Origin of the sequence: Hyphomicrobium sp. (genome assembly GCF_009026145.1) — a bacterium.
In the GTDB taxonomy this organism is placed as follows: Bacteria; Pseudomonadota; Alphaproteobacteria; order Rhizobiales; family Hyphomicrobiaceae; genus Hyphomicrobium_A.
Window position 1 is genome coordinate 112,183 of the sequence record NZ_WBUE01000001.1, and the last position, 109,406, is coordinate 221,588.

122 protein-coding genes and 2 pseudogenes (2 of these 124 only partly in view) are annotated in these 109,406 nt (G+C 65.1%); 39 read left to right on the forward strand and 85 right to left on the reverse strand.

The window, feature by feature from the left end; translation table 11 throughout:
- A protein-coding gene (gene secA, locus F9K20_RS00555; protein ID WP_290996862.1) for a preprotein translocase subunit SecA crosses the window boundary here: on the reverse strand, positions 1-2,567 show its 5' portion. It extends 442 nt beyond the left edge of the window; 2,567 of the gene's 3,009 nt are visible here — the first part of the coding sequence; it begins with the start codon at positions 2,565-2,567; its stop codon lies off the left edge, out of view.
- Between the two features lie 431 nt (positions 2,568-2,998).
- Here secA and F9K20_RS00560 point away from each other — a divergent pair, with 431 nt between their 5' ends.
- From F9K20_RS00560 to F9K20_RS00570, 3 genes are all read left to right on the forward strand, one after another.
- Complete coding sequence (locus F9K20_RS00560) at positions 2,999-3,949, forward strand: peptidylprolyl isomerase (RefSeq protein ID WP_290996864.1); 951 nt, start codon at positions 2,999-3,001, stop codon at positions 3,947-3,949.
- Between the two features lie 99 nt (positions 3,950-4,048).
- Entirely contained in the window at positions 4,049-5,296 is a 1,248-nt protein-coding gene (argJ, locus tag F9K20_RS00565) for a bifunctional glutamate N-acetyltransferase/amino-acid acetyltransferase ArgJ (protein ID WP_290996866.1), read from the forward strand.
- A 13-nt stretch (positions 5,297-5,309) separates the two neighbouring features.
- Complete coding sequence (locus tag F9K20_RS00570; protein ID WP_290996867.1) at positions 5,310-5,966, forward strand: thiopurine S-methyltransferase; 657 nt, start codon at positions 5,310-5,312, stop codon at positions 5,964-5,966.
- Positions 5,967-6,038: 72 nt separating this feature from the next.
- On the opposite strand, the gene F9K20_RS00575 is transcribed toward F9K20_RS00570, so the two are convergent.
- Complete coding sequence (locus F9K20_RS00575; protein ID WP_290996868.1) at positions 6,039-6,230, reverse strand: hypothetical protein; 192 nt, start codon at positions 6,228-6,230, stop codon at positions 6,039-6,041.
- A gap of 142 nt (positions 6,231-6,372) precedes the next feature.
- On the reverse strand, positions 6,373-7,179 hold the full coding sequence (locus F9K20_RS00580) for a cyclase family protein (RefSeq protein WP_290996869.1): 807 nt from the start codon (positions 7,177-7,179) through the stop codon (positions 6,373-6,375).
- 219 nt (positions 7,180-7,398) lie between these two features.
- Here F9K20_RS00580 and F9K20_RS00585 point away from each other — a divergent pair, with 219 nt between their 5' ends.
- Positions 7,399-8,448: a D-alanyl-D-alanine carboxypeptidase family protein gene (locus F9K20_RS00585; protein ID WP_290996871.1), complete on the forward strand. Its 1,050-nt coding sequence runs from the start codon at positions 7,399-7,401 to the stop codon at positions 8,446-8,448.
- A gap of 22 nt (positions 8,449-8,470) precedes the next feature.
- Here F9K20_RS00585 and gshB read toward each other — a convergent pair whose 3' ends face one another.
- Positions 8,471-9,409: a glutathione synthase gene (gene gshB, locus F9K20_RS00590; protein ID WP_290996872.1), complete on the reverse strand. Its 939-nt coding sequence runs from the start codon at positions 9,407-9,409 to the stop codon at positions 8,471-8,473.
- Positions 9,410-9,550: 141 nt separating this feature from the next.
- Between gshB and F9K20_RS00595 the strand changes: the two genes are divergently transcribed.
- On the forward strand, positions 9,551-9,913 hold the full coding sequence (locus tag F9K20_RS00595) for a GIY-YIG nuclease family protein (RefSeq protein ID WP_290996874.1): 363 nt from the start codon (positions 9,551-9,553) through the stop codon (positions 9,911-9,913).
- Between the two features lie 227 nt (positions 9,914-10,140).
- On the opposite strand, the gene F9K20_RS00600 is transcribed toward F9K20_RS00595, so the two are convergent.
- A complete protein-coding gene (locus F9K20_RS00600; protein ID WP_290996875.1) occupies positions 10,141-10,524 on the reverse strand; it encodes a YraN family protein in 384 nt (127 codons plus the stop codon).
- A complete protein-coding gene (rsmI, locus tag F9K20_RS00605) occupies positions 10,521-11,375 on the reverse strand; it encodes a 16S rRNA (cytidine(1402)-2'-O)-methyltransferase (RefSeq protein ID WP_290997121.1) in 855 nt (284 codons plus the stop codon). The genes F9K20_RS00600 and rsmI overlap by 4 nt, the downstream gene beginning before the upstream one ends.
- 230 nt (positions 11,376-11,605) lie before the next feature.
- On the opposite strand from rsmI, the gene F9K20_RS00610 reads away from it, so the two are divergent.
- Positions 11,606-12,853, forward strand: coding sequence for a penicillin-binding protein activator (locus tag F9K20_RS00610; RefSeq protein ID WP_290996876.1), 1,248 nt, complete (start codon positions 11,606-11,608; stop codon positions 12,851-12,853).
- A 60-nt stretch (positions 12,854-12,913) separates the two neighbouring features.
- Here the strand turns inward: F9K20_RS00610 and F9K20_RS00615 are convergent, their stop codons facing one another.
- From F9K20_RS00615 to F9K20_RS00625, 3 genes are all read right to left on the reverse strand, one after another.
- Entirely contained in the window at positions 12,914-13,339 is a 426-nt protein-coding gene (locus F9K20_RS00615; RefSeq protein WP_290996877.1) for a hypothetical protein, read from the reverse strand.
- A 294-nt stretch (positions 13,340-13,633) separates the two neighbouring features.
- Positions 13,634-14,503: a tRNA glutamyl-Q(34) synthetase GluQRS gene (gluQRS, locus tag F9K20_RS00620; protein ID WP_290996879.1), complete on the reverse strand. Its 870-nt coding sequence runs from the start codon at positions 14,501-14,503 to the stop codon at positions 13,634-13,636.
- A gap of 18 nt (positions 14,504-14,521) precedes the next feature.
- Positions 14,522-15,010, reverse strand: coding sequence for a hypothetical protein (locus F9K20_RS00625; RefSeq protein ID WP_290996880.1), 489 nt, complete (start codon positions 15,008-15,010; stop codon positions 14,522-14,524).
- Positions 15,011-15,162: 152 nt separating this feature from the next.
- Between F9K20_RS00625 and F9K20_RS00630 the strand changes: the two genes are divergently transcribed.
- The 4 genes from F9K20_RS00630 to F9K20_RS00645 all read left to right on the forward strand — a co-directional run bounded on the left by F9K20_RS00630 (position 15,163) and on the right by F9K20_RS00645 (position 17,505).
- Entirely contained in the window at positions 15,163-15,825 is a 663-nt protein-coding gene (locus F9K20_RS00630) for a DNA-3-methyladenine glycosylase 2 family protein (RefSeq protein ID WP_290996881.1), read from the forward strand.
- A gap of 145 nt (positions 15,826-15,970) precedes the next feature.
- Positions 15,971-16,531, forward strand: coding sequence for an HNH endonuclease (locus F9K20_RS00635; protein ID WP_290996882.1), 561 nt, complete (start codon positions 15,971-15,973; stop codon positions 16,529-16,531).
- A gap of 365 nt (positions 16,532-16,896) precedes the next feature.
- On the forward strand, positions 16,897-17,175 hold the full coding sequence (locus F9K20_RS00640; protein ID WP_290996884.1) for a hypothetical protein: 279 nt from the start codon (positions 16,897-16,899) through the stop codon (positions 17,173-17,175).
- Between the two features lie 78 nt (positions 17,176-17,253).
- On the forward strand, positions 17,254-17,505 hold the full coding sequence (locus F9K20_RS00645; RefSeq protein ID WP_290996885.1) for a hypothetical protein: 252 nt from the start codon (positions 17,254-17,256) through the stop codon (positions 17,503-17,505).
- A gap of 480 nt (positions 17,506-17,985) precedes the next feature.
- On the opposite strand, the gene F9K20_RS00650 is transcribed toward F9K20_RS00645, so the two are convergent.
- From F9K20_RS00650 to rph, 7 genes are all read right to left on the reverse strand, one after another.
- Positions 17,986-18,201, reverse strand: coding sequence for a hypothetical protein (locus F9K20_RS00650; RefSeq protein WP_290996886.1), 216 nt, complete (start codon positions 18,199-18,201; stop codon positions 17,986-17,988).
- Positions 18,202-19,084: 883 nt separating this feature from the next.
- Positions 19,085-19,606, reverse strand: coding sequence for a disulfide bond formation protein B (locus tag F9K20_RS00655; protein WP_290996888.1), 522 nt, complete (start codon positions 19,604-19,606; stop codon positions 19,085-19,087).
- Positions 19,607-19,621: 15 nt separating this feature from the next.
- Positions 19,622-20,200 (reverse strand): YqaA family protein, encoded by a 579-nt coding sequence (locus F9K20_RS00660; protein WP_290996889.1) that lies wholly within the window; start codon positions 20,198-20,200, stop codon positions 19,622-19,624.
- Between the two features lie 9 nt (positions 20,201-20,209).
- Complete coding sequence (gene hemW, locus F9K20_RS00665) at positions 20,210-21,439, reverse strand: radical SAM family heme chaperone HemW (RefSeq protein ID WP_290996890.1); 1,230 nt, start codon at positions 21,437-21,439, stop codon at positions 20,210-20,212.
- Positions 21,423-22,049: an RdgB/HAM1 family non-canonical purine NTP pyrophosphatase gene (gene rdgB / locus F9K20_RS00670; RefSeq protein WP_290996891.1), complete on the reverse strand. Its 627-nt coding sequence runs from the start codon at positions 22,047-22,049 to the stop codon at positions 21,423-21,425. The genes hemW and rdgB overlap by 17 nt, the downstream gene beginning before the upstream one ends.
- Complete coding sequence (locus F9K20_RS00675) at positions 22,046-22,459, reverse strand: VOC family protein (protein WP_290996892.1); 414 nt, start codon at positions 22,457-22,459, stop codon at positions 22,046-22,048. The genes rdgB and F9K20_RS00675 overlap by 4 nt, the downstream gene beginning before the upstream one ends.
- An 86-nt stretch (positions 22,460-22,545) precedes the next feature.
- Positions 22,546-23,259 (reverse strand): ribonuclease PH, encoded by a 714-nt coding sequence (gene rph, locus F9K20_RS00680; RefSeq protein WP_290996893.1) that lies wholly within the window; start codon positions 23,257-23,259, stop codon positions 22,546-22,548.
- A gap of 157 nt (positions 23,260-23,416) precedes the next feature.
- Here rph and hrcA point away from each other — a divergent pair, with 157 nt between their 5' ends.
- From hrcA to rplS, 9 genes are all read left to right on the forward strand, one after another.
- Entirely contained in the window at positions 23,417-24,475 is a 1,059-nt protein-coding gene (gene hrcA, locus F9K20_RS00685; protein WP_290996894.1) for a heat-inducible transcriptional repressor HrcA, read from the forward strand.
- A 65-nt stretch (positions 24,476-24,540) separates the two neighbouring features.
- Positions 24,541-25,152: a nucleotide exchange factor GrpE gene (gene grpE / locus F9K20_RS00690; RefSeq protein WP_290996895.1), complete on the forward strand. Its 612-nt coding sequence runs from the start codon at positions 24,541-24,543 to the stop codon at positions 25,150-25,152.
- Positions 25,153-25,387: 235 nt separating this feature from the next.
- Positions 25,388-27,316: a molecular chaperone DnaK gene (dnaK, locus tag F9K20_RS00695; protein WP_290996896.1), complete on the forward strand. Its 1,929-nt coding sequence runs from the start codon at positions 25,388-25,390 to the stop codon at positions 27,314-27,316.
- Between the two features lie 222 nt (positions 27,317-27,538).
- Positions 27,539-28,675, forward strand: a complete 1,137-nt coding sequence (dnaJ, locus tag F9K20_RS00700) for a molecular chaperone DnaJ (protein WP_290996897.1) — start codon at positions 27,539-27,541, stop codon at positions 28,673-28,675.
- A gap of 175 nt (positions 28,676-28,850) precedes the next feature.
- Complete coding sequence (locus F9K20_RS00705; protein WP_290996898.1) at positions 28,851-29,438, forward strand: NADPH-dependent FMN reductase; 588 nt, start codon at positions 28,851-28,853, stop codon at positions 29,436-29,438.
- Between the two features lie 30 nt (positions 29,439-29,468).
- Positions 29,469-30,182, forward strand: a complete 714-nt coding sequence (pyrF, locus tag F9K20_RS00710) for an orotidine-5'-phosphate decarboxylase (protein ID WP_290996899.1) — start codon at positions 29,469-29,471, stop codon at positions 30,180-30,182.
- Between the two features lie 33 nt (positions 30,183-30,215).
- Positions 30,216-30,503 carry a DUF1330 domain-containing protein gene (locus F9K20_RS00715; protein WP_290996900.1) on the forward strand — a complete coding sequence of 96 codons (288 nt, stop codon included), beginning with the start codon at positions 30,216-30,218 and terminating at the stop codon, positions 30,501-30,503.
- Positions 30,504-30,635: 132 nt separating this feature from the next.
- Positions 30,636-31,367, forward strand: coding sequence for a tRNA (guanosine(37)-N1)-methyltransferase TrmD (trmD, locus tag F9K20_RS00720; RefSeq protein ID WP_290996901.1), 732 nt, complete (start codon positions 30,636-30,638; stop codon positions 31,365-31,367).
- A gap of 180 nt (positions 31,368-31,547) precedes the next feature.
- Complete coding sequence (rplS, locus tag F9K20_RS00725; RefSeq protein ID WP_290996902.1) at positions 31,548-32,201, forward strand: 50S ribosomal protein L19; 654 nt, start codon at positions 31,548-31,550, stop codon at positions 32,199-32,201.
- A 103-nt stretch (positions 32,202-32,304) separates the two neighbouring features.
- Here rplS and F9K20_RS00730 read toward each other — a convergent pair whose 3' ends face one another.
- The 23 genes from F9K20_RS00730 to nifH form a co-directional block, all read right to left on the reverse strand.
- On the reverse strand, positions 32,305-32,601 hold the full coding sequence (locus tag F9K20_RS00730; protein WP_290996903.1) for a ferredoxin family protein: 297 nt from the start codon (positions 32,599-32,601) through the stop codon (positions 32,305-32,307).
- 58 nt (positions 32,602-32,659) lie between these two features.
- On the reverse strand, positions 32,660-33,967 hold the full coding sequence (locus F9K20_RS00735; protein ID WP_290996904.1) for an FAD-dependent oxidoreductase: 1,308 nt from the start codon (positions 33,965-33,967) through the stop codon (positions 32,660-32,662).
- Between the two features lie 10 nt (positions 33,968-33,977).
- Positions 33,978-35,084, reverse strand: coding sequence for an electron transfer flavoprotein subunit alpha/FixB family protein (locus F9K20_RS00740; RefSeq protein WP_290996905.1), 1,107 nt, complete (start codon positions 35,082-35,084; stop codon positions 33,978-33,980).
- A 19-nt stretch (positions 35,085-35,103) separates the two neighbouring features.
- Entirely contained in the window at positions 35,104-35,949 is an 846-nt protein-coding gene (locus F9K20_RS00745; protein ID WP_290996906.1) for an electron transfer flavoprotein subunit beta/FixA family protein, read from the reverse strand.
- A 168-nt stretch (positions 35,950-36,117) separates the two neighbouring features.
- On the reverse strand, positions 36,118-36,462 hold the full coding sequence (gene nifW / locus F9K20_RS00750) for a nitrogenase stabilizing/protective protein NifW (protein ID WP_290996907.1): 345 nt from the start codon (positions 36,460-36,462) through the stop codon (positions 36,118-36,120).
- 12 nt (positions 36,463-36,474) lie between these two features.
- Complete coding sequence (gene cysE, locus F9K20_RS00755; protein WP_290996908.1) at positions 36,475-37,257, reverse strand: serine O-acetyltransferase; 783 nt, start codon at positions 37,255-37,257, stop codon at positions 36,475-36,477.
- Positions 37,242-38,426: a homocitrate synthase gene (gene nifV, locus F9K20_RS00760; protein WP_290996909.1), complete on the reverse strand. Its 1,185-nt coding sequence runs from the start codon at positions 38,424-38,426 to the stop codon at positions 37,242-37,244. Before nifV ends, cysE begins: the two co-directional genes overlap by 16 nt.
- Complete coding sequence (gene nifS / locus F9K20_RS00765) at positions 38,419-39,615, reverse strand: cysteine desulfurase NifS (RefSeq protein ID WP_290996910.1); 1,197 nt, start codon at positions 39,613-39,615, stop codon at positions 38,419-38,421. Before nifS ends, nifV begins: the two co-directional genes overlap by 8 nt.
- Positions 39,616-39,645: 30 nt before the next feature.
- A complete protein-coding gene (locus F9K20_RS21195; protein ID WP_367115792.1) occupies positions 39,646-40,029 on the reverse strand; it encodes a NifU family protein in 384 nt (127 codons plus the stop codon).
- A gap of 28 nt (positions 40,030-40,057) precedes the next feature.
- A complete protein-coding gene (locus F9K20_RS00775) occupies positions 40,058-40,378 on the reverse strand; it encodes an iron-sulfur cluster assembly accessory protein (protein ID WP_290996911.1) in 321 nt (106 codons plus the stop codon).
- A gap of 193 nt (positions 40,379-40,571) precedes the next feature.
- Positions 40,572-41,066: a bacterioferritin gene (gene bfr, locus F9K20_RS00780; RefSeq protein WP_290996912.1), complete on the reverse strand. Its 495-nt coding sequence runs from the start codon at positions 41,064-41,066 to the stop codon at positions 40,572-40,574.
- Between the two features lie 103 nt (positions 41,067-41,169).
- Positions 41,170-41,508 (reverse strand): hypothetical protein, encoded by a 339-nt coding sequence (locus F9K20_RS00785; protein ID WP_290996913.1) that lies wholly within the window; start codon positions 41,506-41,508, stop codon positions 41,170-41,172.
- A gap of 194 nt (positions 41,509-41,702) precedes the next feature.
- Positions 41,703-42,212, reverse strand: coding sequence for a Fur family transcriptional regulator Irr (gene irr / locus F9K20_RS00790; protein ID WP_290996914.1), 510 nt, complete (start codon positions 42,210-42,212; stop codon positions 41,703-41,705).
- Between the two features lie 47 nt (positions 42,213-42,259).
- Complete coding sequence (locus F9K20_RS00795) at positions 42,260-42,958, reverse strand: nitrogen fixation protein NifQ (RefSeq protein ID WP_290996915.1); 699 nt, start codon at positions 42,956-42,958, stop codon at positions 42,260-42,262.
- Positions 42,955-43,272, reverse strand: a complete 318-nt coding sequence (gene fdxB / locus F9K20_RS00800) for a ferredoxin III, nif-specific (RefSeq protein ID WP_290996916.1) — start codon at positions 43,270-43,272, stop codon at positions 42,955-42,957. Before fdxB ends, F9K20_RS00795 begins: the two co-directional genes overlap by 4 nt.
- A gap of 36 nt (positions 43,273-43,308) precedes the next feature.
- Positions 43,309-43,515: a CCE_0567 family metalloprotein gene (locus F9K20_RS00805; protein ID WP_290996917.1), complete on the reverse strand. Its 207-nt coding sequence runs from the start codon at positions 43,513-43,515 to the stop codon at positions 43,309-43,311.
- A gap of 35 nt (positions 43,516-43,550) precedes the next feature.
- Entirely contained in the window at positions 43,551-44,018 is a 468-nt protein-coding gene (locus tag F9K20_RS00810) for a NifX-associated nitrogen fixation protein (protein WP_290996918.1), read from the reverse strand.
- A complete protein-coding gene (gene nifX / locus F9K20_RS00815; RefSeq protein ID WP_290996919.1) occupies positions 44,011-44,421 on the reverse strand; it encodes a nitrogen fixation protein NifX in 411 nt (136 codons plus the stop codon). The genes F9K20_RS00810 and nifX overlap by 8 nt, the downstream gene beginning before the upstream one ends.
- A gap of 43 nt (positions 44,422-44,464) precedes the next feature.
- Complete coding sequence (nifN, locus tag F9K20_RS00820; RefSeq protein WP_290996920.1) at positions 44,465-45,838, reverse strand: nitrogenase iron-molybdenum cofactor biosynthesis protein NifN; 1,374 nt, start codon at positions 45,836-45,838, stop codon at positions 44,465-44,467.
- A gap of 8 nt (positions 45,839-45,846) precedes the next feature.
- On the reverse strand, positions 45,847-47,523 hold the full coding sequence (nifE, locus tag F9K20_RS00825) for a nitrogenase iron-molybdenum cofactor biosynthesis protein NifE (RefSeq protein ID WP_290996921.1): 1,677 nt from the start codon (positions 47,521-47,523) through the stop codon (positions 45,847-45,849).
- Between the two features lie 56 nt (positions 47,524-47,579).
- Positions 47,580-49,139 (reverse strand): nitrogenase molybdenum-iron protein subunit beta, encoded by a 1,560-nt coding sequence (nifK, locus tag F9K20_RS00830; RefSeq protein WP_290996922.1) that lies wholly within the window; start codon positions 49,137-49,139, stop codon positions 47,580-47,582.
- A 67-nt stretch (positions 49,140-49,206) separates the two neighbouring features.
- Positions 49,207-50,670, reverse strand: a complete 1,464-nt coding sequence (nifD, locus tag F9K20_RS00835) for a nitrogenase molybdenum-iron protein alpha chain (RefSeq protein ID WP_290996923.1) — start codon at positions 50,668-50,670, stop codon at positions 49,207-49,209.
- A gap of 73 nt (positions 50,671-50,743) precedes the next feature.
- Complete coding sequence (gene nifH / locus F9K20_RS00840; RefSeq protein WP_290996924.1) at positions 50,744-51,634, reverse strand: nitrogenase iron protein; 891 nt, start codon at positions 51,632-51,634, stop codon at positions 50,744-50,746.
- Positions 51,635-52,054: 420 nt separating this feature from the next.
- Here nifH and F9K20_RS00845 point away from each other — a divergent pair, with 420 nt between their 5' ends.
- Entirely contained in the window at positions 52,055-52,489 is a 435-nt protein-coding gene (locus tag F9K20_RS00845) for a response regulator (RefSeq protein ID WP_290996925.1), read from the forward strand.
- Positions 52,490-52,554: 65 nt separating this feature from the next.
- A complete protein-coding gene (locus tag F9K20_RS00850; RefSeq protein ID WP_290996926.1) occupies positions 52,555-52,728 on the forward strand; it encodes a hypothetical protein in 174 nt (57 codons plus the stop codon).
- 177 nt (positions 52,729-52,905) lie between these two features.
- Here the strand turns inward: F9K20_RS00850 and F9K20_RS00855 are convergent, their stop codons facing one another.
- From F9K20_RS00855 to F9K20_RS00945, 19 genes are all read right to left on the reverse strand, one after another.
- Positions 52,906-53,070 carry a hypothetical protein gene (locus tag F9K20_RS00855; RefSeq protein WP_290996927.1) on the reverse strand — a complete coding sequence of 55 codons (165 nt, stop codon included), beginning with the start codon at positions 53,068-53,070 and terminating at the stop codon, positions 52,906-52,908.
- A gap of 5 nt (positions 53,071-53,075) precedes the next feature.
- Positions 53,076-53,282 (reverse strand): hypothetical protein, encoded by a 207-nt coding sequence (locus tag F9K20_RS00860; RefSeq protein ID WP_290996928.1) that lies wholly within the window; start codon positions 53,280-53,282, stop codon positions 53,076-53,078.
- A 44-nt stretch (positions 53,283-53,326) separates the two neighbouring features.
- The gene (locus F9K20_RS00865; RefSeq protein WP_290996929.1) at positions 53,327-54,244 is read right to left on the reverse strand and encodes an SIR2 family protein; all 918 of its coding nucleotides are present in this window, start codon (positions 54,242-54,244) and stop codon (positions 53,327-53,329) included.
- Positions 54,241-54,471: a hypothetical protein gene (locus tag F9K20_RS00870; protein ID WP_290996930.1), complete on the reverse strand. Its 231-nt coding sequence runs from the start codon at positions 54,469-54,471 to the stop codon at positions 54,241-54,243. The genes F9K20_RS00865 and F9K20_RS00870 overlap by 4 nt, the downstream gene beginning before the upstream one ends.
- Before the next feature lie 14 nt (positions 54,472-54,485).
- Positions 54,486-54,791 carry a 2Fe-2S iron-sulfur cluster-binding protein gene (locus F9K20_RS00875; protein ID WP_290996931.1) on the reverse strand — a complete coding sequence of 102 codons (306 nt, stop codon included), beginning with the start codon at positions 54,789-54,791 and terminating at the stop codon, positions 54,486-54,488.
- Between the two features lie 51 nt (positions 54,792-54,842).
- Positions 54,843-55,994 (reverse strand): DegT/DnrJ/EryC1/StrS aminotransferase family protein, encoded by a 1,152-nt coding sequence (locus F9K20_RS00880; protein WP_290996932.1) that lies wholly within the window; start codon positions 55,992-55,994, stop codon positions 54,843-54,845.
- Positions 55,991-56,260, reverse strand: a complete 270-nt coding sequence (locus F9K20_RS00885) for a DUF6129 family protein (protein ID WP_290996933.1) — start codon at positions 56,258-56,260, stop codon at positions 55,991-55,993. Before F9K20_RS00885 ends, F9K20_RS00880 begins: the two co-directional genes overlap by 4 nt.
- Before the next feature lie 2 nt (positions 56,261-56,262).
- On the reverse strand, positions 56,263-56,472 hold the full coding sequence (nifT, locus tag F9K20_RS00890) for a putative nitrogen fixation protein NifT (protein ID WP_290996934.1): 210 nt from the start codon (positions 56,470-56,472) through the stop codon (positions 56,263-56,265).
- Positions 56,469-56,753, reverse strand: coding sequence for a nitrogen fixation protein NifZ (locus F9K20_RS00895; protein WP_290996935.1), 285 nt, complete (start codon positions 56,751-56,753; stop codon positions 56,469-56,471). The genes nifT and F9K20_RS00895 overlap by 4 nt, the downstream gene beginning before the upstream one ends.
- Entirely contained in the window at positions 56,750-57,052 is a 303-nt protein-coding gene (locus tag F9K20_RS00900; RefSeq protein WP_290996936.1) for a nitrogen fixation protein NifZ, read from the reverse strand. The genes F9K20_RS00895 and F9K20_RS00900 overlap by 4 nt, the downstream gene beginning before the upstream one ends.
- Positions 57,053-57,082: 30 nt before the next feature.
- Positions 57,083-57,619, reverse strand: a complete 537-nt coding sequence (locus F9K20_RS00905) for a hypothetical protein (protein ID WP_290996937.1) — start codon at positions 57,617-57,619, stop codon at positions 57,083-57,085.
- Between the two features lie 10 nt (positions 57,620-57,629).
- Positions 57,630-57,983 carry an iron-sulfur cluster assembly accessory protein gene (locus F9K20_RS00910; protein WP_290996938.1) on the reverse strand — a complete coding sequence of 118 codons (354 nt, stop codon included), beginning with the start codon at positions 57,981-57,983 and terminating at the stop codon, positions 57,630-57,632.
- Positions 57,984-57,994: 11 nt separating this feature from the next.
- Positions 57,995-58,219, reverse strand: a complete 225-nt coding sequence (locus tag F9K20_RS00915) for a 4Fe-4S binding protein (RefSeq protein WP_290996939.1) — start codon at positions 58,217-58,219, stop codon at positions 57,995-57,997.
- Positions 58,220-58,240: 21 nt separating this feature from the next.
- Positions 58,241-59,809: a nitrogenase cofactor biosynthesis protein NifB gene (nifB, locus tag F9K20_RS00920; RefSeq protein ID WP_290996940.1), complete on the reverse strand. Its 1,569-nt coding sequence runs from the start codon at positions 59,807-59,809 to the stop codon at positions 58,241-58,243.
- 296 nt (positions 59,810-60,105) lie between these two features.
- Positions 60,106-61,347 (reverse strand): cysteine desulfurase, encoded by a 1,242-nt coding sequence (locus F9K20_RS00925; RefSeq protein ID WP_290996941.1) that lies wholly within the window; start codon positions 61,345-61,347, stop codon positions 60,106-60,108.
- A 3-nt stretch (positions 61,348-61,350) separates the two neighbouring features.
- Positions 61,351-62,685, reverse strand: a complete 1,335-nt coding sequence (sufD, locus tag F9K20_RS00930; protein WP_290996942.1) for a Fe-S cluster assembly protein SufD — start codon at positions 62,683-62,685, stop codon at positions 61,351-61,353.
- 4 nt (positions 62,686-62,689) lie between these two features.
- The gene (sufC, locus tag F9K20_RS00935) at positions 62,690-63,448 is read right to left on the reverse strand and encodes a Fe-S cluster assembly ATPase SufC (protein WP_290996943.1); all 759 of its coding nucleotides are present in this window, start codon (positions 63,446-63,448) and stop codon (positions 62,690-62,692) included.
- A 38-nt stretch (positions 63,449-63,486) separates the two neighbouring features.
- A complete protein-coding gene (gene sufB, locus F9K20_RS00940) occupies positions 63,487-64,968 on the reverse strand; it encodes a Fe-S cluster assembly protein SufB (protein WP_290996944.1) in 1,482 nt (493 codons plus the stop codon).
- 27 nt (positions 64,969-64,995) lie between these two features.
- Positions 64,996-65,778, reverse strand: coding sequence for a 4Fe4S-binding leucine-rich repeat protein (locus tag F9K20_RS00945; protein WP_290996945.1), 783 nt, complete (start codon positions 65,776-65,778; stop codon positions 64,996-64,998).
- A gap of 250 nt (positions 65,779-66,028) precedes the next feature.
- On the opposite strand from F9K20_RS00945, the pseudogene F9K20_RS00950 reads away from it, so the two are divergent.
- A pseudogene (locus F9K20_RS00950) lies at positions 66,029-66,229 on the forward strand (molybdopterin-binding protein); the annotation flags it as partial.
- A gap of 58 nt (positions 66,230-66,287) precedes the next feature.
- Here the strand turns inward: F9K20_RS00950 and F9K20_RS00955 are convergent.
- On the reverse strand, positions 66,288-66,554 hold the full coding sequence (locus F9K20_RS00955) for a DUF2478 domain-containing protein (RefSeq protein ID WP_290996946.1): 267 nt from the start codon (positions 66,552-66,554) through the stop codon (positions 66,288-66,290).
- A gap of 171 nt (positions 66,555-66,725) precedes the next feature.
- Here F9K20_RS00955 and F9K20_RS00960 point away from each other — a divergent pair.
- Positions 66,726-67,181 (forward strand): annotated as a pseudogene (locus F9K20_RS00960) (ModD protein); the annotation flags it as partial.
- Positions 67,182-67,185: 4 nt separating this feature from the next.
- On the opposite strand, the gene nifA reads toward F9K20_RS00960, so the two are convergent.
- Positions 67,186-68,919, reverse strand: coding sequence for a nif-specific transcriptional activator NifA (gene nifA, locus F9K20_RS00965; RefSeq protein ID WP_290996947.1), 1,734 nt, complete (start codon positions 68,917-68,919; stop codon positions 67,186-67,188).
- Positions 68,920-69,314: 395 nt separating this feature from the next.
- On the opposite strand from nifA, the gene map reads away from it, so the two are divergent.
- The 3 genes from map to asnB all read left to right on the forward strand — a co-directional run bounded on the left by map (position 69,315) and on the right by asnB (position 73,050).
- Positions 69,315-70,139, forward strand: coding sequence for a type I methionyl aminopeptidase (gene map, locus F9K20_RS00970; protein ID WP_290996948.1), 825 nt, complete (start codon positions 69,315-69,317; stop codon positions 70,137-70,139).
- A gap of 18 nt (positions 70,140-70,157) precedes the next feature.
- Positions 70,158-70,898: a DNA repair protein RadC gene (radC, locus tag F9K20_RS00975; RefSeq protein ID WP_290996949.1), complete on the forward strand. Its 741-nt coding sequence runs from the start codon at positions 70,158-70,160 to the stop codon at positions 70,896-70,898.
- A 157-nt stretch (positions 70,899-71,055) separates the two neighbouring features.
- On the forward strand, positions 71,056-73,050 hold the full coding sequence (gene asnB, locus F9K20_RS00980) for an asparagine synthase (glutamine-hydrolyzing) (protein WP_290996950.1): 1,995 nt from the start codon (positions 71,056-71,058) through the stop codon (positions 73,048-73,050).
- A gap of 60 nt (positions 73,051-73,110) precedes the next feature.
- Here the strand turns inward: asnB and F9K20_RS00985 are convergent, their stop codons facing one another.
- Complete coding sequence (locus tag F9K20_RS00985; RefSeq protein WP_290996951.1) at positions 73,111-74,364, reverse strand: OmpP1/FadL family transporter; 1,254 nt, start codon at positions 74,362-74,364, stop codon at positions 73,111-73,113.
- A gap of 724 nt (positions 74,365-75,088) precedes the next feature.
- Entirely contained in the window at positions 75,089-76,321 is a 1,233-nt protein-coding gene (locus F9K20_RS00990) for an argininosuccinate synthase (protein WP_290996952.1), read from the reverse strand.
- Positions 76,322-76,512: 191 nt separating this feature from the next.
- Here F9K20_RS00990 and F9K20_RS00995 point away from each other — a divergent pair, with 191 nt between their 5' ends.
- Positions 76,513-76,770: a hypothetical protein gene (locus F9K20_RS00995; protein ID WP_290996953.1), complete on the forward strand. Its 258-nt coding sequence runs from the start codon at positions 76,513-76,515 to the stop codon at positions 76,768-76,770.
- 30 nt (positions 76,771-76,800) lie between these two features.
- On the opposite strand, the gene F9K20_RS01000 is transcribed toward F9K20_RS00995, so the two are convergent.
- The 11 genes from F9K20_RS01000 to F9K20_RS01050 all read right to left on the reverse strand — a co-directional run bounded on the left by F9K20_RS01000 (position 76,801) and on the right by F9K20_RS01050 (position 90,046).
- Entirely contained in the window at positions 76,801-77,490 is a 690-nt protein-coding gene (locus F9K20_RS01000) for a hypothetical protein (RefSeq protein WP_290996954.1), read from the reverse strand.
- 105 nt (positions 77,491-77,595) lie between these two features.
- Positions 77,596-78,087, reverse strand: a complete 492-nt coding sequence (locus tag F9K20_RS01005) for a hypothetical protein (protein WP_290996955.1) — start codon at positions 78,085-78,087, stop codon at positions 77,596-77,598.
- Between the two features lie 141 nt (positions 78,088-78,228).
- Positions 78,229-78,660 (reverse strand): hypothetical protein, encoded by a 432-nt coding sequence (locus F9K20_RS01010; RefSeq protein ID WP_290996956.1) that lies wholly within the window; start codon positions 78,658-78,660, stop codon positions 78,229-78,231.
- A gap of 167 nt (positions 78,661-78,827) precedes the next feature.
- On the reverse strand, positions 78,828-80,033 hold the full coding sequence (rlmN, locus tag F9K20_RS01015; protein WP_290996957.1) for a 23S rRNA (adenine(2503)-C(2))-methyltransferase RlmN: 1,206 nt from the start codon (positions 80,031-80,033) through the stop codon (positions 78,828-78,830).
- A 140-nt stretch (positions 80,034-80,173) separates the two neighbouring features.
- Positions 80,174-80,377 carry a hypothetical protein gene (locus F9K20_RS01020; protein ID WP_290996958.1) on the reverse strand — a complete coding sequence of 68 codons (204 nt, stop codon included), beginning with the start codon at positions 80,375-80,377 and terminating at the stop codon, positions 80,174-80,176.
- Between the two features lie 208 nt (positions 80,378-80,585).
- On the reverse strand, positions 80,586-81,968 hold the full coding sequence (locus tag F9K20_RS01025) for a hypothetical protein (protein WP_290996959.1): 1,383 nt from the start codon (positions 81,966-81,968) through the stop codon (positions 80,586-80,588).
- A gap of 92 nt (positions 81,969-82,060) precedes the next feature.
- Positions 82,061-83,767, reverse strand: a complete 1,707-nt coding sequence (gene ybaL / locus F9K20_RS01030; protein WP_290996960.1) for a YbaL family putative K(+) efflux transporter — start codon at positions 83,765-83,767, stop codon at positions 82,061-82,063.
- Positions 83,768-83,867: 100 nt separating this feature from the next.
- Positions 83,868-84,917 carry a formylglycine-generating enzyme family protein gene (locus tag F9K20_RS01035; protein WP_367115810.1) on the reverse strand — a complete coding sequence of 350 codons (1,050 nt, stop codon included), beginning with the start codon at positions 84,915-84,917 and terminating at the stop codon, positions 83,868-83,870.
- Between the two features lie 40 nt (positions 84,918-84,957).
- The gene (locus tag F9K20_RS01040) at positions 84,958-85,236 is read right to left on the reverse strand and encodes a hypothetical protein (RefSeq protein WP_290996961.1); all 279 of its coding nucleotides are present in this window, start codon (positions 85,234-85,236) and stop codon (positions 84,958-84,960) included.
- A 30-nt stretch (positions 85,237-85,266) separates the two neighbouring features.
- A complete protein-coding gene (locus F9K20_RS01045; RefSeq protein WP_290996962.1) occupies positions 85,267-87,909 on the reverse strand; it encodes an arylsulfatase in 2,643 nt (880 codons plus the stop codon).
- Between the two features lie 370 nt (positions 87,910-88,279).
- On the reverse strand, positions 88,280-90,046 hold the full coding sequence (locus tag F9K20_RS01050; protein WP_290996963.1) for a sulfatase-like hydrolase/transferase: 1,767 nt from the start codon (positions 90,044-90,046) through the stop codon (positions 88,280-88,282).
- A gap of 209 nt (positions 90,047-90,255) precedes the next feature.
- Here F9K20_RS01050 and F9K20_RS01055 point away from each other — a divergent pair, with 209 nt between their 5' ends.
- Positions 90,256-91,521: a hypothetical protein gene (locus tag F9K20_RS01055; RefSeq protein WP_290996964.1), complete on the forward strand. Its 1,266-nt coding sequence runs from the start codon at positions 90,256-90,258 to the stop codon at positions 91,519-91,521.
- A 33-nt stretch (positions 91,522-91,554) separates the two neighbouring features.
- Positions 91,555-92,616 (forward strand): membrane dipeptidase, encoded by a 1,062-nt coding sequence (locus tag F9K20_RS01060; protein ID WP_290996965.1) that lies wholly within the window; start codon positions 91,555-91,557, stop codon positions 92,614-92,616.
- A 37-nt stretch (positions 92,617-92,653) separates the two neighbouring features.
- Here F9K20_RS01060 and F9K20_RS01065 read toward each other — a convergent pair whose 3' ends face one another.
- The 5 genes from F9K20_RS01065 to hslV all read right to left on the reverse strand — a co-directional run bounded on the left by F9K20_RS01065 (position 92,654) and on the right by hslV (position 97,818).
- On the reverse strand, positions 92,654-94,813 hold the full coding sequence (locus tag F9K20_RS01065) for a TonB-dependent receptor (protein WP_290997123.1): 2,160 nt from the start codon (positions 94,811-94,813) through the stop codon (positions 92,654-92,656).
- A 241-nt stretch (positions 94,814-95,054) separates the two neighbouring features.
- Entirely contained in the window at positions 95,055-95,408 is a 354-nt protein-coding gene (locus F9K20_RS01070) for a DUF2946 domain-containing protein (RefSeq protein ID WP_290996966.1), read from the reverse strand.
- A gap of 151 nt (positions 95,409-95,559) precedes the next feature.
- Positions 95,560-96,876 (reverse strand): ATP-dependent protease ATPase subunit HslU, encoded by a 1,317-nt coding sequence (gene hslU / locus F9K20_RS01075; protein WP_290996967.1) that lies wholly within the window; start codon positions 96,874-96,876, stop codon positions 95,560-95,562.
- Between the two features lie 8 nt (positions 96,877-96,884).
- Entirely contained in the window at positions 96,885-97,208 is a 324-nt protein-coding gene (locus F9K20_RS01080; RefSeq protein ID WP_290996968.1) for a multidrug efflux SMR transporter, read from the reverse strand.
- Positions 97,209-97,245: 37 nt separating this feature from the next.
- Positions 97,246-97,818, reverse strand: a complete 573-nt coding sequence (hslV, locus tag F9K20_RS01085) for an ATP-dependent protease subunit HslV (protein ID WP_290996969.1) — start codon at positions 97,816-97,818, stop codon at positions 97,246-97,248.
- A gap of 123 nt (positions 97,819-97,941) precedes the next feature.
- On the opposite strand from hslV, the gene hisB reads away from it, so the two are divergent.
- Genes hisB through hisH form a run of 3 tightly spaced genes read left to right on the forward strand, consistent with a single transcriptional unit; the run spans position 97,942 to position 99,733 of the window.
- Positions 97,942-98,538 (forward strand): imidazoleglycerol-phosphate dehydratase HisB, encoded by a 597-nt coding sequence (gene hisB / locus F9K20_RS01090; RefSeq protein WP_290996970.1) that lies wholly within the window; start codon positions 97,942-97,944, stop codon positions 98,536-98,538.
- Positions 98,539-98,563: 25 nt separating this feature from the next.
- Positions 98,564-99,073: a DUF2628 domain-containing protein gene (locus F9K20_RS01095; protein WP_290996971.1), complete on the forward strand. Its 510-nt coding sequence runs from the start codon at positions 98,564-98,566 to the stop codon at positions 99,071-99,073.
- A 6-nt stretch (positions 99,074-99,079) separates the two neighbouring features.
- Positions 99,080-99,733, forward strand: a complete 654-nt coding sequence (hisH, locus tag F9K20_RS01100; protein WP_290996972.1) for an imidazole glycerol phosphate synthase subunit HisH — start codon at positions 99,080-99,082, stop codon at positions 99,731-99,733.
- 152 nt (positions 99,734-99,885) lie between these two features.
- On the opposite strand, the gene F9K20_RS01105 is transcribed toward hisH, so the two are convergent.
- Together F9K20_RS01105 and F9K20_RS01110 are read right to left on the reverse strand one after the other, a co-directional pair.
- On the reverse strand, positions 99,886-100,248 hold the full coding sequence (locus F9K20_RS01105) for a hypothetical protein (RefSeq protein WP_290996973.1): 363 nt from the start codon (positions 100,246-100,248) through the stop codon (positions 99,886-99,888).
- A gap of 144 nt (positions 100,249-100,392) precedes the next feature.
- On the reverse strand, positions 100,393-100,719 hold the full coding sequence (locus tag F9K20_RS01110; protein WP_290996974.1) for a hypothetical protein: 327 nt from the start codon (positions 100,717-100,719) through the stop codon (positions 100,393-100,395).
- A gap of 184 nt (positions 100,720-100,903) precedes the next feature.
- Between F9K20_RS01110 and hisA the strand changes: the two genes are divergently transcribed.
- Genes hisA through hisF form a run of 3 tightly spaced genes read left to right on the forward strand, consistent with a single transcriptional unit; the run spans position 100,904 to position 103,028 of the window.
- Complete coding sequence (hisA, locus tag F9K20_RS01115) at positions 100,904-101,635, forward strand: 1-(5-phosphoribosyl)-5-[(5-phosphoribosylamino)methylideneamino]imidazole-4-carboxamide isomerase (protein WP_290996975.1); 732 nt, start codon at positions 100,904-100,906, stop codon at positions 101,633-101,635.
- Positions 101,632-102,258, forward strand: a complete 627-nt coding sequence (locus F9K20_RS01120) for a Uma2 family endonuclease (protein ID WP_290996976.1) — start codon at positions 101,632-101,634, stop codon at positions 102,256-102,258. Before hisA ends, F9K20_RS01120 begins: the two co-directional genes overlap by 4 nt.
- Complete coding sequence (hisF, locus tag F9K20_RS01125) at positions 102,252-103,028, forward strand: imidazole glycerol phosphate synthase subunit HisF (RefSeq protein WP_290996977.1); 777 nt, start codon at positions 102,252-102,254, stop codon at positions 103,026-103,028. Before F9K20_RS01120 ends, hisF begins: the two co-directional genes overlap by 7 nt.
- 359 nt (positions 103,029-103,387) lie before the next feature.
- On the opposite strand, the gene F9K20_RS01130 is transcribed toward hisF, so the two are convergent.
- Both F9K20_RS01130 and nth read right to left on the reverse strand, forming a co-directional pair.
- Complete coding sequence (locus F9K20_RS01130) at positions 103,388-105,193, reverse strand: EAL domain-containing protein (RefSeq protein ID WP_290996978.1); 1,806 nt, start codon at positions 105,191-105,193, stop codon at positions 103,388-103,390.
- Between the two features lie 258 nt (positions 105,194-105,451).
- A complete protein-coding gene (nth, locus tag F9K20_RS01135) occupies positions 105,452-106,195 on the reverse strand; it encodes an endonuclease III (RefSeq protein WP_290996979.1) in 744 nt (247 codons plus the stop codon).
- A gap of 126 nt (positions 106,196-106,321) precedes the next feature.
- Here nth and F9K20_RS01140 point away from each other — a divergent pair, with 126 nt between their 5' ends.
- Both F9K20_RS01140 and F9K20_RS01145 read left to right on the forward strand, forming a co-directional pair.
- Entirely contained in the window at positions 106,322-106,762 is a 441-nt protein-coding gene (locus F9K20_RS01140) for a DUF2244 domain-containing protein (RefSeq protein WP_290996980.1), read from the forward strand.
- Between the two features lie 179 nt (positions 106,763-106,941).
- Positions 106,942-107,199 (forward strand): hypothetical protein, encoded by a 258-nt coding sequence (locus F9K20_RS01145; RefSeq protein WP_290996981.1) that lies wholly within the window; start codon positions 106,942-106,944, stop codon positions 107,197-107,199.
- A 25-nt stretch (positions 107,200-107,224) separates the two neighbouring features.
- Here the strand turns inward: F9K20_RS01145 and F9K20_RS01150 are convergent, their stop codons facing one another.
- Genes F9K20_RS01150 through F9K20_RS01160 form a run of 3 tightly spaced genes read right to left on the reverse strand, consistent with a single transcriptional unit; the run spans position 107,225 to position 108,730 of the window.
- Entirely contained in the window at positions 107,225-107,620 is a 396-nt protein-coding gene (locus F9K20_RS01150; protein ID WP_290996982.1) for a VOC family protein, read from the reverse strand.
- 52 nt (positions 107,621-107,672) lie between these two features.
- A complete protein-coding gene (leuD, locus tag F9K20_RS01155) occupies positions 107,673-108,278 on the reverse strand; it encodes a 3-isopropylmalate dehydratase small subunit (RefSeq protein WP_290996983.1) in 606 nt (201 codons plus the stop codon).
- A 20-nt stretch (positions 108,279-108,298) separates the two neighbouring features.
- Positions 108,299-108,730: a hypothetical protein gene (locus tag F9K20_RS01160; RefSeq protein WP_290996984.1), complete on the reverse strand. Its 432-nt coding sequence runs from the start codon at positions 108,728-108,730 to the stop codon at positions 108,299-108,301.
- Between the two features lie 177 nt (positions 108,731-108,907).
- Here F9K20_RS01160 and F9K20_RS01165 point away from each other — a divergent pair, with 177 nt between their 5' ends.
- Positions 108,908-109,036, forward strand: a complete 129-nt coding sequence (locus tag F9K20_RS01165; RefSeq protein ID WP_290996985.1) for a hypothetical protein — start codon at positions 108,908-108,910, stop codon at positions 109,034-109,036.
- A 167-nt stretch (positions 109,037-109,203) separates the two neighbouring features.
- On the forward strand, positions 109,204-109,406 hold the start of the coding sequence (locus F9K20_RS01170; RefSeq protein WP_290996986.1) for an aminotransferase class I/II-fold pyridoxal phosphate-dependent enzyme. Its footprint extends 1,030 nt past the window's final position; 203 of the gene's 1,233 nt are visible here — the first part of the coding sequence; its start codon is at positions 109,204-109,206; its stop codon lies beyond the right edge, outside the window.

Sequence of the window (109,406 nt, forward strand, 5' to 3'; positions counted from 1 at the left end):
TCCAGCGTGACGAGATGCTCGCGCCACAGGTGGTCGAGCGTCTGCAACAGCACCATCTTCTCGATCTGGCGGAAATTGCCGTCGCCCAGCTCCTTCGCCTTGCGCTCGGCCTTGTCGTCGACCTCCTTGAGGATACGCTCGGTGATCTCCTGGTCGGCAATGCCTTCCTCGGCCGCCCACTCCTCGATCGGCAGGTCGATGCCGAACACGCCGTTGATCGCCTCACGCAACGCCGGCGTGTTCCATTGCTCGGCATAGGCAGTCTCAGGGATGTTCTGGCGCACCAGCTCCTGCACGAGCTGGTGGCGCAGATCCTTCACCGTCTCGGAGACGTCCTCCTCACCCATGATGTCGAGCCGCTGCTCGAAGATGACCTTGCGCTGGTCGTTCATCACGTCGTCGTATTTGAGGATCTGCTTGCGGATGTCGAAGTTGCGCGCCTCGACCTTCTTCTGCGCCATCTCCAGCGACTTGTTCATCCACGGATGGGTGATCGCCTCGCCTTCCTGCAGGCCGAGCGTCTTCAACACGCTGTCCATGCGGTTGGAGCCGAAGATGCGCATCAAATCGTCTTCGAGCGACAGGTAGAACTTGGAGCGGCCGGGATCGCCCTGACGGCCGGAGCGGCCGCGCAGCTGGTTGTCGATGCGGCGGCTCTCATGGCGCTCGGTGGCCAGCACGTAGAGACCGCCGGCCTCCAGCGCCTGCTGCTTCTTCTCGGCCACGTCTGCCCACAGCCGCTCCTTGGTCTTGGCGATCTCCCGCTCGTCGGGCTCGCGGCCCGCGTCGCGCTCGGCGGCGATCCACTCCTTGAGGCGGGCTTCGGCGTTGCCGCCGAGCTGAATGTCGGTGCCGCGGCCGGCCATGTTGGTGGCAATGGTCACCGCGCCCGGAACACCCGCCTGGGCGACGATGCCGGCTTCCTGCTCGTGGTAGCGGGCATTGAGGACCTGATGCGGGATGGGATCTGTATTGGCCTTGGTGCGCGAGCCGATCTCGACCAGATACGAGCCCATGTCGGCGAGGTAGTCCTTGAGCTCCTGCTCCTTGCCGGCCTTGAGCTTGTCGGAGAGGGCAAGCGCACTGCGCCCGAGCTCCTGGATGTACTTCTTGTCTTTGAGCAGCGCCGACAGCTGCTCGGACTTCTCGATCGACACGGTGCCGACGAGAATTGGCTGCCCGCGCCGGCGGCAGTCGGCGATCGTCTGCACGATGGCTGCGTATTTCTCCTTCGCCGTGCGGTAGATCTCGTCGTCCTCGTCGGCGCGGGCGACGGCGACGTTGGTCGGAATCTCGACCACGTCGAGGCCGTAGATGTCGAGGAACTCGCTCGCCTCGGTGGAGGCGGTACCGGTCATGCCGGCCAGCTTCTTGTAGAGGCGGAAGTAGTTCTGGAAGGTGATCGAGGCCAGCGTCTGGTTCTCGGGCTGGATCTCGACATGCTCCTTGGCCTCGAGCGCCTGGTGCAGGCCTTCGGAATAGCGCCGGCCCGGCATCATGCGGCCGGTGAACTCGTCGATGATGACGACTTGGCCCCCTTTGACGATGTAGTCGCGGTCGCGCTGGAACAGCTTGTGCGCCTTGAGGGCCGAGTTGACGTGGTGGACGAGCGAGACGTTCTCGATGTCGTAGAGCGAGCCCTTGAGGACACCTTGGCTTTCGAGCAGTTGCTCCATGCGCTCGTTGCCGAATTCCGTGAGCGACACTTGGCGCTGCTTCTCGTCGAGCTCAAGCAGACCCTCGGTCTTCAGCAGCTCCTTGGCCTTGTCCGGGCCGTTGTCCGCCTCGATCTCCCTCTCGATCTTGGCGTGCTCCGCTACGAGGCCCTTCATCAGTTCATCGACGGCCTGATAAAGATCGGCGCGATCCTCGAGCGGACCGGAGATGATGAGCGGCGTGCGCGCCTCGTCGATGAGGATCGAGTCCACCTCGTCGACGATGGCGTACGAGTGGCCGCGCTGGACCATCTCGTCCTTGTCCATCTTCATGTTGTCGCGCAGGTAGTCGAATCCCAACTCGTTGTTGGTGCCGTAGGTGACGTCGCAGGCGTACGCCGCCTTGCGCTGTTCATCGTCGAGACCGTGCACGATGGTGCCCACGGTAAGGCCGAGGAACTTGTAGATGGCACCCATCCACTCGGCATCGCGCGTAGCCAGATAGTCGTTGACGGTGACGACATGCACGCCCTTGCCGGCGAGCGCGTTGAGGTAAACGGGAAGCGTGGCGACCAGCGTCTTGCCTTCGCCGGTCTTCATCTCGGCGATCTTGCCCTCGTGCAGCACCATGCCGCCAATGAGCTGCACGTCGAAATGGCGCTGCCCGAGCGTGCGCTTGGCGGCCTCGCGCACCGTCGCGAAGGCAGGGACGAGAAGGTCGTCGAGGGTCGCGCCTTCGCGCAGCTGACGCCGGAAATTCTCCGTGCGCATCTTCAGCTCGCCATCGGTGAGCCGCGCAACATCCTCCTCGAGGGCGTTGATCGCCTCGACGCGCGGCTGATAGCCCCTGACGCGGCGCTCGTTGGATGAGCCGAAAATCTTCGCCGCGAATCCGCCGATCGTCGAAAGCATTCGAAGTGTTCCCTAAAATCCGGGCTGGTGCCGGGAGGTAGTGGCATGGCGTTGCGGATAGATCTGCCCGCGCCGGGAAGCCGTCATGATCGCCGAGATTGACAGGACCCCGCATGCAGCAGACGGCCGTGATGTGCGCTACAAGCGCCTAAGGTGCAAGAAGTTCGGCCGCGGGGGAGAGATAAGGACCGCACCATAGGCTTGTCAACGCATTGGAAACCCTTCCACGGCCCGCTGAAACGGCGAAGAAACGGCCCCCAACTCTCCAATTCTTAACTTGGCAGCCACTGGCGGCCCCACTATCCATGGGCCCGCAGCCGGCCGGCTGCGCCGTTTCCAGTTGCGCCAGCGCGCAAACCCGCGGGTGTCCGTCACCTCTCTTCCGCCCGCCAAACAATCAGAGATCGAGCATGCATCGAGTTGTTCCGAAAATGCGCGCCCTTGCGGGCTTCGCCCTCCTCGCCGCTATCGCCTTTGCGGTGGACGGCACCTTCGCCGTCGCGCAGGACGCCGCCGGCGACAAGGTCGTCGCTACGGTGGATGGGAAAGCCATCACCGAAGGCGACATGAAGCTCGCCGAAGGCGAGATCGGCTCCGAACTCGGCCAGCTACCGGCGGACGTAAGGCGCCGTGCGCTCGCCGAGTACCTCATCGACAACCAGCTGTTCGCCAACGCCGCCGAGGCCGCCAAGCTCGGCGATACGCCGGAATTCCAAAAGTACATGGCCTACCTGCGCCAGCGCGCGCTGCGTGAGCAGTTCTTCGAGAAGACGTTGAAGGGCAGCGTCAGCGAGGACGAAGCAAAGAAAATCTACAACGAGCGCGTCGCACAGATGAAGCCGGAGACGGAATTCGCCGCCCGCCACATCCTCGTCGCCGACGAGGCGAAGGCCAAGGAGCTGCGCGCCAAGATCGCCGCCGGCGAAGATTTTGCGAAGCTGGCCGGCGAGAACTCGACCGATCCCGTCTCCAAAAAGGACGGCGGCTTCCTAGGCTATTTCGGCATGGGGCAGATGGTACCGGAGTTCGAGGCCCAGGTCGCCAAAATGCAGAAGGGCGAGCTGTCGGAGCCGGTGAAGACCGCGTACGGCTGGCACATCATCAAGCTCGAGGATCGGCGCCAGAAGCAACCGCCGACGTTCGAGCAGGTGAAGGACACGATCATGAACTCCCTCGCCGTGCGCAAGGCGCAGGAGAAATCCGCCGAGCTGCGCGGCAAGGCCAAGGTCGACTATGTCGACGCCGACATCAAGAAGATGGTCGAGGAGCAGCAGAAGAAGCAGGCGGAAGCCATGGAGGCAGCCAAGAAGGCGGCCGAGCAGGGCGCCCAGCCAGCCCCGGGTGCAGCGGCGCCGGCAACGCCGCCCGCCGCCAAGCCCTAACGGCGAACAATCTGCAACGCATCTCCATCGGGCCGCTTGCTCCAGGCGGCCCGATCTGTTTCCTCATGGCGGAATTTGCCACCGCGCCGGAGCCGACCCATGGGCAAATCCGCCCCCGCCTCGCCTTTCGCCCCCGCCTCGCTGCCTGACGTGCCGCAGGTGCCGGGTGTGCGCTTTGCCACCGCCGAGGCCGGCATCCGCTATAAGGGCCGCACCGACCTCTTGCTCGCGGCTTTCACACCCGGCACCGAGGTCGCCGGCGTGCTGACGCGCTCGAAGACACGCTCGGCACCGGTCGATTGGTGCGCCATCGGGCTGCGCGAAGGCAAGGCGCGGGCGCTCGTCGTCAACTCCGGCAATGCCAATGCCTTCACCGGCAAGAAGGGCCTCGAGGCCGTGGTCATCACCGCCGATGCCGCGGCCGCCGCGGTCGGCTGCGCCCCGGGCGAGGTGTTCATCGCCTCCACCGGCGTCATCGGCGAACCGCTCGAAGCCGGCAAGTTCGCGCACCTGCTCGGAAGGCTCGCCGGCGAGGCGAAACCCGACGCCTGGCATGCCGCGGCGCGCGCCGTGATGACCACCGACACCTTCCCGAAGCTCGCCACCCGCACCGCCACGATCGACGGCTGCGAGGTAGTGATCAACGGCTTCTGCAAGGGCGCAGGCATGATCCAGCCGGACATGGCGACGATGCTGTGCTTCGTCTTCACCGATGCTCCCATCGCCGCCGTGGCGCTGCAGCCCTTAGTCGCCGACAGTGCCGACCGCACCTTCAACTGCGTGACCATCGACGGCGATACATCGACCAGCGACACGCTGCTCGTGTTCGCGACCGGCGTAGCGGAAGAGCGTGGCTGCCCGCGCATCACCGATCCTACCGACCCGCGGCTTGCCGACTTCGCGGCCGCGCTGCACAGCCTCTTGCGTGAGCTGGCAATCCTCGTCGCCAAGGACGGCGAGGGCATCACCAAATTCGTCACCGTCGAGGTGGAAGGCGCCGAGGACGACCGCGCGGCGCGCCGCATCGGCTTGTCGATCGGCAACTCGCCGCTCGTCAAGACGGCAATCGCCGGTGGCGACGCCAACTGGGGGCGCGTGGTGATGGCGGTGGGCAAGTCCGGCGAAGCCGCCGACCGCGACAAGCTGTCGATCCGCTTCGGCGACATTCTCGTCGCGCAGGAAGGGGAGCGGGCGCCGAGCTACAAAGAGGAAGAGGTCGCGCGCTATATGCAGCGATCCGAAATTACCGTGCGCGTCGACCTCGGCATCGGCGATGGACGGGCGACGATCTGGACCTGCGATCTGACGCACGGCTATATCGACATCAACGCCGACTATCGAAGCTGAGCGAGTGAGACCTATGGACCCCACATTCTGGCGCGAGCGCTGGCGGAACCAGGAAATCGGATTCCATCAGCCGGACTTTCACGCGCTTCTGCAGGAGCATTGGCCGCGGCTGGCGCTCCCCCAAGGCTCGCCGGTATTCGTGCCACTGTGCGGCAAGAGCCTCGACATGGTGTGGCTGGCGCAGCAAGGCCACCGGGTCATCGGCGCGGAGCTGAGCGAGCTGGCCGTCGACAGCTTCTTTTCCGAGCGCGGCCTCGCGCCCGCGATGCGGCAGGCGGGTGGCTTCACCATCAAGTCGGCGGGACCGTACGAGCTTTGGTGCGGCGACGTGTTCGAGATGCCGCGCGAGGCTGCCGGCGACGTTGCCGGCGTTTACGACCGCGCCGCACTCATCGCCTTGCCTCCCCCGCTGCAGGGGCGCTATGCGACGAAGCTCAAAGAGATCGTACCGGCAGCTGCGCCCATCCTGCTCGTCACGCTCGACTATGACCAATCGCAAATGTCTGGACCGCCCTTCGCCACCCCGCGCCGGCAGGTGCACGATCTGTTTGCCGACGATTATGCGTGCACCGAGCTCGCATCCCGCCAGGTGCTCGAGGGCCATCCGCACTTCAAGCAGCGCGGGCTGACCGCGCTCGAAGAATGCGCCTTCCTGTTGCGCCGGAAATAGAAGCAAGCGCTCACCCGCCCGCGCTGAGGTGCAAGTGCAGCGCGGTCGGGTGAGGCGCCAAGAAAAAGCGGCTTAGTGGTGATGGTGGCGGTGGCGGGGGCGGCAAACCTGGACCCACTTCGTCCGGCGCTTGCCCCACTTCCACACGGTCTTCTTGACCATGTGGCAACGGTAGCCGTCACGCGGACCGGCTTCCGCCGGGGTTGGGGCCGCAGCCATGGCGAGGGGAGCCGCCAGCAATGCCATTGCAACAAAATACTTCATCATCATCTCCTCAATCTCACTCTTCGCTGCGTCAGGTTCCGTTGCGTTCGGCACTCTGCGCCAGCAAAGAGTGGAACGGCGACGCCGCGCGCGCTCCGTCGGCCGCCACGCAATTTCCATAATTTCGCAGCCCCGAGGCTCCTCACCGCGGCACGAGTGCGATGACGCGGGCGGGCGCGCCGGTGCCGCGCGCGATCTTCATCGGCAGCGCGACGACCCACGCGCCCGTGGCCGGAAGTTGCTCGAGGTTGGTGAGATTCTCGATGCCGACAACATTGGCGGCGCCGGCAAGCCGGTGCACGAGGAAGTCCTTGGAGGGGCCATTGTCGATGCTTGCCGTATCGACGCCAATCACCATCACGCCGCGCTCGATGAGCAGGCGAACGGCCTCAACGCCAAAGGAGGGAAAATGCAGGTGGCTCGCATCTCCCGGCGTATCATCGCCGAGGTAAGCGCGCTTGTCGGGCCAGCGACTGCTCCACCCCGTGCGCAGCAGCACGATCGTGCCGGGCGAGAGTCTGCCGTGGCGCCCCTCCCATGTCGTGACATCCTCGACGCTCAACGTGTAGTCGGCGTCAGCCGCTGCCTTGGCCGCCACGTCGATGACCGCGACCGGCCCCACCATGCGTTCGATCGGCAACGCACCGACCATCGTCCCCTGCTTGGCGAAATGGAACGGCGCATCGATGTGTGTGCCACCGTGCTCGGGCAGGCAGAACCTGTTCGCGGCATAGAAGAAACCCCGTTTGGTGAGGCCGCGGTGCTCCTCGATCAGCTCGAACGTCTTCGTCTCCGTCGGCCAGAAGATCGTATCCCGATCGATGGCATGAGTGAGATCGACAATTCGAGCCCTAGCGAGGTCGAGGCCCTGGGCGCGCAGGGGCTCGGTGACCATAAGGAGAACGGCGGCTAAGCCGAGCAGCGCCGTAATTCGGCGGATGGCGAGCATGGAGCACTCCCGTGAGGGTGAGCAGGTAACCTGGGTCGAGAATGATTACCGTCGGGAAATGGAGAGTTTAAGCATTGCTGCTTGCGTGAAATTAGTCAGCCCAAAGCTGTAATTTTGTTCCCGGCCGGTTAGCGGGCTGACATTTGCCGCCAAGGTGCGCATACTCGCGCAATTGGGGAATCAACGGCTTGGCGGAGAACCGGCGTCTTGGCGAGGGACGTGAGCATCGCATTGACGGCAGCATTGACGGCCTGGGCGTATTGTGTCCAGCCCGCGGCCGCCGGCTCGGCAGTGGTGTTCGACCTCGAGGACGGCCACGTGCTTTACGCCGAAGACATCGATGCGCCGTGGTACCCCGCATCGCTCACCAAGATGATGACGGCCTACCTCGCCTTCACCGCCATACGCGACAAGCGGGCGACGAAGGAGACCAAGATATTCATGTCGCCGGCCGCCAATAGGCAACCGCCGACCCGCCTCGGCCTCAAGGTCGGCAAGGAGATCACGCTCGATGACGCGTTACGCGCGCTGATCATGCGCTCGGCCAACGACGTCGCGGTGGCCATCGCCGAGGCGCTGGGTGGGGACGAAGCATCATTCATCAAGGAGATGAACCAGACGGCAGCCCGCCTCGGCATGGCGCACACGCACTTCATCAATCCGCACGGGTTGCCGGCCGAGCAGCAGGTCACCACGGCGCGCGACATGGGGCTCTTAGCGCAGGCGTTGTTGCGCGACTTCCCCGAGGAGGCGCCGCTCTACGCGCTCACCCAGGCGACCATCGGCAAAATCACCATCGGCACGCACAACGCGCTGCTCACCTCGTTCCCCGGCGGCGATGGCATCAAGACCGGCTATACCTGCGCCTCCGGCTACAATCTCGCCGCCAGCGCCACGCGCAACGGGCGCCGCATGATCGCGGTTATCCTGGGAGAATCCACCAGCGGCGCGCGCACGGCGCGCGCTGCAGCGCTGCTGGAAAATGGCTTCCGCACAAGGGAATGGAAGACAGCCTTCCCCATCGCCCGCATCCAGAATTACCCGAGCGAGGTGGTCGGCGCCGGCTTCGAGCCGGATGCGATGATGCTCGAGCGCTTCCGGGCCTGCAAAGCGCCGCCGCCTCCGCCGCCGCAGGAGACGGCCAGCGCCGCGACGGCCGCCGGCAACGGCAACGGCAAGCCTAACGCCAAGTCGGACGTGAAGAAGGTTTCGGCCAAGCCGACGGTGAAGAAGACCGTCAAGAAGAGGAAGCGCCGCGTACAGCAGTGACCAACGCGAGGACCACGCTCGCTTAGAGCTTCTCCTCGATGGCGTCCCAGATCAGCGCAGCGATATCGGCGCCGCCGAACTGCTTCACCTGCCGGATGCCGGTCGGCGAGGTGACGTTGATCTCGGTGAGATAGGGTCCGATCACGTCGATGCCGGCGAACAGGAGCCCGCGCTTTTTCAACTCGGGGCCGAGGCGCGCGCAGATCTCCTCGTCGCGCTTGGTCAATTTCGTCGGGCGCGCCGTGCCGCCGACGTGCAGGTTGGAGCGCGTCTCGCCGGCTGGCGGCACGCGGTTGATGGCGCCGGCGAATTCGCCGTCGACGAGGATGATGCGCTTGTCGCCGTCCTTCACCTCGGGCCGGTACTGCTGCACCATGAACGGCTCGCGGAACACGGTCTGGAACAGCTCGACGAGGGAGCCGGTGTTGGTGTCGTCCTTGGCGATGCGGAAGATGGCGGCGCCGCCGTTGCCGTAGAGCGGCTTCAGGATCACGTCGCCCATCTCGGCCCGGAACGCCTGCACGTCAGCTAGCGAGCGCGTGACGATGGTTGGCGGCATCAGGTCGAGGAAGTCGAGGACGAAAATCTTCTCCGGCGCGTTGCGCACTTGCGCGGGATCGTTGACCACCAGCGTCTTCGGATGGATGCGCTCCAGAAGGTGCGTCGTCGTGATGTAGGCCATGTCGAACGGCGGATCCTGGCGCAACAGCACCACGTTGCGCTTCGACAGGTCCTCGACGCGCGGACGCGTCAGCTTGTAGTGGCTCCCCTGCTTGTCCTGCACCTTGAGCGTATGACCGCGCGCCAACAGCTTGTCGCCGTGCAGGGCGAGGTCGGGCGGCGTGTAGTAGAAGAGGTCGTGCCCGCGCTTTTGCGCCTCGAGCAGGATGGCGAAGGTGGAATCGCCGCGGATGTCGATCCGCTCGATCGGGTCCATCTGGCAGGCGACGCGTAGGGGCATAGGTCAGGCTCGGCTGTGGGAAGCCGACCGTAGACTGTTTCATAGCCAGACTGTCAATGCGTATCGCGTCTGCCCGTCTACCCCGTCATTCCCGCGCAGGCGGGAACCCAGTCACACTCCACCAGGCTCCTTGATTGCAGTATGCTTCCCGACTTGGAGGCTGCGGCCGTGTCGAAGTGCCCGTGCGTCTACATCCTCGCGAGCGACCGCAACGGCACGCTCTACATCGGTGTCACAAGCGATCTTCCCGGGCGCGTAAGCGTGCACATTCAGGATCTCGTTTCCGGGTTCACCGCAAAGTACCACGTGCACCGCCTAGTCTACTACGAGATGCACGAGACCATGGCCGCGGCCATCGCCCGCGAGAAGCGGCTCAAGAAGTGGAACCGGCTGTGGAAGCTTCGCTTGATCGAAAGTGCCAACCCGGAGTGGCTGGACCTCTTTGACCGCACCAGCGGCGCTATTCTCGACTTACCGGCGGATGCCGAGCGCAATCGATCATAACTTCACCGCCGGGGCACGGTGTTCTGGGTTCCCGCCTGCGCGGGAATGACGTTGTGTGGAGGCGAGCATGTGCCACTCCAGTAGAGAGCTTCGCGCCGAGCGCCGGCACACCTTCCGATCGATGAATGCATTTGGCCCTCTTGTCCCCCTCTTCGTCATTCCCGCGCAGGCGGGAACCCAGGCACGCATCACCCCCCCGCACTACGACCGCGTGGCGCGTCCCGGTGCTAAAGCCCGTTGGGGATGTGGCGGGGCCAGCGGCGCGGCACCAGCAGGACGAGGTCGAAGCCCTGCTCGTGCGCCTGATAGCGCGGCCGGTACGCCAGCCAGTAGTCTGCGGCGGTGCGGATGCGCCCGGCCTGACGGCCGCCCACCGCCGCTTCAGCGTCCTCGTCGGTCAGCCGCCGCTTTACCTCGACAAAGGCGATACGGTTGCCGCGCACGGCGATGATGTCGATCTCGCCAGCCCGCGTCTTCACGTTGCGGCCGACGATGCGGTAGCCCTTGGCCATGAGCACGGCTGCCGCCAGCAACTCGGCCAGGCGCCCGCGGCGCAGGCGAGCGCGCCGCTCGTCGGCACCGAAAGGCCGGCGGGGGGATGCCGCCGTCATAGCGTCTCCTTGCGCAGCTTAATGCCGAGATCGTAGACCCGGCTCTTCGGGACCCCGAGCGCTTCGGCGACGGACTTGGCGGCGTCGCGCAGGCTCATGTCGCCAAGCGCCGCGGCAAGGCGCGTGGCAATATCGGCGTCGCTAACGTCGGCTTGCAGCGGGGGCCCAACGAGGATCACGGCTTCACCCTTCACGGCTTGCCCCTCGAGTTCGGCGGCAAGCTGGTCGAGCGGCGCCCGCCGCACCTCCTCGTGCAGCTTGGTCAGCTCGCGCGCGAGCGCCGCCGGGCGCGCGCCCAGCATCGCAGCTAGATCGCCGAGCGTCTCCGCCACCCGCGAGGGCGCCTCGAACAGCACCAGCGTTGCCGGCACCTGCGCCAGCTCGGCGATACGCGCCCGCCGACCGGCCGATTTGGCGGGCAGGAAACCGGCGAACAGGAACGTATCGGTCGGCAGGCCGCCGAGGGTCAGCGCGGTCAGCGCCGCCGATGCACCGGGCAGCGCCTCGACGCGGTGTCCGGAATCGAGCGCCTCCCGCACCAGCTTCCAGCCGGGATCGGAGACGAGCGGCGTGCCGGCGTCGGAGATGAGGGCGACGCGCTTGCCCGCCGCCAGCTCCGCCAGCACCCGCGGGCGCTCCTTGGCGGCGTTGTGCTCGTGGTAGGGCCGCGCCGGCGCGCCAATGGCAAAATGCGACAGCAGCGTGCGGCTGTGACGCGTGTCCTCGCACAGGACCACGTCGGCGCGCGCCAGCACCGTGAGGGCGCGCAGCGTGATGTCGCCGAGATTGCCGATCGGGGTCGACACGACATAGAGGCCGGGCCCCAGCTCGGCCCTGAGATGCCGCTGCATCTCCTCGCCGGCGCAGGCGATGATGCGGCTCGAATCGGCGTCGGCTCCGCGCATGGCGGCCATCTCTTTCGCAGCTGCGACGTCGATTGTTCACGATAGTGGCAGAGCGGCACTTTTCGACGGCGAATCGAGCGTCTAACCAGTAACTGGAGTGTCGTTACACCGTTCCTGCAGCCCGCACCATCTTGCCGGGCGCGGGCCGGCGGGGCAACGCGGGGGACCCCGGATCGATGCGGACACGCTGGGAGCAGGCCGAGGGTAGCGGGCGCAGACGCGCCGGCGCGCTGGCTGTGTTCGGCCTTCTGCTCGCCGGCTGCTCGACAGGGGGCATGGGCACCGCCGAGCCGCCGATGGCGGCGCTGGCCCCCGCACCCGGGCAGAGCCAGGGTCAGATCCGCGCCCCGGTGAAGATCGCGTTGCTGCTGCCGCTGGGCGGCATGGGCGAGACGGCGGCCATTGCCAAGGGCATGAAGCAGGGCGCCGAGATGGCGCTGTTCGAGCTCAACGATCCCAACGTCGAGCTGATCACCAAGGATGACGGCGGCACGGCGGCCGGCGCCCGCGCCGCGGCGGACGCCGCCATCAAGGAAGGTGCCGAGATCATCGTCGGCCCGCTGCTGTCGCAGTCGGTCACCGGCGTCGCCCCCGTGGCGCGCCAAGCCAATGTGCCGGTGCTCGCCTTTTCCAACAACAGCCAGGTGGCCGGCCAGGGAATCTATCTCTTGAGCTTCCTCGCCGAGCAGGAGGCGGAGCGAATCGTCTCGTTTGCCGCCGCGCAAGGTAAGCGCCGCTTTGCCGCGCTGATCCCAGATGACGCCTACGGCGCCGTCGTCGAAGCGGCGTTCCGGCAGGCGGTGCAGCGCAATGGTGGCTCGGTCGCCGTCGTCGAGCGGTACCCCCTCGCCGCTAACGGCATGCTCGCCCCGGCCAAGCGCGTCGTCGAGGCGATCAAGACCGCCGAGGAGCAGATGGTTCCGATCGACGCGCTATTCCTGCCGGGTGGGCCGGAGGCCCTGCCGCAAATCGGCCCGGTCATCGCCTATTCCGGCCTCGACACGACGAAGGTGAAGCTGCTCGGCACCAGCGCTTGGGACTTCCCAGCCATCGCGCGTGACGCGGCCTTCGTCGGTGGCTGGTATCCGAGCCCCGACCCGATTGCCTGGCGGTCGTTCGCCGAGCGTTTCGCCAAGACGTTCGGCACCGCGCCACCGCGCATCGCCTCCGTCGCCTACGACGCGGTGGGCTTCGCCATCGGTCTGTCGAGCAATCCGCCCGGCGCTCGCTTCACCCTGGCCAACCTGACGCGCGCCAACGGGTTCTCCGGCGTCGATGGCATCGTGCGCTTCGGCGCCAATGGTCTGAGCGAGCGCGGCCTCGGGGTGCTCGAGGTGCAGAAGTTCGGTTCGGCTGTTATCGACGGCGCACCGACGAGCTTCGAGGCGACGAAAGTCTCCGCCGCGCAGCAGACAGTGCGCTAGACGAGAGCTTCGCTCCGGGCCGGGACGCGAATCGGTCACATCAAAAAGCTGGCAGTCGAATCAGGCCGCGAGCGCCTTGCGGTAACGCTCCGGTGCGGTGCGCTCAGCCTCGGCCAGGATCGCGCGCAGGCCGGACACGTCGGCTGGCAGCGCCATGGCCGGGCGCAGATCGTGCAGAAGTTGGGTCAGCGCGTAGTCGGCAGAATCGAGCTGCCGCGCGGCGGCCGCCTGCAAGCTCAGGACGCGCTGGAAGCTCGTCAGGGCCGCGGAGAGGATGCCCGTCGCCCGGCGCCAGTGGTCTTCAATGGTCGTGTGCGCCGGCTCGATCACCTGCGCGGTATCGAGGGGCGCGCGCGCCGGGACAGCGTGCGGCGCCAGCGAGGCCCACAGGCCGGCCAGCGCGAAATTGCCGTATGCGAAATAGGTTCGGAGCATATCGAGGCGCAGCGTTATCCGCTTCTTGACCGAGGTTGCATGAGCGCCCATGGCCAGGGCGCGCTCACGGGCTGCACGCACAACGGACGCGAGTACTGGGGGAAGCTCGAAGCTGACCCTATTCGCCTGAAAAGACAATATGTTCTGCCAATATGCTGTCATGGCGTGGCACTTGCGCTACGGATGCCGCCGCATCACAAGCGTTATCTTTTCAGACAATGCTTAAGGAAGCGCTCACCATGAAAAAATCTACGGTCCAAACCGAACCTTAGAGACGATCCATGCCTTTTTGTATGCGGCCGCCGTGCGAATGCACCGATATAGCGACGTCTTTTATGCATCGGTCTAGCTGCCGAGACCCAGCGTGCGGCGCACGTCCGCCGCTGATGCCCCAGCGGCGCGCAACTCGGCGAGCCCCGTGTCGCCGGCGCTCTTGGCCAGCTTGCGCCCTTCCGCATCGGCGAGCAGCCGGTGATGGTGGTAGAGCGGCTCCGGCAGCCCCAGTACGACCTGCAGCAGGCGGTGCAGCCCCGTCGCCTGATAGAGGTCGCGGCCGCGGGCGACGTGGGTAACGCCCTGACCCGCATCGTCGACGACGACGGCGAGGTGATAGCTCGCCGGCACGTCCTTGCGCAGGATGACAGCGTCACCCCACAGCTCCGGGTGCGCCTCGATCGCCTGCGGGCGGTCGCTTTCGTCGAGCTCGGTGAAGGTGAGTGGCGCACCCTTGAGGCGCTCGCGCGCTACCGCCAGCGCCCGCTGCATGTCGAGCCGCAGCGCGAAGCGCTCGCCGTTCTCCATGCGCGCCTCAATCTCGGCCCGCGGCAGCCCCTTGTGCAGGCCCGGGTAGAGAGGCGCGCCATCGGGATCGACCGCTCCGGCAGCGGCCCCCACCTCGATCTCGCTGCGCGAGGCAAAGCACGGATAGAGCAGCCCCTGCGCCTCCAGCCACTGCGCCGCCCGCGCATAGACCGCGAAGTGCTGCGACTGGCGCAGCACCGGCTCCTCCCAGGCGATACCCAGCCAGGTGAGATCCTCGAAAATGCCGGCGATATGCTCCTCGCGGCAGCGCGCCACGTCGATATCCTCGATGCGCACGAGGAAGCGGCCGCCCAGCCGCTGCGCCCTGTCGAACCCGGTCAGGGCTGAGAGCGCATGCCCGAGATGCAGCGGCCCGTTGGGGCTGGGGGCGAAACGAAATACCGGTACCGCCATGAAGCTCGCGTGCCGCGCTCAGTCGCAATTGCCGGAGCGTCCGGCACCGGGCGAATAGGTGCGCGCCACTGCCTCGACGACACGGTTATAGAAGCGGCGCTCGGACTTGGGATAGATCATCGCCCAACTGTTTATCAGCTTGCCGCCGCAGGTGAAACTGACGCGCTCGTAGAACTCGCGATCGCCGATCGTACCAGACAGCACGAACCACTTGCCGCGCATCGGCGCATACTCGATATGCGCCCCGGCATAGTTCTCCTGCATGAGATAGTCGCGGTAGTCCTCGAGCGTCGTCGCCTCCTCGTTGGCGAAAGCACCTACCAGGAGCTGCGCCTTCCCATCGCGCGAAAAGAGCATCCGGCCCTCGTCCGTCCTGGACTCGCTGGCCTGCTGAAAGACCTCGCTGGGATAGGCGATAAGGAAGCCATGGCGCTCGTTGCGCACGGTGGCCCAGTCTCGGCGCCAATCGGCCGCCGCCGCCATCCCGCCCGCCAGCAGCACCGCCAACAATGCCGCCGTACATGAAGTTGCCGCTCGCGATCGACCCGCCATCGCCCAGCACTCCGATGAACGCGCAAAGCCCGCCGCTTTGCGAACGCGCATGCAAGACTTTACGTTGCATGCAGCCGCTAGAGAAGAGTTTCGCGTGGGCAATGCACATGAAGCGCAAGCAACCGGCGCCGATCATCCTCGACGACGAGCACATGCGCGATGGCATACGCGCACTCCGTCGCAAGTGCCCGCACCTGCGTCTCGTCCACGAGCAAGCCGGCGACCCGCCGCTGCGCCGGCACGCGGCGGGCTTTGAGGGGCTCGCGCGCATTGTCGTCGGCCAGCAATTGTCGCTCGCCAGTGCGCAGGCGATCTGGGGACGGCTGCAGCTCACGGTGAGGCCGATGACGGCGGGGGCGCTTCTCGCGGCAGGCGACGATGAGCTGCGCGCTGCCGGGTTGTCGAAGGGCAAGGTCAAGACGCTGCGCGCCGTCAGCTCGGCGGTCGCCGCCGGGTTCGACCTCGACAGGCTGGAGCACGCACCCGAGGTGGAAGTCCACGAGGCGCTCACCGCGCTGCCCGGCATCGGGCCGTGGAGCGCCGACATCTATCTCCTCTTCTGTCTCGGCCGCGCCGACGCCTTCGCGGCCGGAGACCTCGCCCTGCAGATCGCGGCGCGCGCCGCCATGGGGCTCGAGCAGCGACCCTCACGCGATGAGCTTTTCGCCATCGCCGAGCGCTGGCGCCCCTGGCGCGGCGTTGCCGCCCACCTTCTGTGGGCGTACTACAAGGTCGCCGATCGCGCCCTGCTGCTGCAGAAAAATGCCTAGGTGACCTGCGTTTAGCTGCCGCGGCCACACTCGAGCCGCGACCGCCGGCGGGAGCTTCACAGAGTTGATATGCGCCGCTAGTATCCCGGCCGAACTTCGGGGAGAACGCGATTCGCTAACGAGAAGCCGATAGGACGCCAATAACGTGGATGCGCACGCTGCCATTCCGGACAGCTTTCCAGCATTGGTCCTAAACGCCGACTTCCGGCCGCTGAGCTACTACCCTTTGTCGCTCTGGAGCTGGCAGGAGTCGGTGAAGGCTGTTTTTCTCGATCGCGTCAACATCGTCTCCGAGTATGACCGCTTCGTGCGCAGCCCCTCCTTCGAGATGAAGCTGCCGAGCGTCGTGTCTCTCAAGACCTATGTGAAGCCGGCGCTCTATCCCGCGTTCACGCGCTTCAACGTGTTCCTGCGCGACCGCTTCTCCTGCCAATACTGCGGCGCCAAAGACGATCTGACGTTCGACCACCTCGTCCCGCGCTCGCGCGGCGGCCAGACGCGGTGGGACAACGTCGTCGCCGCCTGCGCCCCGTGCAATCTGGAAAAGGGCGGCGCCATGCCGGACGAGGTCGGCATGCATCCGATGCAGTCGCCCTACCGGCCGACGGTGTTCGAGTTGCACCGCAACGGGCGACTGTTCCCGCCCAACTACCTGCACCAGAGCTGGCTCGACTATCTGTATTGGGATACCGAGCTCGAGCCTTAATTCTCTCCACTGTCATCCCGGAAGCGGCGAGCGTCTGCGAGCCGCTATTCGGGACCCAGCGGGTGCGGCGAAGCCTCATCATCGCGAGCAGCGCGCTTTAGTTTGAAACTCTGATGGATGAAGTTGCGCTGAAGCCGAGGCGGCCGAAGTCGTATAGGAAGCGTGCTGCCTAGCGGTGACACACATGTACCGGCAACGAGTGACTAAGTAACAACTTATTAGTTAACCATAACAGGGCCGCGGCTTTTAAGCACCGCTGATTTCCTTGCTGGGAAACGCGCTCGCGACTACTTTGTTAATGACTCGCGCACGTCATAGAATCGTTGCGGAGTCAAGGGGGCACCTAGACCTAAGGCACAGCCAACATGGGCAACACGGATAGTTTGCGCGTCATCGTGTTCAAGGAAGGCGATGTCTGGATTGCGCAGGGCTTGGAAATTGACATCTGCGCCCAAGGTCCTGATTTGAAGGCGGTGAAAGAGCGCTTTCTCGTCACCTTGCGCTCGGAAATTGAACACGGCGATCCTAGTTCTATCGGCCCGGGGCCAGATGAGTTTTTCAGTTTGTGGGCGAAGCGCTCGGATTTTGTGAATAAGTTGAGGGAGAGGGGCGGCATGCCTGTGGAGATTGCCGTCGCCGCATAGTTGATGGTCGCGGTTGGTCGTAAGCCAACATTCTCAGAATACTGCACCTGGGCCCGCTCACAAGCAGGTTGTCGGGTCGTGACGACTGTCGTCCCTTACGAGCCCGACGGCGGCGAACTTCTTCCTGTCGGCCCCAGCGACGATGACGGAGCGGATGACCCCGACGACTTAAATACAGACAGGCTGCATACGCTCACGCGCATTGAGCAAATTGCTACCGGTCGCTATGTACTCGCCGCCGACTACGCTCAATCAGACGAACTCGCCCTTGCAACAGTCCGATACTTCGATCGGAAGCTGAATGTCGAATCTCCTTGGGGAGCCGATTGAGCTTTGGCAGGGGTGAGTCACTTTGACTCACCTTTCGTTGGACCAAATCACCTAGGCTCTGAAACTGGAAAGGGCTGACGCCCGAAGGCGTCAACCCCTCCCAAGTCAAGCAAGGTCCAGGTGGATTACTTGCTCTTCTTGATGGTCTCGACCGTCGTCGTGGAAGGACGGCGGATCGCGACCTCGACCGGGATGAACCGCCCATTGCGGGCATCACGGCCGATCTTCTGCTTGCTGCTCATGGATTCCTCCATTGCGAGCTGAGCGGAAGAGCCGCCCTCTCCGAAGCAACACCACATTGCCCCGCCCTGATAAGGGTTGCGGTCTGCTGAGAGGCGCGACGCCGGAGTCGCTACCCGATTCGAAAGCTGTGGGAAATTCAAACTGAGACAGTACTGGGATGACAGAAGAACAAAAAGGCCCCGGCAATGCGGTTGCCGGGGCCTTCTTCGTCGTTAGGGAAGGACGACAGAAATTCGTTCAGGCCGCGCGCTTCATCGGCGCCGCACACAAGGATTCGGCGATCACCTCGACAGTGCGGCTCCAATCCTGTGCAACGCGGTCGTCGGCGCTCAGCCCGAAGGCGAGCAGCGCGTCGGCCGGGGCCCCGCCATCGCGGAAGAAGCGGGCGCACGAGGCGCGGGCGACGCCGATCGCCTGATGCCACTGCAGCGGATTGATGTGGTTGAAACTCATTTGACACCTCCTCGTTGGTGCGCCGCCACTTGCCCCGGCGCCGGGCTTTGACTGGGCGGCAAGCACACAGAGCGCGCTGGCACCACTACGCGAAACCATGTCACGTGGTGCCTCGGTGGAGGCCTGCGTCTCCTACGCTCCGCATGCTTGCCAGCTCGTTTGGAAGGTCCCTCTATCCCCTCCCAAAAACGAATACGCGGCGCACCTACCTTGTCGACGCCGACGCTATGGGAATGTCCGTCGCTGGAGACGGACTGCCGATAGCGACGAGTACTTCACCGACAACTTCCGAAAGTGCACGCCAATCACTCGACTGGGACGCCACGGCACACCTCACTGACTGCTGATTGAACCAACGCGGTACGCGACTGACGCTACTAACTCGAACTCAGCGCAACCGCTCGGAAGTACGCGAGAACCTTGCCTCCGAGCGGTTCGCCTCGACTTGCATTTGCGCTCGATGAGGAGCGCTAGGGGGAGCTTGGCTTGACGCACACATCTTCAACGCAACCGAACGCCACGCGACGCAACGGACGCAACGCTTACAAACGCACGACTGAAGGGAGACAAACGCGAGACAGGTCTGACGCTTCGGAACGCAACTTAGGCAACTGAGACGGGATGCGGGGTTCCCGAGGTGACATGACGCGGACGCAACGCCGGATCTGAGAACGCGAACTTACGAAACGCTACTGACTGGGCTCTTCTTGAACGTGAACTCTGCACCGCGTGTTCCGCGAACGAGAGGAATAGACCGTTACTTTTTGACCACGGAATGGCGGCGCCGTGTCCGACCAACGGTATTTCGCTTGACTGTTGCTGAACGAAACAGTCTGCGGAAAAATCACATTGTTCTGTGGATAACTTTTGGCGCGGAGAATCTTCAGCGCGCGTGCAGCGCTTCGCCGGCAGCACGAATGCCAAGCAGCGTGACGAGCAGCGAAGCAACGACGTTCCAGCCGGCGAAGGAGATGCCGGCGAATCGCCACGCCGCCTCATCACAGCGCACGACGTTCGTCTGCTGCAGCGCCTCGAGCATGTTGCCGGCGTTGTTCGTCAGCTGCTGCGATCCCGTGCACGCTGCCGGCCCCGGCCAGAACTGCCACTCGACACCGGCATGATAGACGCCGAGCGCGGCATTGCCGAGGAACGCCAGGGCCACGAGCACGAACAGCACGGCGGCAGCGCGCGCCTGCCCGGCACTGAGCGCCACGAGCGCGAGGAACAGAAGCGGGATGCCCGCGTAATACGCGTAGCGCTGCTCGAGGCACAGCTCGCAGGGGGCATAGCCGCCGATGTGCTCGTAGCCGAGTGCGATGAGTATCGCCGCCACGGTGATCAAGAGCGCCATGGCGCCGAGGCGGTAGGCGGAATGCGCGGTCGGATCTGAGGCGGCAAGGGTCATCGGGATACCTGTGAGCTAGAGCAGGTATTTAACAGCCACGAACCCTCCCACCAAGACCACCACGAAGGTGGTGGTGACGAAGGTGAGGCGGCGCTCGATGAACTCGCGGATCGGCTGACCGAAGAAATAAAGAAGGCCGGCCACGAGATAGAAGCGCATGGCGCGCGCGATGATGCTGGCGCCGACGAAGGCCAGGAGGTCCATCTTGGCGACCCCCGCCGCGATGGTCACGACCTTGAACGGAATGGGTGTCGCGCCCTTGATGATGATCGCCGGCACGCCGTACTCGTGCACGAACTGGATGAACGAATCGAGCGCGTGCTCCCTGCCGTAGAACTCCAGGATCGGCTTTCCGATTGCCTCGTAGGCGAAATATCCGATGGCATAGCCGAGCAGCCCGCCGATGACCGAGGTAACCGTTGCGATGGTCGCGTACCACCACGCCTTCTGCCGGTCGCTGAGCACCATGGGGATCAGCATGACGTCGGGCGGGATGGGGAAGAACGAGCTCTCGATGAACGAGACGGTTCCGAGCGCCCACGGCGCACCCTTGCTGCTCGCGGTGCGCATCATCCAGTGGTAGAGCTTTCGCATTGGAGGCTGTTACTCGGCAGCGGGAGGGAGACTTGCGGCGGCGTGGGGCGCGTGAGCGGTAAAGCCCATCGAGAGACGTAGCACGACCTCGTTGAGAATGAAGCGGCCGCTACCGGTCGCGCGGACGCGATGGCTGCCAGGTATCGCCTCAATGAGACCCTGCTGTGTCAACTCGGTGATGGCAGTGGCCGAGGGACGTACCCCGCACAGGCGATCGAGCCGGCCAAGATCGATCCCCTCAGCGAGACGCAGCCCCATCAGCAGCATCTCGTCGGCTTGCTCGGCGGCCGACAGCAGTGTCTCTTCGATGATTCCATGGCCATTGCCTTCGACCAGCGCCGCCCAGCGCTCGGGCTGGCGCTCGGTGCTCGTAGCGTGGCGCACACCCCTCGCCGTCAAGCGCCCGTGCGCACCAGGCCCGCAGCCGGCGTACTCGCCATAGCGCCAATAGATGAGGTTATGACGGCTCTCCTCGCCGGGCACCGCGTGGTTCGAAATCTCATACGCTGGCAGCCCGGCTGCCGCCGTCAGCTCCTGGGTCGCATCGTAGAGCGCAAGCGCCGCGTCCTCGTCGGGTACCACCAGCTTGCCGGCGGCGTGCAAGGCGGCAAACGGCGTATCCGGCTCGATGGTGAGCTGATAGAGCGACAGGTGCTGCCCGGAGATGACCAGCGCCTCGCGCAACTCCTTCTGCCACGCTGCGAGCGTCTGGCCGGGACGTGCATAGATGAGATCGAACGAGAAGCGCTCAAATGTCGAGCGCGCGATCTCGATCGCCGCCTTGGCCTCGGCCGCCGAGTGAATGCGGCCGAGCGATTTCAAGATGTCGTCGCGCAGCGACTGGACGCCGAGCGAGACGCGGTTGACGCCCGCCGTGCGGTAGTCGCGGAAGCGGCCGGCCTCGACGCTACCGGGATTGGCTTCGAGCGTGATCTCCGCGTCGGCATCGACCATCCACAGCCCGGCGATGCAGTCGAGGATGGCGGCGACGGTCTCGGGTGCCATGAGCGATGGCGTGCCGCCGCCGAAGAAGATGCTCGACACGGCGCGCGGCCCCGTGCGCTGCTTGAGGTGCTCCAGCTCGCGCAGGAAGGCTGAGCGGAAGCGGTCTTCGTCGATCCCGCCGAACCGCACGTGACTGTTGAAGTCGCAGTACGGGCACTTCTGGGCGCAGAACGGCCAGTGCACGTAGACGCCGAAGCCCGCGTCGCCAGCGCCGATCTCACGCGCTTGGGGCATCGAGGATGTCCCGCTTGAAATGATCGAAGGCGCGGGTTCGGTGCGAGATGGCATATTTGCTGGCCGGCTCCATTTCGCCGAACGTTTGCGCATGCCCGTCGGCGACGAAGATCGGATCATAGCCGAAACCGTTGCCGCCGCGCGGCGGCCAAACGACATGACCGTAAACCTTGCCCTCGAATAGCCGGGTTTCCCCGTCCGGCCAGGCAAGGCACAGCACCGAGATGAAGTTGGCGCGCAGCGGCTCGCCATTCCACCCCTGCTGCTTGGCGAGCTCATCGTGAACGCGCTGCATGGCAATAGAAAAATCGCGCTTGGGGCCGGCCCAATCGGCGGTATAGACCCCCGGCGCGCCGCCGAGCGCGTCGATCTCGATGCCGCTGTCGTCGGCCAGCGCCGGCAGCCCCGAGCCACGGGCCGCGAACAGCGCCTTGAGCTTGGCATTGCCTGCGAAGGTCGTCTCGGTCTCCACCGGCTCGCTGAGGCCGAGCTCCCCCGCCGACACCGCCGCCAGACCGTAGGGCTCGATCAGCTTGTTGATCTCCCACACCTTGCCGGGGTTATGGGTAGCGACGACGAGATGGTCGCCGCGCTGCAGACGCCGCGTCATTTGAGACCCCAGATGCGCGGCTCGGCGAACTCCAGGCAGTTGCCCGCTGGGTCGCGGAAATAGATCGAGCGACCGCCGTCCGGCCATTCGAAGTCGGCCTCGATCACAACGCCTTGCTCTTCGAGGCGCGCGCGCCAGGCGGCAATCTCGTCGGCGGAGGCGCGAAAACAGACGTGCCCTTCGCCGTCGGCGCCGTGCGGCGGCACGGGAAGCTTGGCATCGTGGGGAAACGGCTTCGTCGTGGCAACGGGGTTGAAGACGAGCAGCATCTGCTCTTCGACCCTGTAGAAGACGTGCCGCCCTTCCACCTTGGCGAACGGCTCGAGCCCCAGCGCCTGGCGATAGAAGTCCTCGATGGCGCCGAGGTCGCGCGCATAGAGGACGGTCTCGAGGATGGCGTTGGGCTTCATGTCGGATCTGGCAATAGGCATGAGGCAGGGGCAGTAGCGTATGGTCGCTCGTCCTACTGCCGACTGCCCATTGCCCACTGCCTTTCTTAGGAGACTGTCAGCTTCTGCAGTGCGACGAGTTCGCCAATGCCCTTCTTGGCCAGCAGCATGAGCTGATCGAAGCTTTCCTGGCTGAAGGCGACCGTCTCGGCCGTGCCCTGCACCTCGACGATGCCGCCCGAGCCGGTCATGACGAAGTTGGAATCGGCTTCCGCCGCCGAGTCCTCGGCATAGTCGAGATCGAGCACCGGCGTGCCCTTGTACAGCCCGCAGCTCACCGCGGCGACCTGGTCGCGCAGCACATCGTCCTTCACCATGTCGCGCAGCTTCATCCATTGGATGCAATCGTGCAGGGCGACCCAGGCGCCGGTGATGGCTGCCGTGCGCGTACCGCCATCGGCCTGGATGACGTCGCAGTCGATGCTGATCTGGCGCTCGCCCAGCTTCGTCAGGTCGACGATGGCGCGCAGGGCGCGGCCGATCAGACGTTGTATCTCCTGCGTACGCCCGGAGGCGTGGCCAACGGTCACTTCGCGCCGCATGCGCTCGCTCGTTGCCCGCGGCAGCATCCCGTACTCGGCCGTGACCCAACCTCGTCCTTGCCCCTTCAGCCACGGCGGCACCCGCTCTTCGAGGCTCGCCGTGCACAAAACGTGGGTGTCGCCGAACTTAATGAGACAGGAACCCTCGGCGTGCTTGGAGACGGCGCGCTCGATGGACACACGGCGTAGCTCGTCGGGATTGCGTTTCGAAGGGCGCATTGAGGGTGCCGAACCGGGTTGTTGCTGAGGCAAATTTCGGCCGAACCTACGGGAGGGGCCAGCACGCTTCAACCAAAACCGCCGCTAATTTGACGAAGATGGTCCGGCATCCGTAATCTTGAGCAACCTGCAGGCGAGGTCGAAGATACCCCCAGCGATGACCGAAGGCGTAAGCGAACTCAACAAGCTCAGCGAACGCTCCCGTACTATTCTTAGGCAGATCGTCGAGTCCTATCTGGAAACGGGCGAACCCGTCGGCTCGCGCAACTTGTCGCGGGTGCTGCCGATGACGCTGTCGCCGGCATCGATCCGCAACGTCATGTCGGATCTGGAGCAACTGGGCCTGATCGCGGCGCCGCATACCTCGGCCGGGCGCCTGCCGACCCAGCTCGGCCTCAGGCTGTTCGTCGACGGACTGCTGGAGGTCGGTGACCTCACCTCAAAAGAACGTCGGCAGATCGAGGCGCACATCGCGGCCAAACGGGCAACCACGGTCGATGACGTTTTGCGCGAGGTCGGCGAGATGATCTCCGGCCTGTCGCACTGCGCCGGCGTCGTGCTGGCCGACAAGCAGGTGACGCGATTGAAGCACATCGAGTTCGTGCTGCTCGAGCCCGGCAAGGCGCTGGTCGTGCTGGTCGGCGAGGACCAGACGGTCGAGAACCGCGTCATCAACCTGCCGCAAGGGCTACCGCCGTCGGCGCTGGCGGAGGCCGCCAACTACCTCAACGCGCACATCCGCGGCCTGACCATCGGCGAGGCGCGCGGCCGCATCGAGCAGCAGCTGCAGTCGGCGCGCGCCGAGCTCGACGAGCTGACCCAGCGCGTCATCCAGGCGGGGCTCGCCGAGTGGTCCGGCTCGCTCGACGACCGCAAAAGCCTCATCGTGCGTGGGCAGGCGAACCTGCTGAAGGACGTCAATGCGCAGGAGGATTTGGAGCGCATTCGCCAGCTATTCGACGACCTCGAGCGCCAGCGCGACCTGGTGCAGCTGCTCGGGCTGTCGGAAAGCGCCGACGGGGTGCGCATTTTCATCGGCTCTGAGAACAAGCTGTTCTCGCTCTCCGGCTCCTCGCTGATCGTCGCCCCCTTCCACGACGAGCGCCGCAAGGTCGTCGGCGTGCTGGGGGTCATCGGCCCCACCCGCATCAACTACGCCCGTATCATCCCCATGGTCGACTACACGGCCAAGCTCGTTAGCCGACTGTTGACTTGATTTTTGCCGAGCATCGCCTGATATCGGGCTCGCAATCCTTAAGGATCCGCCCCCGCGGAGAGAACATGGCTGACGAAGTCAAGAAACCTGATCAGGAATCGGCCCCCGGCACCGATGCCGCGCCGAACGCCCGCAACGGCGAAGCGGCCGGTACCCTTGCCGTGCTCGAAGGGCGCATTGCGGAGCTGACCGACAGGCTGCTGCGCGCCCATGCCGACATGGACAATCTGCGCAAGCGTACCGAGCGCGAGAAGGAAGAGACGGCGAAGTATGCCATCTCCAAGTTTGCGCGCGAGGTGCTGGCGGTGGGCGACAACCTGCAACGCGCCACCGCCGCCGTCCCACCCGGTGCGGCCGATGCAGATCCGGCCCTCAAGGCGCTCGTGGACGGTGTCTCCATGACCGAGCGCGAGTTTCTCAATGTGCTCGAGCGCAATGGCGTGAAGCGCATCGACCCCGAAGGCCAGCCGTTCAATCCTCACCAGCACCAGGCGATGATCGAGATCGATCAGCCCGACGTTGCGCCTGGAACCATCGTTCAGGTGTATCAGCCAGGGTACCTTCTGGAGGATCGCGTGCTGCGCCCCGCCATGGTCGTCGTGGCCAAGGGAGGCGACAAACGCATGGCCGAGAACAAGGCTGCGGCCGAGCGCAAGGCTTCCGACGACGCCGCCTGACATCGAGCAGCCCCTCGATGGGCGTGATCATATGTGCTGCTGGCTGGGGAAAATTGAACGCAAGGGCCCGCCGCAGGCCCGTTGCGCCTCGGAAAAGCCACCTTATATAAGCGGCGTTTACCGTTTGGATGCTCCATAGGGGACCGCACCGGCGCGCAGTGTCGCGCCGCCGGATTTTCTGGACGCCGGAAGGTCGGGTCCGGACGGTCTGCCGCAGAAGGATGAGGATAGGCACATGGCTAAAGTGATCGGCATCGACCTCGGAACCACGAACTCCTGCGTGGCAGTGATGGAGGGCGGCAAGCCGAGGGTTCTGGAAAATGCCGAAGGCATGAACACGACGCCGTCGATCGTGGCCTTCACCGCCGACGACGAGAAGCTCGTCGGCCTTCCCGCCAAGCGCCAGGCGGTGACCAATCCCCTCAACACGTTCTTCGCCATCAAGCGCCTGATCGGCCGCCGCTACGACGACCCGATGGTCGAAAAGGACAAGCACCTCGTCCCCTACAAGATCGTCAAGGGTCCCAACGGCGACGCCTGGGTCGAAGCCCACGGCAAGCAGTATTCGCCGCAGCAGATCTCCGCCTTCATCCTGCAGAAGATGAAGGAGACCGCCGAGGCCAAACTCGGCGAGAAGGTCACGCAGGCGGTCATCACCGTTCCCGCCTACTTCAACGACGCCCAGCGTCAGGCCACCAAGGATGCCGGCAAGATCGCCGGCCTCGAGGTGCTGCGCATCATCAACGAGCCGACGGCCGCGGCGCTCGCTTACGGTCTCGATAAGAAGAAGGAATCGAAGACCATTGCCGTCTACGACCTTGGCGGCGGCACGTTCGACATCTCGATTCTCGAGATCGGTGACGGCGTGTTCGAGGTGAAGTCGACGAACGGCGACACGTTCCTCGGCGGCGAGGACTTCGACATGAAGCTCGTCGGCTACCTGGCCGAGGAGTTCAAGAAGGAGCAGGGCATCGACCTGCGCAATGACAAGCTCGCGCTGCAGCGGCTGAAGGAAGCCGCCGAGAAGGCGAAGATCGAGCTGTCGAGCGCCACGCAGACCGAGATCAACCTGCCGTTCATCACCGCCGACGCCTCGGGTCCCAAGCATCTCACCATGAAGCTTACCCGCGCCAAGCTGGAGAGCCTCGTCGACGACCTCATCGCGCGCACCAAGGGCCCGTGCGAGAAGGCCCTGAAAGATGCCGGCCTCAAGGCTGCCGACATCGACGAGGTGGTGCTCGTCGGTGGCATGACGCGCATGCCGAAGGTGCAGGAAGTCGTGAAGCAGCTGTTCGGCAAAGAGCCGCACAAGGGCGTCAACCCGGACGAGGTGGTCGCCGTCGGCGCCGCCATCCAGGCCGGCGTGCTGCAGGGCGAGGTCAAGGACGTTCTGTTGCTCGACGTGACCCCGCTGTCGCTCGGCATCGAGACGCTGGGCGGCGTGTTCACGCGCCTCATCGAGCGCAACACCACCATCCCGACCAAAAAGAGCCAGACATTCTCCACCGCCGAGGACAGCCAAAACGCAGTGACCATCCGCGTTTCCCAAGGCGAGCGCGAGATGGCAGCCGACAACAAGCTGCTCGGCCAGTTCGACCTGGTCGGCATTCCGCCGGCACCGCGCGGCGTCCCGCAAATCGAGGTGACGTTCGACATCGACGCCAACGGCATCGTGCACGTCTCGGCCAAGGACAAGGCCACGAGCAAGGAGCAGTCGATCCGCATCCAGGCCTCGGGCGGCCTCTCCGATAGCGAGATCGAGAAGATGGTCAAGGATGCCGAATCGCATGCCGCCGAGGACAAGAAAAAGCGCGAGCTGATCGAGGCCAAGAACCACGCCGAGGCGCTCATCCACTCGACCGAGAAGCAGCTCAAGGAGAACGAGAGCAACGCGGCGGTCGCAGCGGCGAAGCCCAACGTCGAGAAGGCAATCGCTGACGCCAAGGAGGCGCTCTCCTCCGATGACGCCGAGCGCATCAAGACGGCGACGACCAACCTCGCCCAGGCGGCCATGAAGATCGGCGAGGCGATCTACGCCGCCCAGCAGGGCGCCAGCGCCGGCGGCGATGCCGGTACGGCCGGCAGCGGATCGGGCGCGAGCGACGAGAACGTCGTCGACGCCGACTTCGAGGAAGTCAAGGACGACAAGAAGAAGTCGGCCTGACCCCCCGGAGCCCTCTCGGGCAACCACTTGAAACGACGTGAGCCCGGCCCTATCGGCCGGGCTCACGCTTAACGGTTGCCCACCGCACCGCTTGCGGCAACACAGCAACAACTCCACATACGTTCGACGTCGGCTCGCCCTTCCCCAGCGGCGAAAACATCGCTATCTCCCAACTACGGGGTCAGTTGCACCGTGCACCAATCCGAAGGACCCGCGCTGAACATGGCCAAGCGCGACTACTATGAAACGCTCGGGCTTTCCCGGGGGGCGAGCGAGCAGGAGCTCAAATCTGCCTACCGGCGGCTCGCCAAGGAGCTTCACCCCGACCGCAACCCCGGCGACACGCGCGCCGAGATCCGCTTCAAGGAGCTGAACGAGGCCTACGAGGTCTTGAAGGACCCGCAGAAGCGCGCGGCTTACGATCACTTCGGTCACGCCGCCTTCGAGCATGGCGGCGGCGGGGCGCGCGGCTTCGGGCCGGACTTCGCCTCCTCCATGTCCGACATCTTCGACGATCTGTTCGGCGAGTTCATGGGTGGCCGGCGCGGCCAGCGCTCGCGCTCGGCCCGCGAGCGCGGCGCCGACCTGCGCTACAACCTCGAGATCACGCTGTCCGACGCCTACGTCGGCAAGACGGCGCAGATCCGCGTGCCGACCTCCGTTTCGTGTGAAACATGCTCAGGCTCGGGTGCACGTGCCGGCACCAAGCCGACGATGTGCCCGACCTGTGGCGGACACGGCAAGGTGCGGGCGAGCCAAGGATTCTTCACCATCGAGCGCACCTGTCCGAGCTGCCAGGGGCGCGGCGAGACCATCGAGGACCCCTGCCACTCGTGTCACGGCTCGGGGCGTGTCACCAAGGAGCGCACGCTCTCGGTCAATATTCCGCCCGGCGTCGAGGACGGCACGCGCATCCGTCTAGCCGGAGAGGGCGAAGCTGGCCTGCGCGGCGGCCCGGCCGGCGATCTCTACATTTTCCTGTCGATCAAGCCGCACGAGTTCTTCCAGCGCGACGGCGCCGACATCTTCTGCAAGGTGCCGATCGCCATGACGACGGCGGCGCTCGGAGGGCAGATCGAGGTGCCGACGGTCGAGGGCGGCGCCACGCGCATCAAGATCCCCGAGGGCTCGGAGAGTGGCAAGCAGTTCCGCTTGAAGGGCAAGGGCATGCCGGTGCTGCGCTCCAAGGTGAACGGCGACATGTACATCCAGGTGGAGGTGGAGACCCCCAAGAGCCTCACCAAGCGCCAGCGGGAGCTGCTCGAGGAGTTCGAGCGGGAGAGCCACAAGGAGACAAGCCCGGAATGCGCCGGCTTCTTCGCGCGCGTCAAAGACTTCTTCGAGGGCAAGGGCGACTGAGGCGCTAGTGTGATGATCGTGAAATTCGTTATCATTGGCGGCGAGGTGTCGAGCAAATTTCTCGATCTGAATGACACTAGCAAGGCTATGCTTCTAGTGTGCCTCGTGACTCCGAAGTTCGCATCTGACCCCAGCCGCGAACTCTGGCGAACCTCGGAATCGGGGCACTAGGGCGATGACGGGTTCGGTGAGGCTTCTGTTCTTTGCTGGCTCCTCGCGCGCCGGCTCGTTCAACAAGAAGCTCGCCCGGCTCGGGGCGATGATCGCCGAGGCCAACGGCATCCACGCGACGCTGGCCGATCTGGGCGACTATCCCATGCCCATCTACAATGGCGACCTGGAGCGCGCCGAAGGCCAGCCGGAGAATGCGTACAAGTTCAAGGCGCTGATGGAGGCGCACACCGGCATCTTCATCGCCAGCCCCGAGTATAACGCCTCCATTACCCCGCTGCTGAAGAACACCATCGACTGGGTCAGCCACGTGCGCGATGGCGATGCTCCCGCCGGGGATGTCTACAAGACGCGCGTGTTTGCCCTCGGCTCAGCCTCGCCCGGCGGCATGGGCGGGCTACGCAGCCTCACCACGGTGCGCCAGGTGCTGGAGCTGGGCCTTGGCGCCCTGGTGCTGCCCGATCAATTCGCCGTGCCGCGCGCCAACGACGCCTTCGGCGAGGACGGGCACCTCAAGAACAAGGACAGCCAAGAGAACTTCAAGGCGCTGATCCAGAAGCTTGCGCGCGCCGCGCATGTGCTGCATGGCTAGCGGCCAGCCCGTTCCAGCGCGCCTTCCATCATGACCGCCCCTACCGCCAAAGACCGCCTTATCGTCGCCCTCGACATGCCGACGGTCGAGGAGGCTCAGCGCTTGGTCGCCGCTCTGGGCGATACGGTCAGCTTCTACAAGGTCGGCCTGGAGCTGTTGTTCGCCGGCGGCCTTGAGCTCGCCCGCGCCCTCAAGGCCGAGGGCAAGCAGGTGTTCCTCGACATGAAGCTCTTGGACATCGGCAATACGGTCGAGCGGGCGGTGGCGAATGCAACCGAATTCGGCCTCGACTTCCTCACCGTGCACGGACACGACCTCAAGACGATGCGCGCGGCCGTTGCGGGGCGCGGCACCAGCAAACTGAAGCTGCTCGCCGTCACCGTGCTGACCAACCTCACCGCCGACGACCTCAAGCAGCAGGGCACGTCGCTGGCGCCGGCCGATCTCGTATTGCGTCGCGCCCAGCTGGCACGCGAATCAGGCTTCGACGGCGTCATCGCCTCGGGGCAGGAAGCCGGACGCATTCGCGCGGCGACAGGCCGGGGTTTCCTCATCGTCACGCCGGGCATCCGCCTCACCGGCAGCTCCACCGACGATCAGGAGCGCATCACGACCCCCGACCACGCCATCAGGGCTGGCGCAAACTACATCGTCGTCGGACGCCCGATCACCCAAGCCGACGACCCGCGCCTGGTCGCGGAAACCTTTATCAACCACATCCGCGAAGCGGAGCTGCCGGGCTGAAGCCGGCTGCTAGAAATGAGGGAGGAGTGAGTGATGCCGAAGGGATACGTGATCGTCCGCGCCGAGGTGACCAACCCCGAGCAGTGGGCCGAATACGTCGCCAAGTCGAAGATCGCACTCGACAAATTCGGCGGTAAGCCGATCGTGCGCGGCGGGCAAGCGAAGATCGTCGAGGGCGAAGGGCTCCCCCGCAACGTCGTGATCGAGTTCGACAGCTACGATAAGGCGCTTGGCTACGCCACGTCCCCCGAGTACGCCGAAGCCAGGAAGGCGCGCCAGGGCGCCGGTACGCTGCACATGGTCGTCGTCGAGGGCGTCTGATGGTTGCCGGAAAGCGTCCTCCCTCCCCCTCGATGGGGGAGGGCCGAGGTGGGGTTGGTGCAGCACCTCAAATGTAGTGCCCCCTCCCTGACCCTCCCCCACAAGGGGGGAGGGAAGTCCTGTGGTGCAAGCATGCCGCACTTTCCGATCAGAGGTGAGCGCGCGCCATGGCGGGCGACGGTGCTGACGCTGTTCCCGGAGATGTTCCCCGGGCCGCTCGGCGTCTCGCTCTGCGGCCAGGCGCTGGAGGCGGGGCTGTGGGCGTTGCGTACGGTTCCCATCCGTGAATTTGGCATCGGCCGCCACCGCTCCGTCGACGACACGCCAGCCGGCGGCGGTGCCGGCATGGTGATGCGCGCCGACGTCCTCGCCGCTGCCATCGACCACGCGCGCCAAGCCGAGACCGAAGCGCCGCTGATCTATTTGTCGCCGCGCGGCGCCCCACTCACCCAGGCGCTCGCCGCCGAGCTTGCCGCCGGCCCCGGCGTGCTGTTGCTTGCCGGCCGCTTCGAGGGCATCGACGAACGTGTCATCGCCGCGCGCCAAATGCGCGAGGTCTCGATCGGCGACTACGTGCTGTCGGGCGGCGAGCTCGCTGCCATGGTGCTGATCGACGCCTGCGTGCGGCTGTTGCCGGGGGTAATCGGTACCGAAGGCTCCTTGAGCGAAGAGAGCTTTGAGGGCGGCCTGCTCGAGTACCCGCAGTACACCAAGCCGCGCGAATGGGAGGGGTGCACCATTCCCGACGTGCTGCTGTCCGGCGACCACAAGAGGATCGCCGAATGGCGCCGCCAGGAGGCCGAGCGACTGACGGCCGAGCGCCGGCCGGACCTACTGAAAAAGCCCAGCGGACGCCGGTCCTAGCGGCGGAATAGCGCGCTCCCCTTCCCCGGCGGCCCGATCTGGCTACAAATCACCGCAACGCATATCGACAAGCCCCAATGTTTCGGCTATGACCCCGGGCAAATTCCCCAAGGCTTGCCGTTACGGGGTGCCGGCCTGTCGCCGTGCCTCGACGGTCTATTTCTACGGTTCAGGTGCCCCATGAACGTTATCCAAGAGCTCGAGCGCGAGCAGATCAGCGCCGTCACGGCGAAGCGCGGCGTGCCGGAGTTCGGCCCCGGCGACACCGTCAAGGTGATGGTGAAGGTCATCGAGGGCGATAACGTCCGCACCCAGGCCTACGAGGGCGTCGTCATCGGCCGCTCCGGCGCCGGCATCAACGAGAACTTCACCGTCCGCAAGATCTCCTACGGCGAGGGCGTCGAGCGCGTCTTCCCGATCTACTCCCCCTACATTGCTGAGATCGAGGTTCTGCGCCGCGGCAAAGTCCGCCGCGCCAAGCTCTATTACCTGCGCGGCCGCCGCGGTAAGTCGGCGCGCATCGCCGAGCGCTCGGACGCGCGCGCGCGCCGCCTCAACGCCGCCTGGAAGGGCTTCAAGAAGCAGAAGGGCGAGCCGGACGATCTCACGCAGATCAAGGGCATCGACGCCGACCTCGCCGCCCGTCTGCGCCAGCTCAACTGCATCAAGCTGGAGCAGATCGCCAACCTGTCGGACGACGACATCGCCAACATCGACGAGACGCTGCAGCTCGGCGGCCGCATCGAGAAGGACGACTGGGTCGGCCAGGCGCAGGGCCTCATCGCCGAGGCCTCCGCGGCGGAAGTGCCGGCCGAGGAAGAGGCCAAGGCCTGAGCCTGCCCCTAGTTGCTGTGCGGTATTGCGGCGCGCTTCTCAGGAGCGCGCCGTTACTGTTTTCGACCCGAAGTTTGATCGGGAAACGCCGTGCAATGCAGCCTCAGCCGAACTTGTAGAGCACGCCGTAGCCGCCGCGCGGATAGCTCCACTCGATGTCGCCCGAGGGCTCGGCGATCAGCCGGCAGGTGCCGCACTCGACGCATCCGTCGGCGGCGATCTCCACCTGGCCAGCGCCATTCAGCGCGTAGCAGCGCGCCGGACACGCCGTGAGCAGTGCGCGCAGCGCCGGCGTCGGCACGCTGTGCGGACGCACCTTGATGTGCACGCGGCCGGCATCGACGAGGTAGCGGTTCTGGTAGAGCTTGTCCTCGACGCGTATTGCGAGTGGGGCCGTCATCTCAACCTCCAATTTCGTTCGCCGATCCCTATGGCGGCGCATGCGCCGCGCATGCCGATCATCTCCACGCCCGTGCTAAGCGGAAGCCGTCGGCGAACAGGCCGAGCCACGAGCGCGCCGACACGAAGGCGCGGATCGTCGTCTTTTCCTTCTCGACCTTGGGCGTGCCGTCGACGCGCACGAAGTTTTGCATCGCGCGCGAGACGAGCTGCGGATAGGTGAGGAAAAAGCTCTGCGACTGGGTGTGCAGCAGCGCCGGCATATCCTTGTACTTCTTCAGGTCCTTGATGACGAAGGACTTGTCGAGCATCTGCTTGTAGAGGGCGAGGTTCTCTTCCGTCATCGCCTTGCGCCGCCGCTTGAGCTGGAAGATCGCCTCGCCGGCGATGCGCCCCGAGGTCATGGCGAGGTTGGAGCCTTCGCGGTGGATCGCGTTGTTGAGCTGCGCCGCATCGCCGACCACCACCCAGCCGTCGCCGTAGAGCTTCGGGATAGCCTTGAATCCGCCCTCGGGAATGAGATGGGCGGAATACTCCTTGACCTCCGAGCCCTCGATGAGCGGCGCCACCGACGGGTGGCGCTTGAAGCGCTCGATCAGGTCGTAGGGCGCCTCGCCGGTCTTCTGGAAGTCCGAGACGAGGCAGCCGATGCCGAGCGAGATGCACTCCTTGTTGGCATAGATGAAGCCCATGCCGGTCATGCCGCGCGATATGGTGCCGGCCGCCTCGATGACCGTGCCTTCGTCCCCCTTGAGGTTGAAGCGCGCCTCGATGGTCTCGCGTGGCAGGAAGTGCATCTCCTTGACCGCTAGCGCGACGTTCTCCGGCTTGGGGATGTCGCGCAGACCGGCGCGCGTGCCCAGCAGGCCCGTCACGCCCTCGGCGATGACCACAACGTCGGCGCGCACCAGCCCCCCGGCGCGGTCCGTACGCACACCGATAACCTTGCCGAACTGATCCTTGACGAGTTCGACGACGGTCGTCTCGCACAGCACGACGGCGCCGGTCTCCTGCACCTTCTTGGAGAACCACTTGTCGAACTGGGCACGGATGATGGTGTAGCGGTTGGGACGCTGCTCGTTGAAGTCGTCGGAGCGGTAGTGCAGCCCGACGTGTGAGCGGTCGTCCATCATCCAAAAGCGCTGTTCGACGAGGTGGCGCTCGAGCGGCGCATCCTCGCGGAAGTCCGGGATCAGCTTCTCCAGCATCTCCGAATAGAGGATGGCGCCTTGCACGTTTTTGGAGCCGGCATACTCGCCGCGCTCCAGCTGCAGCACTTTGAGGCCGCGCTTGAACATGGTGAGCGCCGCGGCGTTGCCGGCCATGCCGGCCCCGACCACGATGGCATCGAACTTCTCCTCGATCATCGCGCTGCTCCTAGCTCGCTATGCGGTCACGCGTGCTGGCCGACAGGCGCTGGCGGAACGCCTCGGTGAGGGCCGGCAGCAGGCGCACGGCGTCGGTGACGATGCCGACGTGCGCGAAGTCGAAGATCGGCGCGTTCTTGTCGGTATTGATGGCGACGATGAGATCGGCACCTTCGACTCCGACGCGGTGCTGAACGGCGCCCGAAATGCCGGCGGCGATGTAGAGCCGCGGCCGGATGGTCTTGCCGGTCTGGCCGATCTGGCGATCGGCGGCCATCCAGCCCTTCTGCACCACGGGACGCGAGCAGCCAAATTCGGCGCCGAGCACGGAGGCGAGCTGGCGCACGAGCTGGAAGTTCTCCTGCGAGCCGAGCCCAAGACCGCCGGCGACGACCACGTCGGCGTAGGCGAGGGACGACTTCTCCGACTGCCGGTCGGGTAGGAAGGAGAGCACCTTGGTAACGACGTCGTCCTCGACCATGTTCAAGGGATGCTCGATGAGGCGCGTGAGGGGACGCTCGATGCGCTCCGGCATCGGCATCACGCGCGGGCGCACCGTCGCCATCTGCGGGCGGTAGTTGAGCGTATAGATGGTGCACAAGAGCGAACCGCCGAAGGTCGGGCGCGTCGCCGCCAACGAGCCGTCCGTGTCGACGTCGAGGGCGGTGCAGTCGGCGGTGAGGCCGGTGAGCAGCGTCGTCGCCACGGCACCGGCAAGGTCGCGACCGAGCGTCGTCGCCCCGAGCAGCAGGATCTCCGGCTTGTAGGTGTTGACGAGGTCGGTCATCGCCCGCGTGTAGGGCTCGTTGCGGTAATTGGCGAGCAGGTCGCTTTCGACGAGGTAGACGAGATCGGCGCCGTAGCAGCTTGCCTCGGCAGCGGCGCGCCGGACACCTTCGCCGGGCGAGCCGAGCACGACGGCGGCGAGGTCGACGCCGAGCTTGGTGGCCAGCGCGCGCCCGGCCCCGAGCAGCTCCCACGATACGGGATGCACCTCGCCGCGCTCCTGCTCGATGAACACCCAGACGTGCTTGTAGTCCTTGAAGTGGTCGGGGAGCGCCTTCTTGGTGTTGGCGCGGCCGCCGGCGGCTGCGGGTGGTTTTTGTGCCTCGGCCATCGCGATCCCTCTGGGGTGCCTAGTATCCGCGTGCGAGCGTCATCAGCTTCGCTTCGAGCTCTGGCTGCTGCTTGAAGATTTCGGCGATGAGCGCCTCTGCGGGAGGCTGTTCACCGGGTTCGACGAAGGTCGCCTTGGTCGAGCGCGCGGTGGGCGCGAACACCTTCTTGACGATGGTCGGCGAGCCCCTAAGGCCGCACTTGGCGACGTCCTTGATGCCGGCGTCGGCGGCGCTCCACTTGATGATCTCGGCACGTGCGGCGCGCAAAGCTTCCGACAACGAGCCGCGGCGGATCTCGTTGGTCGCCTCCAGCATGGTGATGAGGCACGGCATACGCGTGCTCAGCACTTGCACGCCGCCTTCGGCGCGCCGCTCCACTTGTATGGTGCGCGCCGCAACATCGATTTCCGCGATGCGCGAGACATAGGTGAGCTGCGTCAGGCCGAGGCGCTTGGCGATGCCCGGCCCCACCTGCGCCGTGTCGCCGTCGATGGTCTGCTTGCCGGTGAAGACGATGTCGGGCGCCCCGAACGTGGCGCCGATCTTGGAGATCGCCGTCGCCAGCGCGAACGTCGTCGCCAGCGTATCGGAGCCGGCGAAGAAGCGGTCGGTGAGCAGCACGGCGCGGTCGGCGCCGAAGGTCAGCGCCTTGCGTAGCGTGTCCTCGGCCATGGGCGGTCCCATGGTGAGGATGGTCACCTCGGCCCCGAACTTGTCGCGCAAGCGCAGTGCTTCCTCGATGGCGAACAGGTCGTAGGGGTTGATGATCGTCGGCACGCCCTGCCGCATGATCGTGTTGGTGACCGGGTGCACACGGATTTGCGCGGAATCCGGAACCTGTTTGATGCAGACGACGATATGCATGCGCGCACCCACGTGCCTCATGGCTTCAATCGCTTAAGAGCAAGGGCCATACCAAGTACGTCCGTTTTACATTCGTGTTGCCGTACAATGTCTTAGCTCCTCCTTGGCATGACGGCGTCGCCGTGGCGGCGACAGCATCGATGTCGGAAACCCGACAACGCACCCTGCCTACTTGAGGGTATCGAACGGCACGAACGTCGCCGGCGTCTTCGGCTCGACCGCTTCCCGCAGCACCTTGAACACGCGCTCATCGAGCGGCGAGGAGGTGACGAAGTCGCCGTACGCGCGCTCGAGGTTTGCCTTGCAGCGGGCGGCGATCGTCGCCGGCGGCAGGCCGGCGAAATCCTCACTGGCAAGGTATTGGCCCATGCGCTTCAGGATGTGCAGCCGCGCCACGCGCACGACCTTCTCGTCATAGGGAAGGTCGAGAATGGCGAAGAAGTCTTCGGCTGAAGAGGCCGCCTTGAGCTTCGCCAGCACATCGACGTCGGGGCTAGTTGTCGCGCATGTCATCGAACGAACTCCCTAGCGCTTGCGATCATTGAGAACTTCGGCAGCTACATTGGGCCCGCTGGCGCCGGACGCTCCCTCACGCCAACGCCTCTGCATGTGGGCGAGGCGCGTCTCGAGGAAATCGATGCGGTCCAGCATGACGGCGAGCGCGTCGCCGACCGGGTCAGGGATGCTATGATGGTCGAGGTCGATGCGGCCGGCGATTCTGCGCCCCTCGCGGTCTGGATGCACAATGCGCGCCGGAATGCCGACCAGCGTCACGCCGGGCGGCGCGCTCTTGACGACCACCGAATTGGCACCGATGCGCGCCCCCCTGCCGATGACGATGGGACCGAGGATCTTGGCACCCGCCCCGACCACGACCCCATCCTCGAGCGTCGGATGTCGCTTGCCGCTCGACCACGTCGTGCCGCCGAGCGTGACCCCGTGATACAGCGTCACATCGTCTCCGACCTGGGCAGTCTCGCCGATGACGACGCCCGCCCCGTGATCGATGAAGAAGCGGCGGCCAATGGTGGCGCCGGGATGGATGTCGACATTGGTGAGCAGACGGCCCAGCCAAGAAACGAGGCGCCCCGCAAAGCGCCAGCCGGCGCGCCACAGCCGGTGCGCCAAGCGGTGCCAGATAATGGCGTGCACGCCGGGATAGGTCAGCAGCGTCTCGACATCGCTACGCGCTGCCGGGTCGCGCGAGCGCACGCAGCGCACGTCCTCTCTGAGCAGGGCGAGCAATGACAGTGCCGGCGTCGAGGTCACGACGGATTGGCGCGCCGCAATGTTCACGCCTTCGCCCATGACTCTCCCCTGACCGCGGCTGACGACGGAGAGCAGCGCACCTCGCGCCAGATCTCGGCGAGCTGCTCCGCTGTCACGGAGCGCTTGGTCCTGGTCGCATGCGCGCGCACGCGGGCGAGAATGGTGGCCATCTCGACCGCGTCCGCCTCCAGTCGCAGATCGCCGAGGCGGGCCGACAACGCCGCCAGCCCCGAGTGCTTGCCGATGACGAATTGGTGCGCGCGCCCGAGCAGCGCCGGGTCCAGCGCTTGATACGTTCTCATGTCCTTGAGCAGGCCGTCGACGTGGATGCCGGACTCGTGCGTGAAGACGTGATCGCCCACAATTGCCTTGCCCGGCGGAACCGGACGCGCCGCGGCGGCGGCGACGACGCGAGCTACGCGGTCGAGTTCGGTCGGCACGATGCCGGTGGCACTGCCGTAGAGGTGCAGAAGCGCGATCGCCACCTCCTCCAGCGGCGCATTGCCGGCGCGCTCGCCCAGCCCGATCACCGTCACCGAGGCATGGGTGGCGCCGGCGCGCACGGCGGCGAGGGTGTTGGCGGTGGCCAGCCCCAGATCATCGTGAGCATGGATTTCGAGCTCGAGGTCGGTCGCCGCGCGCAGCCGCTGCACCAGCGCGAAGGTCGCGAACGGATCGAGGACGCTGAGCGTGTCGGCGATACGAAAGCGCTGTGCCCCCGCGGCGCGCGCCGCGTCCATCACCTCGATGAGAAAATCGACGTCGGCGCGCGAAGAATCCTCCCCGCCCACGGCGACATCGAACCCTCGATCGCGAGCGTAGTCGACAACGCGAGCGATTGCCTCCAGCACCGCCGGGCGCCCGCCGCGCAGCTTGGCGGCGATCTGCACGTCGGAGACCGGCACCGAGAGATTGACCATGGAAACACCGGTACGCAGCGCGGCATCGACGTCCTCGGTGCGCATGCGGCACCAGGCGATCGCCCGCAACGGCAGCGCCGCTTCGACGGTGGCGCGGATGGCCGCGATCTCCTCGCGCCCCATAGCCGGCGTGCCGACCTCGGCCTCGCTGACGCCCGCCGCAGCCAGCGCCCGGGCAATGGCGACCTTCTCGGCCGCCGTGAACGCAACGCCGGGCGCCTGCTCGCCGTCGCGCAGCGTCGTGTCGTTGAGGATAATGGCGGGGGACTGCACACTGCGGTCACGCATGGGCGCGCTGCAGCGTTGCCGCCGCTGCCTCCCCTGCGTTCGGCGCAGCCATGGCGCGCAGCTTGGCCAGCACGCCGGGGATAATTTCTAGCGCGCGATCGACCTCTTCTTGCGTATTGTCGCGCGATAGCGAGAAGCGCACCCCGCCGCGCAGCGCCGTCTCCGGCACGCGCATCGCCTGCAGCACGTGCGAGGGCTCGAACGACCCGGCGGCGCACGCCGAGCCGAGCGAAACCGCAAGCCCCGCCTTGTCGAGCAGCAACACGATGTCCTCGCCCTCGACCCCATGGAAGGCGACATTCGAGGTGTTGGCGACCCGCTCGTTGTCACCGCCGACGACGAAGCAGTCGGGAACGCGCGCAACAAGCCCTGATTCGAGCCGATCGCGCAGCGCGCACGCGCGCGTCGTCTCGTCCCCTAGATGGTGCACAGCGAGCTCGGCGGCCTTGCCGAGCGCAGCGATGCCGGGGACGTTCTCCGTGCCCCCGCGCCGCCCGCGCTCCTGGCGTCCACCAAGGATCTGCGGCGCAAAACGCACCCCGCGGCGGACATAGAGCGCCCCGATGCCCTTGGGCGCGTGCAGCTTATGACCGGAGATCGACAGCATGTCGATCTGCATCGATTTCACATCCATCGGCAGCTTGCCCGCGGCCTGCACGGCGTCGGTGTGGAACAGCGCGCCCGCCGCCTTGGCCTTGGCCGCCAACTCGGCGACGGGGAAGATGACGCCGGTCTCGTTGTTGGCCCACATGATGGAAACCACCGCGACGCGGTCCGATAACGCCGCCTCGTAGGCGGCCATGTCGATGCGCCCGTCGGCATCTACGGGGATGACGTGCAGGCGAATCCCGCGGCGGGCGAGCGCCGTGCTCAATGCCAGCACTGCCAGATGCTCGACGGCGCTGACGATAATCTCCGTCTTCCCCGGCGATACTTCGAGCGCCGAGCGAATGGCCGCGTTGACGCCCTCGGTACCACCCGACGTGAACACGATCTCGTCGTCGTGGCCGGCACCCATCAGAGCGCGCACCTGTCCGCGCGCGCGCTTGACCGCCGTCTGCGGCGCAGCACTGAAGCCATGCATGGACGATGGATTGCCGAACTCCGCGTCGAGCAGCGGCAACATGACCTCGAGCACGCGCGGATCGAGGCGCGTCGTCGCGTTGTTGTCGAAGTAGATCGACGCCATGAGCAGTCCCCGTGACGCAGCCTAGCGTGCCTAACCCACCGGAATGACGCGCAGCGGCACCCCGAGTGAGGCGGTCAGCCGCTCCTGCACTCCGGCGATGGTCACCGACGCCATATGGCAACCGACGCACGCCCCGGTGAGCTTCACGTAGATGGTGTTGCCGTCGACATCGACGAGCTCGCAGTCGCCGCCGTCGCGCTTGAGGTAGGGTCGCAGATCCTCGATCGCCTTCTCGATGAGGGCGATCTTTTCCAGCGAGTCGCCTTCCATGATGCGCTGGCGCGGGCGCTGTGCCGGCTGCGGGCGCAAGCTTTGCGGCGGCCTGGGTGCGACCGGGGCCGGCCGGCTCAAACGTGCCGGAGGCGCCGGCTCCGGCGCCGCCATGCCTTCGCCCATCATGATGGCGTCATCCACCTGCTTGACCCTCCTTCGCTCTCCGAACTCAGCCGAACGACTTGCCGCACGAGCACTTCGAGGCGGCGTTGGGATTGTCGAAGGTGAAGCCCGAGCCTTCGAGGCTTTCGACGAAGCCGAGGCGCATGCCGGTGAGCAGGGGGGCGGAATCCGGATCGACGAACACCTTGATGCCGGCGAACTCGATGACCGAATCGTCGGCGCGCGGCTCGGCGTCGAGCCCGATCAAATACTTGTAGCCAGCGCAGCCGCCGTTCTGCACGGTGATGCGCAGGCCGGCGTCGGCATTGCCGGTGCGCTGCATGGCGGCCTTGATGGCGGTGGCAGCTTCGGCGGAGACGTCGATCATGGATGAGCACTCCCTCGTGAGTTCCTGATTTCGCTCATCGCAACGAGCATGCCAGCCGCCCAACGCAGGCATAAGCCATTGATACAACTTATCTATCTTAAGGTGCTGGACTTGTTTGGATCACAACAATCGAGGCTCGCGTACGAGCCGGCGTTGTCGCATTTGCTGCAAAGGCTCGACGGGGTCGCCGACCTCAGTCGTGGCCATCGACGTCGTTGGCCGAATCGGCCTGCAGCTGGCCGTAGTTCTGGATGCCGATGCTCTTTAACAGGTCGAGCTGCGTCTCGATGAAGTCGATGTGACCTTCCTCGTCCTTCAGAAGGTCCTCGAACAGCTCCATCGACACGTAGTCCTTGTGCTGACGGCACAGCTCGCGCGCCTTGGAGTAGAACTCCTGGGCGATGTACTCGCCCTTCAAGTCGCACTCGAACACCTCCTTGATGCTCTCACCGATCATCAATGGGGCGATCTCCTGCATCTTCGGGAAGCCCTCGAGGAAGATGATGCGCGTGATCAGCTTGTCGGCGTGATGCATCTCCTCGATCGACTCCTCGCGCTCCTTCTTGGCGAGCTTGGTGAACCCCCAGTCGTCCAGCCGACGATAGTGCAGCCAATACTGGTTGACGGCGCCGAGCTCGAGCTTCAGCGCCTCGTTGAGCGCCTCGATGACAACCTTGCTGCCCTTCATGCTCCCCCCACAGTGTCAGTTGTTCCCTCGCCCGCGCGGGAGAGCCGCGTGCCGACCACGCGACAGCCGGCGCAATCCAGCCACAGCATGGTGAATCGATCGATCAGGCAATCTCGCGTGCTATGGGCTCGCTTTCGACGGGTGTCGATGCCGGCCCTATCTTGCCGCGCAGCCGCGCCCGCCAGGCGTTGAACTCCAGGAGCTTGCTGCGCGTCGCCGCACCGACGTTGGCGGAGATGGCGCCGCGCCGCTCCAGCTCGCCGACCTTGTCGTAAATCGTCTCCACCGCGAACGGCGCGCAGCCGCAGCAGTTCATCCGCTTGGCGAGGTGACGGTAGACGACCCCCGGCGTGGGGATCGGCGCGTTGGGCTGGCTGAGGATCTCGACCAGCGCGACCTCGATATCGCGGTCGGAGATCACCGTGCACGAGCAGACAATCATCGTCGGTCACCTGCACCACCAATGGCCCTGACCTTCCAATAGCAACGCGCGTGCCAGACCCGGCATGCGCGAAACACGGCGTTTTCATTGGCCTCTATGCAAGAGCTGGTTGTTGGAATGGCAACAGTCCTGCAGCAGGCACGCGATCGTATGTCGGGTTTGCTGCAATCCCGGCGCCGGATGCACTGCGGCCGCTATACTGGCGCCGCCGTCCGCCGCAGGCGCACGACGACGTCGACGCGTGCGATCTCGTACCCTTCCGGCGGCGTCGGCGGGCTCTCCAGAACGACCTCAGCGTTTTCAGGAATATCGAGCAGCGCCTCCTCACCCTCGATGAGGAAGTGGTGATGCGCGCTTGGGTTGGTGTCGAAGAACGCCTTCGGCCCGGCAACGCCGATCTCGCGCAGCAAGCCCACCTGCGTAAACTGGTGCAGCGTGTTGTAGACGGTGGCCAGCGACACCGGCAGCTTCGCCTTCACCGCCTCCTCGAACAGCATCTCGGCGGTGACGTGGCGGTCCCCCTTGGAGAACAATATCCAGCCGAGCAACAGCCGCTGCCGCGTTGGCCGCAATCCAACCTTGCGCAACAGCTGCTTGCAGCCGGCCCAAGGGCATCCCTCCACATCCTCGGCGCCGGCCGGTGCCTGCCGCCAGTCGACCGCCGAGCCCGGTACTTGCACGAATACGCCCTCTGACTGGCTCATCGTAGTGGCAACCTCTAGGCGACCGTTAGGTAGGGCATGCTCATGGGCTAGACAGGGACGCTGCTCGCTGCCGCGTCGCGGCGCCGGCGCGCCAGGCGGCTTTCGCCATCCTCCTCCCCGAAGCAGTTTTCGAAATCGCAGCAGTCGGTGCACACCGGCGTCGTGCACATGACGAAGCCGTCGTCCTCGCACAGCATGCGATAGAAGAAGCGCTTCCAGCGCATGCCGCGCGTGTTGCGGACCGCCAGCGGCGCAAAGTGCCGATCGAGGAGCCGCGACAGCTCCGCGCGATTGCGCAGCCCGAGATCCTCCCAGAGGTGGCTCGGCTCTATCGCTCGCCGGGCGACCATATGCGCCAGCCAACGGCCCTCGTCGCCGTCGGTCGAGCGGTTGGCGAGGAGGAGGTCGCGCACCATGACCAGTTCGTCGCCGTCGGGCATGGTGTCTTGACCGCCAGCGTGCACCTCCATCAAAGCGCACGGAAACCAGCGCGCGATAAGGCGTGCAAGCTCCGGCGAGGCGAGCCCGGTGCGTTGGCAGAGGGGACCATCCTCTGTCGCCGCCACGGCGAGGATCGATGCCAGTACGTGCGCGTCGAAATCATCCTCCGATTCGATCGGGGCGTTGCCGGGATCGCGGCCGGTGAGACGCCGATAGACCGAGCAGCCGTCACGCAGCGCTCTTAGCGACGGCGTCGGCGCCAAGGGCCGCCGATCCACTGAGTCTGCTTGGGCCGCAATCGTCATGCCGCCTCCCCCGTGGCCGTGAGCGCGCTGGCGGCGACGTGCGTCTGGCAGTTCTTCGGGCACACGCGCGCACACGCCGTGCAGCCGATGCAGTTGCCCGGATTGTCGAGCACCATCACCTTGCGCTCGAACTCGTCATCCTCGTCGTCATCGCCCGAGAGCGAGACGAACTCACCATCTTCGCTGACGCCGCGCAGGTGCATGACGTCGCGACCGCACACCTTGAAGCAGCGGCCGCAGCCGATGCAGGTGGTGCCGTTGATGGCCACCAGATACTCCGGCTCCCAGGGCTTGCCATCGCGTCTGCTGAACATGACCTCGCGTCCTTCCACACTTCCCCGTCGCTTGCGTCAGGCAGCGCTCGCCTCGGCGCTCTTCAACGCGGCGCGCGCTTCCTCCAGCGCCTTGTAGGAATCGTAGGTCTCCTGCGCCACCGACAGGATCGAGGTCCAGTTGATCGGCAGCTCCTCCGACAGGTCGTGCAGGTTCATCTTCATGTTGGTGGCCTTGGCCGACAGCTTTTTGATGTCGGCCTTCAGCGCCTCGATGTCGGCCATGGGTATTGGCCCCCTTTCCGCGTTGCCAGCAGCTCTCAGAACTTCGCCACGTCCGGATACTTGTTGATCATCTCGACCCCCGATGCGACTGCCTTGTCGCCTTCCTCGGCGAGCTTGGCAAAGGTCGGGAATCCGAAGCGGTGCACGTCGCGCAGGTGCTTGTTGACGACGACGAGCCGCCCCGCCGTCAGCACCATGCGGCCGAAGCCCTCGTGGTGCATCTTCATGATCGGCGACACCATGATGCCGGTGGCGCGCTCGATGGCGAGGCCGACGGCGTTGTAGAACAGCTCCAGCCGCCACAGCGTCTCTGGGTCGGGATCGCCCATGATGGGGATCTGCTTGCGCTTCTCCTTGTCGAGGACGTACGGCTCCAGCAGTTCCAGGTCGGTCTTGCCCTCCCAGGCGCCGTGCATGTCCTGCGCGCGCCACTGCTTGATGAGCTCGTTGATGAATACCGAGCTGACCTCCGGCTCGGCGGCGATGACGGCGGCTTCAGACATGCTCCACCTCGTCGGCGAAATCGAAGGACCGTTCCTGGCCCTTCAGCATGGCCTTGCGCAACCATGGGGGCGGAGTGCCTTTCAGCACGTCCTTCAGCCTGACGAGGATGTCGGCGATCTCTTCTGGCTGGCTAACCTTGATGGGATGGATGTTTTTCGCCACGACGCGGGCGGCGCCCGATCCGCCGATGGCAGCGACGTAGAGGATGGCACAGTCGGCGATCGCCTCGAGCTTCGGCGCCAGCTTGTCCTCGTTGCCATCCTCCTGCAGGTCGCCCTCGAACTGCACCGCCTCGAGAAAGCGGTGCCCCTCCGGTGAAATCTCGTAGATGGCGATGTTTTTCGCCCAGCCGAAATGCGCGTCGACGCGTTTCAGGTCCTGGGTAGCGAACGCTATCTTCATGTTACCTCCGCCGTGCTCGCTCATCTCCGGCTCCAGCCTCTGGCTAATGAGCCGCAATCGCCGTACTGGCATCGTCTGTCGTCTCTCCCGAGGGGCGCCACGTGTCCGGCTCCGGCTCGTGCGCGTTGGCAATGAAGATGTTGCCGATGTCGAAGATCAGATCGCGCGAGCCGCGGTAGCCAACGGAGAGCTGATGTCCGGCCCCTAGACGATCGAACGTCGGCAGCCCCATCCGAAACAGTGGCACGCCAAGCCGCTCGGCCGCCTGGCGCCCGTGCGCATGCGTGATGATGAGATCGCAATCGACGGCGCGGTTCTCCAAGTCCTCAAGGTCGCCGATGAGCACCTCCTCTGCCGGTACGCGCTCGAGCAGCGGCGAAGCTGTGGTGGTGACAGCGACGGAAATCTCGCAGCCGAGCTCTGTCAGCCAGCTCGCCGTCGCCCACAACAGATCCGGCTCTGCGCCGATGGCGATCTTCTTGCCGCCGAAGTGGAAATGCCCGTCGAGCATAGCATCGACCAGCTGACTGCGCTGGCGCCGGTAGCGGCTGGGCACCGGGCGCCCGCTCAGCCGCGACAGCAGCGCCACGAGCTCGTCGTTCGGCGCCAGCCCGGTGAGCCGATCGAACACGACGTACGGCACGCCGGCCTTGTCCTGCAGCGCCGCGGCGGCGGCGCGCATCTGCTCGCCAATGGCGATGGTGATGTCGGCCGCGCCCATGTCGGCGATGTCGTCGAGCGCGATGCCGCCCAGCGTCGTCGGCGTGAAGTCGTTAGGGATGTGGCCATCGAGCGAGCCGGAGAGATCGGGGAGGAACGACGGGGTCAAGCCGAATGCCTCGATGATCTCTCGCAGCTCGTCGATGTCCCCGGGGCTCAGGTGACAGCCCGGAAGCACGTTGACGTAACCGGCGCGGCGGGGCGCGTCGGCCGCGGCCGGCTCGACGAGCTGGCGTACGAGCTGCGCCACCGTCTTGGCCCAGCCGTCCTGGAACGCGTCCTTGAAATCCGGCGTCGAGACACAGACGAGTTGCAACCCGTCGAGCTCGGGATGCTTGGCACGGATCAGCCCGATGAAGCCCTCGACGTCATCGCCCTTGGTCTCGGTGACGCCGGTCGAGCAGATACCGATGATCTTCGGCTTGGCGCGGCCGGCGATGTTGACGATGGCCTGCTCGACGTTCTCCAGGCCGCCGATGACCGTTGCCACCTCGCTCATCGCCGTCGTCTGCAGCGGGATCGCCTCGCGGAAGTGGCGCACGAAAAGTACGAGGCCGAACGAGGTGCAGCCTTGCGAGCCATGTAGCAGCGGCATGCATCCAGCGACGCCCATGAAGGCGAGCGCGCCGCCGATCGGCTGGCTCATCTTCAGCGGATTGACCGTGCACGCCTTTCTGGATGTGACGACTTTGGCCATGCGAACCCTCAGGCGGCTCTGCTCGCGCCGGCGGATGACGCCGTGGCGCCATTCACCCGCGCCAGAAGGCCCGCGATCTTGCCCGCGCAGCTGCCGCAACCACCGCCGGCGTGCGTGTGCTCGGTAATGCGCTCGACGCTCGTCAGCCGGTGCTCACGGATCGCATCCTCGATCACACCCGTATCGACGGACTTGCAGTTGCAGACCTTCTCAGACCGGCGCTTCGCTTCAGCCAATTCCGGATTGGCCGCAAGCTGCGCCAGCTCCTCGGCGATAGCGGCATCGGCCACCTGCTCCCAGCTCACCCCGTCCCACGGCGCTGGCTTGCGCACCTGCTCCCAGATGGGATTGCAGAGCGCCTTGTCGATCTCACGCACCAGCTCCACCATGCCGACATAGCCGGCATAGGCGTGATGGCGCTCCTGGTTGATATCGAGCCACGGCATCTTTGCCTTGAGCGCGATGAACTGCGAGCGCCCGCCCGAGAGCATGATGTCGGCCTTCGCCTCCTTCAGCATCTTGTACATCTCGCGCGGCGTCATATCGTCGACCATGTGGGCATCCTGGCCCATGATCTCCTTGATCTTCTCCTTGTCCTCCTTGGTCGACTTCTTGACGCTGGTGCCGACGACCTCCATGCCCGCTTCCCGCAGGGCGGCAACGACCGACCAGGATTTCACGCCGCCGGTGATGAGGAGGACGCGCTTGCCGCGAAGTCGCTCCTTATAGGCCGCGATGGCCGCCCAGGCGCGGGCTTCCTCGCGCGCGATGACGGCTTCGGTGCGCGCGATGATGTCGTCTGGCGCGCCGCGCTCGACCAGCAGGCGAGCGATCTCGCGCAGCGAGTCGCTCATGTCGCCGATGCCGTAGAACGAGCCTTCGAAGAACGGGATGTCGTAGCGCTCTTGCATCTTGCGGGCGATGTTGATCATCGCCTTCGAGCACACCATCATCGCCGCGCGCGCGCGGTGCGAGCTGGCGACCTCGTGATAGCGCGCATCGCCTGAGATGCAGGCGAGGATGCGAATGCCGAGCTCATCGAGCAGCGGCTTTATCTGCCACAGCTCGCCGGCGAGGTTGTATTCGCCGATGATGTTGATGTCGTAGGGGGTCGTGTACTCCGGCTCCTCAGTCCCGATGACGTGATCGAGGATCGCTTCGCCCGCGAGCTTGTTGCCGAGGTTCTTCGGACCGACGAAACCCGGCGAGATGACGGGAATGACCGGCTTGCCGAGCTTTTCCGTCGCTGCCTTGCAGACGGCGCCGATGTCGTCGCCGATCATCGCCGGCACGCACGTCTGGTAGACAAACACCGCCGGCGGATCGTACTTGTCGATGATCTCCTTGATCGACTTAAAGAGCCGCTTCTCGCCGCCGAACACGACATCGGTCTCGTTGATGTCGGTGGTGAAGCTCGTGCGATAGAGCTGCGACGAGGACGACTTGGCGCCCCGGTTGTCCCACGAGTTGCCCTCGCAGGCGATCGGCCCGTGCACGAGGTGGGCAACGTCGGTGATGGGCTGCAGCGCGATCTTGGCGCCGTCGAAGGCGCAGCCGCCAGCGGCAGCGCCCGGGGCGAGCTGCTTGGTGCAACCCTTCTTGCGCTCCTTGTCGGATTTGCCCTGGTTCTTCCCGCAGCCGGGCTCGTTGAAGACCTCTTGGATCTTGTTGGCGAGCGTCGTCATCGGGCACTCCCATGCACTCGTGCGCCGCCCGCGGGCTAGGCGGGCGGCGCCGCCGGTCAGCGGATGATGTCGAAGGAGTAGTCAGTCTTCGAAGGGACATTGGTGTTGGCGTCGATCTCATCGAAGATCTTGTCGAGGATCCACACGAGCACGTTGAGGCCGCCCTGATAGCCCCACACCGGATAGCGATGGTGGTGGTGTCGATCGAAGATAGGGAAGCCGATGCGGATGAGCGGGGTCCCGGTATCGCGCTCCAGATACTTGCCGTAGGTGTTGCCGATGAGGAAGTCGACCGGCTCGGTGAACAGCAGCGAGCGCATGTGCCACAGGTCGCGGCCGGCATACGCATGGCAGTTGGCGCCGAACGGCGAGGAGGCGAACAGCTCCTTGCACTTGGCTTCCCAGGCCTTGTTACCGTTGGTGGCGAGGACGTGCGTCGGCTCGGCGCCGAGCTCCATGAGGAAGCCGGCCAGACCCAGCGTCAGGTCGGGGTCGCCGTAGAGGGCGAACTTCTTGCCGTGGATGTGCGCGCTCGAATCGGCGATGGCATCGACCAAGCGTCCACGCTCTTTCGCCAGCGCCTCGGGAATCGGCTTGCCGGTGATGCGCGCCACTTCCATCAGGAGCTTGTCGGTTGCCGCGACGCCGATGGGGTGATTGAAGGCTTTGACCTCATGACCCTTGCCCTCGATGTAGGCCAGCGTCTTCTCGGTGCAGAACTCCTGCATCGAGATGGTCGCCTTGGCGTGCACGGCTTCGGCCGCCTCCTTAAGCGTCGTACCGCCGTCATACATACGGAACTCGCCGTCGCTCGGCGTGTCCCACACGTCGCTGTTGTCGGCGAGGATGGTGTAGTCGACGTTCATCAGGTCGAAGATGCGCCGCACCTCGCGCAGGTTGCCGACCGTGTAGCCGTCGAACCCCCCGATGAAGTTGATCTTGTCGTTCGGCTGACGCTCGAGCTTCGGCGCCGTGCCGGCCTTGCCGTCCCAGAAGTGCTCGAAGATGCCCTTCATCACGTTGTCGTAGCCGGTGATGTGGCTGCCGACGAAGGCGGGCGTATGCGCGAAGGGAACGTCGAACTCGGCCGGGACCGAGCCCTTCTCCTTGGCGTTCTTGATGAAGGCGTTGAGGTCGTCGCCGATGACCTCCGCCATGCACGTGGTCGAAACCGAGATCATCTTAGGCTTGTAGAGGGCGTAGCTGTTGGCGAGGCCATCGATCATGTTGTTGAGGCCGCCGAACACAGCCGCGTCCTCGGTCATCGAGGAGGAGACACACGAGCTCGGCTCCTTGAAGTGACGCGAGAAGTGGCTGCGGTAGTAGGCGACGCAGCCCTGTGAGCCGTGCACGAACGGCAGCGTGCCCTCGAAGCCGACAGCGGCGAACACCGCCCCGAGCGGCTGGCAGGCCTTGGCCGGATTGACCGTCAGCGCCTCGCGGGCAAAGTTCTTCTCCCGATACTCCGGCGTCTTGGTCCACTCGCGGACGCGCTCGACCTCGTCCGCCGGCACCGGATTCTCGAAATTCTTCTTCTTGTTTTCGAGCATCTCCTTGTATTCCGGACCACGGAATAGGTCGAAATGGTCAAGGACATTTTCGGCGTTCTGCGCCATGACGAGTTCCTTCCGAACGATTTTATGGCTTGGGGTGTCGCGCTCTACGTGAGCGCGGCGCACGCTCCTAGTTCCAGGGGGTCTTTGCCAGCTTCCAGACCGGCGCGTTGATCGCCATGTCCATGTCGCGCGCGAAGATCGCGAAGCCGTCGTAGCCGTGATAGGGGCCCGAGTAGTCCCACGAGTGCATCTGGCGGAACGGCACGCCCATCTTCTGGAAGACGTACTTCTCCTTGATGCCCGAACCCACGAGATCGGGCTGGATCTTCTCGACGAACTTCTCGAACTCGTAGCCGGTGACGTCGTCGTAGATCAGCGTGCCATCCTTCACGTAGTGCGTGGTGCGCTGATAGTCGTCGTTGTGCCCGAACTCATAGCCGGTGCCGACGACCTCCATGCCGAGGTCCTCGTAGGCGCCGATGACGTGGCGCGGGCGCAGGCCGCCGACGAACAGCATCACCTTCTTGCCTTCCAGGCGCGGACGGTACTTGGCGATGACCCCGTCCATCAGCGCCTGGTACTTGGCGATGACGCGCTCGGCGCCTTCCTTGATCTTGTCGTCGAAGTGGCTAGCGATGCGGCGCAGCGATTCGGCGATCTTGCTGGGGCCGAAGAAGTTGTACTCGACCCACGGGATACCGTACTTCTCCTCCATGTGCCGCGAGATGTAGTTCATCGAGCGGTAGCAGTGCAGCACGTTGAGCTTGGCCTTCGGCGTCGCCTCCAGCTCGGCAATTGAGCCGTCGCCCGACCACTGGGCGATCACGCGCAAGCCCATCTCTTCGAGCAGGATGCGCGATGACCAGGCGTCGCCGCCGATGTTGTAATCGCCGATGATGGCGACGTCGTACGGCGACTGCTCGAAGCGCGCCGGCTTATCTCCGGCTTTGTCGAACACCCAGTCGCGCACTGCGTCGTTGGCGATGTGATGGCCGAGCGACTGCGAGACGCCGCGGAAGCCTTCACAGCGCACCGGCACGATGGTCTTGCCGCCGTACTCCTTCGATTTCGCTTTCGACACCGCCTCGATGTCGTCGCCGATGAGCCCGATCGGGCATTCCGACTGCACCGTGATGCCCTTGTTGAGCGGGAAAAGGTCCTGGATCTCGTCCATGATCTTGGCGAGCTTCTTGTCGCCGCCGAAGACGATGTCCTTCTCCTGGAAGTCGGAGGTGAACTGCATGGTGACGAACGTGTCGACGCCCGTCGTGCCAATGTAATAGTTGCGCCGCGCCGCCCAGGAATACTGGCCGCAGCCCACCGGACCGTGGCTGATGTGGATCATGTCCTTGATCGGACCCCACACCACGCCCTTCGAGCCGGCGTAGGCACATCCGCGGATGGTCATCACGCCGGGAATGGACTTGATGTTGGATTTGACGCCGCAATCGGGCTTGCCTTCCTCGAAGGTGCCAAGGTGCTTGGCGCGTCGCTTCGCAGTCTTCTCCGGATAGACCTCGAGGACCTCGGCAACGAGCGCCTTGTTGCGTGCCTTGATGTCTTCCAGCTTTTCCGCCGTTGCTAGGCTCATGGTGCTACCTCGAAATGCTCTGCCTAGCCGGCCCCTGCGATCAGGGGCCGGCGTTGGGTGGATGGTTGCGTGGTTAGGCTGCCGCCTCGGCCGCCAGCTCGGCGGCGGTCTTGCCGACGACCGACTCGTCGACCTGCTTCATGATGCCGTGCTCCATCAGCATCTCCTCCAGCTCGTCCATGGTGATGGGCGTCGGGATGATGCCCTTGCCGGCGTTGTTGTGGATCTTTTGCGCCAGCGTCCGGTAGTGATCCGCCTGCTTGGAGTCGGGCGCGTACTCGATCACGGTCATGCGGCGCAGCTCGGCGTGCTGCACGATGTTGTCGCGCGGCACGAAATAGATGAGCTGCGTGCCGAGCTTCTTGGCCAATGCTTCGGCAAGTTCCAGCTCCTTGTCGGTCTGGCGCTCGTTGCACACTAGGCCGCCGAGGCGGACGCCGCCGGAGTTGGCGTACTTCAGAATGCCCTTGGAGATGTTGTTGGCCGCGTACATCGCCATCATCTCGCCGGACATGACGATGTAGATTTCCTGCGCCTTGTTCTCGCGGATAGGCATTGCAAAGCCGCCGCATACGACGTCGCCAAGCACGTCGTAGGAGACATAGTCGATGTCTTCGTAGGCGCCGTTCTCTTCGAGGAAGTTGATCGAGGTGATGACGCCGCGGCCGGCGCAGCCGACGCCCGGCTCGGGACCACCCGATTCAACGCAGCGGATGTCCTTGTAGCCGATCTTCATCACGTCCTCGAGTTCGAGGTCCTCCACGCTGCCCTGCGCGGCAGCGAGGCTGAGAATGGTGTCCTGTGCCTTTGCGTGAAGGATGAGGCGCGTCGAATCGGCCTTCGGATCGCACCCGACGATGAGGATCTTCTGGCCCATCTCGGCGAGCGCCGCGAGAGTGTTCTGCGAGGTGGTCGATTTGCCGATGCCGCCCTTGCCGTAGAATGCGATCTGCCTCAGTGACATGGTGCTCTCCTTCGTCCCGTTTGTGCGTGGTGCGCGAATGCGCAGTCCTTCCGGTTAGACGCGGGTCGCTGGGCAGAGTTCTGATGTCGTGCTCGCCCGCATGTGCCATCGATTCCAGCGACCGCTCGTCGTGCAGAAGGGAGTTTTGCAACGACTGTGCCAGCACTTGACGATGCCAAAAAATAGCGTCTTTACATTGGCTTAGACGTCCGCCGCGGCGGCTGTTGCGAGTTGTACTAAACCCGACAATGAGCAGCCTCAGGCGACATCGCGGCCGCGCTCTGTATGAAAGAAAACAACCTCGCTCAATGCGGGCGAAGGCCAACAATGCGCCGCGCTTGAACTTTATCGCGCCGATAACCCGATGTTGGCTGGTACGACACTTGCTTCGCCGATGAAGGGACATCTGGCGAGGTCAACATGCAGATCGGGGTCGAATCTTCGCGCGCCGTCGAGAACAAGCGCATCTTCGTCGTCGATAACGACGAGATCATTCGCTCGGCGCTGCAGTTCATGTTGCACGACGAGAACGAGACGCACGAGCTGGCGAGCCTGGATCACGCCTACGAGAAGGCGGTCGACTGGAGGCCGGACCTGCTGCTCTTGGGGGTGAGCGTTGTGCAACAGAAGGGGCTCGAGGTGTTGGGCGACATCGCCGCCCGGCTTCCCGGTGCCAAGATCATGCTCATAGCCGACATGGCAAACGACCCACTGGCCCTTTCGGGCCTGAAGGTGGGGGCGCACGATATCCTCGCCAAGCCGCTGACGCTGGAAGCCGTGCGCTACAAGGTCGACGTCCTGCTCGGGCGTCGCAAGCTGCCCATGCTCTCGCTCGACCTGCTGCAGCCCCTCTAGGCCATAAGCGCGCTATTGCAGATGATGAAGCCGAAAGCTGCGCTTGGAGTCCATCGCCGGGGGCTGTGGAGGGACCGGGGCGCTTTGCGCTCTACACGCTGAAGGCGCTGGCCTTCATCCACCTGCGTCGTGATGAGCGCGCGCAGGCGCAGCTCGCGCTCGTTCATCTTGAGCGTCTCGACCCATCGGGGTCGATCGGCTGGGCGGTCGTCGCCGCTCTTGCCGACGGCCTCGGCTAAAGATGTCCACCCTGCGCGATTGATGTCTTTCCAACTGTCATCCTCGGCCATGGGCCGAGGATCCAGCGGGCAGCGTCCACGGACCGTGAGAGCAAAGCGATAGGTGAGTCCCCGGGACAAGCCCGAGGATGACAACTCGGGGGCAAGCACTGACGCTGCACTCGCGCCGATCAAGCCTCAGGTCGGCAGCTGAACCCGGCGTATGGCAATCGGGAAATCGGCGACGGTCGAGACTTCGCTCAGCTTGATCTCGGTGGCACCGGGTCCAACGGAAAAGTCTGCCACCACCGTCGACCCGTCGGCCTTGAAGGCGCGGGCGAAGCCCGGCGTCCCGACATTCACCGCCTTTACCGGGTTGGCCTCGAAGGCCGGATCGTCCCCTGCCTCGACGAATGCCGCGAGGCGAAGGTGAACGTCGCCAGGACGCCGCTGCGTTCCACCGGCGCGTCGGCACTCGGTGGCCGCGCCACCGAGTAGATCACCAGCTTGCCGCCGGCGAGTTCGGTCATGATGTCTTCCGGCTTAGAGTTGGCGAAAGGCGCCGCCACGTTCATTTGTCTACTCCGCTATCGTCAATCGTCGAGATTTGACCGCCAGACTAGTGCTGCGCGGCGAGCCATTCGCCGTTGGTCGGCGCGCGTGCTTGCGCCAACGCAGCGGCGAAATCCGCCAGCGGCAGATCGATGCGCTCGATGTGCTGCTCGGCGAGGAACCGTGCCTCGTTGCGTGTCGGCGCCTCCGGCAGCACGGCCCAGTGTTTGTCTGAGGAACGCTTCATGATCTGGCGTGCGAACAGGCGGTCGAGCTGATTGGCGAAGCGGCAGCCGAGAAACAAGAAGTGGCGGCCGCGGCGCAAGTCCTGCACCGGCTCGGGGATCGGCGTCTGGATGTCGATCTCCGTCAGCACCTCGACGAAGTCCGTGTCCGAGACGAGAAAGTTGGCGGCGGGCCGCACAGAGCCGAGCGGCTGGTAGAGCAGCGTTTCCCATTGCGCGCATTCTGGCGGAGCAGCGGCAGGCGGCATGCCCTCGGTAGCGCTGGCGGCAGGCGAGCCGACACCGATACGCATGCCGTCGGGGCGGAAGTAGTGCACCCAGGACCCGAAGTGCTCCGACTGGCTGACGCCCTGCACCAAGCCCCAAGACGGGCGCATGGCAAGGGCGCGCTGCGGAAGATCGTCGTACCAGGCGTGCACGAGCAGCGGCAATTTTGCCTGCGCGGCGAGAAGCTTGTGCAGGCGCGTCGGCGGCACCTCGGGCGCGAACGCATCGCTCATCGCCTTGGCGACCGTCTTGCGGTGCTTGAAGTTCTCGATGAACTGCGCGGCGGCCGACAGATTGTTGCGGATCTTGTGCGGCACGCTCGCCTGTGCCGTCAGGCGGCCGACAAGCTGCTCGGCCGATATCGGCAGCGGACAATCGCCGCCGGCGAGCGTAAGCGTGCCCGGCCCGAGATAGGGAATGAGCGTGCCCGACCCGAGCGCCGAACGAATCGCCTCGATGCTGCGCGCGCTCATCGCCCCGCAGCCCCGTTCGCCGCGCCTTCCTTCAGCGCGTCGATGATGCCGCGCGTCATACGGAACACGCCACGACCGCCCGAAAGCGCCTGGTAGTGCGTATCGCCCGCATCGCTCAGCCGATTGAACCACTGCTGCGGGCTGGCGCCCGACGGGCGCTCGCCGATCTCGGTCACGCTGCCGTCCGGCGAGAAGCGGACGTGGACCATGACAATGCCTTCTGCCATCGCTCGCCTCCTGCCTAGATCCCGGACGCGAAGCCCAACAGCTCCACCGTCACATTGTCGATGCCGAAGCGCGCCTGGCAGGCGAGGCGCGACTTCGAGCCGACGCCAACGATAGTGTCGAGCTTCTCGTTCTCGGCGCGCTCGATCTTCGACAGCCCGCGGCGCCCGTCGTGTACGAAGATGTGGCAGGCGCCGCACTCGGCCTTGCCGTCGCACTTGTGCATGATCTTCTCGTCGGCGGCGAGCAGGGCGTCGAGCACGCGCGCTCCCTCGACAACCTCCACGGTCTTGCCGGTGGGCATGATCGTCATCGTCGGCATTGCATCACTCCATTGCGGACTTGCGGTTGCTACGATTGGACGGTGCGCGCCCTACAGATAGATGGCCGTACCGGCGCCCACGTTGATCGAGGCGTCCTTCATCGTGCCGATGATGAAGGCGACCTGCTCCTCGGTCAGGTGGGTGTGGAAAGGGAGCGCTACGGCGCGGTCGGCGACCTTCTCGGTCACGAACAGGCTGCCGCGGCGATAGCCGAGCTCGAGATATCGGCGCTGCAGGTGCATCGGGTTGGAGTATGCCGCCGCCTCGACGCTCTCGGTGCGCAGATCCTCGACGATGGCGTCGCGACTGGAGAGCGCAAAGCGCGTGCCGAGATGCACGAGGTAGAGGAACCAGTGCACCTCGTCGACCTCGGGGGCGACGTATGGATCCTTGATGCCTTCGAACGACTGCACGTACTCGAAATAGAGACGCTCCGTGCGCTTGCGCTTCTCGAGGATCGTCTCGATACGCTGCAGCTGCTTGAGGCCGAGCGCCGCCGATAGATCGCTCATCCCGCACTGATAGGGCGCCGTGAGCCCGAACACGACCGAGGCGCGCTCGTCCGTACGGCGCGAGCGCAGGCGCCGCAGCAGACCGGCGTAGTCGTCATCGTCGGTCACCACCATGCCACCTTCGCCGCAGGCGATGGGGCATGGCTGCGAAAAATCGAACACCGAGAGATCGCCGAAGCTGCCGACCGGCTTACCCTGGTAGAGAGAGCCTATGGCCTCGGTAGAGTCCTCGATGAGCACCAGACGATGCCGCGCGGCGACCTCGCGCAACTTGGCCCATGGTGCCGGATGGCCGTTAGTGTTGCCGGCGACGATCGCCTTGGTGCGGGCGCCGAGGCAGGCTTCGGCCTTTTCCGGCACCAGCGTGCCTGCCCAATAGTCGATGTCGGAGAAGACGGGCGTAGCGCCGACAAGCCCGATGGCGTGGGCGCACTCGCGCCACGAGTACGGCGAGGCGATGACCTCGTCGCGCGCGCCGACCCCCGCCGCATCGAGCGCCAGCATCAGGCCGAGCGTGCCGCTCGCCACCGCGACGGCATGCTTGCGACCGATGTACTCGGCGAAAGCGGCCTCGAAGCGCTGCACCATCGGACCGGCGGAAAGCTGCGGCGACTGCAGCACCTCGCTGACCGCATCGAGCTCATCGTGCGTGATGTCGGGGTCGGACAGCGGGATCCACGTCGGCTTCATGACAGCGCCTTGCGCACGGCGACGACGAGGCCGGTTGCCTGCCGTGGATCGTCGGTGAGGCGCCAGCAATGATCGGCGCTGTCGACGAGATAAAGGCTGTAGCGGCCGTACTCGCGGAACGGCGTCTCGGTGTCGATGTCGGAGGCATCGCAGCGCGTCAGCGACAGGTCGGGAAACCGTTCGCGCAGCTCGGCGAACAGCGTCTCGGCCGGCGCCCGCGCCAGCAGCTCTTCAATATGTGCGATCTCGTCGGCGTCGATCGACATGGCTACTCGCTCAGCTTGCGCGCCTCGACGGTGATCGGCAGCAGCGTCTCGGGCGCCATCGGCGGCAGCTGCAGTTGCCAACCGTTGGCGAGCGTGATGCGACCGCCCCACATCTCCGGCTTTTCCATCTCGACGATGGGCTCCTCGAGATCCTTCTTCGCCACGTACGCCGAGAGTTGGCCTTCCGTGCTCCTGCGGATCATCACCTTCATGCGTTGGCATCCTTCTGTGCGTGATCCGCAGACTGCGGTCCGTACGACAGCTCGATCTCTTCTTCCAGGCAGCCCACGATGCGCCGCTCGCCGAACTCGACGAGATAGACGGCGACGTTGGCTTCGACGTGCCGGCCGACTTGCACGATCTCGCCGAGGTCGCCGGTCTTCGCCAGCAGCACGTCGGCTGGCTCGTCCGGGAACGAGCCGTCGTTGAACAGGTCGGTGGTGGCGCGCACGCGCTGGCCCCACTCGAATTTCGGGATGGCAGGCTCGTTCATAGCTCCGACTCCAGGCCCGCTGGTGCCGTGTCGACCTGATCCAGCTCCTTGCGCTTCATACCCACGCGATAGCCGGTGCTGATGAACTCGACGCCATAGATGTAGAACTGCTGCAGAAACGTCCCGATGCTCACCACGTAGCCCTCGTCGCCCTTCTTCACCAGAATTTCGCCGATGTCCTTGCCGGGAAACGTCCCGTCGTTGCGGATCGTGCGCTTGGCGCGCACCTTGGCGCCGTAGTCGAAGCGCGGCGGGTCGTTGAGCTCGACGACGTCGCTGTCGCGGCTGATGTTGGTCACCTCATCCCTCCTTGCGAACCACGCACGTCCTCAATCCTCATCGTCGCGCCCTTTGCGATCGAGCACGTTGAGCAGGATGCGCGCGCCGAGCTTGTCAGTGGGATCGAGGTCAAGGAGCTTGAGCAGCACCAGCCGCGCCTCGGCCTCGCAGCCGAGCCGCATGTTGAGATAGGCGTAGGCTTTGAGCGTGAAGAGATAGAAGCGCGGCAGCACGGCGTCCCAGCTGGAAAAATCCGCGTCGCCGCGCTCGACCAGCCACCAATCCTGCGCGATGCCGTTCTCGCGCGCCGCCTTGTCGAGGCAGACGCGAGCGACTTCGAGCGCCTCGGCGAGGCGCCCCTTGTAGAAATAAAAGCGGTATAGTCCGATCAGCACGGCGGCATGGCCGGGCGCGAGGGCGTGTGCCTCGCGCAAGTGTTGCTCGGCGATGGCGCCATGCTGGTAAGCGAGGCCCGCCTGGCGCAGATGCTGTTCGGCGGCGGCGGGGAGCCCGCCTCCCAGCAGCACGCTCGCGATGAGCGCTTCGTCCGGCACCGGTGCCTGCGTGCTCGCAGCCGCTGCGGCCATCGCATTCCCCTTAGCTGAGCTTCAATACCGAGGCATCGACCGTAGGCTTTGCCTCGTTCGAGCAGCCGCAGCTCGTCGCTTTCGGGTCATGGAAGACGAAGCCCGACTGCAGCGGCGAGTCGACGAAGTCGATCGTCACCCCGTCGAGCAGCAGGCGGCTCTCGGCGGGAAGGAAGAACTTCACCCCGCCCAAGGTGACGGTGGCATCGCCGGGGCGCGGCTGCCCCTCGACGCTGAATTGCGCCGCGAGGCCGGAGCAGCCGCCGGCGCTCACCTCCATGCGGAAGCCGCTGCCGGGCACCCCGTCGAAGCGCAGCATGCGCTGAATGAACTTCTGCGCGGCGGGAGTGACGCTCATGTTCATTGGGTCGCTCCTCACGTCGGCGCCTGGTAACGCGGGACCGAGGTATCGATCACGCAGGTGTTGTCGACCGGGCAGACGGCGACGCACTGGGGAATGTCGAAGTACCCGATGCACTCGGTGCACTTCTTCGGGTTGATGACGAACGTGCCGCCCTTCTCCGAGATGGCGACGTTCGGACATTCCGCCTCGCAGGCCGAGCACGAGGTGCACTGCGAAGCGATGATCTTGTAGGCCATGTCTTAGCTCCCGTTGGTCGATCAAGCTGAAATGAGCGCGCCCTGGCGGATGTCGGCGTCGCCGCGCACGACGTGGGCGATCTCGCCACTCTTCACGCGCTGCAGGTAGTCCTTGAAGTAGGCGATGGCCGACTGCTCGATGAATTCCATCGCGTACTGGTCGACCGGCTCGATGCCCGCTTTCAGCAGGTCGTTCTTCGGGCAGCCGCCGATTTTGGCGACGAACACTGCCGTGCAGTCGTTGATGGCGCGGATGATGGTGTCGAGCCCGGCGTCGTCGCCGAAGCCGCCCTGGCAGTAGAGATCAACGCGCCGGTGACCGACGAATTTGGCACCGGCGGTGCTGAGCTCGTAGATCTGGAACTCTTTGGCATGGCCAAAGTGTTCGTTGATGCGCCCGCTGCCCTTGGTGGCGACGGCGACGAGGATCTTGATGTCGCTCATCTCGCCGGCCATGGACTCGAGCTCGGCCTGTTTGGCCTGCACCTTCGCCTGACGCTCGGTCTCGACCTTCTCCTGGTAGGCCTTGCGCGTATCGAGGTCGTAGTTGACCTCCATCGCCATGATCTTGTCGGTGGTGAACTCGGCGCTGCGGTCCTCGCCTAGGAGGCCGACGGCATCGGCGCGGCACTGACGGCAGTGCCGCATCATGTTCATCTCGCCTTCGCAGCTGTCCTGCAGTGCCTTCAATTCCTGCGCCGTCGGGCCGCGCTGGCCGGTCAGGCCGAACACGGTGCCGTGCTCGGGCGCCGAGATGAGCGGCATGATGTTGTGCAGGAAGGCGCCGCGTGACTTCACCGCCTTGTTCACCTCGACTAGGTGATGGTCGTTGATGCCGGGGATCATCACCGAGTTGATCTTGCACAGGATGCCGCGCTCGGTGAGCATCTCGAGGCCACGCAGCTGATGCTCGGAGAGGATGCGCGCCGCTTCCACGCCCTCGATGCGCTTGTGGTTGTAGAAGATCCACGGGTAGATCTGGGCGCCGATCTCCGGGTCGACCATGTTGATGGTGATGGTCACGTGATCGACGTTGAACTTCTTGATGGTCTCGACGTGCTCGGGCAGCGCCAGCCCGTTCGTCGACAGGCACAGCTTGATGTCGGGCGCCGCCTGCGAGATCAGCTCGAAGGTCTTGAAGGTCTTGGCGGGGTTGGCGAGCGGATCGCCGGGACCGGCAATGCCGAGCACCGTCATCTGCGGAATGGTGGAGGCGACGGCCAGCACCTTCTTTGCCGCCTGCTCAGGCGTCAGCTTCTCGCTGACGACGCCCGGGCGCGATTCGTTGGCGCAGTCGTACTTGCGGTTGCAGTAATTGCACTGGATGTTGCACGCTGGCGCCACGGCGACATGCATGCGCGCATAATGGTGATGCGCCTCCTCGCTGTAGCAGGGATGGTTCTTGACCTTCTCCCAGATCTCCGCCGGCATATCGCCTTGCCCGGCGCCCGAGCCGCAGCTTGCCTTGCCGCTGCCGCCCTTGGTACCGCAGCCCTTGTGCTCGGCGATCTTCTGCATCACGTCGTCGATCGATTTCAGCTCGTCGCTGACGACGACCTCGATGGGTCCCTCTTCCAGCAATGCGTCCATAGTACCGACCTCGCTATGCCCATGCTTGGTGCCTGCGACGACCGATCGTGCTCGTGCCCTGCATCCGAGTGAATCGCGCGCTACACCGTCTAGAAGTGCTCTAGGCAACTTGCATGCCAGCATCCGGCGACGACACAACGCACTGAAATCGCGTTTGTTTTCTGCTTCGCGGCCTGCCTGTCGCGATGCCGACAGCAGCCTGCGTATGTAGGAGCTGTTGGGAAACCGACATTGGTCAGGAATTCGCGCTGCAAGCATTGTTTGGATGCGTGCATGCCGTTGGCTTCGTCACCGCACTAGGCAAAGAGACTGCGCGCCTTGATCAGCGCATCGGCGAGCCGGTCGACCTCGGCGCGCGTGTTATACAGCGCGAACGATGCGCGGCACGTCGCCGGCACGCCGAAGCGGCGCAGGAGCGGCATCGCGCAATGCGTGCCGGCGCGCACAGCGATACCGGCGCGGTCGATGATGGTGGCGAAGTCGTGCGCGTGCGCCTCCTTCATTTCGAAGGAGACGATGGCGCCCTTGTCCTCGGCGGTGCCGATGATGCGCAGCGAGTTGATCTCGCCGAGGTGCGCGTGCGCGTGCTTCACCAGCTCCATTTCGTGGGCGCGGATGCGCGCCTTGCCGAGCGAATCGATATAGTCGAGGGCCGCGCCGAGGCCAATCGCCTCGACGATCGGCGGCGTCCCCGCCTCGAAGCGGTGCGGCGGCACGCCGTAGGTGACGTTGTCCTCGAACACCTCGTGGATCATCTCGCCGCCGCCGTTGAACGGCCGCATATCGGAAAGGTGCTCGTACTTTCCGTACAGCACCCCGATGCCGGTCGGCCCATACAGCTTGTGACCGGTGATCACGTAGAAGTCGCAGCCGATGCCGCGCACATCGGCATCGAGGTGGACGCTGCCCTGCGAGCCGTCGACCAGCACGGGGATGCCGCGCGCATGCGCCATCTTCACCACGTCCTTGACCGGCACGACGCTGCCGAGCACGTTCGACATGTGCGTGATCGCCACCATGCGCGTGCGCGCGCTCAGCAGCTTCTCGAACTCGTCGATGAGAAAATTGCCGCCGTCATCGATCGGCGCCCACTTGATCACGGCGCCATACTGCTCGCGCAGAAAATGCCAGGGAACGATGTTGGCGTGGTGTTCCATGATCGAGAGCACGATCTCGTCGCCCGGCGCTATGCGGTCGCGGCCGAAGGTGTAGGCGACGAGGTTGATCGCTTCCGTCGCGCTGCGGGTGAAGACGATCTCGTCGGCCCGCTCGGCGTTGAGGAACGCACGCACCTTCTCGCGCGCCCCCTCGTAGGCCGCCGTCGCCGTATTCGACAGATGGTGCAGACCGCGATGCACGTTGGCGTACTCCGACGTGTAGGCGTACTGCATGCGTCCCAGCACCGCCTCGGGTTTCTGCGCCGAGGCGGCGTTGTCGAGGTAGACGAGCGGCTTGCCGTGCACGCGCGTGCCGAGGATGGGAAAATCCTCGCGCACACGCTCGACGTCGTAGCTGCCGTTCTTCACCGCCGGATGCATGCTTTAGCCTCGCCTATCGAGCTCTGCCGCAACGACGCTTGCCAATGCCTCGTGCACCCCTTCGTGCGCGATGTCGTCGATGGCTTCGCCGATAAAAGCCTTGATCAGCAGCGCCTCGGCTTCCTTGGCGGGGATGCCGCGCGCCATGAGGTAGAACCTTAGCTTGTCATCGAGCGCGCCCGCCGTGGCGCCGTGCCCGCACTGCACGTCGTCGGCGAAGATCTCCAACTCCGGCTTGCTGTTGGCCTCCGCCGTCTCCGACAACAGCAGCGCCTGGGTCATCATGCGCGCGTCGGTCTTCTGCGCCTTCGGCCGCACGACGATCTTGCCCTGGAAGACCGAGCGGCTTTCATCCTCCAGCACGGACTTGAACAACTCGCGGCTCTGGCAGCCGGGGGCAGCGTGATCGAGCACCAGCGTGGTATCGGCATGCTGGCGGCCGCGCAGCAGGCTGGCGCCGCGCAGGTCGATGGTCGCACCCTCGCCCGCGCAGGCCACGAAGATCTGGTTGCGCACCATCGCGCCGCCCAGCGTCAATGCGAAGTCGCGATATTGCGCGTTGCTGCCGAGCGTAGCGCCGATCGTCGCCACGTGCAGCGCGTCATCGCCGTCGCCCCCCAATTTGACGTGATCGAGCTGCGCGTCCTCGCCGATAGCGAGGTCGAGCGCGTTGTTGACCTGACAATCGGGCGCGCCGAAGTACTCGTGGCTTTCGATCAGCGTCAAGCGCGCGCGATCGCCGATGACGACCTGCGAGCGCGTGAACACGGCGCTGCCTTTGTCGCTGCAGTAGGCGAAAACCAAGTGGATCGGCCGCGCGACGTGCGCATCGGCCGCCAGCTTGATCACCGCGCCGTCGGCCATGAACGCAGTGTTGAGCGCATAGGCGATGTCGCCTTGCCCGACATTCGAATCGCCGACGCGGCGAATGACGTCGGGTGCGCCGCCGGCCAGCGCCTCGGCGAGCGAAGTAATGCTCATCCCCGGCTCGAGCGCCGATAGATCCGACAGCTCCGCCACGAAGCGGCCGTCGACGAACACCAGGCGCCGCGGCGCGACACCGGCAAACACGGCGCCTGCCGCTTCGGCGCGTTGCCGCTCCGCCTCGCCCGGCGCCGCGGCCAGCGGCTTTGCCTCGCGCATGAACGTGCGCAGATCGGTATACTTCCACTGCTCCACGCGCCGGGTCGGCAGGCCGCAGGCTTCGAAGCGCCCGAAGGCGGCTTCGCGTTGCGCCTTGACGTAGGCGCCGCCGGGGAGGCTGCTCCGCGCGCCGGCAAACGCCTTGGCGAGAGCCTCGTCGGTCGCGGTGCGGATGGGGCGGACTTCCACGTTCATGGGATCACGCCGCCTCTTCCAGGTAGCCGGCGTAGCCGTTCGCCTCGAGCTCCAGCGCCAGCTCCTTGCCGCCGGTGCGTACGACGCGACCCTTGGAGAAGACGTGCACCACGTCCGGCACGATGTAGTTCAAGAGCCGCTGGTAGTGGGTGATGACGATCATCGAGCGCTCCTTGGAGCGCAGCCGGTTAACGCCGTCGGCGACCACCTTCAGCGCGTCGATGTCGAGACCCGAGTCCGTCTCGTCGAGCACGCACAGGCGCGGCTCCAGGAGCGACATCTGCAGCGTCTCAGCGCGCTTCTTCTCGCCCCCCGAGAACCCGACGTTGACCGGGCGGCGCAGCATCTCCGGATCGATCCCGAGCATGCCCGCCTCCTCGCGCACACGCCGCAGCACGTCGGGGGATGAAAGCTCCGCCTCGCCGCGCTTCTTGCGCTGCGCGTTCATCGCCGAGCGCAGGAACGTCATCGTCGACACGCCGGGGATCTCCATCGGGTACTGAAATGCTAGGAAGAGACCGGCCGCAGCACGCTCGTCGGGGTCCATCGCCAGCACGTCGGCGCCGTTGAGCAGCACCTCGCCCGCCGTCACTTCGTAGTCGGGCTTGCCGGCCAGCACGTAGGCGAGCGTCGACTTGCCCGAGCCGTTGGGGCCCATAATGGCGTGCACCTCGCCCTTGCCGATGGTGAGGTCGACACCGTTGAGGATCTTTTTGCCGGCGACCTCCGCGTGGAGGTCTTTGATCTGCAATAGGGGCGTCATCGCGGGGTACCTTTGCTCGTGGGGCGGCATTGACGAGGTCAGCCGACGCTTCCTTCCAGAGAGATGCTGATCAGCTTTTGCGCCTCGACGGCGAACTCCATCGGCAGTTGCTGCAGCACGTCGCGCACGAAGCCGTTGACGACCAGAGCCACTGCCTCCTCGCTGGAGAGGCCGCGCTGCATGCAGTAGAACAGCATCTCCTCGGAGATCTTCGAGGTCGTCGCCTCGTGCTCGAACTGTGTCGAGGCATTGCGCGCCTCGATGTAGGGCACCGTGTGCGCGCCACACTCCTCGCCGATCAGCAGCGAATCGCAGTTGGTGAAGTTGCGCGCACCGATAGCCTTGCGGTGCGCCGAGACGAGCCCGCGATAAGTGTTGTCCGAGCGCCCCGCCGCAATGCCCTTGGAGATGATGCGGCTCGACGTGTTCTTGCCGAGGTGGAGCATCTTGGTGCCGCTGTCGACCTGCTGGCGACCGCTGGAGATGGCGATGGAGTAGAACTCGCCGCGCGAATAGTCGCCGCGCAGGATGCAGCTCGGATACTTCCAGGTGATGGCCGAGCCGGTCTCCACCTGCGTCCAGGAGATCTTCGAGTTGCGGCCGCGGCAGTCGCCGCGCTTGGTCACGAAGTTGAAGATGCCGCCCTTGCCGTCGGCGTCGCCCGGATACCAGTTCTGCACGGTGGAGTACTTGATCTCGGCGTCATCGAGCGCGACGAGCTCGACCACGGCGGCGTGCAGCTGGTTCTCGTCGCGTTTGGGCGCCGTGCAGCCTTCGAGGTAGGACACGTAGGCGCCCTTGTCGGCGATGATCAGCGTGCGCTCGAACTGCCCGGTCTTCTCCTCATTGATGCGGAAGTAAGTCGACAGCTCCATCGGGCAGCGGACGCCCTCCGGCACGTAGACGAACGAGCCGTCGGAGAACACCGCCGAGTTGAGGGTGGCGAAAAAGTTGTCGGTCGTCGGCACCACCGAACCGAGGTATTTCTTGACGAGCTCGGGATGCTCGCGGATCGCCTCCGAGATCGGCATGAAGATGACGCCCGCCTGCGCCAGCTCCTCCTTGAAGGTCGTGGCGATGGACACGCTGTCGAACACGGCGTCGACCGCCACCTTCGGCTTGCCGTCCGGACCTACGACGCCGGCCAGCACCTCCTGCTCCTTGAGCGGGATGCCGAGCTTCTCGTAGGTCTTCAAAATCTCCGGATCGACCTCGTCGAGCGAAGAGAGCGATGGCCGTTTCTTGGGCGCCGAGTAGTAGTGCAAATCCTGATAGTCGATGGGCGGATAGTCGACGCGCGCCCACGATGGCTCGCGCACGGTGAGCCAGCGCCGGAACGCATCGAGCCGCCAGGCAAGCATCCACTCGGGCTCGTTCTTCTTCGCCGAGATGTAGCGCACGATGTCCTCGGAGAGGCCCTTCGGCGCCTTCTCCGACTCGACCTTGGTCTCAAACCCGTACTTGTATTGGTCGACGTCGATACGGCGAACTTGCTCAACGGTTTCCTGGACGGCCGCCATTCTCTTCTCCGCTATTCGATCCGCATCTCAACTCGCCGGCACGTCGCCGTCGTCCCCGCGCATCCGCGCGCCGACAAGGCGTCTCACCTCGGGGTCGGGATCGTCTTGCAGGCGCGCGAGGATCGTCGGTGTGCCGCGCTCGGCGACGACATAGCGGACCCGCAGGTCCCTATCGTCGACGAGCGCCATCAGCTGCTTCGGCTCGAGGCGCGCGGCGACGGCGACGCGCACCAATGGGTCGGGATCGAACGACATGGCCGGCAGCACGTCCGGCTTGATGCGGCGCGCCACCTCGCGGCGCACCTGCGCGTCTGAATCGTGCATGGCGATGGGCAGAACGTCCTCCGGCACACGCTTCACGGCGACGAGGCGCACCCAGTAGTCGGTATCGCTCAGCATCGGAACGAGCGCGGCACCCTCCAGGCGCTGCGCCACCACCATGCGCACCTTGCGGTCCGGATCATTGGCCAAATGCGCGATGCGGTTCACCGGCAGACGCTGCGCCACCATGGTGCGCACGTCGGGCTCTGGGTCGTCCATAAGCGGCGCGAGCAGAAAGACGCTGGCGTACTTCGCTGCCAGCACGCGCGCCTCGAAGTAGGGATGCTTGAGATACTTGTCGGCTTCTTCCGGATTGGCGGCAAAGAACCGATCGATACGCCGCGCGCGCTGATCGCGCACGCAGATGCGCCCCAAGTCGCAGCGCGCTTCGGCGCGGATGACCTCGTGTGGGCAATCGCTGCACTGTACCGGCCGGCCGAGCCAGTCGAGTGCACCGCAGACGGCGTTTGCGTTGTCGGCGCCGCTCATCGCAGCACCCCCGGCAGCGCGCCGCGGAAGCGCCTGTGGGCGTTCGAGTTGCCGCGGCTCTGCGGTTCAGCGCTGCGAGATCGTTCGCGCGCGCAATGGCTCGCCATCATTTCGCTCCTGAAAGGTCGGCGATGCGTGGTCGCATCGGCGCCTTTCAAGCCGCGTGCCAGAGGTTAACACTCTGAATTTGAATAGTTATAATGTGCCGCCGTCGGATTCGGGCCTGTCGGCCCCAAGACATAGTCGGCTGATGCGTGTCGCATGTCCGACACGCTTCATCCGCGACGGATTCGCCGTAGCCAAGGGCTCGACAACGGCTCACGTCAAAATCGGGGTCGCGCCGGGATTGGTCGTCACCTCCTCGATCACCGACGAGTCCGACGATGACCTTGGGCTCAAGGCCGGCGACGCCGTGTCAGCCGGGATCAAGTCTTCCGACGTCATCATTGCAAAGCAGCGTCGGCCCTATGGCTTGAAGGGAGGGCTCGGGCGCAGCTTCGGGCGTGCGCTCAAGGAGCCAAGACGCGCGCCCGTCCTTCGCGCAGCGACGTCTCGCACCACCAATCATCGACGACGCGCCGCTCGCACGCGAGCGTGGTTCCGTATCCTCCGGTGAAAGCGATCCAATCATCGTAGCACTTGTCCGCGACCGCCGTGAGGATCGGCAACCCGGCGGCCGCGAACCTCGCGAGAAGCCCGTCGACGTCGTCCACGCCAGAGCGGTAGATCACAGCCGCTAACTTCCGCAGATGCTCGTGATAGCTCAGAACTTGCATGTCGCTTTCCGCGCCAATCAAGCCGACGACTAGGCGTCATGGGCAAAAGAGCAATCCGCATGCCGACATGTAGCGAGGCAACAATTCTCCAGCAAAGTCAGGGATACTCCCATTCAAGCACCGCCGTCGTGGTCGGAAACCCGACGCGGCCGCGTCTGGTCGGACGAACATGACGTCCCCGGGACCAAATCGTTCGCCGTACGTGCTGTGCGTGCCGGCGGCGCCTCGATGCACCGCCTCGGGCTGTCCGAAAGCGTGCTGGTGTTCCCCGAGCACCGGGTATTTCTCGGCGACGAGCCGCTCAACGAGGCGGTCGCACGGCTGCGGCGCACAGTGCCGGAAAAGAAGCTGGTCATCGAGGCGACATCGCTCGACGCCGCGCTCGCGGCGTGCCACGTCGGCTTCGACGTGGTGCAGACGGAGAGGTTCAGCGCTGCCGAGATCGCCCGTCTCGTCGACGCGCTCTCCACTGGCGCAGCGCGCCCGCTGATCGCCGCGGCCGGCGGCATCACCGTCGACAATGCCGCCGCCTACGCGCGCGCCGGCGCCGACATTCTCGTGACGTCGGCGCCCTACCTCGCGCGTAGGCGCGACGTTGCCGTAAGCATCAACCGAACGCAGCGCTAGCCGCTCAGAAGTGGCGGATCTCGATGCCGTGCTTCTTTAACGCATAGCCGATCTGGCGCGGCGTCAGGCCGAGGATGCGCGCCGCCTTGGCCTGCACCCAGCCGGCCTTCTCCATTGCCTCGATCAGGCGCTCGCGCTCGGAGCCCTGGGCTGCGCTGGGCACCGGACTTTCGTCGCGACCGGCATCGCTAGAACGCGCCTCGACCGGCGCACTTGCCCGGGCGCCGCGGCCTTCCGCACTGGCCGGCATCACTGGCAGCGGCAGTTGCGGCTGCGGACGCTCTGGTAGTGGTGTTGCACTGCCGTTCCACAGCAGCGCCGACAGACACTGGTCGTGCCGGCAGGCGAAGTCTTCCTCGACGATGGAAACGCCGGTAGCCAGCGTGGCGGTACGGAACACGCAGTTCTCCAGCTCGCGCACGTTGCCGGGGAAGTAGCAGGCCTTCAGCACATCGATGGCGCTGGAGGCGAGCTTCAAGTTGCGCCCGTTCTCTTTGTTGAAGCGCTTGAGGAAGCTCTCGGCGAGGATGGGGATGTCGCCCTTGCGCTCGCGCAGCGACGGGATACGCAGCGGCACGACGCTGATCCGGTAATAGAGATCGGCCCGGAACGTGCCTTGCTTAACTGCCTCCTCGAGATCGCGGTTGGTGGCCGCCACCACGCGGACATCGACCTTCTGCGTCTTGGTGCTGCCGACACGGTCGAACTCGCCCTCCTGCAGCACGCGCAGCAGCTTCGCCTGAAAGGCCGGCGAGATCTCGCCGATCTCGTCGAGGAAGATCGTTCCGCCGTCGGCGATCTCGAAGCGGCCCTTGCGCGAGGCGATGGCGCCGGTGAACGCGCCCTTCTCATGTCCGAAGAGTTCCGACTCCAGCACCGACTCCGGCAGTGCGGCACAGTTCACCTTGACGAATGGCGCCTTGGAGCGCGGCGAAAGCTCGTGGATGGCACGCGCGCACAGCTCCTTGCCGGTGCCGGATTCGCCGCGCAGCAGCACCGTGGCGTTGGACTTGGCGACGATCTCGATCTTGTTGAGCAAGGCGCGCAGGGGGGCGCTCTCGCCGATAATGCCGGCGACGCGCGCGCGCTCCTTACCCGGTTTGACGCTCGTCAGCTCCTTCTCGAGCCGCCGGCTCTGGTCCATCAGTCGCTCGCGATCGCGCGCGATCACGCGGTGCAGGTGGATCGTCTGGCCGATGAGATTGGCGATCATCGACAGGAAGCGGACGTCGTGGTCCGAGCGGAACTCGCTGCGCTTGTCCCACACCCTGACGATCGACAGCGTGCCGACCACCCGATCCTCGATCTTGATCGGCACGCCGATGAAGGAGACGGGCTGACCGCTGCCGATGGTGGCGCAGGCGCCTGCCTGCTCCCCACTCTTGAACAGCGGATGCTCGCCGGCGTTCTCCAGAACTAACGGCATTGCCGTGGCTATGATCTGATCGAGCACCTTGCGCGGCAGGTGCACGAGACCTTCGTAGGCGACCTCTTCGGTCCACACCGAGCCGACCGCGATACCCGGTACATCGTCGTCGTCGAGCAGCACGATGGTGCCGTGCTGCATGTCGAGGAACGAAGACAACAGGTGGAGCACGCCCGACAGCGTTGTTTCCAGGCGCGCCGGCTTGGCGAGTATCTTCGACACCTCGTAGATGCCGATGAGCGCGATCTCGCCGAGCTGCTTCGGCTCCGCGGCCGGCGGTCCGACGCCGACCGTTTGTTTCAGTGGCACCATGTCACCGCCTAATTGACGTCGACGGTTGGAGGGATTCCCCAGTCCCTGCTGCACCGCACAAGGGTACCTGCGGCACGCCCCTCTGTCGCGCCTAAGTTTCCGTCATTTCTTGGCATTTTGGCAGGCAGTGTGCCTGATCGCGGTGCAGCACTGCGGCGCGCCGGCGCGCCCAAGCTGAGATATGTCAGGGGGCTGACTTCCACCAACCGCCATGCGATTCGGGCGGCCACCGGGGAGTGTAAAGGCAGCGACCGGTCGACTGGGTGCGCTTGGAAGTATCGACAAAGCTATTAAATGAATGGGAAGCTGTCTGGCTGGACAGTATTCTCCCACGCATGGGCGCGGCCCAGCTGCCGCTAAATATGGCTGCCCGCAGGGGCATTCAGGAACCACACATGTCGAATGTTGAAGTTGGTCGCGCACCCGACCGCGACGGAAAGATCAGGCGGCACGGGCCGGAGGCGTTTGCCGGCATGCGCAAGGCCGGCCAGCTCGCGGCCGCCGCTCTCGATATGCTCGCCGAGCACGTGCGGCCGGGCGTCACCACCGAAGAGCTGGACGAGCGCGTCCTGCAATTCGCGCTCGATAACAACGCCTACCCGGCGCCGCTCAACTATCGCGGCTTTCCCAAGGCCATCTGCACCTCCATCAATCACGTCGTCTGCCACGGCATCCCCGGGCCCAAGCCCCTGCGCGAGGGCGACATCGTCAACATCGACGTGACGCTGATCGTCGACGGCTGGCACGGCGACACTTCCCGCATGTACCCCGTGGGGCAGATCTCGCGCCGCGCCGAGCGGCTGATCGCGGTGACGTATGAGGCGTTGCAGCGCGGTATCGCCGAGGTGCGCCCCGGCGCCACCACCGGGCATATCGGCGCGGCCATCCAGGCGTATGCGGAGGCCGAGCGCTGCTCCATCGTGCGCGACTTCTGCGGGCATGGTTTGGGGCGCGTGTTCCACGATCGCCCCAACATCTTGCACTACGGCGAGCCGGGTGAGGGCGTCACGCTCGAGCCAGGCATGCTGTTCACCATCGAGCCGATGATCAACCTCGGGCGCCCCCACGTTAAAGTGCTGCCCGACGGCTGGACGGCGGTGACGCGCGACCGCGAGCTGTCGGCGCAGTTCGAGCATAGCGTCGGCGTGACCGAGACCGGCTGCGAGGTGTTCACGCACTCGCCCAAGGGGCTCGACTTCCCCAGCTTTGCAATGAACTAGGGATGCCGGGCGTGCGTCATGCCGGATCGCGACAAGAGCGGCGGCAAAGCGGACGCCAGCGAGCAGGGCTCCTTCCTGGAAGCGCCGTTGCCCGATCACACCGGGCACCGCCAGCGTCTGCGCGAGCGCTTCCGCAAGGGGGGCCCCGATGCACTTCCCGACTACGAGCTCTTGGAGCTGCTACTGTTCCGCGCCCTGCCGCGGCGCGACACCAAGGGCATAGCCAAGCGGCTGCTCGCCCGCTTCGGCTCCTTCGCGGAGGTGGTCAACGCACCCGAGCCGCGGCTCAAGGAGGTGCAGGACGTCGGCGAGTCCGTCGTCACCGAGCTGAAGCTCGTGCGCGCCACTGCGCTGCGCATGATGCGTTCCGAGATTATGCAGCGGCCGACACTAGCGTCGTCGAGGCAGGTGCTCGACTATCTGCTCGCCGCACAGAGCTACGAGCACCGCGAGCGGTTCCGCATCCTGTTCCTCGACAAGCGCAACCATCTGATCGCCGACGAAGTGCAGGGCGAGGGCACGGTTGATCACACGCCGGTCTACGTGCGCGAGGTCGTGAAGCGCGCGCTCGAGTTGTCGGCAACGGCGATCATACTCGTGCACAACCACCCATCTGGCGATCCGACCCCGTCGCGCGCCGATGTCGATATGACGAAGCAAATCGTCGCCTCGGCGGCGCCTCTCGGAATTGCCGTTCATGACCACATTATCGTTGGTCGCGAGGGACATGCGAGCCTGAAGGCGCTTCGCCTCATTTGACGCCAGTTTTCACGGCAAACCGCTTCGCATGCTAGGTTGGTCGAACAACGATTCGCCGGAACGGCGCCTTTTGCGACGTTGTGTAACGGGCTCTTTACCGGGCCAATGTCGACTTACGAATTGAGCCGAATCGCAACGCGCGCCCTCACGAGGACCTATGTGCGGCATCGCTGGACTGATCGATCTCACGGGCAAGCGGCAGCCCGACGCCGCCACCCTGCAGAACATGGCGGAAGCGCTGTGGCATCGCGGCCCCGACGCTGACGGCTACCTCATTCGGCCCGGCTTGGGCTTTGCCAACCGCCGCCTCTCCATCATCGGGCTCGGCGATGGCTCGCAACCCATCTTCAACGAGGACGGCACCGTCGCCGTCGTCTACAACGGCGAGCTCTTCGACTATCCGGAACGCAAGGCGGAGTTGCAGGCCAAGGGGCACGTCTTCCGCACGCACACCGACACCGAGATCATCGTGCACCTCTACGAGGAGTACGGCGAAGGCATCTTCGAGCGCCTCAAGGGCCAGTTCTCCATCGCCCTCGTCGACTTTACCAAGCGCACCATCTTCCTCGCTCGCGACCGCGTCGGCATCTGTCCCCTGCACTGGAGCCGGCAGGGTGACTGGCTGTTCTTCGGCTCCGAGATCAAGGCGCTGCTCGCCTCCGGCGCCGTGCCCGCCGCCCCTGACCCGCGCGGGCTCGACCAGCTCTTCACGTTCTTCGCCATGGGCACCCGCCGCACCATGTTCGAAGGCGTAAACGCGCTCTTGCCCGGGCACTATCTGAAGATCGCCTTCCGCCGCGACGGCAAGCCGGCCGAGGTGGTCGAGCGCCGCTACTGGGATCTCGACTTCCCCGACGCCGGAAGCGAGGACGACCCGCGCGACGCAAACGCTCTGATCGACGAGTTCGAGGCGCGCTTCCGCCGCGCCGTCGATATCCGCCTGCGCGCCGACGTGCCGGTCGTCGGCTACCTCTCGGGCGGCGTCGATTCCGCCTACGTGCTGGCCACCGCCTCGAAGCTGCGCGGCGCGCCGGTGCCGAGCTTCACCATTCAGGTTCCCGGCAAGGGCCTCGACGAGACGTCCGACGCGCTTTTCACCGCGCGCGCCATCGGCTGTCGCCCGACCGTGCTGCGCTCGGACAGCTCGGTCATCGCCAATACGTATCCGCAGCTCATCGCCTCTGCCGACTGCCCGGTGATCGACACTTCGTGCGCCGCCCTGTGGCGCCTGTCGCAAGAGGTGCACGACCAGGGCTACAAGGTGGCGCTGACGGGCGAGGGTTCCGACGAGGCGTTCGCCGGCTACATCTGGTTCAAGCTGCGCAAGCTCAGCTACTTCCTGGATGTCGGCGGCACGCGCGCTTCCGATGCGCTCAACCGCCTGCTCCGCATGCGCATGGCGTCGCACATGAGCGGCGCGCAGCTGAAGCGCATCGACGGCTTGATGGGCCGCGCCCACGCCCAGACGCTGCTCTATCACCTCGTCTCGCAGTCGCGCGACCGCTACTTCTCAACCGCCATGAAAGACCGGCTCGGCGATTACGTCGCCTATGAGGACGTGCCGATCGAAGCCGAGCGCGTGCGCCGCTGGGCGCCGCTCAACCAGTCGCTCTACTACGGCTACAAGATCCACCTGCCGGGGTTGCTGCTCAACCACAAGGGCGACCGCGTGGCGATGGCCAACAGCGTCGAGACCCGCTACCCGTTCCTCGACGAGGACGTCATCGCCTTCGTCTCCAAGCTGCATCCGCGCTGGAAGCTGCGCGGCCTGACGCGCGACAAGTACCTGCTGCGCCACGCTGCGGCGCGGCTGTTGCCGAAGGAGGCGGCGTTCCGCAAGAAGGGCATGTTCCGTGCCCCGCTGGCAGAGAGTTTCTTCGTCGATCCGCCGGCCTACGTGCGCGATCTGATGAGCCGCGAAGCGCTCACACGCACCGGCTATTTCGACGCCGAGGCGGTGCGCCGCGACTATGACGCCGTCGGCGCCGGCAACGGCGACAAGATCAACGTGTTCCTGAAGATGGGCCTCACCGGCGTGCTGTCGACGCAGCTCTGGCACCACCTCTACCTGGGCGGCGGTCTGTGCGAACTGCCCGACCACTGGCCGCGCCCGGTGGTCGAGCGGCCGACCTTGCCGCCGGCGGCGGCTTAAGCCTTGAGCCGATGAAGCGCGCCCGCCAGCGAGGTCAAGATCTGAACCTTGCCGACTGACCTATTTCAGTGCCGGGGGACTTGGAAAGAGGGAGCTTAGATCCATCTTCAGGCCGACTGAAATGACGTCCATGCTAACGTCAGCCGTGCCGAGCAAAGGTGGCGCCGTGAAGAGCGTCGATCCAGGTACGCGATTGAATGGGGCGTCATTCTCGAAGAACACGTGGCTGTAAGAGAAGTCGAGCCGCGAACCATCGCTCATTGTGTACGAGGATCCGATGCTGAGCCACACCCGATTGCTGTCGGGATCCTGCACAAGACGCGTCGTCGCCCCATCAACCGGCGACACCTCGTAGGCGACACCCGTCCTCAGCGTCAGATTGGGTGACCAATCGTATTCGCCACCGAGAGCGAACAACCATCCATCCCGCCATCTGAAGTCGAAATTTGCGACCGTAGCCCCGGCTGGAACCAAGCCGGCGAGAGACCCCTGCAGCACGACGGGAATGACGTCGAGCCGGCTCCAGTTCACCCACTCGACCTCTCCGAGCACCCTTGTTGACGGCGACAAGGCGTGTCGCACGCCGAGCGACAGCATTTCGGGAAGTTGAATAGAGGCCTCGGCCGGCGCCTTGCCGATAGAGCCTAGCTCAACATGCCCCTCGGCCTTGTGATCGATCGATGAACGAAAGCCCAAGCCGATCGACGTTCCAGGTGCAGGCTGGACGTCGATGCCTGCCACGAAGCCAACGCCGATGTCATCGGCCTTGAAGTTTGCCAGACCCTGCGGCGTCGCCGCCGTCTGTCGCTTGAGGCCGAAGTAGTCCACCTGGACTCCCAACCCAACGGACACGCCACGCGCGATCTCATACGACAGCATCGGCGTGGCGTTGACGTTGAAGATATAGGTCGTGATGCCTTCGTACTTCCCAGCCCAGTTCGTATCATCGGGCTTTGTCCCAAGTCCGAACGGCGAGGTGAGGCTCAAGCCAAGCACCGTCTTGTCGTCCAATTGCCAGGTGACATAGCTGGCACCGATCAAAGCATTCCTGCCGATATCCGTCTCGGCTGCGCCTGGAGGCGGAAATTGGTCCTGCGGATTGAGAACGGTGACGTCGGCTGACATCAGAATGACGGAAGCGCTCGCCTCCGCCTGCAAGCCGCTGAGGGCGTACGACGCCGTTGCAGGGTTCCAAGAGATCGAGGCAAGGCTCGGACTGCCGGTGGCAGCACCAGCGTACGACATGCCCTGATAGTAGGCCGATTGCTCGATTCCAAATCCGCCAGCGAACGCCGCGTTTGGCAAAGCTGCCAAAAACGACGCCGCGATGGCTGTAGGAGCCCAAGCGCGCGGCACGCGAGCCGATGGCTCCATACAGCCCCCCTCCGTTGATTCCGGAACGGCTTACGAAGATCGACCAGTGAGTAGTGTTACTCAACTGGCTGCACGCGCATTACTGTGCAGAACTCCGTCAACTGAATTACGGACCGCTGCAGCGGGACCAGGCAGTGCCCCATTGTCACGTAACCATCTGATTCGCAACAGGGGGCACGGAGATCTCAAGGTTCAAACAGCGGCCGAAAGGGCAGTATCCGGATGGGCACAACCCGGTTGCGCAGCCGCTTTAGGTCGTGAGCGATGATCGCCCGGCCCGCGAAGCGCCGGGTGGGACCCAAGGCCCCGTTGCCATCGTGTCAGCACGCTCGGCTTTGCGAGCCACCGCACGCGGGCGTCCGTTCGGAGCACGGCTCCGCCATGACAAGGCTGCCCTTCAGAATATCGGACGCAGCGTTTCGGCGCCCGCGCTCCCTCGCTCTTTCTCATCCCTCGGGGCTCATGGGCTTGCGAGACCGTAAACATGTGCCACGCGCTCAGGTGTCATCCTCGGGCTCGTCCCGAGGATCCAGAGTTCGGCATCTCAAGTGTCGACGTCGAACAGCCAGCGTCGGAACAAGTGGAGGAATGGGTCCTCGGCATGAAGCCGAGGATGACGGCCTGGATGTCCCGCGTTTCGCCCTGGAATGACAGAGGCGCGCACCTAGCCCTTCCGGTCGCGCATCCCGAGCGTGCGCAGCCTCAGGGCGTTGAGCTTGATGAAGCCGGCAGCGTCCTTCTGGTCGTAGGCACCCTTGTCGTCCTCGAAGGTGACGAGCGTCGAGGAATAGAGCGACTTGGGGCTCTCGCGGCCGACGACGATGACGTTGCCCTTATACAGCTTGAGGCGCACCTCGCCCTCGACATGCTCCTGGCTCTTGTCGATCGCCGCCTGCAGCATCTCGCGCTCGGGCGAGAACCAGAACCCATAGTAGATGAGCTCCGCATAGCGCGGCATCAGCTCGTCTTTGAGGTGCATGGCGCCGCGGTCGAGGGTGATCGACTCGATCGCCCGATGCGCGTGCCACAGGATGGTGCCGCCCGGCGTCTCATAGATGCCGCGCGACTTCATGCCGACGAAGCGGTTCTCCACCAGATCGACGCGGCCGATGCCGTTGTCGCGGCCGAGGTCGTTGAGCGTCGCCAAGAGGTTGGTGGGGCTCAGCGGGTTGCCGTTGATCGATACCGCGTCGCCCTTCTTGAAGCCGATGGTGATGACGGTCGCCCTGTCGGGCGCCTCTTCCGGGGAAATCGTGCGCTGGTAGACATACGGTGGCGGCTCGATGCCGGGGTCCTCGAGCACCTTCCCTTCCGAGGAGGAGTGCAACAGGTTGGCGTCGACCGAGAACGGGGCTTCGCCGCGCTTGTCCTTGGCGATGGGGATCTGGTTCTTTTCCGCAAACGCGATCAGGTCCTCGCGGCTCTTGAACTCCCAGTCGCGCCACGGGGCGATGATCTTGATGCCCGGCTCCAGCGCATAATAGGAGAGCTCAAAGCGCACCTGGTCGTTGCCCTTGCCGGTGGCGCCGTGGCAGACGGCATCGGCACCGGTAGCGCGCACGATGTCGATCTGCTTCTTGGCGATGAGCGGCCGCGCGATCGAGGTGCCGAGCAGGTAGATGCCCTCATACAGGGCATTGGCGCGGAACATTGGGAATACGTAGTCGCGCACGAACTCCTCGCGCAGGTCCTCGATGTAGATGTTCTGCGGCTTGATGCCGAGCATCAGCGCCTTCTCGCGCGCCGGCTCGAGCTCACCGCCCTGGCCGAGGTCAGCGGTGAAGGTGATCACCTCGGCGCCGTAAGTCTGCTGCAACCACTTGAGGATGATCGAGGTATCGAGGCCGCCGGAGTAGGCGAGCACGACCTTTTTGATCGGCTTGGGCTTGGAGGTCATGAGGTCTCTTGGACGACGGAGTGTCGGTGACTACGACGAAGCGTCGTAACGGCGGCGCACTATAGGGATCGGCGGACGCCCCGCAACATCGGCGCGCGCCATTAGTCTACCCGCAAAGAATGTATTTTTATGTCGATACAACCAGTGCTATGTTGTTTTTGCGGGGTGTCTTTCGGGGGAGTTGCTGTCCTATGTATAGCTTTTTTTGGCGCGGCACCGCCTTGGCCGCCGCCGCCGTTACACTTGCGTTCGCCGCCACCGCCGCTGACGAGCCGAAAACCGAGAAGAAGCAGAAGCCGCCTTCCGTGTGCGTCGGCCTCGATATCAATGCATGCGGCGCCAAGTCCGAATGCTATTGGCGCAAGCAGGTCACGACCAAGGCAGGGAAGGTGCGCCGTGCCCATTGCCGCAAACGGCCATTCCAGCAAGTAGCCAAGAAGACTGCCTGAACACGGGCTCGGACCGGCCAGTTCGGCGCGTCAGGCCATGCGTAAGGCCGCGAACATCGTGCCGACGTTGAATGGCACGATGGCCATTAGCGTCAGCATCTCGACGGGCGGCCACGCATTGCCGCCCGCGGCGTAGCCGCTCTCGGACTGGTAGCTGGCAAAGACCTTCTTGATCGACCGCCTCGCCACGTCGGCGGCGTCCAGCACGGCCACGTTGGCTTCCGCTGTGGGCCAGGCGACCGCGTGCGGCACCCCCGAGGACATCATCATGAAAGCCATCGGCCAAGCAGCCGAGGGTGTGGTGAACGGGAGCATGGTGAGCCAGGCCGACATCGGACTGGCCGCACCGGCGATGGGTCTGACCGGCGTCGAGCTCATGGCGCTGAGCGCGCTGCTCATGGCGTTGGCGAATGCCTCCATGGCTTCGAAGGGATTGGTCGGCAGCGACGGGGAAGTGGGCTTGGGGACCGGCTGCGGCAGCGCCCAGGCGAACGGGTTGAAGAGCGTTTCTGGCTGCGAGGTCTGCGACGTCGCCAAGGGCACCGGCCAGCGCCACAGGTCCGGCTCGCGCTTTGCCGACGATGGCTGCAGCACACCCGACCAGAAATTCAGCACCTGATCGGCGAATGCAGCGTAGGCGGCCGTGCTGGCGGCCGAATAGCCCAGCGCGGCCTCGGCGCAGCGGCGCGCGAAACGTTGCTGGAGGTCAGGGTCGAGCATGCGTGCGCCTTCTCCTTGCCCCCACAAGCAACGCTTAGACCGTAAACTGATTGCTGCAACGCAACAAGCCAATTGCGCGTAAATGCACTTAGTAATTGGTCCGAGCTAAGTCGCCTCGGCCACCGGCTCGCTAGCGGTTGGAGAGGCGCTCGGAGGCGCCGCAACGTCGCCGCGCCGGCCGCCGGCGCGCCGGCCGGCGAACAGCCAGTAGGCGCCGCCGCCGAGCACCCCGACGGTGAGGAAGGCGGCGAGCGCGTAGTTGTTCAGGATGGATGGCTGGCCGGGAACCTCGTTGAGGTACTCCGCCGCAAAGCCGCCGAGTGCGATCACCACGCCGACCAGCACGTAATAGAGCCACGACCGCAGGCGCCACATCTCCCCGATCCCGATCGCCAGCAGGGCAAACGGGAAGGCGAAGATCGCCGAATGCGTGGCGGTGAGCAGTGCCAGAACCCCGGCATTGCCGAGCCGTTCGGTCTGCGCCTCGGCCGGCAAGCTGGCAATGTCGGCGGGAGTGACGACGAAGGCGACGGTCACCGCGCCGGCAACGAGGCAGGCGATGACGAAGCCAAAAAGGACGCGCAGCAGCGTGAGCATGGGTCTGCTCCTTGGAATTTGTGCGAGCTTACAGGCCTTAACCCAACCCTCTCAATGGAAAAGGCGGCATCTGCCTAACGTCCGCGGTCCCCGACTGTGCCCAATCAGCACTCGCGCGTTCAGGGTGACACGCGTCGTAGGTCAAGCGTTGCGGCCGGCAATCAGCCAGTAGACGAAGCCGGCGGCGAACCCGGCCGTGGCGAACACCTGCCAAACGAGCGCCTCCCCCGAGGCTATAGCCCCACTCTGACCGAAGCGGGCGAGCAGCGGAATGGCAGCTAGCGCAATGCCGCCGCCGACCACGTAGTAGGCCAGCGAGCGGATGCCGGCGACCTCGCCGACAATGACCATCAGCAGCGCCGGCACGAGGGTGATGCTGGCCGCCAGCATGAACCCCTGATTCATCACTGCGAAGATCGTCTCGACGTCCTCATCGCCAATTGGGTTGACGTGCAGGAACGCCGTGATGCGCTCGAGCCCGAGCGTCACCAAGACGAACAGCGCCGCTGCCATCGCCATGATGAGCGCGAAGGGGATGACGATGAGGATGCGGCCGGTGGTCTTCCAGAACACGGCTAGTGCCCCGATTCCGAAGTTCGCCAAAGCTCGTTGCTGGGGTGGGGAGCGAACTTCGCAATCATAAGGGGCACTAGAACCATTGATTTGCTAGCGTGATGATCGAGAAATTCGCTCGACACCTCGCAGCTGACGATAGCGAATTTCTCGATCATCACGCTAGGTCAGGCTCCGCTGCCACTAGCTGCATCGGCCGGCACGGCGCCGGCGCTCGCCCGCTGCTTGACGCTCGCCGAGCGCAGCTGCCCGCACGCGGCATATATGTCGCGTCCGCGCGGCGTGCGCACCGGGCTCGCGTAGCCGGCCTTGTTCACCACCTCGGCGAAGCGCTCGATCTGCGCCCAGTCGGAACACTCGTAGGGCGCCCCCGGCCACGGGTTGAACGGAATGAGATTGATCTTCGCCGGAATGCCGGCCAGCAGCCGCACCAGTTCGCGGGCCTCGGCGAGGCTGTCGTTGACGCCCTTCAGCATGACGTACTCGAAGGTGATGCGGCGCGCGTTCGACAGCGCCGGGTAGTTGCGGCAGGCATCGAGCAGCTCGGCGATCGGATACTTGCGGTTGATCGGCACCAATTCGTCGCGCAGCTCATCGCGCACCGCGTGCAACGAGATGGCGAGCATGGTGCCGGTCACGGCGCCCCAGCGGCCGATCTCCGGCACGATGCCCGAGGTCGACAGCGTGATGCGTCGCTTCGATACCGACAGCCCCTCGCCGTCGGCGGCGACCTCCATCGCGGCCTTGACGTTGTCGAAGTTGTAGAGCGGCTCACCCATGCCCATGAGCACTATGTTGGTGATCTTGCGCTCGCAAGTGGGCAGCAGGCGCCCATCACCCGGCGGCTCGGCGCCCGGCCAGTCACCGATGCGGTCGCGTGCCAAGAGGATCTGGCCGACGATCTCCTGCGCCGTCAGATTGCGCACCAGGCGCTGCGTGCCGGTATGGCAGAATGTGCAATTGAGCGTGCAACCGACCTGGCTCGAGATGCACAGCGTGCCGCGATCGGCCTCCGGGATGTAGACCGTCTCGATCTCCGGCGGCTTGCCGTCGCGGCCCAGTGCGGGCAGGCGCAACAGCCATTTGCGCGTGCCGTCGACCGACACCTGCTCGCTGACGATTTCGGGCCGCGCCAGGGTGTAGCGCTCGGCCAGCGCCGCACGCAGCTCCTTGGCGACGTCGGTCATGGCGTCGAAGCTCGCCACGCCGCGCACGTATAGCCAGCTCCACAGCTGATTGCCGCGCATGCGCAGCTGCTTTTCCGGCACCCCGACGCTGGCCAGTGCCGCGCGCAGTCCCTCGCGGCCGAGACCGGCGAGCGAGGGCTTGTCGGCAGCGGTGGCTGCAGATGGCGTATCGAGCGTCAGAATCATGTCGATCCGGGTGAAGCGGGCTCGCCCCTATCTAACGCTGCCCCCCGCATACAGCAAATCCCCAGACCCCGGCAGGGTCTGGGGATTGCAATAAGAGGACATCCAGGCTTGGAACGGGGCGAGAGCCCCGCGGGTTCGGCTCAGGCGGCCGGTACCCAGCGGCCGGCGACGTAGCCGAAGGCCACCGCGTCGGGGTGCAGTCTCGCTGACTGCCGCAGTTCGTCGGCTTGTTTCACGTCCGCTTCATCGAGAACAACCTGGGGGCGGGCTGCGTCGACCGTGTCGCGAAACCCGCTCAGCAGGATGACCCTCTTGCCGCGGACTTCGATCTTCGGACATGCCATGCGTCACCTCCTTCGCAGGAGACCGGCGCTACGGAAAGGCGGTTCGGGGGGTTGTGCCTGCCACTCTCCAGCAGGGGATCCGCAGCTGCATCCGATCACCTACAACAATCACTATACGTGACCTGTGTGACACTAGAAATAACTTTCCGTTGCATGAGTGAAAGGAAAATGTTGACAAAATTGAATCGTGCTGCAGTGCGATGCGGCGTCACTTTCCGAGCGGCATGTTCAGCTGCAAACGCCCGCTCCAGGTGTCCGCTGTGCTGGCGGTGCCGCTCTCGACGCCGCCCGTCGCCTGCAGCGTCGAGCCGTCCTTGACGCCCACGGCGACGCCCGCTTCCGCTTTCAGTTGCACGTCGGTCGGCCCGGTGGCCGGTACTGCCGGATTGAGCGCCTGAAGACCATCGAAGCCGACGAAGGCGCCGACCGCCGCGCGCGGCTCGATGAACGTCGTATCGTCGACAGAAAATCGCTTCGAGACCTCCGGCAGCACCTCGACTTTGCCGGTGCCGGCGGCCTTCGTCTCACCCGAGGCTGAATCGCGGACGGCATCCTCGACGTAGACGAGACCGACGCTCGGCGCGACCTTCCAGCCGCCGACCTCGCGCGTGCCGGTAAGCTTGCCGCGTACGAGACGCCGCTCGGTGAAGTTGTCGCCGATCTCGGGGCTGGCCACCGCGTTTTCCGTCTCGCCCCAGGAGGCGCGGCTGTCGAAGACGACGCCAGAGCCGAGCTTCATGCTCATGTACGGCCCGACCATCCATCCCCTCGCCGCCATTTCCGGCGCATCGTGCGCGGCGCTTTCAACGCCGCGATCGAGCTGCGCCAGCGCCCCCACCATGATATCAGGGCCCAGCATCGAGCGCGTGCCGAGATACAGCACGCCGAGATTGCCGTCGGTGGAACCGGTGTCGAGGCTGCCCGCGGCATAGTTCTGCATGCGCCCCTCGAGCCAGAAATCGACGATGCCGGGCTCGGGCTTGCCGCCCTGCGTCGCCGCCGCGATCTCCGAGAGGCTCACCGAGAATTCGACGTTCTTGGCGCGTCCGTCATCGTCGACGGCAACCGTGCTCGATAGCGGCTTATCCGGGTTGGCAATGGGTGTCGGCGCGCGGTCGATGCGCAAGCGATCGGGGTCGCGCTCGTTCAGCAGCGCCTTGCGCCGCTCCAGGAAGGCGGCATTGGCGGCCTCCGTGCGCGTCGAGGTGCAGGACACGATCACTCTTGCCGCTTGCCCGCTGCTCGCGTTGAACTGGAACGTATAAGTGGTGTCCGCCGGGGCCTTGAAGGACGCCGTCATTTCCGCCGAGCCGCCGATCAGCGTCGAAGGCGCGCCGGGTCCGTCGACGAGCGCGACGGCGACACCGCGCGTGGTGAAGCTGAGCAGGTCGCCTTGCTCGAGGCCGAGCCGCCGCGTGAGGGGCGCGCCGGCGGCGACGTCGGCATTCAGCGCGCCGCGATTGACCGCTGCGCAGCCGCCGGGCGCGGCCTCCGCAGGTGAGGCGGCCCACTGCACGACTGCTAAGGCCGCCGCGGCGATCTTGGCGTGATGCGCCGGCCCATGGCTGCGGCGGTGCTTTCGGCTCTGCATATCGTCGCTTGCCCCGCTCTGCGCAACTGACGCGATCGATGTCCGTTGCTGCAGATCAAAATCGACAGAAGTGTGGACGCTCGGCCGAGCTCTTAGCTGCCCTGTGCCGTCTGCATAGCAGTAGGCGCAGCGGACAGCCGCGCCACCATCGCGTCGGCGATCTCGCGCGAGCCTTGCACGACGGCGTTGGCGCCGTAGTTCGACAGATAGGCCGCCTCCGCATCAGAATGGGCGTGCGCGACGATGAAGAGATCGCGATTGGCAGCGCGCGCCTGCGCGACGATCTGCCCCGCCTCGAAAGCGGCCGGCACGGCGACGAACAGAGCGTTGGCGCGCGCCAGATTGGCGGCCGGCAGCGCCGCCGGCGCGCTCCCGGCAACGGCCTCGATGTTGCGGGCCCTCAACTTGGCGACGACGTCGTCCTTCTCGTCGATGACGAACAGCGGCACGCCCCCTCTTGCCAGCGCCTCGCTGAGCCAAAAGCCGATGCGGCCGCAGCCGACGATCACGGTATGCCCTTGCTGTTGCGTAGCCTCGATCTCGTCACCGCCGGCGGGTTCTTGCGCCGGCGGGCTGGCAGGCGGCGTCGCTTCGCGCGCCTCGAGCCAGGGCTTGAGGCCGTCGAGCGCGAAGAACAGCAGCGGGTTGAGCAGGATCGAGATGATCGCGCCGGCGAGAATCAGCTCGCGGCCAAGCGGCGGCAACAGGCCGAGCGTCACGCCGAGGCCAGCGAGTATGAAAGAGAACTCGCCGATCTGCGCCAGGCTGACGGCGATGGTCACCGCCGTGCCGAGCGGGTAGCGAAAGGCGAGCACGATCAGCAGTGCGGCGAGCGACTTGACCACCACGATGATGCCGACCGTCGCCAGCACGGGAAGCGGATCGCGGACGAGGATCATGGGGTCGAACAGCATGCCGACCGAGATGAAGAACAGCACCGCGAAGGCGTCGCGCAACGGCAGCGTCTCGGAGGCGGCCTGCTGGCTGAGCGTCGATTCGCTCAAGATCATGCCGGCGAAGAAGGCACCGAGCGCAAACGAGACGCCGAACAGCTGCGCCGCGCCATAGGCGCAGCCGAGTGCAATGCTCAACACCGCGAGGCGGAACAGTTCGCGCGAACCGCCGTGCGCGACATAGTGCAGGATCCATGGAATGACGCGTCGGCCAACAATGAGCATTATGGCAATGAAAGCGGCGACCTTGGCCACCGTCAGCGCGAGCGTCTGGAAGATCTCCGATGCAACGGACGGCGTGGCGCTACCGAGACTGCCGTCGAGCAACGGCACAAGGGCCGGCAGCAGCACCAGCGTCAGCACCATGACGAGATCCTCGACGATCAGCCAGCCGACGGCTATGCGCCCGCGCTCGGTGCTGATGACGCGGCGCTCCTGTAGGGCGCGCAGCAGCACGACGGTGCTCGCCACCGAGAGCGCGAGGCCGAAGGTGACGCTGGCGCCCATCGACCAGCCGAGCATGTGGCCGAGCCAGGCGCCGAATCCCGTTGCTACGGCGATCTGCGCGATGGCGCCGGGGATGGCGATGGCCCGTACCGACCATAGGTCCCTCAGCGAGAAGTGCAGCCCGACGCCGAACATCAAGAGAATGACGCCGATCTCGGCCAGCTCGCTCGCCAGCGCCTGATCGGCGACGAATCCGGGCGTATGGGGTCCGAGGGCAACGCCGGCGAGGAGGTAGCCAACCAGCGGAGAGACGCGGATGCGCTGCGCGATGGCGCCAAGGAAAAACGCGAGACAGAGTCCGATGACGATGGTGGCGATCAGCGGTGTGTCGTGCGGCATTCCTCGGGGCGCCCTTGTTCGGGGTTGAGGCGCCACTGTAAGGACTGATGCTGAAAAAGCACCCCTCCTCGCACAGGTGCGGAGCTGTGCGAGTCTCTACTTAGGGGAAGGGGCTTGACTTAGGGGAAGGGGCTTGGTTCGTCGCAGGGTCGCGGTTCAAGACGGTGCGGAAGCCGATGTGGCTGGTTCCGAGATCGATCTCCTGCGGCTGGCGCGCGCTGGCGCGATAGCGGGCGCAGAAGTTCCCCGCGCACAGGAACGAGCCGCCCTTGATCACCTTCATCGGTGTGGCCCCCGGGGCAAGGCGCACCTGCATGAGGTTGGGGCCCATGGGATTCGTCGCCGGCGCGCGCTGATGGCCAGCCAAGTACCAGTCGCTCGTCCACTCCCACACGTTGCCGATCATGTCGTAAAGGCCGAAGCCGTTGGGCTTGAAGCAGCCGACCGGCGCCGAGCCGGCATAGCCATCGTCCTTGGTGTTGAACACAGGGAAGATGCCTTGCCAGGTGTTGGCCGCCGGCTTGCCGTCGGCATCGAACGCGCCGACCACCTCGGTGGCATCCTCGCGTCCGCCGCGCGCCGCGTACTCCCATTGTGCCTCCGTCGGCAGCTCGCGCCCCAGCCATTTGGCGAAGGCCAGCGCATCCTCGTAGGCGATGTGCACGACAGGATGGTTCTCGCGTCCGGCGATCGATGAACCGGGCCCTTCCGGCTGGCGCCAGTTGGCGCCTTTCACGTACCGCCACCAGCGGGTGATGTCGCCGCCTTCCTTGGGCTGCACGAACACCGCCGAGCCGGGACCGCTGACCTCCTCGTCCAGCTTCTTCGCGGCATCGGGTCCGTGCTCGGCGCGCGTTACGTAGCCGGTGGCATCGAAGAAGCGCTGAAATTGCGCGTTGGTCACCTCGTGTACATCGATCCAGAAGCCATCGACGCGCACGAGGTGCGTCGACCGTTCCTCCAGCTCGCGGCGATCGGAGCCCATGGCAAACGCGCCGCCAGGCACGAACGCCATGCCGGCCGTCTCGCCGCTGCCCACGGCCGCGGGGGATACGGAGCACACATTGGGTTCGGACCTTGCGGCACCACCGGCTATGCCGACTATGAGGACGCCGAGGATTGCTGGGGCGTTGATGCGTAGGACTTTCATGATCACCCGTGCCGTCCGGAGAATCAGTTGTCGGCGGATATTAGGGGCTCTCGGGGAAATAACGGAGCGTGCTGCGGCAACTCGCAGCCCATTCCTCCTTGGTCATTTGCGTCTGCGGCACCCACTCTTTCATGCACTCCGCGATCTCCTTGGGGGTCTCAGGATCGTTCTTCCTGGACTCCTTCAAGATCTCTTCGGCCTCGCTCGGCGCGTCCTGCTTTGGCTCTGAGCTTTGCGCCCGTGCGCGATCACCCGACGCGGCCAGCAGCGCCACGGCAAGCGCGGCGGACACAATACGACGAGCTGGATCGATGAGCATGGCGACCTCCAGCCGTCTTCAGCTTGCACCTCACTGCAAGCATTTCCGCACAAATTGAATCCGCTCGATCGGATCGAGCTTTTGCGCATCGGCCTGCTTGCGGCAGTCCTCTCTCTTGTCGAGCCGCTCTTCCAATCGTTGAACCAGACTGAGATCTCCCGAGACCGGTCCGTCCGCGGCAGCCTTCATCGCGCCCTCCAGCTTCTTGATGTCCTCGGGCGTAAGCTGCGGTCGATCGATCCTGATCGTCAGCTTGTCGAGCTTCGCGGTCAGCGCGAACGGCGGCTGGTAGTCCGCGTCGTTCACGCCGGTCAGTGTGTCGGAGCCGATGTCGAAGCTCTCGTCCCACTGCAGGATCATCGGCAGCGTCTTCGGCATCGTCTTGGTATCGACGACCTTGCCGTCTACCTTGAGCGTACCGGTACCGGGGCGGCCCACGCCGCTGAAGCTATTGAAGGCCAGCGTGCCTGGGCCCATGCCGTCGTACTTGAAATTGAACTCGACGGTATGCTTGCCGGGTGTCAGTGCGTCGGGGCCTTCCCACTTGATGCGCTCCAGGTCCAGCATGTTCCACAGCCACACCGGCTTGCCCTTGAGCAGGTAGAAGCCGTAGCCGGCGAAGCGCCCGCCCGAAGTCAGCATCATCCCCTCGGCACCGCCCTCCGGCACATCGATATCGGCAGTGACCGTGAAGGAGGTGTTGAGCAGGAACGGCGAGTCGCCCTGCGGCAGGCCGACCATCGGCCGCGTGTAGACAGACTCACTGCGGCCCGCGGTGATGTTCGGCCGTGGCGCGACGATGCGCGCCGCTACCGACGCGTCCAGCGGGAAGACCTGATACTTCCTGGCCTCCGCAATGAACGCCTCCTTCATTTCCTCGACCTTCTCTGGGTTCTTTGCGGCAATGTCGTTGGACTGGGTGAAGTCCGCGCTGAGGTCGTAGAGCTGGAACACCTGGTTGTTCAGCGGATCCGGATTGGCCGGGCCGAACGCTTCCCAAGGCGCACGATTGACCTTGGTGCTGAGCAGCCAGCCGTCCTTGTAGAGCGCCCACTGGCCCATCATCTGGAAGTACTGAGTCGTATGGCGCGCCGGCTCCTTGGCGTTCTCCGCGTCGAAGGTGTAGGCGAAGCTGGTGCCCTCGATCGGCGCCTGCTTGATTCCATCGACCACCTCCGGCGCGCGGATGCCGGCGGCCTCGAGGATGGTCGGCACGACGTCGATCACGTGCACGAACTGCTCGCGCAAGCCGCCCTTGTCCTTGATGCGTGCCGGCCACGACACCGCCATGTTCTGGTTGGTGCCGCCCAGCCGTGACGCGTTCTGCTTGAACCAGTCGAAAGGCGTATCGAAGGCCCACGACCATCCTGCCGACATGTGGTTATACGTCTGCTCGGTGCCCCAGACATTGTACCATTTCATCTGCTCCGCCACCGGCATCATGCTGACACCGTTGAACCAGGCGACCTCGTTCGGCGTGCCCAGCGGTCCGCCCTCGGCGCTCGTGCCGTTGTCACCGTTGATATAGATGACGAGCGTGTTGTCGAGCTTGCCGAGGTCCTCGAAGGCCTGAACCACGCGCCCGATCTCATGGTCGTTGTAGGCGGCATAGGCGGCGAAGATTTCGACCTGGCGGATGAAGAGTTTCTTTTCCTCCGCGGTGAGCTCATCCCACGGCTTCAGTATCTCATTCGGCCAGGGCGCCAACTGCGAATCCTTCGGGATCACGCCGAGCTTCTTCTGGTTCTCGAAGATGCGCTCGCGCACCTTGTTGTAGCCGTCGTCGAAGAGGTGCATGGCGCTGATCTTGTCCACCCACTCCTTGGTCGGGTGGTGCGGCGCATGCGTGGCGCCGGGCGCGTACTTGATGAAGACCGGCTTCGAGGGATCGGTCTGGTGCATCCGCGTCATCCAGTCGATCGCGTCGTCAGCCATGGCGGTAACGAGGTTCCACGTTCCGGGCGGCTTGCCCTGAAAGGGGTAAATCTGCGTGGTGTTGCGGAAGAGGTTCGGCTGCCATTGGTTGGAGTCGCCGCCGACGAAGCCGTAGAAGTATTCGAAGCCCATGCCGGTCGGCCACTGATTGAAGGGCCCGACCTGGCTGGCAGCGAACGCCGGCGTGTTGTGGTCCTTGCCGAACCACGACGTCGCATAGCCGTTATCCAGCAGGACGCGGCCGATGGTGGCCCTGTCCTCGGCGATGATGCTGTTGTACCCAGGGAAGCCGGTCGACTGCTCGGAGACCACGCCGAATCCCGCCGAGTGGTGGTTGCGCCCGGTGATCAGCGCGGCGCGCGTCGGCGAGCACAGCGCCGTCGAGAACATGCGGTTGTAGCGCAGACCCTCGTTCGCGATGCGATCCATGGTCGGCGTGGGGATCACTCCGCCGAACGTGCTCGGCACGCCGAAGCCGGCGTCGTCGGTGATGATCAGAAGTACGTTGGGCGCACCCGCGGGCGGCACGATGCGCGGCGCCCACCAGGGCTTGGATTGCAGGGCATCGTCCTTGATCACGCCGCCGAATTTCGGATCGGGTGCGGGGAGTTCCTCTCCACCGATCGTCGTCGTGGCGCTCGGCGAGCCCGGCACGCCGGTCGTCTGCTGCCCCAGCACCGGCGTGCAGACAAGGAGCAGCAGGCTGAGGCTGGAGAAAGTGAGCAACGTCGTTCTCATGGCAGCCGTCTCCTCTTCCAGGATGGGCCCCGCGGGGGTGCTTCTGCCGGGCCGAGCAGATGCGCGGCGGTCGAGACGAGCGGTGATGTCATCAATGGAGGGGGCGCCGCGGGCGCAGGCCGCAAGGCGGAAACCGGCAAGCGCGCAGCGCGCGCAATAACCTATGCCAACTGAACGCATTTCCAGCCTCGCACTGGAATGCGTAGTGTCCGGCCCCATCTAGCGCGGCTTCAAGGTGCGAAGAGTGCGCTCTGAACGACCGCGGCGTCTAGCGGCTGCCGACCGAATTGCTTAACGCATTGGAACGGCATCCGCCTACTCGCCGCATCGCCTACGGCAGCGGAGCGTCCGACGCGCATGCCGGCATCCTCTACGGTGTCGGGCGGCCGAGGCCGTTCTTCTCCAACTGCTCCCTCTTCATCTCCTGCACCTTGGGAATGAGGTCGTAGACGGGCGGGTTGTTGGACAAGAAGCCGATCTTGAACTGTGGCGGATACTTGATCAGCTCCTTCAAATACCAGCCGGAGGCGGCCATCAGCGGCACGCCCATCGGGATGTGCCGGATGCCGACGCTCACGTCCTCTTTGGGATCGGTATAGAGGTTGAAGAACACGGCGCCGCCGGTGTCGGTGAAGATCGAGCCCGTGAAGCCGCCCCAGTCGCCCTTCTGCACCACCGCGTTCTCGATCTCGCCGGTGACGACGCCCTTGAACTCGTCGATGCGCATCGCCGAGTAGTACTGGTTGAGCGTGTAGGGCCGGCTGCGACGCGCCGAGACGCCGCCGTCGGCGACGAGGAACGCGGCCTGATCGACGCCGTCGATGTAGGTCGTCTTGGAAAACAGCTTGGCGAGTTCGGCCCCAGGCACGCCGGCCAGCGACAAGGCGGTCGGCAGGAAGTCGGCGTGATCGAACAGACCGTCCGACTTGCGCGGCTCGATCATCCCCTTCCAGTAGGCGAACGTGGGCACGCGCACGCCGCCTTCCCAGCTCGAGCCCTTGCAGCCGCGGAACGGCGTGCGCCCGTGCGGCGGGATCTCGCACTCGGGGCCGTTGTCGGAGGTGAGTACGATGAGCGTGTTCTCCAGCTCGCCAATGTCGGTGAGCTTCTGGATGAGCTTGCCGAGCGTGTAATCCATCTGCACCATGCAGTCGCCGTACACGGTGCGCGACAGCGACCGGCCGGCCCACTCGTCCGACGGATAGTTGTCGAAGTGGCAGCCGCGCGTCGCGTGGTAGAGGAAGAACGGCTGCCTGGAGCCCTGCATCTTCTGCAGGAAGTCGAGGCTTACGCTCAGCCAGTGCTTGTCGAGCTCCTTGACGTAGTTGAGCTCGATCAACTTGCCGTTCTCGCACTTCTCCTTGTCGGCCGCCGTGCAATGCACCTCGTAGTGATTGAACGCATCGTCCTCGAGCATCTTGAAGCGCTCGGGGCTCAGCGCGATTTCGGGGTTGAAGTAGACGTCCCGCCACTCGGTGTACATGTCGGAGACGCCGAGGAAGCCGACGTAGTCGTCGTAGCCGACGTTCTGCGGCAGCGAGCCCTTGTTCTCGCCCATGTGCCATTTGCCGACGCCCTGCGTGACATAGCCGTACTGCTTTAAGAGCAGCGGCATGGTGATGGCGCCGTCGAGACCGCCCGCCTCGCCGTACATGGGCGGGCGCAAGATGCCGTGGTGCAGCGGGTTCTGGCCGGTGTGGATGGTGGCCCGCGTCGGCGAGCATGATGGTGTCGAGTACGCCGAGGTGAGGATCAACCCCTCGTTGGCGAGCTTGTCCATCACCGGCGTCGGATTGCCGACCGCCGCGCCGCCGCCGTTGAAACCAGGGTCCATCCAGCCAACGTCGTCCATCAGGAACAGTAGGATGTTCGGCTTCTTGCCGGTCTTCTTCTCCAGCGCCGCGAGCTTCTCGCGCGCCGCCTTGTCTTGCTCGGGATGCAGCACCACCGGATACATGTTGTCGGCCGGCTTAACGTCCTGCAGGTGAATATACTGCTCGGGGTGGCTGAAGCCGCGGGCGGTCGTCGGGCCGGTGGTCGCTCCGCGAATGTTCTCGGCGGCCCCTTGGGCAAATGCAGAGGGTGATGCGACGGCCAGCAGCGCGGTCAGCAGGGCGCGGAAAAACAACGGCTTCATGGGTGAAGCTCCATTTTGGCAATGGCCACGGGCGGGCGCGCGATAACCGATGCGCGGGCGCGCTGCCCAGTTTTGGACGCCCCTGCACCCTAAGCCCGACATGCTTAATAGGTTGTATCCTGACTGTGCCTCAATCGGACGACGATGGTTGGGGGTCGCTCGGCGCCATGCTAAGCCAACAGTCAAAGTCGCGTGGGGGAGACGCTCCAATGTCTTTGCAGAAGAAGACCGTAGCCATCGCTATGGCGGCGATCACCGCTGCCGGCGCGCAGCCTGCGCTCGCCGCCGAGTTCACCTTCAACGAGAAGACGAACGCCGACCTCGCCAAAAAGCTGAAGATCCCCGTCTACTTCGCCGTGCCGGCGAGCGCCCGCGCGAGCCTGCCAAAGGACATCAAGACCACCGACAAGCTCATCGACTTCAAGCATCCCGACGCGCTGAAAGCGCAAGGCGACGTCGGCTTGCGCCTCGTGGTCGCCAAGCGCTCCGGCCTCGCCAAGCGCCTCGGGCAGAGCGGCCTCGTGCAGACCGGCGACATCCTGCTCACCTTCCGCACCGAGTGGGGCGGCGCCGGCGCCTACCCGAACATCCAGATGGGTATCAGCCACACGGGCTTCGCCTACGTCGGCAAGGACGGCGTGGTGCGCAACCTCGATAACCCGCTCGATGGCGAGTACGTCGGGCGCGGCGACCTGACGAGCCAGCACTACCGCACGCTCAACTACCTGCACATCATCCGCCCGCGGAGCCTAACGGACGCGCAGAAGGCCAACCTCTATGCGTGGGCCAAACGGCTCAACGACAACTCCAAGAGGGTCTATCCGAGCCAGATCAGCTTCAACCAGGACTACAACGCGCCGAAGTTCCGGCCCGGGCGCCCGCTGACCTTCGTCAAGGAGTTCGGCCAGATCGCCCTCGGCCAGGGCAACAGCGGCAAGCCGCTCGACCTGTACTGCTCGGAGTTCGTGTGGTCGCTCCTGTCGCTGCGCAATTGCGATCCGGCGAAAAGCGACGGCGACTTCAACGGCAGCCGCGTACCTTCCTGCATCAAGGAGCCGATGGAGCCGATGAAGGCCACCGGCAACGTGCTGCCGAACCACGGCCGGAGATCCTATTCCGGCCTCGCCGACGGCCCGCTCCTCGTCATCGACCAGATGGACCTGCCCGACGATCAGCGCCGGCCGCTGCTCGACAGCATCTTCGTCGAGAATCCCGCCGGCCTCGCCAACATGTCGGTGGGCCACCGCAAGGTCGCCGAGGAGATGCAGCCGCGCTTCGAGCGCTTGAAGAACTACTACATCGGCATGACCGGACGCATGTGGCAGCACTGGCGTGCGCGCCTCATCGGCACCGGCTTCAACTGGGCGGGCATCGCCGAGAACTACTCGCCGACGTCCTACCTCATCAACTCGCTGCTGCCCGCCAATAACAACAATCGCACCATGGACTACGTGGCCACCGTGGTGATCGAGTAAGCGGGCGCGTCCCAAGCGGGGGCGCGGCAGGTAATGGACATCGACCGCCGGCAATTCGTGCTCGGGGCGCTCGCCGCCTCTTGCGCTGCCGTGGAGCCGGCAGGTGCTGAGCACGCCGCGCCCGTCTTTATCGGCGACATGCACTCCCACCTCTTCTTCTTCGGTAACAACACGCCGGCCAAGAAGCCGCTCGGGCGCTCGATGGCGGCGGGCAACGCCACGCTCGTCGCCTGGTCGCTGGTCGGCGACGTGCCGTGGCTACGCATCACGGGCAAAGGCATCAAGCAGAAGGGACAGCCGAGGCGCGGCGAGGCCATCGCCTGGTTCGAAGACGATCTTGCCCGCATCAAACAGCACATCGCCGATGAGAACCTGAAGCTCGCGCTCACCCCCGCAGACGTCGACAAGGCGCTCGCCGGGGAGCCGCACGTCGTGCTGACGGTCGAGGGCGCCACCTTCGTCGAGGACAATACGGCGCCGCTGGCGCATGCCTACGAGCTCGGCGTGCGCAGCGTGCAGCTCGTGCACTACATCGAGAACCCGCTCGGCGACTTTCAGACCGAGGCACCGCAGTACGACGGTCTCACCGACCTCGGCCGCCAGGTGATCGAGGAATGCAACCGCCTCGGCATGCTCGTCGACCTCGCGCACTGCACCGACATCGCCGCGCGCCAGGCGCTGGAGGTGGCGACGCAGCCGCTCGTCTGGTCGCATTCGTCGGTGACACGCACCCGCCAGCCGAACTGGAAGATGCCCGTCTGGCAGGCGCGCCAGCTCTCGCTGGCGACGGCGAAGCTGATTGCGGAGAAGGGCGGCGTCGTCGGGGTGTGGCCGATGCGTGCCGACGTCGGTGCGACGCCGGAATCCTACGCGCAACGAGTCTGGGAGCTGGGCGAGTGGCTGGGCGACGATCATGTCGCCTTCGGCACCGACATGAACGCTATCTCGCGCCCGGCCATCGCCAGCTACGCCGACCTGCAGAAGGTTGTGCGTTACTGGCAGAAGGCCGGCTTTCCTGGGGAGAGCATCCACAAGCTCGCCATCGGCAACTTCGCCCGCGTCTTGAAGACCGCCATGTCTGCCCGCCAGGCTTGAGAGCGGGGCAACGATCTCGCGCCGCCCCGCTTCGACTTCAGAACTTCACGGTGACGCCGGCGTTGAACGAGCGTCCCTCGCCGGGCACCGCGCCGATGCGACCCATCTGGCCGCCGGCCTTGTAGTCGGCCCAATCGACGCCGCCGAGCGGCGGGTAGTAGAGCTGGTCGAACAGGTTGTCGACGCCGAGGTCGAAGCGCATGTTCTCCCATTCGTAGCTCGTGCGCATGTTGACCAGCGCGTAGCCCGGCGTCACCGGCTCGTTGCGCAGGTCGTTCACGTCCGATTTGCGGCTAGCCGCCACCAACTCGAGCGCGCTCGACCAGCCGCCGAGACGGTGCTGCAGTGCCACCCGGGCGTTGAGCGGCATCATGTGATAGAGGCTGTCGCCCGTGTCGAGGTTCTCGCCGTTGACGTAACCGACGACACCCGACAGGTCGAAGCGTCCGCTCTCCCTGCTCTCAAACAACACGGTGGTGCCCGACACGTTGACGCCGTAGAGGCGCGCATCGTGATTGGCGAAACGCAACTTGACGAAGTTCGCATTCGATTGCGTGGCCACGAAGTCGGCATCAATGTAGTCCTCGACGTACGTGTAGTAGGGCGTGACGTGGAGGGCCCACTCGCGGTGCGCCCTGTCGTGCCAGCCCGTCGTGACGCTCACCGTGTTGGCAATCTCCGGTTCGAGATCGAGGTTGCCGATGTAGCCGTTGGCATCCCCGTACCAGCCGATCATGTTCGCGGCCATGTTGCCGCTGCTCCAGGCATAGCGTTCATAGAGGTTCGGCGATCGGGTCTTGCGCGCATAGCCGAGCTCGTAGATCTCAGTCGCCGAAGGCTCGTACCGCGCCAGCGCCGTGACGTCGAAGTTCGCATCGGTGCGAGAGTGATCCTTGGCATTGAAGGCGGCCGCGTCCGCGGCATACATCATGCTGTAGCCGACGACATCGCCCGTATCCATCCACACCATGTCGTTGCGCACGCCGAGCAGCGTCGACCAAGCGCGGTCCCACCGATGCTCCCATTCGACGAAGGTGCCGAGCCGGTCGCGGCGCCCGTCGTTGATGTTCCAGAAGGTGTCCGGACCCATCATCGGCGCCTTGTTCGGAACCGGCGGCCACCAGTCGTCGAGGCCCTGATGATGGAACTCGCTGCCGACGCGCAATAGGTCGACGCCAGAAAGCGGAATCTCTGCCTTCACCGAGTAGCCGGCGTCGGTGCCGTCGGTATACATCGGCATATGCCCAGGCTGCTTGTCCTCGAGGATGTCCATCTTGTGCTTGGTGCTGTGATAGAAGGCGCGCGCATCGAGCAGTCCCCAGTCGAAGCGGCCCACATAGCGCGCATTCAGGAGCCAGGCCTCGTTATCGACCATGTCCATGCGCTGGTTGACGAAGCCCTGGTAGGGAATCGCCGCGTAGGTACCCTGCACGATCAAGAGATCATCGGCATCCTTGGCAGCAAAGGTCAGCGCATGGTTGCTCGCCTGATATAGTGTCGAGCGCACCTCGCCGCCGTCATCGCCGCGCTCGTAGTTGTCGGCCTTCGTCCACGCACCCGCGTAGCCGATGCTGACATTGCGCGTCGCCGCCGTGGCGGTGGCAGCGGTGCCGATCTTGTCACCGTTGCTGTGGTAGAAAGCCGAGATACTGCCCGCTGTGCGGACGCCATCGCCGTCGGCAAATTGCGGCACGGCGGATTCAACGATGATCGTGCCGCCGAGGCTATCGCCGCCCTTGCTGACCGGGGTGACGCCGGCGATCACGTCTGCCACCACCACCTGTGAGGGATCGATGTAGGAGAGCGGTGGATTCATGTGATTGGAGCAGGCGGATGTGACTACCATTCCGTTGAGAAGAATCTTCACCCGGTCGTCGTTGAGGCCGTTTATCGCCGGCAGGCTGGAGACACCGCCCGCGCCGAAGATACTCACGCCGGGCGCCCGGCTCATTATCTGCGCGGTGTCGCTCGTCGATGGGAGCTGGGACCGGATAGCCGTTTGATCGAGCCGCGTCGTGTTGAGCGGCACCGCGAGACCCTTCGCGCCGACGCCGATATCGGCAGCGCCATGTCCCATGGCGGCATGGTCTGCGTCCGCATCCTCGCCGATAGCGCCCGAGGGCTCCTGCGCCGTTGACTTCTTCTTGGCGACCTTCTTGACCGGCTTTTTTGGCTGAGCGGTCTGCTCGACGATCACTGGCGGCAACGGAGCCGCCGTATTTTCCTGCGCGGATGCTTGTCCGCTTGCCGTAACTGCAACGATTGCGACCACACTCGCGCAAACGAGCGGTGCGCCAGAACTCCGATACATGAACGCTACTCCCCGACACGATACTGAGCGACCACGCACGGTGACCGGCGCGGCTACGCGTTAGACGGCTTTGGCGTGGCCAGGGGCTGCTCTGGTGGAGAGCGCATAGCCCCGTGATCCTACGCTCTCAGGCTCGGGAAGGAGGTCCGCGACTTCTGGGTGAAAGCGCTGCCGCACCTGCAACATCCTCGCGCAAGGCGAGTAACGCGGGCGAGCGCAACGGCATGGGCGCCGCCACGACCAGTGGCGCCGGAGCCAGAGCAAACTGGAACGCCGCAAGGCCCTTGCAGATGGGGCAGCTTGTAGTCGGCGCACCGGGAATGGAGGGGGAGCCGCCGCTCTGCGTACCGCTGCTGCAGATCAACTCCGCGGCGGCACCGAACTCGGCGCCAAAGAGCTGGCGCTCGAACTGCGATACGAGATGCCAGGGCAGCAGCAGCGCATAGAGCGCAATGCCGACAAGCGCGCAGGCCGCGGCCATCCGCCTATACGTACGCTGAACTCCCCATCCCATTTCTAATGGGTAACGGCGTTACGCAGCCGCGTTCAAGCGTCAGCGCGCCGCATCACACCAGATGCGAAGCGGCGCTGTGGCGGCGCGGGCACAAACTGCCAAATCTTCCTGATGCACATCAGAGAATGAACTTCGACAGGTCGGCGTTCTTGGCCAGATCGCCGATGCGCGAGTTGACGTAGTCGGCATCGATCACCACCGCCTGCCCGCCGCGGTCGGAGGCGTCGAACGAGATCTCGTCGAGCACGCGCTCCATCACCGTCTGCAGCCGCCGCGCGCCGATATTCTCTACCGTCGAATTTACCTGCACCGCAGCGTCCGCGATGGCGTCGATGGCGCTCGGCTCGAAGCTGATGGCGAAGTTCTCCGTCGCCATCAGCGCCACGTACTGCTTGATGAGGCTTGCCTCCGGCTCGGTGAGGATGCGGCGCAGATCCTCGCGCGTCAGCGCATTTAGCTCGACGCGGATGGGCAGGCGACCCTGCAGCTCCGGCAGCAGATCGGAGGGCTTGGCCACGTGAAAGGCACCCGAGGCGATGAACAGCACGTGGTCGGTTTTCACCGGACCGTACTTGGTCGAGATCGTCGTGCCTTCGATGAGTGGTAAGAGATCGCGCTGCACGCCCTCGCGCGAGACGTCGCCGGTGACGCGACCGACATCGGAGCGCGAGCAGATCTTGTCGATCTCGTCGAGGAACACGATGCCGTTGTTCTCGACCGCGTGGATCGCCTCGCCGACGATCGCATCGTTGTCGATCAGCTTGTCGCTCTCCTCGGCGATGAGCACGTCGTAGCTGTCGGCGACGGTAACGCGGCGCGGCTTCGTGCGCTGCCCGAACGCCTTGCCCAGCATGTCGCCGATATTGATGGCACCAATGGAGGCGCCGGGCGCACCGGGAATGTCGAACATCGGCAATCCGGCGCCGGGGGACTCGGAAACCTGGATCTCGATCTCCTTCTCGTTCAGCTCGCCGGTGCGCAGTTTCTTGCGGAAGGCTTCGCGCGTTGCCGGCGAGGCCCCCGGCCCGACGAGGGCGTCGAGTACCCGCTCCTCGGCGTTCTTCTCGGCCCGCGCGCGCACGTCCTTGCGCTTGACGTCCTTCACCAGCGCCAACGCCACCTCGACGAGGTCGCGGATGATTGAGTCGACATCGCGCCCGACGTAGCCGACCTCGGTAAACTTCGTCGCCTCGACCTTGATGAACGGCGCTCCCGCCAGCTTGGCGAGGCGGCGCGAGATCTCCGTTTTGCCGACGCCCGTCGGCCCGATCATCAGGATGTTCTTCGGCAGCACCTCCTCCTTCAGCTCGCCCGTGAGCTGCTGGCGCCGCCAGCGGTTGCGGAGGGCGATGGCGACGGCGCGCTTGGCATCGCCCTGACCGACGATGTAGCGGTCGAGCTCGGAAACGATCTCACGCGGCGAGAAGTGGGTCATGGCAGCCTTCAGGCAGAGACGAACTTGAGGCCGACGATGCAGCCGACGAGCGCGAACAGCAGCATGAGCCGCTGCGGTGTCGCCGCCTCGCCGAAGGCCCACACACCGAGTACCGCGGTCCCGGCCGCGCCAATACCCGTCCATACGGCGTAGGCGGTGCCGAGAGGTACGCCTTCGAGGGATCGATTGAGGCAGTAGAGACTGGCGCCGGCCAACAGGAAGAACGACAGCGTCGGGATCATGCGGCTGGGGCTGAGCCCGGCGGAGTAGCGGAAAACGGTGGTGGCAGCGACTTCGAGGGCGCCCGCAGTCAGGAGGTAGACCCACGCCATTACATTGTTTCTCCGTGCGGCGTTGCTGATGTTGCTCCTACCGGGTGGACGGCAGGCTTTCGATGACGATGTTGTCGTTGGTGTAGACGCAGATCTCGGCGGCGATCGCCATCGCCTTGCGGGCAATCGCCTCGGCGTCGAGCGGCTCATCGAGCAGCGCGCGCGCCGCGGCGAGCGCGTAGTTGCCGCCCGAGCCGATGCCCATGACGTGCCGCTCCGGCTCCAGCACGTCGCCGGTGCCGGTGAGCACCAGCGTCGTCTCCGCGTCGGCCACCAGCATCATCGCCTCCAGGCGGCGCAGGTAGCGGTCGGTGCGCCAGTCCTTAGCCAGCTCGACACAGGCGCGGGTCAGCTGCCCAGGGTACTGCTCCAGCTTGGCCTCCAACCGCTCGAACAGCGTGAAGGCATCGGCCGTGGCACCGGCAAAGCCGCCGATGACGCCGCCTTTGCCGACGGTGCGCACCTTGCGGGCGTTGGCCTTGATGATGGTGCCGCCGAGGCTGACCTGGCCATCGCCGGCGATGACCACACGACCATCTTTACGAATGGTCAGTATGGTAGTGGCGTGCCAGGAGCGCGGCTCGTCCGCGTGAGGGCCAGAAGTTTGCATTGCATTAGCATCCGGACTGCGGGCTTGTGGCCCGCGCGCCGCATGGGGCGGCTCTGGAACGGCAGGGCTCAAGCTGATAAACGCTCGGTTCCGGCGAGGCAAGCTCAGCCTAAGAGGCCTAAATTGAAGCGGCAGGCGACAATTTCCCGCAAGACCAAGGAGACCGAGATCACGGCCAGCGTCGATCTCGACGGCTCCGGCGCCTTCGACATTCAGACCGGCATCGGCTTCCTCGACCACATGTTGGAGCAGCTCGCCCGCCATTCAATGATCGATATCACCTTGAAGGCGAAGGGCGACCTGCACATCGATTTCCACCACACGGCCGAGGATACCGGCATCGTGCTGGGGCAGGCCGTGGCCAAGGCGCTCGGCGACAAGAAGGGCATCACCCGCTACGCCGACGTGCACCTGCCCATGGACGACACCCTGACGCGGGTCGCCGTCGACATCTCGGGGCGCCCCTACCTGGTGTGGAAGGTGGAATTTACGAAGCCCAAGGTGGGCGAGATGGACACCGAGCTGTTCCGCGAGTGGTTCCAGGCCTTCGCGCAGAACGCCGGCATCACACTGCACGTCGAGAACCTCTATGGCGAGAACAACCACCACATCGCCGAGACTTGCTATAAGGGCCTCGCGCGCGCCCTGCGCAAAGCCAGCGAAACCGACGCGCGCCAGGCAGGCCGCGTGCCGTCGACCAAAGGCACGCTAGCTGGCTGAGCTTCAACTGCCTACGAGGACCGGCGTGGTCATCTACAGCGTGCACGAGCCGCCGAATGTTTCGGCCGACCGGCTTGAGAGCGCCGAGCAGCTCGTCTTCGTCAAGGACGGCTTCTCTTGGTTCGCCGCCGCGCTGCCGCCCATCTGGCTGCTGATGAAGCGCATGTGGCTGGAGTTCGCCATCTACGTCGGCGCCACCGGCCTTCTCGTCTGGGCACTGACCGCGGCCGGCGCCGCCGATCTCGCCAACGCCATCCTGCTCGCCGCGCAGATCGTGTTCGGCTTCGAGGCCGGCGCCCTCTACAGCGCGGCGCTGGAGCGGCGCGGCTGGCACCTCGTCGGCACCGTCGCCGGGCGCAACAGCGAGGATTGCGAGCGCCGCTTTCTCGAGGTGTGGCTGCCGACGCGCACCGAGATCCCGCGCCTCGGCTCCGGCCCCGCAGCGCCCGTCGCCGGCCCGACGTGGGCACAAACGGCGCTGGCGCAGGCGAAAGACGCGATCGCGCGCGGTCGCCGCGCCTGGGCGAGGGCATAGGCCAAGATGCAGCGCGTCGCCATCATCGACTACGGCTCGGGCAACCTTCACTCCGCGGCCAAGGCGTTCGAGCGCGCCAGCCGCGAGAGCGGTGCCAAGGCCGAGATCACCGTCACCGCCGACCCCGATATCGTTGCCGCGGTTGACCGCATCGTGCTGCCCGGCGTCGGCGCCTTCGCCGACTGCAAGCGCGGCCTGGAGGCGGTGCCCGGCATGCGCGAGGCGCTGGAGGAAACCGTGCGCGTCAAAGGGCGCCCGTTCCTCGGTATCTGCGTTGGCATGCAGCTGATGGCGACGCGCGGCCTGGAGTTCGAGGTTACCGAAGGTCTTGGCTGGATCGCCGGCGAGGTGCGCCATATCGAGCCCAGCGACAAGACGCTCAAGATCCCGCACATGGGGTGGAATACGTTGAGCCTCGTCACGCCGCACGTGCTGCTCGATGGCATCGCGACCGGACCTGAGGGCCTGCACGCCTATTTCGTGCACTCCTACCACTTCGTGCCCGAGGATCGTTCCGCCGTCGTCGCGGAGACCGATTACGGCGGGCCGGTGACGGCGATGATCGCGCGCGACAACATGGCGGGCACGCAGTTCCACCCGGAGAAGAGCCAGACGCTCGGCCTCAAACTGATCGCCAACTTCCTGAGCTGGAAGCCGTAGGGCGGGAGCATGGCGCTCTAATGAGTTTGTCATCCTCGGCCCAGGCCCGAGGATGACACTGGTGCTGGCTTACGAACAAAAGGGGCCCGATCTGCGGATCGGGCCCCGACGCTTCACGCATTACCGGAGGGGGAGAGAGACTAAGAGAGAACTCAGCACGCTTCGGCTAATGGCAGCTCCTGCTGATCGTCGACGAACGGCGCCGGCATGGGGAAGGCGATGACGTTGGTGTCCCCGCCCGTCTCGACCCCCGCGCGGCGCTGACGGAACCAGCGCAGCGCCGTGTTGGTCAGCACCGCCTCGTCCCGCGTCGCCTGGATCAAGAGCCCGTCGTCGGGATCGAGCAAGCCGCGCAGCTGCGCCTCGATCTGCTCCTCGCGCGCCTCGGTACGCAAGTACCAAGTCTGCTCCAGGGGCCGGGCCCAGGACTGCCCGATGGCCATGATCTGCTGCGCGAGGATGTGCTTGTTACGGTGCGGCTGGGCCAGGTCGTAGGAAATGATGAGGGTGCGCATGGCGGTGTCTCCTGGCTGTGGCTTCACGGGGGGAGACGCGAAACTAGTCCCGGATTGCGCTGCATTTGCGGCTGCGAACGTAGGGAGAACATCGCACGAATCATACTGTTTGTCCAGCGTTTGTTCTCTCCCCGTTCTGATGTATCAAGGCCGCACCTGCAACTCCTCGAGCATAGATAGCTGGTCGGGGTGAGGGGTACGCACATGGCGCTGGTGTGGCCCGAAGTCGACCCGATCCATGAGGCTGGGATAGCGCCGCGCGAATACCTCCAGCGCCTTGGGGCGCGCCTCCGGAAAGCGTGCGCCCTCCCAGATCTCATAGAGCCGGCGCGGGTCGCAGCCGTAGCGGTTGACGAGATCCTTGCGGCGGATGCGCAGCCAGCGGGCGATCCAGATATCGACGGCATCCGCCTCGGTCAGCGGATGGCGGGCAACAGCGGGCGGAACGGCTTCAAGAAGTGCAACGGCCATGACGATGACGCTCGGTAACGCGCGGCCTTGACTTATCCAGCCGCTGAACCTCTATCGCCGACAATAACAGCGAACTGATGGCTTGCGGTCCATGCGAAGGTTCGTGCGGAGCACGGCTGCGCCGTGACGCTCTGGCATGACGCAGCCGCCTTTTCGCACCAACACGCACATTGCGAGAGCGCCAGTGATCCTCTTTCCCGCCATAGACCTCAAAGACGGCAAGTGCGTGCGCCTGAAGCTGGGCGAGATGGACGCCGCTACCGTGTTCAACGACGACCCGGCGGCGCAGGCGCGGACGTTCCAGGAGCAGGGTTTCAAATACCTGCACATCGTCGATCTCAACGGCGCCTTCGCTGGCCGGCCGGTCAACGAGGACGCGGTGGACGCCATCCTCGAGGCGATCACCATCCCGGCCCAGCTCGGTGGCGGCATCCGCGACATACAGACCATCGAGAAGTGGATCGACAGCGGCATCGAGCGCGTCATCCTCGGCACCATCGCCGTGCGCGACCCCGAGCTCGTGCGCCGCGCCTGCGTCGAGTACCCGGGGCGCATCGCCGTCGGCATCGACGCCAAGGGCGGCAAGGTGGCGGTCGAAGGCTGGGCGGAGACCTCCGAGCTCACCGCCGAGGAGCTGGCGAAGCGGTTCGAGGACGTCGGCGTCGCCGCCATCATCTACACCGACATCGAGCGCGATGGCATCCTGAAGGGCCTCAATCTCGAAGCGACGGCGAAGCTGGCGCGATCAACCAGCATTCCCGTCATAGCCTCCGGCGGGCTCGCCTCGATCGAGGACGTCAAGGCGCTGCTGAAGCCCGAGTATGCTATGCTCGAAGGCGCCATCACCGGCCGCGCGCTCTACGACGGCCGCCTCGACGCCAAGCAAGCCCTCGCCCTCATCGCGAGCAAGTCATGAGCGACCCGAATACTTTCTCAGAGCGCGGCCAGGAGCCGTACCGCGATATTCCCACCGATCCGGATGCCTTCCTGCAGTGGGCGTCGCGCCAGCCGCGCGAGGCGGGCCGCTTCGAGCTTTCCAACGGCAAGGTGACTCGTACCGTGATCAACGTCACACGGCGGCACGCGGTGGTGTGCTCCAATATTAGCTATGACCTGATGAGACAGCTGAACCGTGATCGATATGTTATTGCGGTAGGCGACTTTGCCGTGCGTACGGGCAATGGTGTTCGGAACCCCGACGTAGTCGTCGACGAGGCGAAGCCCAGTGGTTCGGAGCTTTGGACCTCAAAGCCGATCCTCATTGCAGAAGTACTGTCGCCATCTACGTCCGCGCTTGATTTCACCACCAAACAGCGCGAGTGCACCGCCATTCCTTCCCTACAAACGTATCTCGTCTGCGGCCAAGACGAGCCGCGTGCCTGGGTGTGGGCAAGGAAGCCGGACGGCTCGTGGCCCATTGATGCGGCGATGATCGAAGGCCGCGACGCATCCATTCCGCTGAGCGGCCTCGACATCGAAGTCTCTATGGCCGCGATCTTCCGCGGCATTCCCGACGCGCCGACGCCTGAGCCATGCTGAAAACACGCATCATTCCCTGCCTCGACGTCAAGGACGGCCGCGTCGTCAAGGGCGTCAACTTTGTCGACCTCATCGATGCCGGCGACCCGGTCGAAGCCGCGGCGGCGTATGACGCGGCGGGCGCGGACGAGCTTTGCTTCCTCGACATCACCGCGAGCCACGAGGACCGCGACAACATTTTCCACGTCGTCGAGCAGACGGCCGAGCGCTGCTTCATGCCGCTCACCGTCGGCGGGGGCGTGCGGACGATCGAGGACATCGGTCGGCTCCTCAATGCCGGCGCCGACAAGGTGTCGATCAACACCGCGGCGGTGAAGAACCGCCAATTCGTCAAGCAGGCGTCGGAGAAGTTCGGTGCCCAGTGCATCGTCGTCGCCATCGACGCCAAGCGCGTCTCCCAGCCCGGCGAGCCGCCGCGCTGGGAGATCTTCACCCACGGCGGGCGCACGCCGGCCGGCATAGACGCCATCGAGTTCGCCAAGGAGGTGACGGCGCTCGGCGCCGGCGAGATCCTCCTCACCTCGATGGACCGCGACGGGACCAAGGCCGGCTTTGATCTCGAGCTGACGCGTGCCGTCTCCGACGCGGTGACCATTCCGGTCATTGCCTCGGGCGGCGTCGGCACGCTCGATCACCTCGTCGAGGGCATCACGCAGGGTCACGCCAGCGCCGTGCTCGCCGCGTCGATCTTCCATTTCGGCACGTATTCGATTGCCGAGGCCAAGCAGCACATGGCGGAGGCCGGCATCGCCGTCCGCCCCGCCGGCTGACGGCCCATCGGCAGAATGGGATAGGCGCGTCGAGGCGGCCTAGGCGCTACGCTCGCAAATCTAAGTGTCATGCGCGGGCTTGTCCCGAGAACCCAACTCTCCATTTGCGCCGGCGCCAAAGCCGTCACGCCAACCTCGGTGCTACGGACTTAAATTGTTCGACGAGTTGATCGTCCAGGGTCCAGATGGCCTGAGGGGCTTTCTTTGCCTCTCGACCGCCTCCTCCCTACATTGGGAATGCGCTGCACCGTGGGTCCTCGGGGTCATGCCGAAAGCATGCCTCCGGCATGGCCCGAGGATGACAGCGAGGTGGGGCGGCGCTGTCGGCACCAACATCGATCATTTGACGAACCATGACTTCAAGCGGCGTGGGAATGGCGCAGCGCGCACTCCGAGAGTACCGCGTCGAGCTCGCCGACCGGCACCGGCCGGCTGATGTAGAAGCCCTGCGCCTTGTTGCAGCCGGCACGCGCCACGGTGTTGAACTCATCGAGGGTCTCGATGCCCTCAGCCACCGTGCCCATGCCGAGCGTTTCGGCGAGCGCGGCGACTGCCTTGACGATCGCCGCGTTGTCGGCGCCGCCGGGCACCTCGCGGACCAGTCGGCGGTCGATCTTCACCTTGTCGAAGGGGAACGAACGCAGCGAGCTGAGCGAACCTGTCGCCTTGCCGAAATTGTCGAGCGTGATGCCGACGCCGAGACGGTGCAGCTCTTCCAGTGTGCAGCGCATCTTGCCCTTGTCGCGCTCAAGCAGCGCTTCGCTGATCTCCAGCTCGAGACGCGATGGCGGCAACCCCGCGTCGGACAGCGCCTTCTGCACCACGCTCGTCAAATCACCGCTCTCGAACTGCAATAGCGAAAGGTTCACCGTCACGGTCAGCTCGTCGGCCCAGCGCGTGGCATCACGGCACGCCTGACCCAGCACCCAGCGGCCGATATCGACGATGGCGCCGGTCTTCTCGGCGAGAGGCAGGAACTCGGGAGGCGAGATCATCCCATTGCGCGGGTGTCGCCAGCGCAGCAACGCCTCGCAGCTCGACACGTGATGCGTGCGTAGGCTGAGGATCGGCTGGTAGTGCAGCTCGAATTGGTCGCGGCTCAGTGCCGTCTGGATATCGGCCTCCAGGCGGTGCTGCGCGTCGATATGTTGTCCGCATCCGCGGCGGTAGAGCTCGAATCCGCGCCGCCCCGCCGATTTGACGCTGTAGAGCGCAATGTCCGCGTTCTTCAGCAGCTCGTCGGCCGTCCGCCCGTGCCCCGGCGCGCGCACGATGCCGAGGCTGGCGCTGATCGTAATCGTGTGACCGAGGATGTTGTAGGGCTTGCTGATCGATGCTTGCAGACGCTTGGCGAGGCGTTCGCACTGATCGCTGCGCACCGCACCGATTTGGATGATGGCGAACTCATCCCCGCCCAGGCGGGCCAGGAAATCGGTCTTGCGGATGCTGGCGCGCAGGCGTTGAGCGACCGCTTTCAGGAGCGCGTCGCCAATCGGGTGACCATAGGTGTCGTTGACCTCCTTGAACTCGTCGAGGTCGAGCCAATGCAGTGCCAGAGATTGTCCCTTGCCGAGCCCCTTGAGCGCCTGCTCGAAGGTCTCTCGGAAATAGAAGCGATTGGCGACGCCTGTCAGCGCATCGTGATGTGCGAGCCACTCGATTTTTTCCTCGGTGCGCCGCTTCTCGGTAATATCCTCCTGGATATCGACCCAGCCGCCGTCGGCGAGCGGCTGATACGTGACGAGCAGTGTGCGCCCCGAGCGCAGGTGCTGAATCTGCGAGAATGAGCGGCCTTCGGCGAGCTTGGTCCGATGCTCGGTCAGCCACCTCGAGAACTTGGCGTCCTCCCCCGCTCCCTGGCGACCGGTCTCGTGACGCACGTGATAGCGCACGATGTCGGTCAGCGGAGTGCCGGGCTGCGTGAGCTCTTCCGGCAGCGAATACATCTGCCGATAGCTCTTGTTGCAGACGATGAGGCGTTGGTCGGCATCGAACATGGAAAGCCCGCGCACCATGTTGTTGAGCGCGACCTCGAACCATGTGTTGAGTTGCTCTAGCGACCGCTTCTGCTCCAGCAGCAGGTCGGCGCGCGCACCATCGTTGAGTTGATCTGAAGGATCCGCCGCCTCATGGCTGGCGCGATCAAATGCGGGTTCTTTACCCATCGAATGGAGTGCCCCTCCACAACGCAAACGTCTGTGGCCCATCGGCGGGACGATATGGCTTCATCCGTATTCGGTGGCTTAAGTAGACGCTGGGCGTTTCAGGCAAATCGGCCTGACCGCGGTAACGAGTGTGGCCAAGGACGATCCAGTATGTGGCTGAAACTTAGGAATCTTTTTGCCGCCACGCAGTGCGATCATTAATGGCGGCGAAATCCGTCATCCTGTGTAGCAATCACATTTTGTGTCAGCGTACTTACCTCACTCAGCACACGGCGTTTTCGCCTCGAAGAGGCAGAGGTCGCGGATGATGCAACGTGGGCATTCCGGCCGGCGCGCCTTGCACACGTAGCGTCCATGCAGGATGAGCCAGTGGTGAGCATGTATGGCGAACTCGGCCGGCACGACGCGCAGCAGATCCTCCTCGACCTCCAATGGCGTACGTCCGCTCGACAGCCCGGTGCGGTTGGCAACGCGGAAGACATGCGTATCGACGGCCATGGTCGGCTCGCCGAAAGCGACGTTGAGGATGACATTTGCCGTCTTGCGCCCGACCCCTGGAAGCGCCTCCAGCGCCGCCCGGTCGCGCGGCACGCTACCACCATGGTTGGCGACGAGCTGCCGCGATAGCTCGAGCACATTGCGCGCCTTGTTGCGATATAGGCCGATCGTCTTGACGAACTCGCGAATGCCGTCTTCGCCAAGCTGCACCATCTTTTCAGGCGTGTCGGCGATCTGGAATAGCGCGCGCGTCGCCTTGTTCACGCCGGCATCCGTCGCCTGCGCGGAAAGCACCACGGCGACAAGGAGCGTGAACGGATTGACGTACTCGAGCTCGCTCTTGGGGTGTGGGTCGGCGGCCTCGAAACGCCGGAAGATCTCGGCGATGGCCGGCTTGCTCAGCCGCGTGCGCCGGCCGGCGCGCCGTGACGCTACCGCCGTCGGCGATTGCCGCTTGCGCGCGCCAGGCTTGGCCCTGCTGGCGCTCCGATCAAGGCTCTTCATAACTGCCGTCCCCCGCGCTAGGCTTCTCAGATGAGCGAAAACCGGCAGCCAAAACAAGCGCCAATCGCACCGTGTGCAAATCCCGGTACGCAACAAGCGCAGGATGAGCGCGCAAGCTTTCGTGCCGTGCTCTACCCGCACCGTTCGCTGGGGCCGCGCGGATTCCTCATCCTCATGCTGGCGATCGGGGCGGTGAGCTTCATCACCGGCATGGTGTTCCTGCTCATGGGCGCCTGGCCGGTGTTCGGCTTCTTCGGCCTCGACGTGGTGCTGATCTACATAGCCTTCAGGCTCAACTACCGGTCAGGCCGCATCTACGAGATGGTCGAGCTGACGCGTGAGGCGCTGACCGTCACGCGCGTGCACCCTTCCGGCAGGCCGGAAAGCTTCGCGTTCAATCCCTATTGGGTGCGCGTGCACCTCGCCGAGGGACCGCAGGGTCGCACGGACCTGCGCCTTGCCTCGCACGGAGACGAGTTCGCCTTCGCCCGCTTCCTCACCGACGACGAGCGGCGCGATTTCTCAAACGCGCTTTCCGGCGCTCTCGCGCGCACCCGCGCTGCATAGGCGTAGGGCGCATGGAACGCACCGTGCAACGCGCTGCAAGTTGGGTGAAACTGCGCGCAATTTGACGGAATTTCGTCTCAATCCTTCGCGCCCAGCCGAGCGGGAAAACAACCCCCGACAGGTAACCTTAAGGCAGCCGGCGAGAGGTGTCGGCATGAGCTTATGCGCCGGAGGGAGCTATGCGTCGTTTCGTTGCCAGTGCTTTGATCGTCGGGGCGGCCCTGACGATGAGCATCCATTCCGCTGAAGCTGGCCGCGCCTATCGCGCCCCGCGAACCAGTGATTGCGTGCCGACCAACGGTCCGTTCGGCTTCTACGGCAACATCTGGTGCCAGCCGAACGAGGCCTCCTATATGCGCAATCTCGCCGCCGGTTGGCCGCAGAACACGCCGAAGTCGCTACGCATGCCGAAGCCCTCGTCGAACTACGAGTGGTGATCGACGCCTAACACCGCGCGGCCGCTTAGGCGAAGCGGCCGCCGCGCTGCAGGACCTCGATCTTGTAACCATCGGGGTCCTCGATGAAGAAGAACGTCCCGAACGGCTTTCCCTCGTGCGACATCTGCTTGATGTCCTTCGGCGCCAGCCCGAGGGAGATAAGCCGCGCGTGCTCGGCGCCAAGATCGTCGACGACGAACGCCAGATGCCCATAGCCGTCGCCGAGCGTATACGGCTCGCTGCGGCCCTTATTGACGGTCAGCTCCACCTCGAACGGCGAGCCGTTCCCGCGCATGTAGATCAGCGTGAAGTCCGGAAAGTCGGCGCGCTCGGCGATCTCGAGACCAAAAGCCTTGCGGTAGAAGTCGACGCTTCGCGCCTCGTCCTTGACGCGCACCATCATATGGATCGGCTTGGCCATGAGCACTTTCCTGTCCCTGCAGCGGGCTTCTTGCCTCAGCTCCGCGGTCGCTTCACAGCCACGGACGCGCCGCCGCTGCCGCCTGCTCGAACTTCTCGATCGACTGCTTCTTCTCCAACGTCAGCCCGATCGAGTCGAGGCCGTTCAACAGGCAGTGCTTGCGGAATGGATCGATATCGAACTTGATGACGCCGCCGTCGGGGCCGCGAATCTCCTGTGCTTCGAGATCGACGGTGAGCGTCGCGTTGGCGCCACGGTTCGCGTCGTCCATCAGCTTGTCGACTTCCGCCTGCGGCAGCTTGATCGGCAGAATGCCATTCTGGAAGCAGTTGTTGTAGAAGATGTCGGCGAAGTCGGGAGCGACGATGCAACGGATACCGAAGTCCAGCAGCGACCACGGCGCGTGCTCGCGCGAGGAGCCGCAGCCGAAGTTCTCGCCGGTGACCAGGATCGTCGCCTTGCGATAGGCCGGCTTGTTGAGCACGAAGTCCGGCACTTCCTTGCCGTCCTGGTCGTAGCGCATTTCGTAGAACAAGCTCTTGCCGAGCCCGGTGCGCTTGATCGTCTTCAGGAACTGCTTGGGGATGATCATGTCGGTGTCGATGTTGCGCAACGGCAGCGGCGCAGCGACTCCGGTCAGGGTTGTGAACTTCTCCATGCTGGCTCTTTCGGTACCTTTCACATTCTGAGGCCGTCGGCGAGCGCTCGAAAGTAGCCCTCGGCCGAGGCGAGACGATCGATGTGGGTGGGCTTGCGGCCGGCAACCACGCTTCTGTGGAGCTCGCCCGGCCGAAGCAACTCTAGCCGCCTTTTAACTCCTGCCAGCTTGCGCCCGTCAAGGTGATGCTCCAGCGCGCCGACCATGGTCTCGACATAGCCGCTGATGCGGCCGAGCTCGCGCACGGCGCGCTGGCGCGCGCTTCGATCGCGCGGAGCCGCCTCCAGCTGGCGCAGGGCTTCCCCCGCCCGTTCGAGTGTCGCGGCGATCTTCTCGGCGTATCCGGCGACCCGCGCCCGCCGCACCTCGTCGAGCACGCTGAGGGAGGAGAGCCAACAGTGCACCGTCTCGGCGATGGCGAGCAGGCAGCGGGCGTAGTCGGCGATGGGCAAGGGGTTGAGCGCTCCAACGGCGTCTCGATCCTAACGCTCGGCCGCAGCGCGGGGATTTCGCGTTGCGAGGACGCCGAACGGTGCCGAACCGGCCACTCATCCACTATTTCTTAACCAAAAGAATTCACCCTCCGAGGCAACGCCAATGGCTGTCCATTTCGTGTTGCGGAGATGCGTATGTACCGAGTTCTCGCTGCTGTCCTTTTGGCCGCCGTCACCGTCGCGGTGACCGGCTGCACCGGCTCTCTCCGTCTCGGGAGCAACGTTCCCGTCGTCGAGAACGATCACGACACGGCCAACGCCTGAGCGCCAAATCCTCACCGCCGACGGCGCGAGTGCGGTCGGAGATTTCTGCGCCTTGTCCTGCGCTCGAGGGCCCTGAATAGCTCCTTCCTGTAGACGCTGTGCTTTGCCGCCGCTATTGGCTGCGAGCGGCATCTCGCACCGGGGTGCCGAGCTTCAGAGCCCGACGCATGACTTGGCCATCCGGGACGTCGCCATCTGGCCTTGCGGCCCTCGCCCACGGCGCCGTCCTCTCGCCCTTCACGCAACTGCGTAAGCTCCTCGGCACAACGCCGGCGGGGCACGTCGAGCCCATCGATTTGACCATCGGCGAGCCACGCGAGCCGATGCCGACGTTTGTCGTCGACAAGCTTCTCGAAGCGGCGCCGAGCTA

Excerpts from the sequence above, each read along its gene's own strand:
- F9K20_RS00560 (WP_290996864.1), top strand. The coding sequence starts at position 2,999 with ATGCGCGCCCTTGCGGGCTTCGCCCTCCTCGCCGCTATCGCCTTTGCG.
- argJ (WP_290996866.1), top strand. The coding sequence starts at position 4,049 with ATGGGCAAATCCGCCCCCGCCTCGCCTTTCGCCCCCGCCTCGCTGCCT.
- F9K20_RS00570 (WP_290996867.1), top strand. The coding sequence starts at position 5,310 with ATGGACCCCACATTCTGGCGCGAGCGCTGGCGGAACCAGGAAATCGGA.
- F9K20_RS00575 (WP_290996868.1), bottom strand. The coding sequence starts at position 6,230 with ATGAAGTATTTTGTTGCAATGGCATTGCTGGCGGCTCCCCTCGCCATG.
- F9K20_RS00580 (WP_290996869.1), bottom strand. The coding sequence starts at position 7,179 with ATGCTCGCCATCCGCCGAATTACGGCGCTGCTCGGCTTAGCCGCCGTT.
- gshB (WP_290996872.1), bottom strand. The coding sequence starts at position 9,409 with ATGCCCCTACGCGTCGCCTGCCAGATGGACCCGATCGAGCGGATCGAC.
- F9K20_RS00595 (WP_290996874.1), top strand. The coding sequence starts at position 9,551 with ATGCTTCCCGACTTGGAGGCTGCGGCCGTGTCGAAGTGCCCGTGCGTC.
- F9K20_RS00600 (WP_290996875.1), bottom strand. The coding sequence starts at position 10,524 with ATGACGGCGGCATCCCCCCGCCGGCCTTTCGGTGCCGACGAGCGGCGC.
- rsmI (WP_290997121.1), bottom strand. The coding sequence starts at position 11,375 with ATGCAGCGGCATCTCAGGGCCGAGCTGGGGCCCGGCCTCTATGTCGTG.
- F9K20_RS00610 (WP_290996876.1), top strand. The coding sequence starts at position 11,606 with ATGCGGACACGCTGGGAGCAGGCCGAGGGTAGCGGGCGCAGACGCGCC.
- F9K20_RS00615 (WP_290996877.1), bottom strand. The coding sequence starts at position 13,339 with ATGGGCGCTCATGCAACCTCGGTCAAGAAGCGGATAACGCTGCGCCTC.
- gluQRS (WP_290996879.1), bottom strand. The coding sequence starts at position 14,503 with ATGGCGGTACCGGTATTTCGTTTCGCCCCCAGCCCCAACGGGCCGCTG.
- F9K20_RS00630 (WP_290996881.1), top strand. The coding sequence starts at position 15,163 with ATGAAGCGCAAGCAACCGGCGCCGATCATCCTCGACGACGAGCACATG.
- F9K20_RS00640 (WP_290996884.1), top strand. The coding sequence starts at position 16,897 with ATGGGCAACACGGATAGTTTGCGCGTCATCGTGTTCAAGGAAGGCGAT.
- F9K20_RS00650 (WP_290996886.1), bottom strand. The coding sequence starts at position 18,201 with ATGAGTTTCAACCACATCAATCCGCTGCAGTGGCATCAGGCGATCGGC.
- F9K20_RS00655 (WP_290996888.1), bottom strand. The coding sequence starts at position 19,606 with ATGACCCTTGCCGCCTCAGATCCGACCGCGCATTCCGCCTACCGCCTC.
- F9K20_RS00660 (WP_290996889.1), bottom strand. The coding sequence starts at position 20,200 with ATGCGAAAGCTCTACCACTGGATGATGCGCACCGCGAGCAGCAAGGGT.
- hemW (WP_290996890.1), bottom strand. The coding sequence starts at position 21,439 with ATGCCCCAAGCGCGTGAGATCGGCGCTGGCGACGCGGGCTTCGGCGTC.
- rdgB (WP_290996891.1), bottom strand. The coding sequence starts at position 22,049 with ATGACGCGGCGTCTGCAGCGCGGCGACCATCTCGTCGTCGCTACCCAT.
- F9K20_RS00675 (WP_290996892.1), bottom strand. The coding sequence starts at position 22,459 with ATGAAGCCCAACGCCATCCTCGAGACCGTCCTCTATGCGCGCGACCTC.
- rph (WP_290996893.1), bottom strand. The coding sequence starts at position 23,259 with ATGCGCCCTTCGAAACGCAATCCCGACGAGCTACGCCGTGTGTCCATC.
- hrcA (WP_290996894.1), top strand. The coding sequence starts at position 23,417 with ATGACCGAAGGCGTAAGCGAACTCAACAAGCTCAGCGAACGCTCCCGT.
- grpE (WP_290996895.1), top strand. The coding sequence starts at position 24,541 with ATGGCTGACGAAGTCAAGAAACCTGATCAGGAATCGGCCCCCGGCACC.
- dnaK (WP_290996896.1), top strand. The coding sequence starts at position 25,388 with ATGGCTAAAGTGATCGGCATCGACCTCGGAACCACGAACTCCTGCGTG.
- dnaJ (WP_290996897.1), top strand. The coding sequence starts at position 27,539 with ATGGCCAAGCGCGACTACTATGAAACGCTCGGGCTTTCCCGGGGGGCG.
- F9K20_RS00705 (WP_290996898.1), top strand. The coding sequence starts at position 28,851 with ATGACGGGTTCGGTGAGGCTTCTGTTCTTTGCTGGCTCCTCGCGCGCC.
- pyrF (WP_290996899.1), top strand. The coding sequence starts at position 29,469 with ATGACCGCCCCTACCGCCAAAGACCGCCTTATCGTCGCCCTCGACATG.
- F9K20_RS00715 (WP_290996900.1), top strand. The coding sequence starts at position 30,216 with ATGCCGAAGGGATACGTGATCGTCCGCGCCGAGGTGACCAACCCCGAG.
- trmD (WP_290996901.1), top strand. The coding sequence starts at position 30,636 with ATGCCGCACTTTCCGATCAGAGGTGAGCGCGCGCCATGGCGGGCGACG.
- rplS (WP_290996902.1), top strand. The coding sequence starts at position 31,548 with ATGAACGTTATCCAAGAGCTCGAGCGCGAGCAGATCAGCGCCGTCACG.
- F9K20_RS00730 (WP_290996903.1), bottom strand. The coding sequence starts at position 32,601 with ATGACGGCCCCACTCGCAATACGCGTCGAGGACAAGCTCTACCAGAAC.
- F9K20_RS00735 (WP_290996904.1), bottom strand. The coding sequence starts at position 33,967 with ATGATCGAGGAGAAGTTCGATGCCATCGTGGTCGGGGCCGGCATGGCC.
- F9K20_RS00740 (WP_290996905.1), bottom strand. The coding sequence starts at position 35,084 with ATGGCCGAGGCACAAAAACCACCCGCAGCCGCCGGCGGCCGCGCCAAC.
- F9K20_RS00745 (WP_290996906.1), bottom strand. The coding sequence starts at position 35,949 with ATGCATATCGTCGTCTGCATCAAACAGGTTCCGGATTCCGCGCAAATC.
- nifW (WP_290996907.1), bottom strand. The coding sequence starts at position 36,462 with ATGACATGCGCGACAACTAGCCCCGACGTCGATGTGCTGGCGAAGCTC.
- cysE (WP_290996908.1), bottom strand. The coding sequence starts at position 37,257 with ATGGGCGAAGGCGTGAACATTGCGGCGCGCCAATCCGTCGTGACCTCG.
- nifV (WP_290996909.1), bottom strand. The coding sequence starts at position 38,426 with ATGCGTGACCGCAGTGTGCAGTCCCCCGCCATTATCCTCAACGACACG.
- nifS (WP_290996910.1), bottom strand. The coding sequence starts at position 39,615 with ATGGCGTCGATCTACTTCGACAACAACGCGACGACGCGCCTCGATCCG.
- F9K20_RS00775 (WP_290996911.1), bottom strand. The coding sequence starts at position 40,378 with ATGATCGACGTCTCCGCCGAAGCTGCCACCGCCATCAAGGCCGCCATG.
- bfr (WP_290996912.1), bottom strand. The coding sequence starts at position 41,066 with ATGAAGGGCAGCAAGGTTGTCATCGAGGCGCTCAACGAGGCGCTGAAG.
- F9K20_RS00785 (WP_290996913.1), bottom strand. The coding sequence starts at position 41,508 with ATGATTGTCTGCTCGTGCACGGTGATCTCCGACCGCGATATCGAGGTC.
- irr (WP_290996914.1), bottom strand. The coding sequence starts at position 42,212 with ATGAGCCAGTCAGAGGGCGTATTCGTGCAAGTACCGGGCTCGGCGGTC.
- F9K20_RS00795 (WP_290996915.1), bottom strand. The coding sequence starts at position 42,958 with ATGACGATTGCGGCCCAAGCAGACTCAGTGGATCGGCGGCCCTTGGCG.
- fdxB (WP_290996916.1), bottom strand. The coding sequence starts at position 43,272 with ATGTTCAGCAGACGCGATGGCAAGCCCTGGGAGCCGGAGTATCTGGTG.
- F9K20_RS00805 (WP_290996917.1), bottom strand. The coding sequence starts at position 43,515 with ATGGCCGACATCGAGGCGCTGAAGGCCGACATCAAAAAGCTGTCGGCC.
- F9K20_RS00810 (WP_290996918.1), bottom strand. The coding sequence starts at position 44,018 with ATGTCTGAAGCCGCCGTCATCGCCGCCGAGCCGGAGGTCAGCTCGGTA.
- nifX (WP_290996919.1), bottom strand. The coding sequence starts at position 44,421 with ATGAAGATAGCGTTCGCTACCCAGGACCTGAAACGCGTCGACGCGCAT.
- nifN (WP_290996920.1), bottom strand. The coding sequence starts at position 45,838 with ATGGCCAAAGTCGTCACATCCAGAAAGGCGTGCACGGTCAATCCGCTG.
- nifE (WP_290996921.1), bottom strand. The coding sequence starts at position 47,523 with ATGACGACGCTCGCCAACAAGATCCAAGAGGTCTTCAACGAGCCCGGC.
- nifK (WP_290996922.1), bottom strand. The coding sequence starts at position 49,139 with ATGGCGCAGAACGCCGAAAATGTCCTTGACCATTTCGACCTATTCCGT.
- nifD (WP_290996923.1), bottom strand. The coding sequence starts at position 50,670 with ATGAGCCTAGCAACGGCGGAAAAGCTGGAAGACATCAAGGCACGCAAC.
- nifH (WP_290996924.1), bottom strand. The coding sequence starts at position 51,634 with ATGTCACTGAGGCAGATCGCATTCTACGGCAAGGGCGGCATCGGCAAA.
- F9K20_RS00845 (WP_290996925.1), top strand. The coding sequence starts at position 52,055 with ATGCAGATCGGGGTCGAATCTTCGCGCGCCGTCGAGAACAAGCGCATC.
- F9K20_RS00860 (WP_290996928.1), bottom strand. The coding sequence starts at position 53,282 with ATGAACGTGGCGGCGCCTTTCGCCAACTCTAAGCCGGAAGACATCATG.
- F9K20_RS00865 (WP_290996929.1), bottom strand. The coding sequence starts at position 54,244 with ATGAGCGCGCGCAGCATCGAGGCGATTCGTTCGGCGCTCGGGTCGGGC.
- F9K20_RS00870 (WP_290996930.1), bottom strand. The coding sequence starts at position 54,471 with ATGGCAGAAGGCATTGTCATGGTCCACGTCCGCTTCTCGCCGGACGGC.
- F9K20_RS00875 (WP_290996931.1), bottom strand. The coding sequence starts at position 54,791 with ATGCCGACGATGACGATCATGCCCACCGGCAAGACCGTGGAGGTTGTC.
- F9K20_RS00880 (WP_290996932.1), bottom strand. The coding sequence starts at position 55,994 with ATGAAGCCGACGTGGATCCCGCTGTCCGACCCCGACATCACGCACGAT.
- F9K20_RS00885 (WP_290996933.1), bottom strand. The coding sequence starts at position 56,260 with ATGTCGATCGACGCCGACGAGATCGCACATATTGAAGAGCTGCTGGCG.
- nifT (WP_290996934.1), bottom strand. The coding sequence starts at position 56,472 with ATGAAGGTGATGATCCGCAGGAGCACGGAAGGCCAACTCTCGGCGTAC.
- F9K20_RS00895 (WP_290996935.1), bottom strand. The coding sequence starts at position 56,753 with ATGAACGAGCCTGCCATCCCGAAATTCGAGTGGGGCCAGCGCGTGCGC.
- F9K20_RS00905 (WP_290996937.1), bottom strand. The coding sequence starts at position 57,619 with ATGGCCGCAGCGGCTGCGAGCACGCAGGCACCGGTGCCGGACGAAGCG.
- F9K20_RS00910 (WP_290996938.1), bottom strand. The coding sequence starts at position 57,983 with ATGAACATGAGCGTCACTCCCGCCGCGCAGAAGTTCATTCAGCGCATG.
- F9K20_RS00915 (WP_290996939.1), bottom strand. The coding sequence starts at position 58,219 with ATGGCCTACAAGATCATCGCTTCGCAGTGCACCTCGTGCTCGGCCTGC.
- nifB (WP_290996940.1), bottom strand. The coding sequence starts at position 59,809 with ATGGACGCATTGCTGGAAGAGGGACCCATCGAGGTCGTCGTCAGCGAC.
- F9K20_RS00925 (WP_290996941.1), bottom strand. The coding sequence starts at position 61,347 with ATGCATCCGGCGGTGAAGAACGGCAGCTACGACGTCGAGCGTGTGCGC.
- sufD (WP_290996942.1), bottom strand. The coding sequence starts at position 62,685 with ATGAACGTGGAAGTCCGCCCCATCCGCACCGCGACCGACGAGGCTCTC.
- sufC (WP_290996943.1), bottom strand. The coding sequence starts at position 63,448 with ATGACGCCCCTATTGCAGATCAAAGACCTCCACGCGGAGGTCGCCGGC.
- sufB (WP_290996944.1), bottom strand. The coding sequence starts at position 64,968 with ATGGCGGCCGTCCAGGAAACCGTTGAGCAAGTTCGCCGTATCGACGTC.
- F9K20_RS00945 (WP_290996945.1), bottom strand. The coding sequence starts at position 65,778 with ATGAGCGGCGCCGACAACGCAAACGCCGTCTGCGGTGCACTCGACTGG.
- F9K20_RS00955 (WP_290996946.1), bottom strand. The coding sequence starts at position 66,554 with ATGCAAGTTCTGAGCTATCACGAGCATCTGCGGAAGTTAGCGGCTGTG.
- nifA (WP_290996947.1), bottom strand. The coding sequence starts at position 68,919 with ATGGTGCCACTGAAACAAACGGTCGGCGTCGGACCGCCGGCCGCGGAG.
- map (WP_290996948.1), top strand. The coding sequence starts at position 69,315 with ATGTCGAATGTTGAAGTTGGTCGCGCACCCGACCGCGACGGAAAGATC.
- radC (WP_290996949.1), top strand. The coding sequence starts at position 70,158 with ATGCCGGATCGCGACAAGAGCGGCGGCAAAGCGGACGCCAGCGAGCAG.
- asnB (WP_290996950.1), top strand. The coding sequence starts at position 71,056 with ATGTGCGGCATCGCTGGACTGATCGATCTCACGGGCAAGCGGCAGCCC.
- F9K20_RS00990 (WP_290996952.1), bottom strand. The coding sequence starts at position 76,321 with ATGACCTCCAAGCCCAAGCCGATCAAAAAGGTCGTGCTCGCCTACTCC.
- F9K20_RS00995 (WP_290996953.1), top strand. The coding sequence starts at position 76,513 with ATGTATAGCTTTTTTTGGCGCGGCACCGCCTTGGCCGCCGCCGCCGTT.
- F9K20_RS01000 (WP_290996954.1), bottom strand. The coding sequence starts at position 77,490 with ATGCTCGACCCTGACCTCCAGCAACGTTTCGCGCGCCGCTGCGCCGAG.
- F9K20_RS01005 (WP_290996955.1), bottom strand. The coding sequence starts at position 78,087 with ATGCTCACGCTGCTGCGCGTCCTTTTTGGCTTCGTCATCGCCTGCCTC.
- rlmN (WP_290996957.1), bottom strand. The coding sequence starts at position 80,033 with ATGATTCTGACGCTCGATACGCCATCTGCAGCCACCGCTGCCGACAAG.
- F9K20_RS01020 (WP_290996958.1), bottom strand. The coding sequence starts at position 80,377 with ATGGCATGTCCGAAGATCGAAGTCCGCGGCAAGAGGGTCATCCTGCTG.
- F9K20_RS01025 (WP_290996959.1), bottom strand. The coding sequence starts at position 81,968 with ATGCAGAGCCGAAAGCACCGCCGCAGCCATGGGCCGGCGCATCACGCC.
- ybaL (WP_290996960.1), bottom strand. The coding sequence starts at position 83,767 with ATGCCGCACGACACACCGCTGATCGCCACCATCGTCATCGGACTCTGT.
- F9K20_RS01035 (WP_367115810.1), bottom strand. The coding sequence starts at position 84,917 with ATGAAAGTCCTACGCATCAACGCCCCAGCAATCCTCGGCGTCCTCATA.
- F9K20_RS01040 (WP_290996961.1), bottom strand. The coding sequence starts at position 85,236 with ATGCTCATCGATCCAGCTCGTCGTATTGTGTCCGCCGCGCTTGCCGTG.
- F9K20_RS01045 (WP_290996962.1), bottom strand. The coding sequence starts at position 87,909 with ATGAGAACGACGTTGCTCACTTTCTCCAGCCTCAGCCTGCTGCTCCTT.
- F9K20_RS01050 (WP_290996963.1), bottom strand. The coding sequence starts at position 90,046 with ATGAAGCCGTTGTTTTTCCGCGCCCTGCTGACCGCGCTGCTGGCCGTC.
- F9K20_RS01055 (WP_290996964.1), top strand. The coding sequence starts at position 90,256 with ATGTCTTTGCAGAAGAAGACCGTAGCCATCGCTATGGCGGCGATCACC.
- F9K20_RS01060 (WP_290996965.1), top strand. The coding sequence starts at position 91,555 with ATGGACATCGACCGCCGGCAATTCGTGCTCGGGGCGCTCGCCGCCTCT.
- F9K20_RS01070 (WP_290996966.1), bottom strand. The coding sequence starts at position 95,408 with ATGGCCGCGGCCTGCGCGCTTGTCGGCATTGCGCTCTATGCGCTGCTG.
- hslU (WP_290996967.1), bottom strand. The coding sequence starts at position 96,876 with ATGACCCACTTCTCGCCGCGTGAGATCGTTTCCGAGCTCGACCGCTAC.
- F9K20_RS01080 (WP_290996968.1), bottom strand. The coding sequence starts at position 97,208 with ATGGCGTGGGTCTACCTCCTGACTGCGGGCGCCCTCGAAGTCGCTGCC.
- hslV (WP_290996969.1), bottom strand. The coding sequence starts at position 97,818 with ATGCAAACTTCTGGCCCTCACGCGGACGAGCCGCGCTCCTGGCACGCC.
- hisH (WP_290996972.1), top strand. The coding sequence starts at position 99,080 with ATGCAGCGCGTCGCCATCATCGACTACGGCTCGGGCAACCTTCACTCC.
- F9K20_RS01105 (WP_290996973.1), bottom strand. The coding sequence starts at position 100,248 with ATGCGCACCCTCATCATTTCCTACGACCTGGCCCAGCCGCACCGTAAC.
- F9K20_RS01110 (WP_290996974.1), bottom strand. The coding sequence starts at position 100,719 with ATGGCCGTTGCACTTCTTGAAGCCGTTCCGCCCGCTGTTGCCCGCCAT.
- F9K20_RS01120 (WP_290996976.1), top strand. The coding sequence starts at position 101,632 with ATGAGCGACCCGAATACTTTCTCAGAGCGCGGCCAGGAGCCGTACCGC.
- hisF (WP_290996977.1), top strand. The coding sequence starts at position 102,252 with ATGCTGAAAACACGCATCATTCCCTGCCTCGACGTCAAGGACGGCCGC.
- F9K20_RS01130 (WP_290996978.1), bottom strand. The coding sequence starts at position 105,193 with ATGGGTAAAGAACCCGCATTTGATCGCGCCAGCCATGAGGCGGCGGAT.
- nth (WP_290996979.1), bottom strand. The coding sequence starts at position 106,195 with ATGAAGAGCCTTGATCGGAGCGCCAGCAGGGCCAAGCCTGGCGCGCGC.
- F9K20_RS01145 (WP_290996981.1), top strand. The coding sequence starts at position 106,942 with ATGCGTCGTTTCGTTGCCAGTGCTTTGATCGTCGGGGCGGCCCTGACG.
- F9K20_RS01150 (WP_290996982.1), bottom strand. The coding sequence starts at position 107,620 with ATGGCCAAGCCGATCCATATGATGGTGCGCGTCAAGGACGAGGCGCGA.
- leuD (WP_290996983.1), bottom strand. The coding sequence starts at position 108,278 with ATGGAGAAGTTCACAACCCTGACCGGAGTCGCTGCGCCGCTGCCGTTG.
- F9K20_RS01165 (WP_290996985.1), top strand. The coding sequence starts at position 108,908 with ATGTACCGAGTTCTCGCTGCTGTCCTTTTGGCCGCCGTCACCGTCGCG.